This window comes from Nonomuraea salmonea, assembly GCF_042428605.1.
Classification (GTDB): domain Bacteria; phylum Actinomycetota; class Actinomycetes; order Streptosporangiales; family Streptosporangiaceae; genus Nonomuraea; species Nonomuraea salmonea.
This window is the reverse complement of sequence record NZ_JBHMCF010000020.1, coordinates 1-113,068: the sequence shown is the minus strand read 5'-3', so window position 1 is coordinate 113,068 and position 113,068 is coordinate 1. Positions and strand designations below refer to the sequence as shown.

The window sequence follows — 113,068 nt, the reverse complement described above, 5'->3', positions numbered from 1 at the left end:
GTCTGTGATGACTGCGGTGTTGAGGCAATTCCTGCGCAGCCTTCGCGTGTAGGCGTTTCTCCTGATCCTCGCGAAACGCGAATCGATCACATTTGGCCCGAGTCGCTAGACGGTCCAGGATCTCCCTGGAATGGTCGGGTAACATGTGTGCCCTGCAACGCTCGCTGGAGTAACACCCCCAAGGGGTCGCTGTAGTTTCGGATGCCAGGCTCGTGGAAAGCGTTACTGTCTCTACTGAGCGGCAATAGAAGTGCGAGGGTAGCATGTCCGCTTCAAGTGTTAGTCCTGTTCGTGTGGTTTTTCCACTCGAACAGGACCCGGACGGCTACCCTCCCTATACGGAAGAGGGAATCTGGGTCAGGCCGCTCGCTGACGGCGTGGGAGAAGTTCTCAGCGTCCCTTTCTTTGTGGTTGGAATCAGCAAGGGGGATTTCGTCTCCTATCGCGCATCTGCCGGTGAGGGGCGGTTCTCCGAACTGCTGTCTGCGAGGGGTCATTCAACTCTCCGACTTATCTTCTTCCGGGAAGATGCCGAGGTCCGAGTTAGGCGAGAACTCGAGCAGCTTGGCTGTGAGACCGAGGCCGGTCCAATCCAGTCTCTGCTTGCTGTCGATGTGCCGCCGGAGGTTGATTACAGGGTTGTTCATGGTCTCATCGACCGTGAGTCCGCAAAAGCTATCCTGGACTATGAAGAGGCGTGCGTCTCACGCAAACACAGATGAACCTCGTCGCCCAAATCAGTGACCTCTTTTCACCCTCAGGGCGTCTGCGCAGTGCAGTACAGAGGATGAAAGTCTGGGGTTTCATGTCGACCTCGGGTTCGTGATCAGGCCGGTGTGTGCCGGGAAGGCGTCCAGGAGGTCGGGTCGGTACTGCATCCGTTTGGGCCGGCTGGGATGATGTTGGCGAGGTCATCGAGGGTGGAGGGGGCCAGGTTGCTCAGGGAACGTTTGAGGTGTGACCACACCGACTCCATCGGGTTGAGTTCGGGCGCGTAGGCCGGCAGGCGGAACACCGTCAGCCACGGGCGTGCCTCGATCAGACGGCGCATCAGAGCGTCGATGTGGATGTTGACGTTGTCCCAGATCAGCACGATCGGGCGCGGAGTTGTTGGTGAGCGGCGTCGAGTAAGGGGGCGTAGTCGTTCTCGCCGAACCCTTTGCGTTCGTGTTTGCGTCGCCGGTAGATCATGATGGGGTAGAGCAGCCGGGTTCGTTGTCCCGGTTTGACGCAGAGCAGTCTGGCCAGGTTGATGCGGCCGGAGCTCTTGCCCGAGACGGTGACGACGGGGGGGTGTCCACGGCGGGACCAGGTACGGGCCTTGGGCGGCCTCAGCGATGGGCCTGCTTCGTCGGCGAAGCAGCTCCACGCGTCCTGATCCCGCGCCGTTGTCCCGCCAGCGGCCAGGTGTCCTTCATCCAGGTTGCAATCGCTTCTTCGTCGCGTTCGGCCGCCTTGCGCTGGGGCGCCTGCGGGCTCCAGCCCAGCCGGTGCAGCAGATAGGAGACCCCGCGCGGGGTGTAGGTGACGTGGAACAACCGGCCGATCAGCGCAGTGACCCGAGCCAGGGTCCAGCGCTGATCCTCGGTCCACCCCAGATGGCAGGACCGGCGTCCAGCGCCGCCTCCAGCCGCTGCACCTGCGCCTCGCTCAGCCTGCAGCGCGGCCCACCCGGCCCTTTCGACTTCAGCGCCTCAACTCCCGCGGTACGCCGCACCCGGTGAGTCGTGCTGACCTGGAAAGGAGCTGGGCCGGTTAGGGCGGCGCCCCTTTGGGGATCCGCGCCACCTGCTGGGCTTGCTGGTCGTTCCTCCTGTAGCGGATGGTCATGTTAACGCGCGGCGGTTGAAGAGCTGATCAGGGCAGCCGTGGAGATCGCCATCTCCGCCGACTTCCGTCCCCGACGAAGAAGAACGAGACCGCCAACGAGGCCACCGAGATGGTCTTGGAGGAGGCGGAGATCTACGACTTCGCCAGCGACGGCGTCGAGTATGACGGCGTCGACTACGACGGTGACCTGCTGTGCCGCAGCATGATCTCTTGCGCCAAGGATGTGGTGGAGGAGCTGGGGGAGAACGCCGCCGAGGACATCGCCGACAGGGTGATCGAAGAGGTCATCGACGCCACGATCCCGGACGTCCCCGTGGATGCGCCCGGCACGACCTGCGCTTTGCCGAACAGCTTCGTTCCCGGCACCCCGGTGCTGATGGCCGACGGCTCGACCAAGCCGATCGAGAAGGTGGAGGCCGGCGACGAGGTAGTGGCCACCGACCCGGCGACGGGCCGCACAGAGTCTCGCCCGGTCCTGGCGTTGATCAGCAGCAAGGGCGTCAAGAAGCTGGTCGACATCACCGTCACGGTGGACGGCGCGAAGGACGTCATCACAGCGACGGACAATCACCCGTTCTGGGTCCCGAAGCGTAAGGCCTGGCTGACCGCCGGCGCTCTGCAGCCGGGCATGTGGCTGCAGACCTCAGCCGGCACGTACGTCCAGATCACCGCAGTCGCCCACCGCACCGCCACCCAACGCGTCCACAACCTGACCGTCGAGGACTTCCACACCTATCATGTGGTGGCGGGTACGACTCCGGTCCTCGTACATAATTCCAACGGAACGTGCCCGACAAATCTTCAGCCTGGGAATAGTAAAGCTGCTGCGCGTGGGACTCGTGTCCATAACGGGCCTGAGTGGGGAGAGCATTTGGACTCCCTCGGGTATAAGCCTGGCAATCAGATATCGCCAAATAGCATCCCGGACGGCTTCACTCCCGATGACTTTCCCGTCGAGCTCAAGCCGAATACTAAGAGCGGCATCAAGGCCGGAACTCGCCAGCTGCGACGCTACATGAATGAGATGGGTGTTGATTACGGCGAGCTATGGGCATATCGGGACACGCCGGATGGGGTAGTGTTCGACCTCGTGAGGGTGCCCAACGGGTCCCGCAGATGGATGAAGTGGTGATGTTGGAGTGGCTAAGCCGCTGACTGCGCCAGCCGTGTTGCGCGTGGCCATGGAGCTTGGGGCTATCTCATCAGAGGCTGAAGTGTCACGAAAGGGAGAGGTGCGCTGGGAGTCCCGAGAGTTGGCGTACCTAGGGTGGATATCCAAAGGGGCTGGGGGGACGCTCGCCTGGTACCTGAACGTGGGTGACGCCAAGTTCGGGCCGGCCCTAGAGAAGTACGGACGCATGTCCGTTCCGATTCGCAGCTCCAGTAACAAAATACCATGGCCACAGGCCGTCGACGAACCGTTGGAGGACTTTCTCCAGAAAGGGCTGGGGCAAGCGACTTGTTTCGTAGTCGATCGCACTGACCTAGGTGTGCTGCTTTCTTCCGCAGAAGACGTGCAGCGAGGTGAGCTCTACGCCTGGCTTCCTGTAGCCAACTATCCAGCTCGTCTCGTGCAAGCCCTGGTGTTGGCGCGGGACATCGGTTTGCCTGATCTGGAGTCTCGGATCCGAGCAGAGCTGGAACGAGGGCCGATACAACTGACGAGCGGAAGAACCATGGATGTTCTCGCGTCAGCCAGGGAATGGGCGGGTCGATATTCGAGGGTACTCGGATACGACATCGAGATTTAACATGGATCTCATTCAGAGGCTGGTGAAGCCGTCGGGAGTATTGTCGTGAGCGTATCCCGAATGCGATCCTGAAGTTGGAGGACTGCATACTTGTTCCGGCGGCTGCTGGAAATGGTGACCTCGCCGGCGAAAGCCTTCAAGTAGCAACGAGGGTCGCCGCTGGCTGGTCGAAGGCGGAAGTGGGGGTGGGACAGAACGGAAGATTGGCTGGAGTGGCTGGCCCGCAGGATCCTGGATGTAGCAGGTTCGGCGGCCACTGTGGAGGAGCAGGTCCTCAAGCACGAGTTGTCGAACGTTCGCACCGTTATGTGGACACGCCGGGCTGACGGCAGTAGAGCGCACACCCTCGGTCATCCCGGTCCTTCTGGAGACCCTCGAAGACAGGGGGAGAAGTGGGGCTGAGGGTGCGTGTTGCGGACGGGGAGTTGTTGACTTATTCGGGGTCCAACCGCTTCTGGTGTCTTCTCGATGCTCGGGTGCATCTTGAGAAGGAAGGGCTTTTCCTCTGCTGCCTGGGGGCCCGTCCGGATGTCTTCCCCTCTGGTATGTAGCAGCAGATGGAGTTAGGTCGCGTGGCGACGGTCCTCAGCAGGTTCGGCGGAGAGGGGGAGGTCGTTGACGTCTTCGGGCCGGCTGAAGCGTCGCAGGTGGCTTCCGTGGAGGAGCAGCGTGTTGCCATTCATCGGTTCTTCGGATCGCCTGTGACCGGCGGACGGGATTGGAGTTCCGTGCCGACCGGCTGAAGACCCTCAGCGACGCGGTCAGCTGCCGGTCACTGACCTACGACTACGACGCCGCCGACCGCCTCAGGACGCTCACCTCCGCCAGCCCCGGAGGTAAGCAGGAGTTCGGCTACGACGACCTCGACCGCATCACCAGCCACACCCTGCGCAACGCCGCCGGCAGCCAGCTGGCGAAGATCACCTACGGCTGGGACAAGAACGACAACCTGCTCTCCAAGGTCACCGCGGGCACGGCCGGTGCGGGCACCAACACCTACGCCTACGACCAGGCCGACCGGATGACCTCCTGGACGGCCCCCGACGGCACCACGACCACCTACGAGTGGGACGACTCGGGCAACCGGGTCAAGGTCGGGGACACGCCCTTCGTCTACGACGAGCGCAACCGGCTGCTGTCGGGCGGCGCGACGGAGTACAGCCACCGGAGGCGTCGATTACGACGGCGTCGACTATGACGGTGACCTGCTGTGCCGCAGCATGATCTCCTGCGCCAAGGATGTGGTGGAGGAGCTGGGGGAGAACGCCGCCGAGGACATCGCCGACAGGCTGATCGAAGAGGTCATCGACGCCACGATCCCGGACGTCCCGCTGGACCCGCCTGGTACGACCTGCGCTTTGCCGAACAGCTTCGTCCCCGGCACCCCGGTGCTGATGGCCGACGGCTCGACCAAGCCGATCGAGAAGGTGGAGACCGGCGACGAGGTAGTGGCCACCGACCCGGCGACGGGCCGCACGGAAGCCCGCCCGGTCCTGGCGTTGATCAGTAGCAAGGGCGTCAAGAAGCTGGTCGACATCACCGTCACGGTGGACGGCGCGAAGGACGTCATCACAGCGACGGACAACCACCCGTTCTGGGTCCCGAAGCGTAAGGCCTGGCTGACCGCCGGCGCCCTGCAGCCCGGCATGTGGCTGCAGACCTCAGCCGGCACGTACGTCCAGATCACCGCAGTCGAACACCGCACCGCCACCCAACGCGTCCACAACCTGACAGTCGAGGAAGTGGGGTAGGGACGATGCGCATAACTTCCCTGGATCTCCAGAGTGGGAGGTCCCGAGTAAGAGGAATACGAGGAATCCGGATCTCTATCGGATCCTCGGCCCTAATCGATGGGGAGATTATGGATACACCAACACCCACTATCGTAGGATAAAGGACTTCCCCAAGGAGTGTGGGAGTTAACGGCCCCAGCTGATTGATTCGTGGAGGGAGTAAGTGGCGGTGGACGTCAAGTATGCACTTCGTGAGTTCGGCACTTCGACGTGCATACTTGCCTTGGTCGACATGGAAAACTTCTTCATCGGCGACCGCTCATTCTACGAAGATTTCGAACGCCCAGACGATACGCCTCAGTACGTGCTCTCTGTTCCTTTCATTCGGGCTGAAATGCCTCTCGAACGGAAGTGGAGTGTGGATGATCCATTGATTGTCCCCGGTGACGTGGAACTTGTGATTCTGGATACGTCTCACAACGCCATCGGCCACTACGATCTGAATGACGTGGAGATCTCCCTTGCATCCGATGGGTCCGCTGGACGGTTTCGAGCGACCACAAGTTTGCCTCCGCATGCTTGGGCCAAGCCTGTGTGGGAATCATGGCGCATCGCTCCACCAGCGACGATCAATAAGTGGTGGGACATCCCCGTTGGGCAGCGCGAGGGCTGGGTAGAGGTTGCTTCACACAGCAGAATATCCACCCGCTCCATCGGTGAAGAAATTGTGCTGGATGGTCGAGGGATAGTAGACCTCGCGAGTTTTTTCTGCGCGATAGGCGAGGCCGCGCACGGGCCAGGAGGATATCTCGAATCCAACTTCATGGCATTTTTCGATTGTCTGCGACGCTTGCCCGCAAAGCGTATACGTTGGCGGGACTACGCCGTAGCCGAAGAGCATCTTTCAAAAGTCCTCGATGGTGGTGCAGGTCCGGTCCGATGCATCGACCTGATTCTGGGTGATTTTGCTGCAGCGGGAATGCCCGTGACATTCGAGTAGGCAAGGCCTACTCCTCGATTCGTTTTTCCTTCTGGCTGCCAGGCAGAGGAAGTACCCCCGAGTTGCATGATCGGGCCGTGCAGTGGTGTTCGAGTTATGCGGCGTGGGTGTCGGTGCCGCGCAGGATGTACAGGTCATCGCCGAACACGGCCGAGATCTGGAGTTGCCCGCCGAGGGCCTGTACGTAGCGGGCGATGGCCTCCACGGTGGACACCTCACCGCGTTCAATCTGGGAGACCCGGCTCTTGGTCACTCCCATCAGGTCAGCGACCTCTGTCTGTGACAGGCCCAGGCTCTTGCGCCGTTCGGCCAGCCGGTGGCCGTCGATGTAGGCCTGATTGCGCCGCCGGGCCTCGGCCACGGCCTCCTCGCCGCCGGAGGTGGCCACGATGTCGGCGCGGACGTCGTTCCACTTGGGAAAGTTCGTCATCGGTTCTTCTCCTCCGTTTCGCGTTCGGCCAGGTATTTCGCGTACAGCTCTTCGGCACGGGGGATGGCCCGCCGATACCAGCCCGTCCAGTCACCGGACTTATCCCCGCCGATCAGCAAAATGGCCGATCGCCACGGATCGAACACAAACAAGATCCGGATCTCGGAGCGACCTGCCGAGCCGGGACGCAGCTCCTTCAGGTTGTGGACCTGAGAGCCTTCCAACTTGTCGACCAGCGGGCGGCCCAGGCTCGGACCGGCCTCGGCCAGTCGGTCGATGGCATCGACGACCTGCACCCGGGATCGCTCGTCCAGGGCGTTGATCCAGGCCAGGATCTCGTTGGTGACGCGGATGTCCCACTCCTCCACACCCAGAAGTGTAGCGAATCCTTTACTTGGAGGAGCAGTGTCACGACGCTGAATCGCTGACGACCACATACGTCCTGAGGGCTACGTTGACGGCAACAGCCTTCGGCCGTGCTCAGCGACCAGCACGACGATGTCGTGGCCACTTTCACCGGGGACGCGCTGGTGGATTCGAGCGCGTACAACCCGTTCGGTGAGGTCATCGCGAGCAACGGTACCAAGCGGCGGCTGGGCTACCAGGGCGCCTACACCGACAGAACGAGACCGCCAACGAGGCCACCGAGATGGTCTTGGAGGAGGCGGAGGTCGCCGACATCGCCACGGCGGGCGTCGATTACGACGGCCTCGACTACGACGGTGACCTGCTGTGCCGCAGCATGATCTCCTGCGCCAAGGACGTGGTGGAGGAGCTCGGGGAGAACGCCGCCGAGGACATCGCCGACAAGGTGATCGAAGAGGTCATCGACGCCACGATCCCGGACGTCCCCGTGGATGCGCCCGGCACGACCTGCGCTTTGCCGAACAGCTTCGTCCCCGGCACCCCGGTGCTGATGGCCGACGGCTCGACCAAGCCGATCGAGAAGGTGGAGGCCGGCGACGAGGTAGTGGCCACCGACCCGGCGACGGGCCGCACAGAGTCTCGCCCGGTCGTGGCCCTGATCAGTAGCAAGGGCGTCAAGAAGCTGGTCGACATCACCGTCACGGTGGACGGCGCGAAGGACGTCATCACAGCGACGGACAACCACCCGTTCTGGGTCCCGAAACGCAAGGCCTGGCTGACCGCCGGCGCTCTGCAGCCCGGCATGTGGCTGCAAACCTCAGCCGGCACGTACGTCCAGATCACCGCGATCGAGCACAGGACCGCCACCCAACGCGTCCACAACCTGACCGTCGAGGACTTCCACACCTACCATGTGGTAGCAGGCGACCAGGACGTCCTCGTCCACAACTCCACCCCGCCCGATCCGAACGTTGGAACCTATTCGGAGCTGGCGCCATCAGGTGTAGGTAAGGAGCGACACCATATCCTGCCACACTCAACCAGGCCAGCCGGCAGCAGTTACGGTAAGGGTCCGACGATTCGAATGGACCGGCCGGACCATCGGGCTTTGTACTCCACCGGCTCCTCATTGGAGTCTAAGGCCTGGCGGCAATGGCAGACAGAACTCATCAATGCCGGTAAACATGCCGAAGCGATGGAAATGGAGTATCGCGATATACTACAACGCTTCCCGGGAAAGTACGATCACGAAATCAACGTGCATCGTACAAATTACGCCGGGGGCTCCACGTGTCCGTAGGAGGTGCACGGAGAGATGACTGAGCGGGTTCTTGAAGTCCGAGTCGGCTCAGGGTTGGACAACCTGCGGTTCGGTATGGACGAGCCGCAGGTGAGAGCCGAACTTATCTCATATGGAGACGTGGTGGACGCGACGGCTCCAGGGGGTTCGCTGGCTCTTCGTACGCAAGGTCTCGACGACTCGTTCTCAATATGCGCTGCCTTCAAGAGCGACGGTGCTCTGTTCACTCTGGAGGTTTGGCGGCCAGAGGATGTGAATCTGATTGACGTTAAGCTGTACGACATCCCCCTTTTCGCCACTCCAGTTGAGCGTGTCCTTGCTCGAATATCAGAATTGGGGCATCGAATCGACTTCGATGACCGATGGCATCCAGTGCTGCCTGAAGCTTCGATCGGGTTGGACCGTGAAGGCGGCGATGACTGTGACGATGACGGCTTCGCCCGTCATTTTCAGTCGATATTCATCGCACCATGTGGCTATTATTTTTCGCCGCCCAGGTTTAGATAGCACGGCGAATGGAAGCCTGTCAGACTCGGCGCCGCTCGTAATAGCCACGCGAGGGTGCCGAATCTCGTTCGACGGTTATGTTGACGACTACCCTCGATGACTCACGAGATGGCCGTCCCTCCTGATCGGTTTCGGCTGATAGAGGTTTCCGCCTGATCGTCCCGTTTATTGCGGGCGAGCCTGGCGCGGCGGCTTACCCGAGACGCTCGGGCGGACGGCGGTTCCACGGGCCGCGAAGGAGACCTCGTCACTCCTTTCTGGGATCGGCGGGAGGTGTTCGCCCTGATCAGGTAGGCGTCGGCAGAGGGCACAGACGCTTCCAGCAGGTCAGGAACGCCTTCATCCATGGCCAGGTGGCACTGATCTTCACAATCCGCCCGAGTGCATGAGAAACCAGCCGGGCGGGCAGGTGCCGCAGGCAGTAGCGGAGGGTCTGCGGCTCGGCGCGAGCCAGTTCGGCATCGTCGTGCAGGCCCAGCAAGCGCGCCCAGGCGTCGATGTCGGCGGCGAGGTTGGCCGCGAGCACCCAGCCGATATTGACGGTCCAGGTCTTGGACGGCAGATTGCGCAACCCCATCACCTTGTTGGTACGCACCCTGTCTTCAACCTCGGCGTGGTCGCGACGGACGGCATCGATGAACTGGACGTGATGGCTGCCCGGGATACCGCGCAGCCCGAGGTTGGTGGCGATGATCGCGTACTTCCAGCCGGTCCGTTTCTCCAGATCGGTGAGCCGGCGGGCGTCGCGGGCCGAGGGCTTGACACGGCAGACCAGCAACCGGATCCCCCAGGTGGCGGCACGCTCGTCCAGCCCGGTCAGTTCGGCGACCTCAGCGTGGGGATGCACCGTGCCGTCCCGGCGCACGGCCGGCTGCCAGGCATCGGCGGGGAGCCGAGCCATCGCCGCCTCGTCGACGTCGGTGATCTCCCAGCCGACGGTGAAGCGGACCGTGCGCCGGGTGGTGTTCAGCCCTTTCATGTGTTCGACCAGGTCGTGGGTCGCCCCCGCATCATCGATCCGGATCCAGATCCTGGCCCGGAAGCCTTCGGGGATCTGCCGGATGGCCTCGGACAGAGCCCGCACATGATCGGTGATGGTGTTGGACCCGCCCGATCCGATCCGTAACAGCATCGCCAGCGACTCGTGCGTGTTGGCGCACCAGCCGGCCAGCGGGTGGAACCGTAGCCCTTCTTGAAAGTGGCCGAGGCGCCCTCCTTGTTCGAGTGCGCGGTGATCAGGGTGGCGTCTAGGTCGATGACAACCCACCCGGTGAGCACCTTGCCGGCCACGCACAGCCAGGGGAATCCGGTCCACGAAGAAGAGGTCGACGACCAGGAAGCAGACGGCCAGGGCGGGGGCGAAGAAGCCGACCAGGCCGGTCGCCAAGTCGCCGAAGGTCAAGACTCCCAAGGTCAAGAAGCCCCAGACCAAGACGCCCAAGGTCAAGAAGCCGAAGGCGAAGACCCAGAAGAAGACGACGAAGACGACGAAGACGACCAAGAAGACCACGAAGAAGACGGCTTCTAAGCCGAAGACGAAGACTTCGACCAAGAAGAAGAACGAGACCGCCAACGAGGCCACCGAGATGGTCTTGGAGGAAGCGGAGGTCGCCGACTTCGCCACCGCGGGCGTCGAGTACGACGGCGTCGACTATGACGGTGACCTGCTGTGCCGCAGCATGATCTCCTGCGCCAAGGACGTGGTGGAGGAGCTGGGGGAGAACGCCGCCGAGGACATCGCCGACAAGGTGATCGAAGAGGTCATCGACGCCACGATCCCGGACTGGACCCGCCCGGCACGACCTGCGCTCTGCCCAACAGCTTCGTCCCCGGCACCCCGGTCCTGATGGCCGACGGCTCGACCAAGCCGATCGAAAAGGTGGAGACCGGCGACGAGGTAGTGGCCACCGACCCGGCGACCGGCCGCACGGAAGCCCGCCCGGTCCTGGCGTTGATCAGTAGCAAGGGCGTCAAGAAGCTGGTCGACATCACCGTCACGGTGGACGGCGCGAAGGACGTCATCACAGCGACGGACAACCACCCGTTCTGGGTCCCGAAGCGAAAGGCCTGGCTGACCGCCGGCGCCCTGCAGCCCGGCATGTGGCTGCAGACCTCAGCCGGCACGTACGTCCAGATCACCGCAGTCGAACACCGCACCGCCACCCAACGCGTCCACAACCTGACAGTCGAGGACTTCCACACCTACCATGTGGTGGCGGGTACGACTCCGGTCCTCGTACATAACGATAACCCTCGCTACACAGATGAGGAATGCTTCGCACTAGCCGATCGTTATCGAGATGAAGAGCTGCAGCGGATGTCAAAAACTCAGAAGCGTAAGCATGTGATGATTATTGGGGTCGTAGACTGTATCACTGGCGACTGGGCGGTTGGCAAAAAGCGTTCTGGGGCTGGGGACTTCTGCGCTGAAACGGATGGCACCGATCAGTTACTTCAACGCGGTTCAAAGCGAGAGAATCTCCGCTACGGCCATCCTATGTATCCCGATACAGGTCGAGTGGCTGAAGTATGCAACATTCGTTGTCAGGACGACTACGAGAGAAGCCAGTTTCCCCCTGACGCTGTACCACAGCCCGGCGGATCTTGGGAAAGGTAGTGTGATGGGGTGGGACTGGAGCTCCGTGCCAACTGCTACGGGGAGGGCTTCAGAGCTGGCGCCGTATCTCGATGCCCTGCTCGAAGGGGAGGAACCGAGGAGAGACAAGGCATTTAGCTTCATATATGGGAAGGTGGTTAATCAAGGGGACTTGTATGCGGGGGCTGCGCCTGTTGTGGATAGAATCTTGGCCTTTTTGAGGGCGCAAGGTTCGTTGCCTGAGTATGCGTGGCTGATACTTCATGAGATCTTTCGCGGCGCTTCGTACGGCCGCACGGTATGTGCTCCCGATGGGGAATATGGCATCGAGGAATATTGCCGCAGGCAGATCCTCGGCGAGATGGCAATCATCAGCCGGTCGATTGCGGGGTTGACCGGGAACGCCTTCTTCTACTGCATGTTGCTTTTCGGCAGCATGGGCGAGTACAGCCCTGAAGTCAGAGCGATCCTCGAGCAGGAGGTCTCGACGTCCACCGGTGAGCGGCGGCAAGTGGCGAGTGATGCCTTGGAAGTGGCGGTCGAGCTCGCGGCGGAGAGGGCTTCAGGGGTGAGGGAGCCGTCCGATGATCAGCGGTGATCGGCCGACAGCGGGGTGGCCATAGTGGCACAAAGGGGCAGATAGCCCTATAACCTCTCCTCCATGACCGGATCCCTGCTTGAGGTGATCGCGCTCAACGTGCGCGACGCCGTGGCCGCGGAACAGGGCGGCGCCGACCGCCTGGAGGTCGTGGCCGACATGGCGGCCGATGGGCTGACTCCCTCCCCGGAGACGGTCGCCGCGATCGCCGCAGAATGCCCCCTCCCACAGATGGTGATGTTGCGCTGCGATGCCCACTTCGCGGCCGATCCCGACGTGCTCGACCGGCTCAGGCGGGATGCCAAGGCGCTCGCTCAGGCGGGTGCGGCCGGGTTCGTGTTCGGGTTCCTCGATGGTGGTGGGGCGGTGGATCTGGCGGCAACCGAGGCGCTGATTCATGCCGTCTCGCCCTTGCCGTGGACTTTTCACCGGGCCGTTGATCATGCGGCCGATGTGCATGCGGCGTGGAGGGCCGTGCGGCTGCTGCCGAATCTCGCTACCGTGCTGACGTCCGGGGCGTCGACCGGGGTGGGGGACGGGCTGCCCGTGCTCAAGGCGCGGGCCGACGCCGGTGACGCGTCGATCGTACTGGCGGGTGGTGGGTTGCGGCCGGCTTACGTGCCGGCGCTGCTGGACTATGGCATCAGGGCCTTTCATGTCGGTTCCGCCGTACGGGCAAGCTGGTCCGATCCGGTGGAGTGGCGGCTCGTACGCCAATGGCGGTCCCTGATCGAGCGCGACTGACAAACCTCGATCAGGGAAGGGCCTGGTCGGCGCGGCGCAGGGCGGCGGCCAGCGTGCGGATGGTGGCCGGTTCGTCCATGACGCCGCCCCCGGCATCCCGTCGCTCCTGCCAGGCCAGCACCCGCTCCCGGTACGCGTCGTACCGCGCCAGGTGGAAGGCGTAGACGGTGGCGAAGCGGCTCACCAGGTGGGACGGGTGCATGTCCCAGCCCTGGTAGTAGCCGTGCCGCAACGAGTGGCGGACGAGCTCGGCGTGCCGCCGCCACAGCGCGTGGACGTCGGCCGTCCGGTCCGAGGCGGGGGAGGCGGCCAGTGAGCCGTCGGACAGCTCGACCCCCGTGCCCGCGAACGCCGTCTGCATCACGTGCCGGGCGTGATCGCAGGCCGGATGGTCGAGCCGCTGCTCGTGCGGCGGCAGCCCGATCGCGGCGGTGTAGTCGAATACCCCGAAGTGGGCGGCGGCCAGCCGCCCGCCCAGCGACTCGTTGAGGTCGCCGCGCAGGAACGGCAGCGTCTGCGGCGCCTCCACCTGCATCTCGAAGCGCAGCCGCGTCCCGAACTCACCCTCCAAAGCGGCAAGAACCCCGACAAATTGCCCAAGGTACGCTTCCAACAACACCTTGGGAAATGTCACGACGAATCCGGGGGGCACCTCCCCGACCGACCCCACCACCCCGGCCAAGAAGACCCGCAACGTCCCCACCGACCGAGCAGGATCCCCATCGGCGAAGGACTTCACCCGAACCCCCCACCGCCGAGGCAAGGCCCCGGAGGCATGCAGGGCGGCGACCGCCTCGGCGGCCTGAGCGGCATGGGCATCCTCGACGGCATACCCACGCACCCCGTACCCGTCCTCGAAGTCGATCCGCAGATCCTCGACGGGCTCGGTGGCGAGCTTGCGCAGCACCTTGTCATGCACGGCGGACGCCAGAGCACCGGGCACGTCGAAGACGGAAGCCACCTCGGCAGGGCCGGAAAGATGTGCCTTCACCAGCGAAGACGCGGAATCACCCCAGTCGGCGACCGTCCCGGCGGAGAACCGGTCAGCGGGCACGTAGACGGTATGGACAGGCTGCCAGGCAGGGTCGACAGCGGAGGGATAACGGGCCTGCTGCACCCGATAAGTCTCCGAGAACCCCTCAGGGACGGCACGCACGGAGCATGGCCTCCAAGCCCACGAGCTTCACCCTTTCACCCCGGCCCAGCGAACGGGCCAGCTCGGTCTCGGCCGCCTCGATGCCCAGCCACTCCTCGTACGTGACGGGCTGGACGCCCCGACCGGCCAGCAGCGCCTCGATGGACCCGGACCCGGTGCGAGGCGACCCGGAGAGGTCGGAAAGCAACGTACGGACGGTCTCAGCGGCATCCGACTTGTTGGTGCCGATCACCCCGGTAGGCCCCCGTTTGAGCCACCCGGCGACGTACTCCCGCTCCCGCTCCCGCACCCGCCCCGCCACATTGGGCACCGTCATGCTGGACTCGGAGAACGGCACCCCAGGCAACGGCACACTCTGATACCCGACCGACCGCAACACCATTCCGACGGGCAACGTCTCGTACTCGCCGGTCCCGACGACCCGCCCCTCCTCCGACAGCCGGGTCCGCTCAAGCCGCAGCCCCTCGACCCGCGAGGTGCCGAGGATCTCGACGGGCCGCAGCCAGAACCGCACGTCGAGCCGGCGCGCCCGCCCGACGGGCTCGCGCGCCGCCCACTCCTGCAGCACCTTGATGTTGCCCTGCACCTGCCGCGGGAAGTCGGCGCCGAGCACGACGGCCTCATCGGGCCGCACGCACACGTCGGCGTTGGCCAGCTCGCCCAGCTCCCGCAGCTCCTTGAGGGTGAACTTGGCGTGCTCGGGCCCGCGCCGCCCGATCATGTGGATGGCCTTGACCTGGCTCTCGCCGAGCCGTTCGAGCACCTCGTGGGGCACGTCGGTGGCGCGCAGCTCCTCGGCGGTCTTGGCCAGCACGCGGACGACGTCCACCGCCACGTTGCCGACCCCGATGACCGCCACCTCGGAGGTGTCGAGCGTGAAGCGCGCGGGATCGACGTCGGGATGCCCGCAGTACCAGTTGACGAAGTCGGTGGCGGCCACGCTGCCCGGCAGGTCCTCGCCGGGGATGCCGAGCTTCCTGTCGACCATCGCGCCGGTGCAGTAGACGACGGCGTCGTAGACGCCGAGCAGGTCATCGACGGACAGGTGGGAGCCGAGCGTGACGCCGCCGAAGAAGCGCACCTGCGGCAGCTCCAGCACCCTGCGCAGGTAGTTGGCGATCGACTTGATGGACGTGTGGTCGGGCGCGACACCGTAGCGGACCAGCCCGTACGGCGTCGGCAGCCGCTCGAGCACATCGACCTGGACAGGTTCGGCCGCCTGCTTGACCAGCGCCTCGGCCGTGTAGATCCCGGCGGGGCCCGACCCGATGACCGCCACGTGCAACGTCACGCTGCCTCCCTATGCCGGTTGTGCGTGCGCCCGGGATGTGACCGATGTATCCCCGTTTGTCGGCACGGCTGAACCCGCATCCCCAGGCTACTCGCCGTCCGGCCGATCACGCCGTAACGCGAGCTTGTCCACTTTGCCGTTGACATTCACGGGCAGGGCGTCGAGCACGATGACCCGCTTCGGCACCTTGTAGCCGGACATGTTGGCTTTGGCCCAGGCGATCAGCGCCGCGGGATCGGGACGCACGCCGGGCCTGCCCACCACGTACGCCACCCCCGCCTCGCCCGAGACGGGGTCGGGCACCCCGATCACCGCCGCCTGCGCCAGCGAGCCCTCCCGCAGCAGCAGCGACTCCACCTCGGCGGGCGAGACGTTGAACCCGTTGACGATGTACAGCTCCTTCTTGCGGTCCACGATGGCGAGGTTGCCCGCCTCGTCCAGCACGCCGACGTCCCCGGTGTGCAGCCAGCCGCCGGCGTCCACCACCTCGGCCGTGCGCTCGGGCTCGCCCCAGTAGCCGCGCATCACCCCGTAGCCGCGCTGCAGGATCTCGCCGCGCTCGCCGGGCGCGACCTCCTTGCCGTCGTCGTCCACGACCTTGACCTCGATGCCGGGGACGGGCCTGCCGGTGGTGTTCGCGACGACGTCGATGGGGTCGCCGGCCCTGGTCATGGAGACGACCGTGCCTTCCATCAGCCCGTACGCGTTGATCATGCGTTCGAGCCCGACCTCGCCGACCAGCCGGGTGATCAGAGCGGCCGGTACGGCCGCCGCCCCGCAGATCGCCACCCGCAGCGACGAGACGTCCCACGAGCCGCGCTCCAGCTCGTCCAGCACCCGGGAGAAGAGCGTGGGCGGCCCGGCCAGCACACTCACCCGCTCATCCGCGATGAGCGACATCAGCGCGCCCGGCGCGAACGACGCGATCGGCAGCATGGTGGCGCGGCGCATCACGCAGGCGATGAGCCCGGCGTTCAGCCCGAAACCATGGCTGAAGGGGGCGATCACCGGATAGCGATCGTGCGGGCCCAGCGTGACGATCTCCGACCAGTCGAGGTAGCCGCGCAGGATCTGCGCGTGGTCGAGCATGACCCCTTTCGGGGTGCCGGTGGTGCCGGAGGTGGCCATGATCTCGCACAGATCGGAGTCCCGTACGGCCAGCGCCCGCTCCTCGGCCTCCCGCGCCGGCACCCGCGCGGCGAGCCCTCCCATGGGGACCACGCGCGTCTCCGGCAGCAGCTCCGGGGAAGCCCCCGGCCCCGCGATCACCACCTCCGCGCCGGTCTTGGCGATGAGCTCGCCCGCCTCGATGCCTTTGTAACGGGGCGAGAGCGGCACGATCACCGCGCCCGCGTCCCAGATTCCGAACGCGTGGACCACCCACGAGGCGGAGTTCACCCCCCAGAGAGCCACCCGGTCGCCGGGCGCGACGCCTAGCGCGAGCAGCCCCCTGGCGACCTCCGACGCCGCCGCCCGCAGCCGCGCCAGCGTGAGGCGCGGGCCGCCGGGTTCGGCGACCACGACGTCGTCGGGATGCCGTTCGGCCTGGTCGCGCAGCATGCGGGGAAGCGTTTCCCAGGATCCCATGGGCTGCCCCTTGCTCTCAGGTGATGAGTGACCGGTCCCTTCCGAGGTGGTGGCCGCGCAGGTCGTTCACGGTGCCGGGCGCGGGGGTCTCGGAGACCTTCGGCGCGATCTCCACGGCCACGGAGATGGGGGTGAGCGCGCGTACGGACTCCTCGATGCGCGCCTTCCACATGGGGTTGCCGATCAGGCTCTCGCGCCCGAACGTCACCGTCAGCGCGGCCGTGTCCAGCGTCCCCTGCCTGCTGACGGCCAGCTCCCAGCCCGTCACGCCGTCGATGCGCGCCAGCGCCTTCTCCAGCCGGGGCAGCGCCAGCCACAGGCCCCTGACCAGTACGTGCTCCCCGACGGTGTGCGCGGGGGCGTGATCGGGGCCAAGAGCGACGAGACCCGTTCTGAGGACGGCGCCGGGCGTGGTGAGGACGAGTTCGGCAGGTCCTGACTCGATCAGCACGTCCTCGGCGGGCGAGGCAAGGGCCAGCAGGTCGTCCGCGAGCGGCGTGAGCGGGTCCTGCTCGGCCGCCCGCCAGGCCAGCGCGGCCCCGCCGAACGGGCTCGCCAGCACCTCCGTCACCCGCGCCCCGAACTCGTGCGCCAGATGCCCCATCGTCCGCTTGGAGGCGATCTCGCCGGTCAGCACGATGGTCCTGAGCCCGAGATCCAGCGGGTCCAGCAGGAACTCCAGGTGCAGGCGGGCCAGGAAGTCCATCGCGCCCGTCGGAGTGGCGACCAGCGTGGTGGCCCTGAGTGCGGTCAGCGCGTGGTGCAGCCGCATCCGGCCGCGCGGCCCGACGGCCGCGCCCGCCTCGGCCACCTCCGCCGCCGCCGCGGCCCACAGCGAGCCCGCCGGCTCGGCCAGCGCCACCACGACCCGGTCACGCTCGCCGACGCCCGCCGCGCGCAGCGCCCGCGCCGTACGCGTGCGGTCGTCGGGGCCGAGCGGGACGGCGGCCGTGCCGTCGGGGGAGACGAGCAGCAGCCCGGAGACGGAGCTGGCGGCGGCCCCGAGGTCGTCCCGGGTCGGCCAACGCCCCATCAGCGCATCACGTCCTTCAGCCTGAGATCGTCCCGGGTCGGCCGGCGCCCCATCAGCGCATCACGTCCTTCATGAACAGCGTCATCGACGCGCACACGTGCTCGTGCGCGAGGCCGCCCACCTGCGCCTGGATGATCAGGTCCGTCGCGCCGGCCTCGGCGATCCTGGCCAGGGCCTTGCGCGAGCCCTCCACGTCGTCCACCACCACCATGAGGTGCTCGCGCAGCGTGGCCATCGACTCGTCGGGCGGCAGCCCGGCCGCGAGCTGGCCGAGCACGCGGTGGGTGGCGTGGCGGGCGTCGTAGTAGCCGGGCGGGGTGACGAGGTTGACCTGGCGGCGGATGTACCACAGCACGGGGTCGGCGGCGGTGGTGATGGCCTCGTCGCGGGTGGGGGCGACGTACCAGGGGATCATCAGCGCGACGCGGCGGGAGCCGGGGTCGAAGCCGTGCTCGGCCAGGCAGGTGCGGTAGGCCGCGATGTCGGCGGCGACGTCGTCGATGCCCTTGAGCATCGTCATGCCGAGCAGGTTGTAGCCGTGCCGCGCGGCGGCCAGGTAGCCCTCAAGCGAGGTGGAGGCGACCCAGACCGGCGGATGGGGCCGCTGCACCGGGCGCGGGTAGACGGCCACGTCGGGGATCTCGAAGAACTCGTTCGAGCGGCTGACCGGCTCGCCGTCGGCCTGCCAGATGGCCAGCGTGGCCTCCAGCGAGTCCTCCCAGATCTGCCGCGACCGCTCGAACGGCCGGCGGAAGGCCTGGTATTCCAGCGGCGAGGCGCCCCGCCCCGTGCCGAACTCCACCCGGCCGCCGCTCAGCACGTCCAGCGTGGCGACGCGCTCGGCCGTGCGGATGGGGGACTGGAACGGCAGCAGCACCACTCCGAGCCCGAGCCTGATGCGCTCGGTGCGCTGCGAGATGGCGGCCAGGACCAGGTCGGGGGCCGAGGAGTGGGAGAAGCCCCGGGTGAAGTGGTGCTCGACGAACCAGGCGGCCTCGAAGCCGAGCCGGTCACCCAGCACGACCTGGTCCACCACGTTCTCGAACGCCTGCCGCTCCACGTCCCTGGAGCGCCCGCGCACCTCCAGCTCGTACCCCAGGCTGATCCGTAGGGACGTCATCGCGCCTCCGGAGAGTTAGGAAACCAAGCGCTCGCTTGGTAGAGCGTATCAGCGGCAAAGACTTGCGGGAAGGGCGCGGCGACGATCAGAGTGGGTGTTCGTGAAGCGAAAGCACGCGCTGCGGCGGACCAAGAGCGGCACGTCCACCTCCCCAGGCGACGAACTCTCGCTCACCGGCGCCCGCAGGTACGAAGCGTTCGGCCGGGTGATGGCCGCGCTCGCGACCGAGGCCGACTTCATCGAGTCCTGCCGCGACCTCACCTGGTGGCGCGGCGCCGACCACAGCTGGCACATCGAGTGGCGCGACGGTCCTTACGCGTCGGAGGTGGCCGCGCTGCTCGCCGAGCAGGTACGCGGCCGCGACGGCTCCCTGGTCACCCAGGCGGGGCCCGGCCGGCCCGGCTCTGCGGTGCTCGACGTGATGGGCGTGCGGTTCGAGCTGCGCGCCATCGACCCCATGGGCCGCGCCACCGTACGCGCCCGCCCCGGCCTGTGGCGGCTGGCCGAGGCGCTCGACACCACCCGCCGCACCAACACCCGCCACCCCTGGGAAGAGCTGCTCGGCGGTTAGTCCCCGAAGACGTGCACGCCCAGGCGGGCGCGGTGCGCCTGCGGCGGGCCGAAGAGCTGGGCGTCGGAGGTGGCCCGCTTGAAGTAGCGGTGCGCGGGATGCTCCCAGGTGATGCCGATGCCGCCGTGCACCTGGATGTTCTCGCCCGCCGCCGTCAGATACGCCTCCGTGCAGTACGACCCCGCGATCGCCGCGCTCACCTCGCCCACGTCCGCCGCCGCACCCAGGGCCGCCGAGCGGGCCGACTCGACCAGCAGCAGCACGTCGGCCAGCTTGTGCTTGATCGCCTGGAACGACCCGATCGGCCGCCCGAACTGGTGACGCCGCCCGGCGTGCTCCACCGCCATCTCCAGGCACCGGGCCGCCCCGCCGGCCTGCTCGGCCGCCAGCGCCGTGATGCCGAGGTCGCGGACGCGGGCCCACGACCCGCCGCCGAGCCGCCTGGCTGGGGTCCGCTCGAAGCGCAGCCGCCGCAGCGGGCGGCTCTCGTCCATCGTCACGTACGTCTCGCGCTCCGCCGGCTCCGCCGTCACCAGCAGCCCGTCCACGTAGGCGAGCACCAGGTCCCCGGCGAGCGCGTACGGCACCTCGCCCGTCAGCAGGTCGCCGTCGAGCCGCAGGTCGCCGTCGCCGGGCAGCACCACGGTGGCGCTCGTCCCGCCTTCGGCGAGCGCTGCCAGCTCGTCGCCCGCCTCGCACTCGCGCAGCGCCGCGACCGCCATGACGGCGGACTGGAGGAACGGGTGGGGTGACAGGACGCGGCCCAGCTCCTCGGCGACGGCGGCCATCTCGAGGGGGCCGCAGCCGGCGCCGCCGTACCGCTCGGGGACCATCAGGCCCGCGAGCCCGAGCTCGCGCGCGCATTCCTGCCAGGACGCGCCCGGGCGGTCGGCGAGATGGTCGCGGACGGCGGCGCGAAGGTCATCGGCGAGTGCCACGCGAATATCGTAACCAAGCGCTTGCTAGTTTTGGTAGGGATATGACCGAAATTTGCCTTTTCGGGACGTATGCATAATCTGGAGCTGGTCATCCCCAGACGCATCGGGGGGAGGGGTTGACCAGGGAATGGACATGAACAACACCACGATCGATTACGCCGACTTCGCCGAATACGACCGGCGCCAGCGCGCCATCGAACATCATTTGCTGGGCGCCTTCTTCGGGGGCCTCGCCGTCGGCATGCTCGGCATGCTCCTTTCCGGCAACGGCCCCCATTGGGCCGGCCAGATCTACGACCCCTACGCCTACCTCGCCCTGTCCCTGGTCGTCGGCGCCACCGCGTCGGGATTCGCCTGGGCGCTGCTGACCACGTTCCTCGCCTCGCTGTCCACACTGGTCGCCGCCATCGGCGCGAGCGCGCTGCGCGGCGCCGACCCCTTCGACCTCACCGGCCCGGGCGCCGCCGGGCTCAACTGGACGCTCGCGCTGCTCGTCTGCCTCGGCCTGCTCGCCTACGCCACCCGAAGGGACGACGTCTGGGGCGACGTCGCGGCGGGCGCGGTCGGCGCCGCGCTGATCGCCGACGTGGCGGCCAGAGCGGCACCCGGCGTCGTGGAGAGCGAGCAGTCGTTCTGGCCCGGCCCCGCGGTGGTGACCGGGGTGCTCATTGTGGCCGCGGTGCTCGTCCTGCGCAGGAACGTCCGCGGACGCGTGCGCGCGCTCGCGCTGTCGGCCACGCTCGCCGGGCTGGTCACGGCCGCCATGACCGCCGCCATGGTCGGCTGGTTCCCCCTCGACGGCTGAGCGCGGCCCGAGCTGTGGATAAGCGCGAGCGCATCGCTCCTCCGACTCGATAGCCTGTAGTCCTCCACATCCAGCTTCGAGCAAGGAGTAGCCGTGTTGCTGCGCATGTCGTCGTTGTTTCTTCGCACCCTGCGGGACGACCCGGCAGACGCGGAAGTGCCGAGCCACAAGCTCCTGGTCCGTGCCGGCTACGTCCGCCGCGTCGCCCCCGGCATCTACTCCTGGCTCCCGCTCGGCAAGTTGGTGCTGGAAAACGTCACCAAGATCGTCCGCGAGGAAATGAACCGCATGGGCGGGCAGGAAGTGCTCTTCCCCGCCCTGCTGCCGCGCGAATACTACGAGGCGACCGGTCGCTGGACCGAGTACGGTGATCTGCTCTTCCGCCTGCAAGATCGGAAAGGCGCCGACTATCTCCTCGGCCCCACCCACGAGGAGCTCTTCACCGACCTGGTCAAGGGCGAATACTCCTCCTACAAGGACTATCCGGTCACGCTCTACCAGATCCAGACCAAATATCGCGACGAGGCGCGGCCCAGGGCGGGCATCCTGCGCGGCCGTGAGTTCGTCATGAAGGACTCCTACTCCTTCGACCTCGACGACGATGGCCTCAAGCGCTCCTACGAGCAGCACCGCGAGACCTACATCAGAACCTTCGACCGCCTCGGCATCGACTACAAGATCGTCTTCGCGCAGTCGGGCGCCATGGGCGGCTCGGCCTCCGAGGAGTTCCTGGCCCCCACGCCCACCGGCGAGGACACCTTCGTCGCCTGCCACTCCTGCGGCTACGCCGCCAACGCCGAAGCCGTCGTCACCACCGCGCCGCCCGCCAAGTCCCTCGACGACGCGCCGGCGCTCACGGTCATGGACACCCCCGACACGCCGACCATCGAGTCGCTGGTGTCCCACGTCAACGAGCACCACGGCCTGTCCATCACCGCCGCCGACACGCTCAAGAACGTCGTCGTCAAGGTCGTCACGCCCGGCTCCGACAAGGTCGAGACGCTGGTCATCGGCGTGCCCGGCGACCGCGAGGTCGACTTCAAGCGCCTGGAGGCGGCGCTGTCACCCGGCGAGCCCGCGATCTTCGAGGCCGAAGACTTCGCCAAGCACCCGGGCCTGGTCCGCGGCTACATCGGCCCGCAGGTCCTGCGCGGGCTCGGCATCCGCTACCTCGTCGACCCCCGCGTCGTCACCGGCACCGCCTGGGTCACCGGCGCCAACGAGCCGGGCAAGCACGCCGCCGGTGTGGTCGCGGGCCGCGACTTCGTCCCCGACGGCACCATCGAGGCCGCCGAGGTCCGCGCCGGCGACCCCTGCCCGCGCTGCGGCTCCGAGCTGTCCATCGACCGCGGCATCGAGATCGGCCACATCTTCCAGCTCGGCCGCAAATACGCTGACGCGGCCGGCCTCGACGCGCTCGGCCCCGACGGCAAGCCCATCCGCATCACCATGGGCTCCTACGGCATCGGCGTCTCCCGCGCGGTGGCCGTGATCGCCGAGCAGGCCCACGACGAGCTGGGCCTGGTGTGGCCGCGCGAGGTCGCGCCAGCCGACGTCCACATCGTCGGCACCGGCAAGGAGAACCAGGTCGAGGCCGCCCTTGAGCTGGGGGCCGAGCTGGAGTCGCGCGGCCTGCGGGTGCTGGTCGACGACCGGCCGCAGGTCTCGCCCGGCGTCAAGTTCAAGGACTCCGAGCTGCTCGGCGTCCCCACGATCGTCGTCGTGGGCCGCGGCCTGTCGCAGGGCGTGGTCGAGCTGCGCGACCGCGTCTCGGGCGAGAAGTCGGAGATCCCGCTCGCCGAGGCCGCCGACCGCATCGTGGCCGCCACCGGCGCTTGAGGACAGGCGTGGAGCCCGCTCAAGCCGAGCGGGCTCCACTCACGCCACGGGCAGCGCCGCCTTCGTACGCCGGCGCACGACCACCGGGCCCACCAGGCAGGCCGCCGCGATCAGCAGGCTGACCACGCTGAGCGCGGTCAGCCGCCCGGGGGAGGCGAGGCGGGCGGAGTGGCCGGCTGTGGCATGCCGGGGAAGGCCGCCGGTTGAGCAGCGCGGAAGGCATAGGAGCGGGTGACCGACTCCTGCATGGCGAGCGCGGCGTAGCGGCGCAGCTTGACGTCCTGCGCGGCGGCCAGCTCCAGGTACGCCGCCGTCACCCCCGCCTCCAGCTGCACCGCCAGATCGGCGGCCAGCGTGGCGTTGGAGGGGATGAACGGCAGCTGGTAGGACGCCTCCGGCTCGACCGGCCGCCCGCCCCGCGAGGTGATGTAGGAGCGCAACTGGTCGCGCCGCGCCCGGTGGGCGTCGTAGGCGGCGCTCATGCGGTCGCGCAGCCTGCCCGACGTGCGCGCCCCGAGCAGCCCGTACGCGAACAGCACGGCGTGCTCGGCCGCCAGCGCCTTGCCCAGCTTCTCCACGTCGTCGCCCGCGGCCGTCACAGCGACCTCGGCAGGGCGATCGCATGGACGGCCTCGCAGGCCCCGATGCTGGCGATGAGCTGCGCGATGCCGGGCGAGACGGCGTCGAGCTGGCGGGCGCGCGAGGCGGCCGCCTTGCGCTCAAGGTCGCGCAACCGTTTCAGCGACGGCTTGCGCGTGGTCGGCGAGGAAGAGGGCGCGGCGGAGGTGGCCGCCGTGAGGGCGACGGCCGGGACGTGCTTGCGCAGCTCGGTCAGATGAGCCTGGTGACGGTCACGAAACGGCGCCAGCTTGCCGCCCCCGTCGGCGATCAGCGCCGAATAGAGCGCGATGGTACGTTCCTTCTCCGCGATGAGCGCCTTCAGCAGCACGACCTCGGGAGAGTCGGGCGCCGGAGAGGGCGACGGAGGAGGGCCGGACGCGCTGCAGGCGGTCAGAGCGGCCGCCCCGCCCGCCAGCACGGTTCGCCGGGAGAGCTGACGCGGGCGCACGAACTCCAACCTCCACTTGTCACCTACCTGGCAGGGCCTGGCTACCGGCCTCGGTAGCATCGTACGGCCAGTGCCCGCGCTCGCCGTCCGGCGACGCTCCGCCATTCGACCACGACGAGTGGCGCTCTCTCCGTGCCCTCATACGGATAGGGTGTCAACTGTCGTCGCTGGCTGAGAGGTCAGACGGCGGCAGAGCCAGTGGCGAGGTCCGCCCGGCTGAGACATGACAATAGGGGAGGTCGATATGGGCAGCGCATCACCCCGCGACCACCTGATGAAGCTCCTGGAGCCCGTGGTCAGCGCGGAGGGCCTCGATCTGGAGGACATCACGGTCACCCAGGCGGGCAAGCGGCGGCTGCTGCGCGTGATCGTCGATCGCGACGGCGGCGTGAGCCTCGACGACGTGGCCGACGTCAGCCAGGCCGTCTCCACGGCGCTCGACGACACCGACGCGATGGGCCAGGCGGCTTACACGCTCGAGGTCTCCTCGCCGGGCGTCGACCGGCCGCTGACCGAGCCCCGCCACTGGCGGCGTGCGGCCAAGCGGCTGGTGAAGGCGGAGCTGAGGGACGGCACCGTGGTCGAGGGCCGCGTCAAGACCGCTGACGAGAGCGGCGTCGACCTCGACGTCGCAGGCGAGCCCCGCAGGCTCGGTTATGAGGACCTGACCCGCGGACGGGTGCAGGTGGAGTTCCGCCGGATCGACGACGTCGACGGCGACGAAGGCTAAGGGGGAGCCGTCGTGGACATCGACATGAGCGTCCTGCGCAGCCTTGAGCGGGAGAAGGACATCTCCTTCGACCTGGTCGTCAAGGCGATCGAGGACGCGCTGCTCATCGCGTACTTCCGCACCGACGGCGCCGCCGCCAAGGCGCGGGCGGAGCTCGACAGGGCCAGCGGCCACGTCACGATCTGGGCGGCGGAGCTCGGCGAGGACGGCGAGGTCGTCAGGGAGTACGACGACACTCCTTCCAACTTCAGCCGCATCGCCGCCACCACCGCCAAGCAGGTCATCCTGCAGCAGCTGCGCGACGCCGAAGACGAGATCAACTTCGGCGAGTTCGCCAGCCGCGAGGGCGAGCTGGTCTCCGGCGTGATCCAGCAGGGCAAGGACCCGCGGGTGGTGCTGGTCGACCTCGGCAAGATCGAGGCCGTGCTGCCGCACGCCGAGCAGGTGCCCGGCGAGGAATACGTGCACGGCGAGCGCATCCGCGCCTACGTGGTGCAGGTGAAGAAGGGCCACAAGGGCCCCTCGGTCACGCTGTCGCGCACCCACCCGGGGCTGGTGAAGAAGTTGTTCGCGCTCGAGGTGCCGGAGATCGCCGACGGCACCGTCGAGATCGCGGCGGTGGCGCGCGAGGCGGGCCACCGTACGAAGATCGCCGTCAGGTCGCGCAAGCCCGGCGTCAACGCCAAGGGCGCGTGCATCGGGCCCATGGGCTCACGCGTCCGCAACGTGATGACCGAGCTGCACGGCGAGAAGATCGACATCATCGACTGGTCGGAGGATCCCGGCGAGTTCGTCGGGAATGCCCTGTCGCCGGCCCGTGTTTCCCACGTTGAGGTTCTCGACCTTGACGGGCGGGTGGCGCGGGTCACCGTGCCCGACTACCAGCTCTCGCTGGCCATCGGGAAAGAGGGGCAGAATGCCCGGCTCGCCGCCCGGCTCACGGGCTGGCGGATCGACATCAGGCCCGACACCCAAGCCGAGGATGCCGCCGGTTCCGTAGATGCGTCAACACGGTAAGCTGGAATATGGTGGCCAAGCGGTTCCACAGCGCACCTGTGTGGGCTGCAGGGTTCGCACGGCTAAGTCCGAGCTGCTCCGCCTGGTGCTGGTCGAGGACCATGTGGTCCCTGACCTGCGAGGACGGCTCCCTGGTCGCGGTGCATCACTGCATCCGTCCTTGAGTTGTCTGGAGCTCGCCGAGCGGCGCCGAGCGTTCCCGCGCGCGTTCCGCGTGCCGGGGCCGCTTGACGTGTCGCCCGTGCGGGCGCACTTGGAGGGAGACCACGAAATGTCATGTAGGACGCCGAGTTGATGGGCGGAGTCAGATTGCTATGAGCGCCTGATGAGCACGCGGCGATGAAGACGTCAAGGTAGCGACGGTCCGGACGGCATAGCCAGCCTCCCGGGCCGAGTAAGGGAGTGCAGTGGCGAAGGTCCGGGTATACGAGCTCGCTAAGGAGTTCGGCGTAGAGAGCAAGGTCGTCATGGCCAAGCTCCAAGAGATGGGAGAGTTCGTCCGTTCGGCGTCCTCGACCATCGAAGCGCCGGTGGTCCGCAGGCTCACCGAAGCGCTGGGGGCATCCAAGGGTGGCCCCTCTCGTGGCGGCGGTCAGCCGTCCAACAAGCCGCAGCCGCCAAGGGCTGCGCCCCGGCCGGCGGACAGCCAGGCCGGTAACGGCGCCGGGCAGGCGCCTGTTCCCGCCCCGCCGCGTCCCGGGCCCAAGCCCGGCCCGCGGCCAAGCCCCGCGGCCGGTGGTCCCAGTGGTGGACAGGGCGGCGGACAGAGCGGTCAGGGTGGCGGTCAGCCGCGCCCGCCGGTGGCCATGCCCCACCAGCAGCCGCAGCAGCCCGAAGCGGCACGCGGCGAGACCTCTGGGGCTCCTCAGGCACGATTCGAGAGCGGCGCGCCCGCTCGTCCCACGCCTGGCCCGCGTCCCGGCCCCGGCGCCCGTCCCGGGCCCAAGCCGGGTCCGCGTCCTGGCACCGGCGGTGGCGGCGGCTCCGCGCAGGCGCCGCGTCCCGGCGCGCCCTCCGGTGGCGGTCCCCGTCCCGGTCCCGGCCCCAAGCCGGGTCCGCGCGGCCCGCGTCCCGGTAACAACCCGTTCTCGTCCAACGCCAGCGGCATGGGTCAGTCCAGGCCGCCGCGCCAGGGTGGCAACCGCGACGGTGGCGGCCCCGGCCAGCGCGAGCGTCGTGACGGTCCGCCGCGCGACGGCGCGATGCCGCGTCCGCCGCAGGGCCGTGGCGGCGACAGGCCGACGCCAGGCCCGCGTCCCGGCCCGCCGCCCGGCGGTCCGCGTCCTGGTCCCGGCGCCGGTGCGGGCGGTCCCCGTCCTGGTGGCCCGCGTCCCAACCCGATGATGATGCCGCAGGGCCGTCCCGCCGGTCCCGGCGGTGGCGGCGGTGGCCGTCCCGGTGGTGGCGGTGGCGGTCGTCCCGGTGGTGGCGGCGGTGGCCGTCCCGGTGGTGGCGGTGGCCGTCCCGGTGGTGGCGGCGGCGGTTTCGCCGGTCGCCCGGGTGGCGGCGGCACCGGTCAGCGCACGGGCGCTCCCGGCGGCGGCTTCGGCGGTCGCCCGGGTGGCGGTGGCCGTGGTCGTGGCGGCGGCACCGCGGGAGCCTTCGGGCGTCCCGGCGGCCGTCCCGCGCGTGGCCGCAAGTCCAAGCGCCAGAGGCGCCAGGAGTTCGACAACATGTCGGCGCCGGCGATCGGCGGCGTGCAGGTCGCTCGCGGCAACGGCGCGACGATCCGCCTGCCGCGCGGTGCGTCGCTGTCCGACTTCGCCGACCGCATCGGGGCCAACCCCGCCTCGCTCGTGCAGATCATGCTGCACCTCGGCGAGATGGTGACCGCGACGCAGTCGGTCAACGAGGAGACGCTGCAGCTGCTCGGAGCCGAGCTGGACTACAACATCCAGGTCGTCAGCCCCGAGGAGGAGGACCGCGAGCTGCTCGAGGCCTTCGACATCGAGTTCGGCGAGGACGAGGGCGACGAGGCCGACCTGGCCGCGCGCCCGCCGGTGGTGACCGTCATGGGTCACGTCGACCACGGTAAGACCAAGCTGCTCGACGCCATCCGCAAGACCAACGTGGTGGCGCGCGAGGCGGGTGGCATCACCCAGCACATCGGCGCTTACCAGGTGTCCACCACGCACGAGGGCGAAGACCGCAAGGTCACCTTCATCGACACCCCGGGTCACGAGGCGTTCACCGCCATGCGTGCCCGAGGCGCGAAGTCCACCGACATCGCGGTGCTGGTGGTCGCGGCCGACGACGGCGTCAAGCCGCAGACGATCGAGGCGCTCAACCACGCCCAGGCCGCCGAGGTCCCGGTCGTGGTCGCGGTCAACAAGGTCGACAAGGAGGGCGCCGACCCCAACAAGGTCAGGGCCCAGCTCACCGAATACGGCCTGGTGGCCGAGGAGTACGGTGGCTCGACCCTGTTCGTCGACATCTCGGCGAAGAACGGCACCGGCATCGACAACCTCCTCGAGGCCATCCTGCTGACCGCCGACGCCGAGCTCGACCTGCGCGCCAACCCGACGATGGACGCTCAGGGCATCGCGATCGAGGCCCACCTCGACAAGGGCCGCGGCCCCGTCGCGACCGTCCTGGTCCAGCGCGGCACGCTGCGCGTCGGCGACTCCATCGTGTGCGGCGAGGCCTTCGGCCGCGTCCGCGCGATGCTCGACGACAACGGCGACCAGGTCGAGGAGGCCACGCCGTCGCGTCCCGTCCTCGTGATGGGTCTGACGGCCGTGCCGAGCGCCGGTGACAACTTCATCGTGGTCACCGACGACCGGATGGCCCGGCAGATCGCCCAGCAGCGCGCGGCGCGCAAGCGCAGCGCCGACATGGCGAAGTCGAGCCGGCGCCGCACCCTCGAAGAGCTGTTCAGCGACCTCGAGAAGGGCCGCGTCGACGAGCTCAAGCTCATCATCAAGGGTGACGTGTCCGGTTCGGTGGAGGCCCTGGAAGACGCCCTGCTCAAGATCGACGTCGGCGACGAGGTCAGGCTTCGAGTCCTGCACCGCGCGGTCGGCGCCATCACCGAGTACGACGTCAACCTGGCCGTCGCCGACGACAACGCGGTCATCATCGGCTTCAACGTCCGCCCCGAGCCTCGGGCGCGCGACCTGGCCGAGCGCGAGGGCGTCGACATCCGCTACTACTCGGTCATCTACCAGGCGATCGAGGAGATCGAAGCGGCGCTCAAGGGCATGCTCAAGCCCGAGTTCGAAGAGGTCCAGATGGGCTCGGCGGAAGTCCGCGAGGTCTTCAAGGTGCCGAAGATCGGCAACATCGCCGGTGCTCTGGTCCGCTCCGGCGTGATCGTCCGCAACAGCAAGGCCAGGGTGATCCGCGACGGCGTCGTCATCGCGGACAACCTGACCGTCTCGTCCCTGCGTCGCTTCAAGGATGACGCGACCGAGGTCCGCGAGGGCTTCGAGTGCGGTATCGGTGTCGGCTACAACGACATCAGGCTCGACGACGTGATCGAGACGTTCGAGATGCGGGAGAAGCCGCGCGTGTGACGCGCGGCCGGGCGCCCGGCGGGACATCCGCCGGGCGCCTCTCGCACGCCCTGGCCTGGTCCCCACCGCAGCAGGCCGGTCGTGCGCTGACCACACAAGGCCAAGCGGTGGTTACCAGTGATGTATGTGGGTGCCCTGACCCTGGACATCCTGCTCGGCGACGTCAGGTCGCTGAAGCAGAAGCGCTCTGTCGTCCGTCCGCTCATCGCCGAGCTGCAGCGCCGTTACCCCAGCATCGCGGTGGCTGAGACCGGTCATCTCGACCTGCACCGCAGAGCGGAGGTCGGCGTTGCGGTGGTTTCCGCTTCCGCGGGTAACTGCAAGGAGCTGCTGGACGCCTGCGAACGCATGGTGGCCTTCCGCCCCGAGATCGAGCTGCTGTCGGCCCGGCAGCGGCTCTACACCGACGAAGATTGAACGACTGCACGGCCAGGTCGTGCGTGAGGGGGAGCGAACATGGTGGATGCCGCACGAGCGCGCAAGCTCGCCGACCGCATCCAGCAGATCGTCGCCGAGATGCTGGAGCGTCGGATCAAGGATCCGCGTCTGGGCTTCGTGACCGTGACCGACACGCGCGTCACCGCCGACCTGCGCGACGCGACGGTGTTCTACACGGTGTTCGGCTCCGACGCCGAGCGGGCCGACAGCGCCGCGGCTCTTGAGAGCGCCAAGGGCGTCATCCGCTCCGAGGTGGGCCGCCAGACCGGGGTCCGGTTCGCGCCGACGCTGACGTTCAAGCACGACCCGCTGCCCGACAGCGCGCGTCACCTCGACGACCTGATCAGCGCCGCCCGCGCGCGGGACGCCGAGGTGGCCAAGCAGGCCCAGACCGCCTCCTACGCCGGCGAGGCCGACCCCTACCGCAAGCCCGACGACGAGGACTTCGACACCGACGCCGAGACGGGCGCTGAGGCCGGCTCGCAGAGCCTGAGCGGCAGGGACGACCAGGCGTGACGCCCGACGTGCGCGACAGGGCAGAGCGTCCGCCTCGCGTCGAGCGGCGTCCTTGCGAGGACTGCCCCATCCCCGAGGAGTCGTGGGATCGCGCGCTGCGGCTGATCGGGCAGGCCGACGAGGTCGCGCTGGCCTGCCACGTGACGCCCGACGGCGACGCGCTCGGCTCGATGCTGGCGGTCGCGTTCGTGCTGCGCTCGATGGGCAAGCGGGTGGTCGCCTCGTTCGGCGACCGCCACTTCGCGGTGCCGCGGCTGCTGCGCTTCCTGCCCGGCCAGGAGATGCTGGTGCCGCCGGACGACTACCCGGCCGCGCCCGACCTGATGATCGTCTTCGACTGCTCGACGTTCGAGCGGGTCGGGCTGCTCGGCGCCAACGCCGCCTCGGCGCGCGAGGTGATCGTGGTCGACCACCACCCGTCCAACTCGGGGTTCGGCTCGCTCGACCTCATCGACGCCAAGGCCGCGGCCACCGCGATGCTCGCCGAGCAGCTCGTCTACCGGCTCGGCGGGCGGCTCGACCGCGACATCGCCACCTGCCTGTACGCCGGCCTCGTCACCGACACCGGCTCCTTCCGCTACTCCTCGACCACGCCCGCCGTGCACCAGATGGCGGCCAGGCTGGTCGCCACCGGGCTGCGGGTGGACGAGATCGCCCGCGAGCTGTGGGACCGTTCCCCGTTCGGCTACCTCAAGGTGCTGGGCAACGCGCTGGAGCGGGTGGCGCTGGAGGACGGCATGGTCTGGACGTACGTGACCCGGGTCGACCGGGCCGCGTACGGGCTGCCGTACTCCGAGCTCGAAGGCATCATCGACATCGTCCGCCGCACCGACGAGGCGCAGGTCGCCGTCGTGCTCAAGGAGGACGACTACGGCGACTGGCAGGTGTCCACCCGGTCCAAGGGCACCGTCGACGTCGCGGCGGTGTGCGCGGCGCTCGGCGGCGGCGGCCATCACAACGCGGCCGGGTTCACCTCCTACGACACCGTCGAGGAGACCATGACGAAGTTCCGTCGCGAGCTGCGGAAGGTTACCTGAATGGCCGAGAGCGGTCTGATCATCGTCGACAAGCCGGGTGAGTGGACCTCCCACGACGTGGTGGCCAAGATGCGGCGCATCGCCGGCACCCGCAGGGTGGGGCACGCGGGCACGCTCGACCCGATGGCGACGGGCGTGCTGGTGATCGGTGTGGAGAAGGCGACCAGGCTGCTCGGTCACCTGATGCTGACCGAGAAGGAATACCGCGCCACGATCCGGCTCGGGGTGAGCACCAACACCGACGACGCCGAGGGCGAGGTCACCGCCACCGCGTCGGCCGCCGGGGTGGGCAAGGGCCAGATCCGCAAGGGCGTCGAAGCGCTCACCGGCGCCATCATGCAGGTTCCGCCGCAGGTCAGCGCCATCAAGGTGAACGGCCAGCGGGCCTACAAGAAGGCCCGGGCGGGCGAGGAGGTCGAGCTGGCGGCCAGGCCCGTCACGGTGAGCTCGTTCGAGGTGCTCGACATCCGGGCGGCCGGTGACGTCATCGACGTCGACGCCGTCGTGGTCTGTTCGAGCGGCACCTACATCCGCTCGCTGGCCCGCGACCTCGGCGCCGCGCTCGGCGGGGTCGGCGGGCACCTGACGGCGCTGCGGCGCACCCGCGTGGGGCCGTACGACCTGTCGCTCGCCAAGACCATCGAGCAGCTCACCGAGGAGTGCGTGGTGCTGCCCATCGGCGAGGCGGTCGCCGCGGCCTTCCCGCGTCGCGACGTCACCGCCGAGGAGGCCCGCGTCGTCGCCCACGGCGGGCGGCTGCCGGCCGCCGGGCTCGGCCCCGGCCCGATCGGCGTGTTCGGGCCTGAGGGTGAGCTGCTGGCGCTGGTGGAGGAGCAGGGCCGCACCGCGCGGCCCCTGGCGGTCTTCGCCGGCTGACCCGCGTCAGCCCGGCTTGCGGGCCACGATGATGTCGCGGACGATCGCCTGGTCCACCCAGTGCTCGAAGTCGGGGTAGTCCATCACCTCGAGGCCCGCCCCGGTCAGGATGCGGGCCAGCTCGTCGCTCTTGCCGCCGTAGGTGTTCCAGGCGATGCCCATCGCGCCGCCGGGCCGCAGCAGCTCCGCCCAGACCGGCACCGCCCGGCCCAGCAGCTCCAGCGGGCTACGCGACAGGCCCGCGCCGCCCTTGCTGCCGTGCTGCACGCCGTAGGGGGCGTCGGTGGCCAGCACGTCGAACGAGCGCGGCCTGAAGAACTCGCGGCTCTTGAGCGTGTCGGCGTTGACCACAGTCAGGCGCTGCACGTCGCCGGCCTTGAACGCCTCCTTCGACAGCCCGAAGGCGACGTTGAGCCGCCGCCCGACGAGAGCACGGTCGCGGCGCACCGGCACGGTCTCGGCGGTGTGCTTGAGCCGCTTGTTGCGCAGCCACGTCTTGATGAAACCGGCGTAGGCGTCGAAGTCCTTGCCGTCGACGTCGAGGCCGTAGGCGTCGTAGCCGTACATGAGGGCCTGGTTGAGCGTGGTGCCGCGGCCGCACATCGGGTCGAACACCGCGAGGGCGTCGCCCAGCCCCCTGTCGCTCGCCAGCGCCGTGACGTTGAGCAGCAGCTTCGTGAAGTGCTCGTTGGTCTTGCCGGCGTATTTCTGGATGGTGAGCAGGTCGCTGCTGAGCCGGTCGCGCGGCCGCATGGCGAGCGGCCTGAGCAGGTCGCCCTCGACGCCGAAGACGGCGTAGACGGACGACAGGTCGGACAGCAGCCGCACGTCGCCGTCGGACAGCGGCTCGGCGGTGTCGAACGTCACGTAGGGGACGCCGCCGATGCGGGTCTCCTCGCTGGCCAGCACCTCGCCCTCAAGGGCGCGCGCGCTGAAGACGGCCAGCTCGTTGCGGGTGAGGCGGACGGAACTCTCTCCGTAGACCCGGTTGAAGGCAGGCAGGATCAGGAGCGCGTAGCGAGGCATGATGCCCGATGATAGCCGCCTCGATTGGAGGGAATGCCGCGCCGCGTGGCACGCTTGTACGGGTTGTTCCGGGACGAGTGAATGGGGCCTGGCGTGCAGGGTTCGGAAAGGTCTGTGGTGACCGTCGGCGTGTACGACGGGGTCCACCTCGGGCACCAGCGGGTGGTCGGGCGGGCCGTCGCCGTCGCCCGGGAGCGGGGCCTGCGCAGCGTGGCGGTCACGTTCGAGCCGCATCCCGACGAGGTCGTCCGCCCCGGCTCGCATCCCCACCGGCTGACCAGCGGGCGGCGGCGGGCCGAGCTGCTGGCCGGGCTGGGCGTGGACACCATCGACACCGTGGAGTTCTCCTTCGGGCTGTCGCAGTGGACGCCCGCCGAGTTCGCCCAGAAGGTGCTCGCCGAGCGGCTGCGGGCGGCGGTCGTGGTGGTGGGCGCCGACTTCACCTTCGGCCAGGACGCCGCCGGTGATGTCGAGACCCTGCGCACGCTGGGCGACAAATACGACTTCGAGGTCGAGGCCGTGCCCCGGCTCGACGACATCTCCTCGACCACCGTCCGCGAGCGGCTCACCGCCGGCGACGTGGCGGGCGCGGCGGCCGGGCTGGGCCGCCCCCACCGGGTCGAGGGCGTCGTCGTACGCGGCTACCAGCGCGGCCGCCAGCTCGGCTTCCCCACGGCCAACGTCGAGACCCCGCAGTACACCGCGATCCCGGCCGACGGCGTCTACGCGGGCTGGCTGCAGTGCGTCCCGGTGGCCAACCTGCCCACGCTCTACGAAGGCGAGCGCTGGCCCGCGGCCATCTCGGTCGGCACCAACCCGACGTTCGAGGGCGTGCCGCGCACGGTGGAGGCGTACGCGCTGGACCGCGACGACCTCGAGCTGTACGGCGCGCACGTCGCGGTGGAGTTCGCCGCGCGGCTGCGCGGAAACACCCGCTTCGACTCGATCGAGGCGCTCATCGCCCAGATCCACGCCGACGTGGAGGACACGCGACGCCTGACGAGCTAGCCGGTCTCGGCTCGGACACGACCGCCCCGTGCACTGGACGCGGGGTGGTAACCTTGCATGTCGGCTCTATACCGGCGGCGCTGCGCGCTGCCCATGACGGCCTTCACGCGGCGACTGTAGGCACGCACGGTCGTTCGCACTTCCATCTCATTCGCGCGTGTCCGTAGATCGAAGGAGAGCCGTGTCCCTCGACACCGCTGCCAAGAAGTCCATCATCGACGAGTACGCGACGACCGAGGGCGACACCGGGTCGCCCGAGGTGCAGATCGCGCTGCTCAGCAAGCGCATCAGCGAGCTGACCGAGCACCTCAAGACGCACAAGCACGACCACCACAGCCGTCGTGGTCTGCTGCTGCTCGTGGGTCGCCGGCGCCGCCTGCTGAAGTACCTGCAGAAGGTCGACATCCAGCGCTACCGTTCGCTCATCGAGCGGCTCGGTCTGCGCCGATAACATGACGAGGGAGCGGCCTGCGCGCCGCTCCCTTCTCATATGGGGTAGGACCCATCGCAGGGCGCGTGGCGGCGTGAAAACCGCCCCGCGCCTGGCGTACAACTGAAGATCCGAGACACACAGCCCCCGCGTCCGCTCAGCACCATGCGACCCGCGACGCCTGCGGGCCGGTCCTCGGTAGTGGCTTCCGGTAAGAACGCACTTGACCGGGCGCTTCGATCGAAGACCGGCGCTGCACCTAACGAGGGTGCCGGTGAGAAAAGGGCGCGGGTGACCGACCACAAGGAGGTCCCCCGTGGAGGGTGTCCACACTGCTGAAGCCGTCATAGACAACGGCTCGTTCGGTACGCGTACGATCCGGTTCGAGACCGGTCGGCTCGCGCGCCAGGCGGCGGGTTCCGCCGTCGCCTATCTCGACAACGACACGATGGTGCTCTCGGCGACGACCGCGTCCAAGACGGCGAAGGAGCAGTTCGACTTCTTCCCGCTGACGGTCGACGTCGAAGAGCGCATGTACGCCGCGGGCCGCATCCCCGGCTCGTTCTTCCGCCGCGAGGGCCGTCCCTCCGAGGACGCGATCCTCACCTGCCGGCTGATCGACCGGCCGCTGCGCCCGTCGTTCGTCAAGGGCCTGCGCAACGAGGTCCAGGTCGTCGCCACCGTCATGGCGCTCAACCCCGACCACCTCTACGACGTGGTCGCCATCAACGCCGCGTCGCTGTCCACCCAGCTCGCCGGGCTGCCCTTCTCGGGCCCCATCGGCGGCGTCCGGGTGGCGCTGATCGACGGCCAGTGGGTGGCCTTCCCGACCCACCACGAGCTTGAGCGGGCCACGTTCGACATGGTCGTGGCCGGGCGGGTGCTCGACGACGGCGACGTCGCGATCATGATGGTCGAGGCGGAGTCCACGAAGGACACGCTCAAGCTCGTCGCCGACGGCGCGGTCGCCCCGACCGAGGAGACCGTCGCGCAGGGCCTCGAGGCGGCCAAGCCGTTCATCAAGGTGCTGTGCGAGGCGCAGTCCCGCATCGCGCAGGTCGCCGCCAAGGAGACCGCCGAATACCCGATCTTCCTCGACTACCAGGACGACGTCTACACCGCCGTCGAGGCCGCGATCAAGACCGAGCTTGCCGCCGCGCTGACCATCGCCGGCAAGCAGGAGCGCGAGAACGAGCTGGAGAAGGTCAAGGCGCTGGCCGCCGAGAAGCTCCTGCCCGAGTTCGAGGGCCGCGAGAAGGAGATCTCCGCCGCGTTCCGCTCGGTGATGAAGAAGCTCATGCGCGAGCGCGTCGTCAAGGAGGGCGTGCGCATCGACGGCCGCGGCACGAAGGACATCCGCGCGCTGTCGGCCGAGGTCCACGTGGTGCCCCGGGTGCACGGCTCGGCGCTGTTCGAGCGCGGCGAGACCCAGATCCTCGGCATCACGACGCTCAACATGCTGCGCATGGAGCAGGTCATCGACACGCTCAACCCCGAGCGGACCAAGCGCTACATGCACAACTACAACTTCCCGCCCTACTCCACCGGTGAGACCGGCCGGGTGGGCTCGCCCAAGCGCCGCGAGATCGGTCACGGCGCGCTGGCCGAGCGGGCGCTGATCCCGGTGCTGCCCACGCGTGAGGAGTTCCCCTACGCGATCAGGCAGGTGTCGGAGGCGCTCGGCTCCAACGGCTCGACCTCGATGGGCTCGGTCTGCGCCTCCACCATGGCGCTGCTCGACGCCGGTGTGCCGCTCAAGGAGATGGTCGCCGGCATCGCGATGGGCCTGATCGGCGAGGGCGACACCTACGTCACGCTGACCGACATCCTGGGCGCCGAGGACGCCATGGGCGACATGGACTTCAAGGTCGCCGGCACCAAGGACGTCATCACCGCCCTGCAGCTCGACACCAAGCTCGACGGCATCCCCGCGAGCGTCCTCGCCGGCGCGCTCAAGCAGGCCAAGGGCGCCCGCCTGGCGATCCTCGACGTGATGCAGGAGGCGATCGACTCCCCGGCGGAGATGAACCCGACCGCGCCGCGCATCATCACCATCAAGGTCCCGGTCGACAAGATCGGCGAGGTCATCGGCCCGAAGGGCAAGATGATCAACCAGATCCAGGACGACACCGGCGCCGAGATCACCATCGAGGACGACGGCACGATCTACATCGGCGCCACCGACGGGCCGTCCGCCGAGGCCGCCCGTTCGGCGATCAACGCCATCGCCAACCCGCACATGCCCGAGGTGGGCGAGCGCTACCTGGGCACGGTCGTCAAGATCGCCGCCTTCGGCGCGTTCATCTCGCTCATGCCGGGCAAGGACGGCCTGCTCCACGTCTCCCAGATCCGCAAGCTGCACGGCGGCAAGCGCATCGAGAACGTCGAGGACGTCATGGCCGTCGGCGAGAAGATCCAGGTCGAGATCGCCGAGATCGACGGCCGCGGCAAGCTCTCGCTGGTGCCGGTCGAGGTCATCGAGAAGGAGGCCGCCGAGAAGGAGGCCAAGGCCGCCGACGGCGGTGCTCCCGAGCAGTCCGAGGCGCCCGCCGCCCCGGACGCCGACGACAAGTCCGAGCGCCCGCGCCGCACCCGCACCCGCGTGCGCAGCTCCCGCGGCTCCTCCGAGGGAGACGACCGGAACTCGTGACCACGACCACGCTGCACCCCGGCAAGGACGGAGCCGGGGTGGTAAGGCGCACCGTCCTCCCGGGTGGGCTGCGCGTGGTGACCGAGACCATGCCGACCGTGCGGAGCGTCGCGGTCGGCATGTGGGTCGGCATCGGCTCGCGCGACGAGGCTCCCGAGCACATGGGGGCCACCCACTTCCTTGAGCACCTGCTGTTCAAGGGCACTCCGACGCGCGACGCCATGGAGATCTCCGCCTCCATCGAGGGCATCGGCGGTGAGATCAACGCCTTCACCGCCAAGGAGTACACCTGCTACTACGCGCGGGTCCTCGACGAGGACCTGCCGGTCGCGGTCGACGTGCTCGCCGACGTGGTGACCAGCTCGCTGGTGACCGAGGACGACGTCGAGTCCGAGCGTGGCGTGATCCTCGAAGAGATCGCCATGCACGACGACGACCCCTCCGACGTGGTGCACGAGCAGTTCGCCGCCACCCTCTACGGCGACTCGCCGATCGGCCGGCCCATCCTGGGCACGGTCGACTCCATCAACGCGCTCGGGCGCGAGCGCATCGCCGAGTACTACCACCGCTTCTACCTGCCGCGCCGCACCGTCGTGTCGGTGGCGGGCAACGTCAGGCACGAAGAGGTCGTCGAGCTGGTCGCCAGGGCGTACGAGCGGGCGGGGGCGCTGAGCGGCCCCGCCGAGTTCGAGCCGCCGCGCACCAGCGGCCCCGGCGCCGCGACGCGGTCCGGCGTCGCGGTGCTCGACCGGCCCACCGAGCAGGCCAACCTCGTGCTCGGCACGACGGGCCTGTCCCGCACCGACGACCGCAGGTTCGCCCTCGGCGTGCTCAACGCGGCGCTCGGCGGCGGCATGTCGTCGCGGCTCTTCCAGGAGATCAGGGAGAAGCGCGGCCTGGCCTACTCCGCCTACAGCTACACCTCGGCCTACGCCGACACCGGCCAGTTCGGCATCTACGTGGGCTGTCTGCCCTCGAAGATCGACGACGTGCTGAAGATCTGCCGCGACGAGGTGTCCAGGGTGGTGGCCGAAGGGCTCACCGCCGACGAGATCATGCGCGGCAAGGGCCAGATGCGCGGCGGGCTCGTGCTCGGCCTGGAGGACACCGGCTCGCGCATGTCCCGCATCGGCAAGAACGAGCTGGTCTACGACGAGCTCATGTCGGTGGACGAGGTGCTCGCGCGCATCGAGTCCGTCACCCCCGACGAGATCACCGAGATCGCCGCCGACGTGCTCAACCGGCCGCTCACGCTGGCCGTCATCGGCCCGTACGGCGACAAGGACTTCAGCGACGCGATCCGCTGAGACGCGCGCCGCCGCCCCCCGGTCCGGCATCGGCGGGGCGGCGGCACGATAGGCTCGCCCTGTGATCAGGGTAGGTGTGCTGGGCGCCCAGGGACGTGTGGGCGTCGAGGTGTGCAAGGCGGTCGAGGCGGCAGCCGACATGGAGCTGGTGGCCGCGCTCGACAAGGACGACTCCATCGAGGGGCTCGCCGGCGCCGAGGTGGTGGTCGACTTCACCCATCCCGACGTGGTGATGGGCAACCTCGAATGGGCGATCGGCCACGGCGTCCACCCGGTGGTGGGCACCACCGGTTTCGACGAGGGACGGCTCGAGACCGTGCGGGGCTGGCTCGCCGCCAACCCCGGCACCAACTGCCTCATCGCCCCCAACTTCGGCATCGCGGCCGTGCTCATGATGCACTTCGCGCAGCAGGCCGCCCGCTACTTCGAGTCGGCCGAGATCGTCGAGCTGCACCACCCCAACAAGGCCGACGCGCCGTCCGGCACGGCCCGGCGCACTGCTGAGCTGATCTCCGAGGCCCGTGCCAAGGCCGGGCTCGGGTCGATGCCCGACGCCACCAGCACCGCGCTCGACGGCGCCCGCGGGGCCGACGTCGGTGGCGTCCACGTCCACGCCGTGCGCCTGTCGGGGCTCATCGCCCACCAGGAGGTGCTGCTCGGCGGCGACGGCGAGACGCTGACCATCCGCCACGACACGATGAGCCGCGCCGCGTTCACCCCCGGCGTGCTGCTCGGCGTGCGGCGGGTGCGCGAGCTGCCCGGCCTCACGGTGGGCCTGGAGCGCCTGCTCGACCTCTAGCCAGGTGCACACGACGTGCCCACGCCTCGCACACGCGGACGTGGGCACGTCGTGAGGAGAGGGTCCCAGCTCCGCACAGCCGGGCCTACGATCTTCAACCCTAATATGAGCGGCGACCTACGCTCCTGACATGAGATCGTGTCGCCATGGTGCGATGGGCCGAGGCGGATGAGCTGGCCGGATTGGTGCCGATCGAGCTGGCCGCCGACCGGCTGTTCGAGCAGGTGGGCATCGTGTTCCCGCCGGGCACGACGATGATCGAAGAGGTCGCCGACCCGCACGCGGTGCTGGTCGAGGGAGCGCCGCCCGACGGGTTCGCGCTCATCGGCGAGGTCGACGGGTGCGTGCATCTCGACCAGCTCGCCGTACGTCCCGAGCGCATGCGCCAGGGCATCGGCGGGCGGCTCGTCGCGGCGGTGATCGACCACGCGCGCGCCTGCGGGGCGCCCGGCGTGACGCTGACGACGTTCAGGGACGTGCCGTGGAACGGCCCCTGGTACGCCCGCCACGGCTTCTCCGTGCTGCCCGAGAGCGCGTGGGGGCCCGAGCTGCGGGCGCTGGTCGCGCATGAGCGGGACCTGGGCATCGAACTCGCGCCCCGCGTCGTGATGCGGCACTTGTCGTGATGCGGTGCTTGTTGTCATTCGGCACGCGTCGTGGGGGCGCCGCGCCGTCTGGTCAGCCTGATGTCTTCTGTGGGGGTTCTTCGAAGCGGGAGCGGAGGGGCGGCTCGCCGCTCACCTTCTCCACGATCGAGGCGGCGATCTGGTGCACCTTGACGTTGCGGTCCTGCGAGATCTGCCGTAACAGCTCGAACGCCTGCCGCGCGGTGCACCGGCGCTGCGCCATGACGATGCCGAGCGCCTGGTCGATCACTCCGCGCGTGGTCAGCGCCTCCTTGAGCTGCCCGGCCACCTCCCGCATGCGCGCCACGTCGAGCGCCGCACGGAACAGCACCCCCACGTGCGCCGCCGTCACCCGCATCGCCGTCCACGTCTCGTCGGCGAACCCGCCGGGACGGCTCGCGTAGAGCGTCAGCACGCCGAGCAGCACACCCGCCGACTCCAGCGGTTCGCAGTGCACCCCGCGCACCTGCCCGGCCGCCGCCGAGAAGCGCGGCCAGCGCGACTCGGCCCGCAGATCGTCGGACGTCACGGGACCGCCGTCCCTGATCACGTCGAGCACCGGCCCCTGCCCCGTGGCCCGCTGCAGGCCGTCCAGCAGCTCGGCGACACTGTCGGAGCAGGCGACCGTGGGGATCTCGCCGTCGCGGCACAGCACGATGCTCAGCATGGGGGAGTCGGGCATCGCCCGCCCCGCGATGGCGACGCACTCGGCGAGTGCCTGCTCGAACTCCGCGATGTCGGTGGGCACGCCGGCCCGTTCGGCCATGATCCCTCGCACTCGTCGGCGGCGCTCGGTGACCTAGGCTAGCTCACGAGAGGTAGGCGTCCACCTCGGCGAGGTAGGAGTCCTTGAGGTGGCGGGGCAGCCAGGTGATCTCGAACGCGTTGCGCTGCAGCCCGGCCAGCTCCTCACGGGTGAGCTGGAGCGCGTCGTGCAGGGCAAGGAGGTTCTCCGTCACGTACGCGGCGAAGTACGCCGGATCGTCGGAGTTGATCGTCACGCGCACCCCGAGGTCCATCAGCTTGCGGATGCCCTCGGCCTTCATCGAGTCCGTCACGTAGCCGTTGGAGACCGGGCAGCACGTCAGCCCCGTGCCCCTGGCCAGCACCTTCTCGACCAGCCGCTGGTCCTCCAGGATGTTGACGCCGTGGTCGATGCGGTCGACGCCGATGTCCTCGATCGCCTGCCTGATGTGCTCGGCGGCGTCGTCCTGGTCGACGTCGCAGTGCATGGTCAGCAGGTAGCCCTCCTGCCTGGCCCGCTCGTAGACGGCCGCGAACTTGCGCGGCGGGTTGCCCTTCTCGTCGGAGTCGAGGCCCACGCCGGCGATCCACTCCTTGTACGGCAGCGACTCCAGCAGCGTCGCCATCGCGTACTCGGCCTGGAAGTCGCGCAGGAAGCACATGATGAGCTGGGCCCGCAGCCCGAGCTGTGCGTACGCGTCGAGCAGCGCCCTGCGCAGCCCCCTGATCACCACGTCGAACGGCACACCGCGCGAGGTGTGCGCCTGCGGGTCGAAGAAGATCTCCGCGTAGCGGACGTTCTGGCTCGCCGCCTTGCGCAGGTAGGCCATGGCCAGGTCGTAGAAGTCGGGCTCGGTGCGCAGCACCCGCATGCCCTCGTAGTAGATCGTCAGGAACGACGGCAGGCTGTCGAAGGTGTAGGCCGCCCGCATCTCCTCGACCGACGCGTACGGCAGCTCCAGGCCGTTACGCCTGGCCAGCTCGAACTTCAGCTCGGGCTCCAGCGTGCCCTCGATGTGCAGGTGCAGCTCGCACTTCGGCAGACCGGCGATGAAATCCTTCACGGTCCCACCCTAGAAGACGCCTCAGAAGACGAGGGCCAGCCCCACCGCGAAGAGGGCGCCGTACGCCATCTGCAGTTTGCCCGTCTGCTGTAGCACCGTGATGAGCGCGGGGCCCACCGCCTTGCCCAACACCGCCCTGACCGGCAGCACCGCCAGCGGCGCGCTCAGCAGCACCAGCGCCGCCCACGGCGTGAACGGCACCATCGTCAGCGCCACGAAGTAGGGGACGACCTGGCAGGCGACGTAGAGCGCACGGGTGCGCTCGGCGCCCAGCCGTACGGCGAGCGTGCGCTTGCCCGACTCGCCGTCGGTGCCGACGTCGCGCAGGTTGTTGACCACCAGCATCGAGCACGACAGCAGGCCCACCGGGATCGACGCGATCAGCGCCGCCCAGCTCAGCTGCTCTGTCTGCACGTACGCCGTGCCGACCACCGGCACGATGCCGAAGAACACGAACACGGCCAGCTCGCCGAGCCCGCGGTAGCCGTACGGGCGCTTGCCGCCGGTGTAGAACCAGGCGGCCGCGATCGCCGCCGCGCCCACCAGCAGCACCCACCATGCCTGCGTCACTAGCACCAGCACGAGCCCCAGCACCGCCGCCACGGCGAAACAGCCGAGCGCCGCCGCCAGCACCTGCCTCGGCGGCGCCACCCGCGAGCCGACCAGCCGCATCGGGCCGACGCGCTGGTCGTCGGTGCCGCGGATGCCGTCGCTGTAGTCGTTGGCGTAGTTGACGCCGATCTGCAGGGCCAGCGCCACGAGCAGCGCCAGGACGGCCCGCCACCACACGAAGCCGCCCTCGCCGATCGCCACGCCGGTGCCCACCATGACGGGCACGATGGCGTTGGGGAGCGTGCGGGGACGGGCGCCGGCGATCCACTGGCCGGGGGTTGCCATCTTTGTCCTCAAACCTCTAGCTGATGTCGGTCCTGAGCCTGACCATCCTGATCGGGCGGCCCATGTCGAGGACGCGCTCTGCCATGTCCTCGCCCCAACCGGCCGACTCCAGGAAGCCGAGCACAGCGTAGTTGTCGGCGAACGCCCAGGTGACGATCTGCCGGAAGCCGTCTTCGCGCAGGTAGTCGACGGTGGCGTTGAGCAGGCGGCTGCCGTGACCGCGGCGTACGAAGTCGGGATCGACCAGCAGTGTCAGCATCTCGGCCGTCACGCTGGGATCGAGGTCGGGATCCTCGGCCGGCGCATGGGAGGCCAGACCCACCACGCGCTCACCACCACGAGGAGTGACCAGAGCGGCGCTGCCCCCCGCGCCGAGGGCGGGGAAGCCCTCGGTGTCGAGGATGGTCTCCACCGCGACCAGCACCCGGTGCATGGGGCTGGGCGGGGCGACGATCGCCTCGTCCCACTGGCGCAGCCACATCTTCTCCGCCGCCGCGCCGGTCATCTGCTCGAGTGGACCTTCGGGGAGGAAATCCCGATAGCCGTAGCGCCAGGCGCGGATCTGAGTATTCGCAACCTGGAGCACATCCTCGCGCCGGGCCGCCCGGACGCCTACGTCTGCCATCTCGGCCCGCTCCTTCGCCTGCCGTTCATGCCACAAGGCACGAGTTACACCGTATCGGTGTTTGACCCTTGAGGACGACGCGAACCCCGCTTCCTCGCCCGGTAAGCGCGTGTCTTGGTGCGGTTGCCGCAAACCCGCATGGAACACCACGAGCGGGAACGGTTCTTCGACGAGTCGATGAACGCCCACTGACAGGTTCCCTCCGCGCACACCTTGAGCCGGTCCCACGACGCCGTCACGGCCGCCGCGGCGATCCGCGCCAGCCCGCCCGAAACACCGTCCGCCACCGGCGCCAGACCAGGACCCTCCTCCGGAGTCACCACCACCCGCAGGGGGAGCCCCGGCAGGTCGGCCGCCTCGCGCCTGAGCGCCGCCCGCAGGCTCTCACGCAACTCGTGCGCGGCCCGCAGGTCGTCGTCGGTCGCCCGGTCGTGGGGGCCGGCCAGGTCGCGCTCGCGCAGCCACAGGGCCAGCTCCGCCGGGGAGGACAGCTCGTCCGTCTGGGTTTCGACGTCGAAGGTGTTCACGAAGTCGCGTACGAGCTCCGTGGAGAACGGCATGCCGTCACTCTACTGCGCGCGCCTGCCCCCATGATCACCAGGTCTGGCGCGGCGTCCTTGCCACGCGTGACGCCTCAGTCGCAGGATGGGAGAGGAGGTGTCACAACCATGGCCGACCTCACGATCCCGGAAGGCGGCTTCTGGCCGGCTCCGGACATCCCGCAGCCCAACATCTACCCGATGGAGTGGCGGGTCGAGACCGAGAAGCTCGCCGCCATCTACGAGAAGTCCAAGCGCGTCGTCTGGAACCCCGCCGACCTGCCCTGGGACGCCCTCGACCCCGCCGCGTTCACCCGCGAGCAGCGGCTGGGCATCATGTACTGGTTCGCCGTGCTCGCCAACTTCGACGCCTCAGGGCCCGCCGTCTTCGCCCGCGCCACCGTCCAGGCGTTCGAGAAGCACGAGGAGGACCCGGTCAGGAAGTGCTTCTTCTCGATCACCCGCGACGAGATGAACCACGAGGAGTGCTGCCAGCGCACCATCGCCCGCCTGTGGCCCGGCGGTCCCCTCGACTGGACGCCGTCCGACGACCTCGAAGCCGCCGCCCACAACAACATCGGCTGGCTCTACCACAACGGCGGCCGCTACTGGAACGGCTACACCGCCGCCGTCGGCCGATATTCGCTGCCGGTGCTGTTCACCAGCTTCATGATGGGCGAGATGGCCGCCTCGACGCTCTTCCGCGGCATGGCCTCCGGCACCCGGCATCCCGTCTTCGGCGAGATGTTCCAGCGCATCGGGCGCGACGAGTCCCGCCACCTCCAGATCTGCATGACCATCCTGGAGAACGAGTGGCCCGGCCTCACCGACGACACCCGGGACCTGATCACCCGGCAGCTCAGAGCCGGGTTCGTGTTCCTCAGCATGATCCTCTGGGAGCCGCCCGAGGGGTTCTGGGAGCTGCCGCCGTACTTCCTGGCCAACCACCGCGTCCTCATCGACCATGCCAGGCAGGCGGGGCTGGGGGTGCTGTCGTACGAGGAGCAGGCCGAGAACTGGCGCCTGGCCATGGCCCGCGTCCGCTCCATCGTCGAACGCTGGGGCATCGCCTTTCCCGCCATCCCCGAACTCGACCTTGAGGGTGTGCAGGTGGACGTCGTCGATCCTGAGGACATCATCCCCGTCTTCTAACATCGACGTCATGTGGCCACGGAAGGACGGACTGCGGGTCCTTGAGCTTGGTACGCCCGGCGAACTTCGTACCCGGTTGACCGACCTCGTGCTCTCCGGTCACAAGACCGCGACCGCCGGGCTCCTGACCCTCGACTACGAGGCTGAGGGGGAGGAGATCGAGCACGTCGGCGAACGCCTCGCCCTCGTCGGCGACTCGGGGGAGCGCGTGGGGGAGATCGAGATCACCCGGGTCGAGGTGGTGCCGTTCGCTGAGGTGAGCTGGGAGTTCGCGAACGCCGAAGGCGAAGGCTACGCGTCTGTGGCTGAGTGGGGGGAGTCGCATGTGGGGTTCTGGCGGGCGTACGGGGTGGAGGTCACCGGCTCGACCCCCGTGGTCTGCCTCTGGTTCCGCCTCCTCTGACCAGCCCTCCAGCCCTCACCGCACCCACCCGGAAGCCCCTCCAGCCCTCACCACCGCCCACACCCAGCCACATCAGTTCCCTCACCACACCCCGCCCTACGGCTCACCGACCTCTTCCCGGGCGTCTCGCGCTGCCGTGCTGGCGTCCCGTGCTGCCGCCTGGCCCTGAGGCTCAGCGCTGCCGCGTGTCCCAACGGATGCCCGCTTCCCAACGGATGCCCGCTTCCCAACGGATGCCCGCTCCGGCCTTGCCCCGCGCCGCTCCGGCCTTGCCCCCGCCGCTCCGGCCTTGCCCCCGCCGCTCCGGCCTTGCCCGGGCCCGCCGTCTTGTGCTGCTGCCCCGCCCTTCGGGCCCGCCCTGCCGCCCGACGCTGAGGCCCCGCGCCGTTCCCGCCTTGCCGCGCCGCTTCGGCCTTGCCGCGCGGCCACGGCCCTGCCCGGGCCCGCCGCCCCCTGTGTGCTGCTGCCCGGCCCTTGGGACCCGCGCTGCCGCCCCACCTCGGCCGTCGCCCAGCCCGGCTCTGCCCAGGCCCGGCTCTGCCCGCGCTGCCGCCCCCAACCCGCCGCCCCCAACCCGCCGCTCCGGGCCCACCGCCCCCGGCCACCGCCCCGCGCTGCCGTTCAGTGCTTTCGGACGCCCCCACAGGGCGTCTCCTCTCTCCACCTGCCCCGCACGATGCATGTTGCTGTGCTTTGTGCGGGCCCCATAGTGCGCCTGGCTCGGCCCCTGGGCTGCGCCAGCCCTGCTCAGGTGAGCCGTGCCGAGCTTGGCGCCGCAACAGCCCGGCTCGCCGGCGGCATCACCAACCCTTGACGCGGTGCTCCGGTGGTCGCGTCCCTGACCGTCATTTGCCGGTCCCGTCCCTGACCGTCCCTGACCGTCAGTTGCCGGCCGTCGTCGACGGCCATTGCTCTTCCGGGGAGACGTAAGTCCCACGGTGCGGAACGCTGTACACCCACCCCTCGTCGCGCAGCAGCGCAATAGCCCGCCGCACGGTCTCACGAGCGGCCTCGTACGACCGCACCAACGTGACCTCACTGGGAATCTGCTGCCTGGCGGCCAGATCACCGGCCTTGATCCGCTCCCGAATCTCCCCGGCTATATGCCGATAAAGCGGCTTATCCCGCCCCACAGGCTGAAGTTCACCCGGAACGCTGACAAATGTCCCCTGACCTTGCCGGGTATGGACCAGCCCTTGATTACGTAGCACGCGAATGGCCCTGCGTGCAGTCGTACGCGCGACGTTGAACTCCCGCTGGATCCCCGCCTCGCTGATAACCACATCTCCAGGCGACAGTTCGGCGATGATGCGCGACCTGATGACCTCGCTGATCTGGAGATAAAGATACCTGGCGCCCTCGCGATTCAGCACGGCCCAAGAATATCCAACGGCGAGGCAGCGGGAAGGCCAATCAAGAACCAGAACGTATGGGCCATTTCTCAGGGGTAGTCACGTAGCTGCCCTGATATGGCACAGTGACCACCCAGCCGTGTTCTCGAAGATACGCAACAGCCTGCCGTACGGTGACCTTCGCCACCCCATATCGCCGCATCAATACCCGCTCCCCGGGAATAGCCCGGTTGGGCGCAATATCCCCGCGCTCGATGCGCTCGACAATATCCGCAGCGATCCTACGGTAAATCGGCATATGTACGAACGCCCGAGGCGTACCAGGCCGCCCAACGAACGTCCCTTCCCCACTGACCGTGAACACCAGCCCTCGCGCCCGCAACTCCCGCGCTACCCGCCGAGCGGTGGTCTGGGCGATGAGGTAATCCTTCTGGAGTGCGGCCTCGCTGGGCACAGGCTCGCCGGCCTTGAGCTCGCCACGCTCGATCCGATCGCGAAGCAGGTCAGCAACCTGCACGTAGAGGGGAACACGACCCCCGCGATCCAGCACGCCGGGGATTCTACAATCGTCCTCAACCGGAACTTCCGCCCACCAAGGACCGAACCGGACACCGCCCGTCGCTAAGACGACGCCCCCTGCCTCGGCCAGTGGTTCGGCCGCCCGCGCCTCTGCCTCAGTCGGCGGTTCGACTGCCTGCGCCTCTGCCTCAGCCGGCGGTTCAGGCCGCGTGAGCCCGCCTCGGTCAGCGGTTCGACTACCCGACACTCTTGCCCTAGTCCGCGATGAGTCTCCCCGCACCCCATGCAAGCCGGGCGGTTGCGGCGCGCCTGGTTGACGCCCAACGGCGGCCGTCCAGATGCCGACGTCCGAGGGGGCAGATGCTGCCGAGGTAGCAATCGCACAGTAGCGCGGCCACCGCACAAACCCTGCGTAAGCAACGATTCACGGTGAGGGAGAATGACGGTGGCCGCGATCACTAGTGTGACTGTTGGATCGCACCGGCGCAGGAAATCCGCGAACCTGAAAGAAAAACATCTGGCGAGCGCCGAACCGCGTGGCAGGTATCGGAAGAATACCGCCGACCGCGCCGATGGGGCATTCGCGGACATTGATATCTGGCAGTCAGTGGACGGAGCGGCACTTATATCCACCAGCCAGGCACATGCGTACATATCAGATTACGCACGGGCAGTGCAAAATGGCGGAAAAATGGTGACGGCCATCGCGATCCTCTGAAGACGCAGTTCGGAGGACATCGAGCGCGATGGCCGCGGACAACAGTCTGCCCTCTGAACGGCCTCCGGTGAAGAGCTTCCTGACCGGTGGCTCCGACTTTCTGTTGCGGACCTTGTGGAGAGGGTCGATTGACGCAGTGTCACCGGACGGGGTCGCCACCCGCCCGGTGACAAGGGTGCAGTGGGTGCCTGGTACGCGCCATGGCCCAGCACTGTGCACCGGAGACCGCTGACTATGACACGCCCACAGCAGCCGTCGCCCACGCACCCCGCGTGTCCGCGCATGATCCCGGGCAACGCGCCTGCCCAGACCTCACTTACGAGGATCGGGCTTCACCCGGGATCACACGCAGGACCATGGACATGGCCCCGTGCGACTTCAAGGGGGCATGGCACCATGTCCACGGCGAGTATCGGCCGGCTGACGTCCATAACGGCCTACCCGCGCGATTAGATTCTCATGGTCATCCCTTGGAAAACTGCCGTTCGACGCTATACGCGGGATCATGCCGTTTGTGGAAACCTGCCTCCATCGTCCGATGGGAATTTGATTTATAGCGGAATGCGCCTCCAAGCCGCACCCGAGATGATCACGTGGTCGAGAAGCCGCAATCCGACCGTGTCCGCCGCCTCGAGCAGCCGGGCCGTGGCCTCCAGATCTTCTGGACTCGGATCGAGTGACCCGCCCGGATGGTTGTGAGCGAGCCCGAACACCGCGCCGCCCGCCGTCAGCACCTCCCTGATCACCTCGCGTATGGGCATGACCGTGTGATCGCTGCCGCCCTCGGTCAGCACCGCCCGCTTGAGCACCCGCCCACCGGTGTCGCACGCCACCATGACCAGCCGCTCCTGGGTGCGGTCGTGGAGCAGCGGCGCGCAGGCGTGGGCGAGGTCGGACGTGCTGGTGATGCGTTCGCGCTCGGGCCACGCCTCCGCTCGGCGTACGAGATGAAAGGCCGCCGTCACCCGCGCCGCCTTGGCCGGCCCGATCCCGGGCAACGTGATTAACCGGTGCGGATCCGAACGGCTGAGCCCATCGAGATCCCCACAGTGCTCGATCACCTGGCTGGCCAGGTCGAGCGCGCTGGCTCCCCGAAACCCGGAACCGAGCAGCACGGCCAGCAACTCACGATCGGCCAGCGCGGCGGCCCCACTGGCCATGAGCCGTTCGCGCGGCCGATCACCCTTGGACAGGTCTTTGACTCGCATCGACAACCTCCGCCCCCGTTCTATCAACACCCACCGACAATCCCTGACCTGCACAAACACCCCAATCCCGACCATCGGCAGCTTCCCACCCCACCCACCGAAACCCCGTCCTCCAGGCCGTCGTGGACACCCCTGCCTGCGGCGCATCCCACTGATCTGGCCCTCAGGGAACGCAAGATCGAAAGGACTCGGCGTCGCTTGAGAACGCGCAGCAAAGAGTCGTGGCTCGCATAGGCCGGGACGCGCCGAGGGCGCGCGGCCCAAGGGGCTTGGAGCCTGATGGCAGGGCGACCGGGCGCTGGCGTGCGAGGACCTCCGGGGTGCGAGGACTGCGGAGGGTGGGGGCGCGCGGACGTGAGGGGATGTGAGGGGACGCGGGGACCGAGCGCCTGCCGGCGGCGGGCGCATACCGCGCGCCGCGCATCACGCGTCGCAGGTCGCACACCGCACACCGCACACCGCACACCGCACGTCGTGCGTCGTGCGTCGCAGGTGGCGGGTGGCGGGTGGCGGGTGGCAGGTGGCACGTTGCACGTCGCACGGTGCGCGACGCACGTCGCAGTCGCACGTTGCAGTCGCACGTCGCGCACCGAGCGCCTTCGCGTCGCTGCTGCAGTCGGCGCCGTACAGGTGGTCGGCCCCGGTCGACCTCAATGTCTCGGTCATGGTCTTCACCGTGGACCGCAACAAGTCGGGGTCCCCGGTCCCGATTTGCTGCGCCAGTCGGAGGTCAGGCGGCACACTGTTGTCGCGGCCATCACGTGGTTCCCTTCGATCTTTAATTGCGCCTTCGGAGGATCACGCGATGGCCGTCACCATTTCCCCGGCGCCGTGCCTGTGAGCAGGTCAAACTCCCGCGCTCCTCCGTGGGCGTAACCTTCTCGCGCTGCGCCGGCCCTCTTGCGCCGTACACCGTTGCGGCTGTGCATCCTCGCGTGCTCTCGGCGCTCTGCTCGCCCGCTTCCGTGTGCGGTGGTGCCCGTCCCGCGCCGTGCGTGCCTGGTCGTGCGGGGTTGTGTCCGCCCGCCCGCGCCGAGGTCCAGGTGCCCAAGCTGAATCACAGGTACTTCCTCGGTATAGGGTCAGCGGCAGGCCCGCATCGGTCATCCCCGCGCCACTGCGCACCTCGCGTCGCGTAGCCCACGACTGCCTCCGCGGTCCATCTGTCCCGAGTCAGCCGCGACGCCGCTCGAAGTCAGACGTCCGCCAGGAGGGATGGGCCGCGCTCCGGTTCAGAGGGCAGCAGCGAAAGTGGCGTTGCCGGGGAGATAGGTGTCCCGGCTCAGGACACGTAACGAAGAGCTGGGCTCTGCATGAAGGAGCCCGGCTGGTCAGGGCGGCTCGGAGCAGGGACCGGCGTGGCCGCCAAGTTTCTTGAAAGTGCGGTCGGCGGCGGTGTCAACGACGGGCGGAGCATGGCTAGCGAGGCGCACGCTCGAGAAAAGGTCCGCAAGGGCCTATGCGTGCGCGTGGAGGTCGTGGCCATGCGAGGTCATTGCCCGGCCAGGGGCCGGTGCGGCGGGGTATTCGGCCCGACCGGAGACGAAGCGTCTCTCGGTGTCGCCTGAGGCAGGATCTTGGAGCCGCTGCGCGCAGTGCGTCCCGGTGTGTTCCCGAAGAGGGTACGGAGGGTTGCGCGGCAGGGTGGTCCAGAAGCCGCTTGGGTGACGGCATGGAAAGTATCGCGTGGATGAGTACCGAGGTGGGGAGCTCCGGGCGAGAGAGAAGGTGCTCGCCCGGAGCTCACCGTTCTAGACGGGCATGCTGTACATGACCCGGAATCGGTCGCCCGGGATGACGATGTCGCTCGTCTCCACCGGCCGGTCGCCCGCCCAATGCGTACGCTCCACGTGCAGCACGTGCACGCCGGCCGCCAGGTCGAGAACGTCGCTCTCCACCGGCCGCGGGATGCGGGTGTGCACGCTTTCGACGATCTCCGTGATCTTTATGCCGTGCGCGTACATCCGCGTGACGAATCCCCGCCGGTCCTCGTCGCTGTGGGAGGCGAACTCCCGCATCTCGTACGACGTGGCGAGCTGGAGCGGCCGGCCGTCGCCGCGGAAGACATAGCGGGTCCTGCTCAGCGTCGCTGTCTCGGGCAACCGGAGCCGCCGGGCGATGTCAGGGCCGGCTTCGGTGAGCTCGCTGTGCCAGTCCCACGTCACGCGTCTGCCCTGCGATTGCAGGTCGGCCGCGAAGGGGGCCGGATGATCGAGGAAACGCCATCGATGCAGCGCGGTCAGGTCGGGACGTTCTCGGACGTAATGTCCCGAGCCAACGCGGCCGATGATGAGGCCCTCGCCCGCGAGGACGCGCAACGCATGACGGGCGGCGGTCTCGCCGACCTGATATTTGCGGGTCAGCTGCGCCCGCGAAGGAATGGGCGCGCCGGGGGGAAGGGTGCCGTCGGTGATCTGTCGCCGAATGTCTTCGACGACACGCAGGTAGACCGGATCTGAGGTGGCCACTAGTCCATCCCTGGGGGTTCGTGTGAGGCGTTGCCCCATGTTGCCGTATTCGGCAGGTAACCGACCGTCATCGAAGGACGCTGGAGCCCCAACTTTGCGATGGCGGAAAATTATCGGAGAAACCCTGTAACGCCGGTGTAAGGCCGGCCGATTCTCCGATAGAGGTCGTCGATGTGTGTACCCCCGAGCACATATCGGCGACCTCTTCCATGTCGGCCTTGCCTGACCGCCGCCTACCTTAGTGACGTACGGCCAGGTGAGACCACCTTTTCTTGGTTCGAAGCCAAGGTCTTCTTGACCCTCGGCTCAGCCCCGCCGCATCGGCCGTCCGCCATGTCGAGGCCTGTCCCAGTACGTCCGCGCCTCCTTGTCCCCTTCCGTACGCGAGGGGATGCGTATGCCTAAGTGATCACTCCCTTGAGCGGTCATGCCCAAGAGGATTGCTTCGCGTGGTGCTGCACCGGCTCGGGATGCGGGGTCCCGAGTAGCGAGGCACACGCCGGTTTCAGCTGGAGCGCACCCATAAGGGGCTGGCTTCATGTCGATGCGGGCTGGTTAGACCGTTTCGCAAGGGCGGAGCGCACAAGCGATCGGGATCGTGGGTGAGTGCCACGGTGGCGTAGGTGGTCTGGGTGCCAGGTAACCTGCGTTGAGGGAGTGAGGTCGGCCACGGCGATGCGTCGCAACGGTCGGCTGAGTTGTCCGGTGTCGTGCGCTGAGGCGTACAGATGCTGGCGAAAGGGGGCAAAACACGGCTCCGGGCAGGCGAAGCGGGGTGGCGACGTCCAATGGATTTCTGAATCCGGGTAGCGTTCGCACTATGGCATCGCCAACTGGAACCACCGACGCGCCCTTCGGCCGTATGCTGACCGCGATGGTCACGCCGTTCACCCCCGACGGTGAGGTCGATTACGCGGCTGTGCGACGTCTTGCCACCTATCTGGTGGACGAGCAGCGAAACGACGGTTTGATCGTCAACGGGACGACCGGTGAGTCGCCCACCACCTCCGACGAGGAGAAGCAACGCATCGTCAGCGCTGTGCTGGACGCGGTCGGCGACCGCGCGACCGTGGTTGCGGGGGCGGGGACCAACGACACTCGTCACAGCGTCGAGCTCGCCAAGCAGGCGGCCCGCGCCGGCGCCCACGGCCTGCTCGTGGTGACGCCGTATTACAACAAGCCGCCGCAAGAGGGGCTGTACCAGCACTTCACCGCCGTCGCCGACGCGACCGACCTGCCGGTGATGCTGTACGACATTCCGGGACGCAGTGGCGTACCGATCAAACTTGAGACTTTGCTGCGCCTGGCGCAGCACCCGCGCATCGTGGCTGTGAAGGACGCCAAGGGCGACCTGTTCGCCGCCAGCCAGGTGATGATCTCGACCGACCTGAAGTTCTACTCCGGCGACGACCTGCTCAACCTGGCCTGGCTCTCCCTGGGGGCGGCCGGCTTCGTGAGTGTCGTCGGTCATGTGGTCGGGGCCGAGCTGGCCCGCATGATCGAGCTGCACAAGAGCGGCGACGTCGCGCAGGCCCTGGCCCTGCACAACCAGGTGACTCCCGTCGTGGACGGGATCATGCTGCGTGCGGGCGGCGCGATCATGGCAAAGGCGGCACTGAGCTTGGTGGGGATGCCGGCCGGTCCGGTACGGCTGCCGCTCGTGGACGCCACGGAGAAGCAAATCGCCGAGCTGCGTGCTTGCCTGGTGGCCGGCGGGGTGAAGTTGACAGATACCTAGGAACGGGGAGGAACCGGGAGTTTTGAGAACAAGATCTGACCATGGGGGCCGGGCATGAGCCATCCGCATCCTGAGCTTGGCCCCCCGCCGGCGCTGCCTGAGGGCGGCCTGCGCATCGTCGCGCTCGGCGGGTTGGGGGAGATCGGCAGGAACATGGCCGTCTTCGAGTATGAGGGCCGCCTGCTGATCGTCGACTGCGGGGTGTTGTTCCCCGAGCCCGACCAGCCGGGTGTCGACCTCATCCTGCCCGACTTCGAATACATCAGGGACCGGCTCGACGACGTCGAAGCCGTGGTGCTGACGCACGCCCACGAGGACCACATCGGGGCGGTGCCGTACCTGCTGCGCGAGCGGCGCGACATTCCGCTCATCGGGTCCAAGCTCACCCTCGCGCTGATCGAGGCCAAGCTGACGGAGCATCGCATCCAGCCCGTCAAACGCGAGGTCGTCGAAGGTGAGCGGCACGTGTTCGGGCCCTTCGACTGCGAGTTCCTCGCGGTCAACCACTCCATCCCCGACGCTCTGGCCGTCGCCATCAGGACTCCCGCCGGCATCGTCCTGCACACCGGCGACTTCCGCATGGACCAGTTGCCGAGCGACGGTCGCCTCACCGACCTCGGCGGCTTCGCCAGACTCGGCTCCGAGGGCGTCGACCTGCTGATGTCGGACTCCACCAACGCCGAGGTGCCGGGGTTCGTCACCAGCGAACGGGAGATCGCGCCCGTCATCGACGAGGTGATCCGCACCTCCGAGCAGCGCGTCATCGTCGCCAGCTTCGCCTCGCACGTGCACCGCATCCAGCAGGTCATGGACGCCGCCGCCAAGCACGGCCGCAAGGTGGCGCTGGTCGGACGGTCGATGGTGCGCAACATGGGCGTGGCCCGCGACCTCGGCTATCTCAAGGTGCCGCCGGAGCTGATCGTCGACTCCCGCGACATCGAGGAATGGCCGCCCCAAGACGTGGTGCTGATCTGCACCGGCTCCCAGGGCGAGCCGATGGCGGCACTGTCGCGGATGGCCAACCGCGATCACCCCATCCGCATCGCCGCGGGTGACACGGTGCTGCTGGCCTCGTCGCTGGTGCCCGGCAACGAGACCGCGGTCAACAAGGTCATCAACGGCCTGACCAGGTGGGGCGCCCGCGTCGTGCACAAGGGCAACGCCAAGGTACACGTCTCCGGTCACGCGGCCGCGGGCGAGTTGCTGTACGTGCTCAACCTGACGCGTCCCTCCAACTTCATGCCCGTGCACGGCGAGTGGCGTCACCTGCGGGCGCACGCCAAGCTGGCCGAGCTCACCGGCGTGCCCGAGGACCACATCGTGATCGCCGAGGACGGCGTCGTGGTGGACCTGGTCGACGGGCGGGCGCGGATCGCGGGCGCCGTTCACGCCGGATACGTCTACGTCGACGGCTCGTCCGTGGGTGAGATCACCGACACGTCCCTGAAGGATCGCAGGATCCTCGGCGACGAGGGGTTCATCTCCGTGGTCGTCGTGGTCGACTCCAACACCGGCAAGCTCACCGCGGGGCCGGAGATCCACGCGCGTGGGTCGGGCATCGACCCGGTGCAGTTCGACGGGTTCATCCCGCAGATCCAGCGGGCCCTGGAGGAGAAGGCCGCGGACGGCGTGATCGACACGCAGGAGATCCGCCGGGTCGTGCGGCGTACGGTGGGTCGCTGGGTGAGCGACACCTACCGCCGTCGGCCGATGATCATCCCGGTGGTGCTCGAGGTGTGAGCCTCCGGACGGTACGGCAGGTGTCTTCGCCTGCCGTACCCGCCCGGGGGCCGGCGGCTTGCGCGCCGCCTGGTGGTTGCGCATGTCAGACGTCCCTTCGGCGTACCAGTACGGTGGCGGCGATAAGCGGGACGGCCGCGTAGCCGATCATGACGGCGGCTGCTCCCAGCGGGGACAGCAATGAGCCGTAGACCGAGGAGGCGTTGCTGTCGCCGATGAGCTGGCGGGGCAACGCGCCGATCATCAGTGACCCGAGGGTCTCGCTCCAGGGCTCGGGGAGGTTGCCGATGATGATCGGCAACACGTAGACGAGACCTGCGACGACGGCGATCGCGGCCGCCGGTGAGCGCAGGAGCGCCCCCAATCCGAGGCCGAGCAGCGCGAACACGGGCACCGTCAAGGTGAGCGCGATCAGGAGCGGTAGCCGGTCGCCGAAGGCGGAGGCGTAAGCGCCGGCGAATCGGTCGCCGATCGCACTCCTGACCGCCGCGTACGTGCCGAAGACCGCCACTGCTCCGATGACCAGGGACAGGACCGTGACGGTCGCCGCCTTGGCTGCCAGCAGGGGCCAGCGGCGGGGCACGATCGCGAAACTCGTTCTGATCAGGCCCGTCGTGTACTCGGACGTCATGGCCAGCACGCCGAGGACGCCCATCGCCAGCTGAGGGACGATCACAAACACCTCTTCCAGGTACGCGATCCTGGCGATGGCCTGCCGCCCGGGTGAGGCGGCGTCGTACGTGCCCGCGACCGTGACGGCGAGCGCGAGGCCCAGGAGGATGGTGCTGAGGGCCAGTCCGACGGTCAGGTAGGTCGAGCGGACCGACCGCATTTTCAGGTATTCAGAGGTCAGAACGCTCATTGCGCATCCACTCCGTCGTCAGGGTGAGCAGGGTCTGCTGAGTTATCAGGGAACAGGGAGCGCGTCGGTCGTAAGCGGGGCAGGGCGTCTGCGGGTTCTTACGCACAGGTATGCGCGGGGCGGACATGCGCGGGCGTATGTCGGGTCGTCGCGTGCGGGCGTGCGTTGGGTGATCACGTGCGGGCGTGTGTCGATCGTCACGTGCGGGTGCGCGTCGAGTTGTCGTATGCAGGTGTGCGTTGGGCCGCATGGTCACAGGGCCGGGTATACGCCGGGCATCACAGGGTTAGGCGAGGGCGGGTTGTCAGGGCCGAGGCGAGGACTGGTGGTGACACGAGCGGTCGTTCGGTGGGCCACCGGTCATGCGTCTCTCCATTTGAGAGCGGAGTAGCCGACGGCGAGGGCGATGGTCGGGTATGCGACGAGTAAGGCCAGCGCGGCCCAGGGTGGCAGGAAGCCGTCTCCTAACTGCGAGGACACACGCTGACCGCCGATCTGGGGCGCGAGGTTCGGCAGGAGGACCGAGGCCATGCGCGCGTTCCACGGAGACGGCAGGTAGGTGACCACCCCCGGCACGATGAACAGCAGCGCGACCAGCGACGCGATGGCGCCCGCCGTGGAGCGGATGGCGGCGCCGAGGCCGAGCCCCACCAGTGCCAGGGCGGTCACCGACAGGCCAGAGGCGAGCACAGTGGTCCAGCTCTCGGCGAACGAAACCTCGTTGAATCCGAGATGGCGGCCGTTCGCGATCAGTCGGCTCATGGCGAAGGTGACCAGGAGTACGGCGTTGGCCGTCACCAAGGTCGCCAGCCCCACCACCGCGGCCTTGGCCAGGAGTAAGGCACCGCGCTTGGGGGCCGTGACGAGACTGGTGCGGATCAGGCCGGTGGCGTACTCGGAAGTGATCGCCAGCACGCCCAGCACGGCCAGGCTGATCTGCAGGAGCGGCAGGATGCCCTGCTCGGGAGCGGCGGCGCTCAGCGTGCCGCGGACGCCGGCCAGGTCGCGCACGTAGAGCGTCCAGCCAATGCCCAGGACCACCATGAGGGCTGCCGCGCCAAGCGCGTAGTAGGTCGAGCGAACCGAGCGGAGCTTCAGCCACTCCGAAGCGAGGACCGACTTCATCGGGTAGCTCCGTATTGCACGCTGCCGGCCGTCAGGGCGAGGTAGGCGTCTTCGAGCGAGGGGTGGCGGGCCGTCAGCTCGGCGACCGTGGCCTGGGCGATGAGCCTGCCCCGGCCCACGATGACGATGCGCTCGGCGGTGAGGGCCATCTCGCTCATGAGGTGGCTGGAGAGCAGGATCGTGCGGCCTTCGGCGGCCAGCGCGCGCATGAGGTCGCGGATCCAGCGCACGCCGTCGGGGTCGAGACCGTTGACCGGCTCGTCGAACATCAGCACCCCGGGGTCGCCGAGCAGCGCGGCGGCGATGCCGAGGCGCTGTTTCATGCCCAGAGAGAAACCGCCCACGCGTTTGCGAGCCACGCCCGCGAGGCCGACCTGCTCGAGCACCTCGGAGACGCGCGCGGAGCCGATGTCGTTGGTGAGGGCGAGGCTGAGCAGGTGGTTGTAGGCGCTGCGGCCGCCGTGGACCGCTCCCGCGTCGAGGAGCGCGCCGACCTCGTGCATCGGTCTGCGCAGCGACGTATATCGGCGGCCGTTGACCAGGGCCTGGCCGGAGGTCGGCGCGTCGAGCCCGAGGATCAGGCGCATCGTGGTCGACTTGCCCGCGCCGTTGGGGCCGAGGAAGCCGGTGACGTGACCGGGCTCGACCGTGAAGGACAGGTCGTCGACGGCGAGGATGGAGCCGTAGCGCTTCGTCAGGTGCTGAAGTTCGATCACGGCGTAAAGAATGCTGGGCGGCGGCGGGCCGGCGCGTCGGACCACGGTTCGAACTTCAAGGTCAGACCCTGGGTTGACGTGCCACGCCGCCGCAGCGGCTACGGTTCAACGCGTGAACGACACGCATCCCTTCTTCGCCAGGCGCCTCAGCCGGCGCCAGTTGGTCGTGCTCGACCTGGTCGCGGGGCTGTGCCTGGCGTTCCTGCTCTTCACGGTCATGGTCAACGCCGTCACGATGCCGCCATGGATGCGGCTGGCCCTTCCGCTCGGGCTAGGGCTGCCGCTCGCCGTGCGCAGGGTGTTTCCCATGCCCGTCTTCTGCCTCACGCTGGTGCTCGCCCTCTATGCCGCGCTGGTCGGCGCCGTGGGACTTGCCTATCTGGCGCCCGCGTACGCGCTGTACATCGTCGCCCTGTCTGACCGGCTCGGCGCGGTGGTGCCGACGTCGGCCATCGCGGCGGTGAGCCTGGTCACCGTCCTGGGGCTGACGGTGGCCGGCACGTCGCGAGTCGGGGCGCCCGACTGGGTGGTCCATCTCGACCAGCCGCTGCTGGGCATCGGGGCGCTGGGCGGGGCATGGACGATCGGCAGGGCGGTGCAGGAGCGTAGGTCGTACGCGGCGCGTGAGGCCGAGCGGCTGGCGGCGCAGGCCGTCACGGAGGAGCGGTTAAGGCTCGCTCGTGAGCTGCATGACGTGGTCACGCACAGCGTGGGACTGATCGCCATCAAGGCGGGGGTCGCCAATCACGTTCTGGCGTCCAGACCGCAGGAGGCGCACGATGCCTTGCGGGTGATCGAGACGGCCAGCCGGAGCGCGCTCGTGGAGATGCGTCACCTGCTGGGCGTGCTGAGATCGTCGGACGCTCCCGACCGCGCGCCCGCGCCCGGACCGGCCGGCATAGAGCGGCTGGTGGAGCAGGCACGGCTGGCGGGGGTGGACGTGGACCTCGACCTCCACTTCGCATCGGATGCTGCTGCCGGTGGTTCGGCGGCCAGCGGCTCGGCGACCGCCGACGCCGGGGCCAGCGGTTCTGGGGGCGGCGGATCTGCGGTCCGTGGTACTGCGGTCGGTGGCCCGGTAGCTGGTGGTTTGTCGACTTCGTCGGGTGCTGGCTCCTCAGCCGGTGGTTCGCCGGCGGGCAACTCGGTGGTCGACGGTCATGTGGCCGGCGGTCGTGCGCTCGGAGGCCGTGCGGTCGGGGGCTTTGCAGCTCGTGGTTCTACTGACGGTGGGTCGTGGGCCGGTGGTGCGGCGGCGGGCAGCTCGATGGTTGAAGGTCATGTGGCCGGAGGTCGTGCGGTTGGCGGTTCTGCAGCTGGTGGTTCTGCGGACGGTGGGTCGTCGGCTGGTCGTGTGGGGGATTGGGCGCGGCTGCCTGAGGGCGTGGGGCTGTCGGTCTACCGCATCGTGCAGGAGGCGCTCACGAATGTGGTCAAGCACGCCGCACCTGCTCGGTGCCGGGTGACCGTGGTGGCGGATGAGAAGGAGGTGCGGATCGAGGTGCTTGATGACGGCCCGAGGAGACGCACCTCGCCGTCCGATGGCTCGGGGCATGGCCTGATCGGCATGCGAGAGCGGGTCAGTATGTACGGCGGTACGTTCGAGGCGGGGAGCCGTCGTGGGCGGGGGTTCCGGGTTTTCGCGACATTGCCTTATGGGGAGGTTTTGTGATTCGCGTGGTCGTCGCCGATGATCAGGCGCTTATTCGGGGGAGCTTTACCGTACTGGTCGATTCTGAGCCTGATCTTACGGTGGTGGGTGAGGCGGCGACTGGAGCGGAAGCCGTTGCCGTCACGCTGGAGCAACGGCCTGATGTGGTGTTGATGGATGTACGGATGCCGGAAATGGACGGTATCGAAGCCACGCGTCGCATCAAAGACGTTTCCCGAGTGCTCGTCGTGACCATGTTCGACCTTGACGCTTATGTGTATGACGCGCTCCGAGCGGGGGCCAGCGGATTCCTCCTGAAGGACACGCCGCCTGCGGATCTGCTCGCCGCCGTCCGCGTGGTCGCCCAGGGAGAAGCGCTGCTGGCGCCTGCGGTGACGAGACGGTTGATCGAGGAGTTCACGCGGGCTCCCGTTCTGCCGAGGGTGAAAGGACTGAACGGCGTAACCGAGCGGGAAAAGGAAGTGTTAATGTTGATCGCGAGGGGCTTGTCGAATAACGAGATAGCTGCCCATCTGCAAGTGAGTCTGGCGACAGTGAAGACGCACATCACCCGGTTGCTGGCCAAGTTGGAGGCCCGGGATCGGGCGCAGCTCGTTATCGCGGCATATGAAAGTGGGCTGGTTGCGGCCGCCGGGTGATGTGTGAGCAGGGTGTTGATGATGATAGCCTTGGTTTTCGATCAGGTCTCAGTTTGATGCATTCATGATGCTTTTGCTTGCCAGGCCAAGTGCGCTCCGCCGAACGGGCCCTGCCTTTTCGCGACTGCGTCGAGAAGCCAGCGTGCTGATTCTTCCGCTTGTTTGATCAACTCGGTGGGATAGTTCAAGAGAAGCTGATGCTCGGCGAATTCGTCTTCGTCGTCGAGAATGAGACGTCCGTTCCTCAGCCTGATGACGTCCAGGTCGAGGTCGAGCATGGTGACCTCGTCGTCTCTCCACTCCGGGACCGTGGTGACGTCGATGTAGAGGTCGCTCTTGTGGGGCGGGATGTGAAATGAGGCAGTCCACCAGGCGTTTCGGGGGAACAGCATGGTGACCGGGGTCTTCCAGGTGACGGGCGGGGCATCGCCTTTACGGGCTAACGTCCCGCCGGGCACGTCCACCCAGACGCCGTGCTCGTCCTCACCGAGCACGCGGCCGGGATGGTTCCAGTGCAGTGCGCCCCCGTACTTTCTGAAGACGATTAGCACATCGTTCATGCGGTCATACGTATCCGGAGCCAGTGCGGCTCACACGGAATCTCAGGTGTTGGGGCCGTAGCAAGCACGACGGGGGTTCCAAGGAACGCGACGGTGTCAGAGGTGGCCAATCCTTCGGACCGGCGGCGCTGTACCGACCCCAAACGGTGTGCGAGGAGGTGGGCGGGGATGACGGACCTTTGCTCGGCAGAAGCTGTGGGATGCAGGAAAGTACGCGAGGAGGCGGGGTTGCTCCTCGCCGAGGCCGTGCGCTGGCGGAAGGTTGCACAGCCCGAATCGTGGCTCGAGGGTGACGCCGGGGACAGTGCGGCGGTACGGGATCGGCCCGGGTGTGAGAACGCGGTGGTGAGGGTGGGCCGGTTGACGGTGAGGGTGGGGTTTGCATCTCGCGGGACCGGCATCCCGCAAGGGGCTGCATTCCGCGTAAGGCCGCATCGCGGGGGTTGGCGTTCGCGTAAGGCCGCGTCGCGGGGGTTGGCGTTCGTGTGAGGCTGCGTCGCGGGGACCGGTATTCGCGTGGGGTTGCATCTCGCGTGGGGCTGCATTCCGCATGGGGGTCCCCTCGTGGGGCGGGGTTCAAGGTGCGGCGGTGAGAGGGCGAGAGGCAGCGGTGAGGGTGGCGTTCGGGGCGGCGAGTGCTGTGCGTGGGGCGGTGCTTAGGTCGGGGTGGTGAGGGCGTGAGGGTGCGAGCCGGGGCGTGGAGGTGTGGGGTGGTGGAGTGGGCTGGGAGGCCGGAGTGGTTCGGGAACGTGCGGCCGGCCTCCCTTCCCCCCCCGGCACAGACCTTGTGGATTAGGACAGGAGGGTGAGGGCCTGCGCTAGGGCTGACAGTCGCTGGGGGGAGGCTAGGCCGGCGTGGTACAGGTGGTATTCCGTGGCTCCTGCCTTGCTGTACGTCCTCAGCTGGTCGGCCAATACCTCTGGGTCGGCGGGGCGTGGGGGGAGGGCCAATACGTAGGCGCCTACTCGTTGGGGGTCGTTCGTCAGAGTCTTGAGGTGAGTCAGGCGGGTGGCGTCCGTGGATGGGTCGCCCCAGCAGTTGGCTACCAGGACGTCGGCGTTCGGTTCGCCTGCGGGGAGAGGGGCGAAGGCGCCTGTCGACCAGGGGTCGGGGTTGGCATGGAGGGTGATGGGGACGTGGGGGGCGGTTTCCTTCGCCACTGTGATCAGGCGTTGGCGGAGGGTGGTGGTCAGGGTGGTGCGGGCTTGGCGTACCTCGTCTGCCAGGTCGCCTAGGGCTTGTTCGGCTGAGAGGGGAGGGGCGATGGTGCGTGCTGTGCCCGGTGTTGTCTGCGTGGCGGTGGCTTCGGAGTGGGGGCTGGGTGTTGTGGTCCGGTCTATTGCGGAGCGGACCACTGACCTTGTCTGGTCGGGGTATCGGGTGGCGCAGTTCTTGCAGAAGCACAGGGAGAGGAGGTCGATGTCCGCCGGGGTCCAGTCGGCGCCGGAGGTCTTTTCGTGGACGGTTTGGTGGCCGAAGCCCATGGGGCCGCAGGCCTCCAGGATCAGGCCGTCCGGTTCTCCCAGCGTCAGGGTTTCTCTGACCAGGCTCTCGCAGTATTCGATGACGTCCTCGTGCGATGGGCACAGGGCGTACGGGTACGCGTCGCCGAAGGCGTTGCGGACGACTAGGTCGGGGTTGGCGGCGCCGAGGTGGGAGTTATGGGTGAGGACCGTCCAGGCGTGCACCTGGAGGCCGACTGCCTTGAGGGCGTCCCTGGCCTGGAGGTAGGCGTCGGCCGGGGTCCAGGTAGGGGCGGCGGGTACCAGGCGGGACCAGGAGGCGGGGCGGATGGGGAGGTAGAAGGCCGGGTACGGCACGTCCAGCACGCGGTGGGCCGGATGGTACGGCGTGGCCGCTCGTGTCGAGTGGTAGCTGGCGGCCAGTGCGACCGCCTCGACGCCCAGGTCGGCCAGACGGCTGGGGGCCGACGGGTCACCGACCACGTCCCAGGGGTACAGGTAGGCGACGTTCACCACAGGGTCTCCTTGCTGGAAGTGTCTTCGTTACGGATGGGGGATAGGTCGATGGATTTGTCGATGGCAGCCATAGGAAAGGGGTTAGGGGTGTTCCTTGCCAAGCGGAACGGAGGAACGGTGGGGTTCAGTCCGGTCCTTGCCGGTAGCGGTCTGTGGGTGACGGTCCTCGCAGATAAAGGTCGGTGGGGTCCGTTCGCGCGCATTTGAGTCGGTGGTTCGTTCCGCGCGAATGGGAGTCGGTCCGAGCCGTCCCTCGGCATTGGAGTCCGTAGGTGAGGAACCGTAGGTGCCGGTCCGTGGGCCACGGTTCGTAGGGCACGGTCCGTGGGGGCACGGTTCGTGGGGGCACGGTCCATGGGGGACGGTTCGTGGATGGGGGTGCTTCCCAATCTGATCGCAGGCCAGCCAGGCGCGCTTTCCCCCTGTGGGGCAAGGGTGGAGAGCGCTTCGGCCTCGGTCTGAGGTGGGAGAGGGAGCTTTCGGCCGGGGACCGAAGGTGGTGAGGGGTTTCGCTCTCAGGTTGAGGGCAGGACAGAAGGCTTCTGCCCTCAACCTGAGGGGTTTCTGCCCCCCGCCTGGGGTGGGCGAGAGGACCTCTGCCCGCAGCCTGAGGCTGGGGGTGAGGGAGAAGGCTTCCGTCCCGAGCCTCAGGGTGGGTGTAGGGGCTTGCGGCTTCAACCTGAGGTGGGTGGAAGGGTCTTCTGGCCTGGCGTGGGGTAGATGAGGGAGCTTGCCCTGTCCGACCAGAGGTGGGCGGAGAAATTTTGCGGCTCTGGCGGGAGGCAGGTGGGGCAGCTTGTTGTGCCTGACCGGCTGGGGGCGCAGGAGGCTTCCGCCGCTGACTGGGGGTGGGCACTGAAGACTTCCGTCTCCGGTCAGAGGTGGGCACTGAAGACTTCCCGTCTCTGGTCAGAGGTGGGTGCGGAGGGTTCCCGTCTCCGGTCAGAGGTGGGCGCGGGAGGCTTCCGTCCCTGGCCAGAGGTGGGTGCGGAGGGTTTCCGTCTTTGGCCGGAGGTGGGGGGAGCGGGGTTCTGTCTTTGAGCAGAAGCGGGGTGAAGAGGGGCGTGTTGGCCAAGGGCGGGTTACCAGCGGGGGCGGGTGGCGGTGAAGGACGGGGTGAAGCGTTGCATGTACGACGTGTCGTCCCGTGCCGTGATTCCGCACTTCTTGTACTGCTCGTTCATCGTCGACAGCGCGTCGCGGTCGAGTTCTACGCCGAGGCCCGGAGCGGTGGGGACGGGGACGGCGCCGTTCTCGAAGCGGAGGGCGCCGGGCTTGACCACGTCCTGGCCGTCCTGCCAAGGCGTGTGCGTGTCGCAGGCGAACGTCAGGTTCGGGGTGGCGGCGGCCAGGTGGGTCATGGCGGCCAGGCTGATCCCGAGGTGGGAGTTGGAGTGCATCGACATCGACAGGCCGAAGGCGTCGCACATCGCGGCCACCTGCGACGAGCGTACGAGGCCGCCCCAATAGTGGTGATCGAGGAGGAGTACGCCGATCGAGCGGGCGGCCATGGCGGGCGGGAAGTGTTCGGGGGTGACCACGCACATGTTGGTGGCGAGGGGCATGGGGACGGCGGCGGCGACCTCGCCCATGCCGTCGATGCCCGGCGTCGGGTCCTCCAGGTACTGGAGCGTGCCCTCGAGTTCGCGGCCCACGCGGATCGAGGTCGCCACCGACCAGGCGGCGTTCGGGTCGAGGCGGAGGGGCACGCCGGGGAACGCGTCGTGCAGGGCACGGATCGCGGAGATCTCCTGGTCGGGCGGATAGACGCCGCCCTTGAGCTTGATGGACGCGAAGCCGTACTCGTCGATGAGCAGTTTCGCCTGCTGCACGATGCCCGCTTCGTCCAGGGCGGCGCCGAAGCGGTCCGGCTCCTCGCCGGGGTGGCCGGCCCACTTGTAGAAGAGGTACGCGCTGTACGGGACGGCGTCCCTGACCTTGCCGCCCAGCAGGTCGCTCACCGGCACGCCGGCCGCCTTGCCGCGGATGTCGAGGCAGGCCACCTCGAAGGGGGAGAAGACGCGGTCGATGCTCTTCTCCTTGGTGGCGGCACCGGTCAGGCCATGGAGGTCGGTCACCGTGCCGCCGACGGTCGCGGCGATCCTCGCGTACATCTCGTTGAGCGCGTGGACGTCGAGGCCGACCACAGCATTGGCGCAGTCGCGTACCTTGGCGAGATGGTGCAGGTCACCGTAGGTCTCGCCCAGCCCGCTCAGACCTTCGTCGGTGACGACCTCGACAATGGTACGCAGGGCCCACGGCTCGTGGACTCCGGCGGCGTTGAGAAGAGGCGGATCCCTGAAGGCGACGGGAGTTACGTGGACCTGCCTGATGATCATGCGCTCGCCGTTCATGTATGTGAACAATGGCCAGATTTGTGGACAAGTTGCCGCAACTGTAAGAATCAGGTGGAAGAAGTGTCAAGCATCCGAAGGGCCTTTCGATGATCTACGGACACGACCCCAGGACCGGCGCAACCGTGGGCGCCGCCCTGCCCGAGACCGACAGCGCCGGTGTCGACAGGATCGTTTCCGCGGCGGCCGCTGCCGGGGCGGCGTGGCGGGCGACGCCGGCGGCCGAGCGGGCCGTCGCGCTGGAAGCCGTCGCCGACGCGCTCTCCGCCCACGTGGACGAGCTGTGGCAGCTCGCCGACCAGGAGACCGCGCTCGGTGAGGGACGCCTGCGCGGCGAGGTCGCGCGTGCCGCGGGGCAGTTCAGGCTGTTCGCCGAGGTCATCAGGGACGGCGGCTACCTTGAGGCGATCATCGACCACGCTGACGCCTCGCTGACGCCGCCCAGGCCCGACGTACGCCGGATGAAGCACGCGCTGCCGGGTGTGGTGGCGGTGTTCGCGGCCAGCAACTTCCCGTTCGCGTTCTCGGTGGCCGGTGGCGACACCGCCTCGGCGCTGGCGGCCGGGTGCCCCGTGGTCGTCAAGGCGCATCCCGGGCACCCCAACACGTCCGAGCGGGTCGCCAAGATCATCAGCGAGGCGCTGCCGAACCCCGACCTGCTCGGCCTGGTCCAGGGCATGCAGGCCGGTGCCGACCTTGTCCAGCACCCCGCGGTCGTCGCGGCCGGGTTCACCGGGTCGGTGGCCGGCGGCAAGGCCATTCAGAAGCTGATCGACGAGCGGGAGACGCCCATCCCGTTCTACGGCGAGCTCGGCAGCGTCAACCCCGTGGTCGTGCTGCCGTCGGCGCCGGTCAAGGAGGTGGCGGCGGGGTTCGCCGCGTCGCTGACGCTCGGGGTCGGGCAGTTCTGCACCAACCCCGGCCTGCTGTTCGTGCCCGAGGATGACGAGCTGCGCAAGGCGATCGTGGAGGCCGTCGAGGGTGCGGCAGGCGGTCCCATGCTGGCCGAGCGCATCCGTGACGGTTACCTCGGCGGCGTCGAGCGGCTGGGTGAGCTGCAGCTGCTGGCCGAGGGCAAGCCGGGCGAGGGCAGCTGGGCGGTCACGCCGAAGGCGTTCACCGCCGACCTCGACACGTTCGCGGCCAAGCTGCCGGAGATCGGGGAGGAGTGCTTCGGGCCCGCCGCCATCGTGGTCACCTACCGCGACGTCGCCGACCTGCGGCCGGTGCTCGAGCGGCTCGAAGGGTCGCTGACCGCCAGCGTGCACGGGGTGGCGCCGGAGGAGGCGTCCGAGGTCGTCGAGGTGCTGGGCAGGAAGGCCGGGCGGCTCATCTGGAACGGGTGGCCGACCGGGGTCGCGGTGTGCTGGGCCATGCACCACGGCGGGCCTTGGCCGTCCGCCACCACGACCTCCACGTCGGTCGGGGCCACCGCGATCGAGCGGTGGGTGGCGCCGACGGCGTACCAGGACTGGCCGGAGGCGCTGCTGCCTGAGGAGCTCAAGGACGCGAACCCGCTGTCCATCCCGCGCCGAGTGGACGGCCGCCTCCAGGTGTGAGCCTTCGGACGAGGTGAGTCTGCAGGAGGGCTCGCCGAACCGGGCGATGGGGTGATTCCCCACCTCGGAGGTGAGTCTGCAGGAGGGCTCGCCGAACTGGGCGATGAGGTGATTCCCCACCTCGCCCGGTCCGGCGGGCCCTTCGTCGTTCCGGCCTCGTGGGTCTGGTGGCCGCACACGGAAGATGAAGGGCCCGGACGAAGGGATGAAGGGTCCCGGACGCGGGGGATGGATGAAGGGCCCGGATGTGAGGGGGGAAGCTCGCGTGCGCGACCAGCCGAGGGGCGGCAGGGAGGCGCGCCGCGGAGAGAGCCGCGGAGAGATATGAGCGCCCCGGTGGGCTATCGGGTGTCGGGGGGCCATGTGGAGGGGCCGCATGTGGAGGGTGACATGGGGAGGGGCGGCATGGGGAGGGGCGGCGCAATCGGGGGTATTGCGCGGAGTGCTCGTGGGCGCAAGGGGGAGCGGCCTGAGTGGGTGGTTGGGCGTGAGGGAGAGGACGCTCCAGCGCGCTCGGGCGGTGATCGGGCGCGACCGGGCGCGGCCGGGCCCGATCGGCGCGTCCGAGCGCGGCTGAGCGGCTGAGCGGCTGAGCGGCTGAGCGTCCGAACGGCCGAACGTCCGAGCGGCTGAGCGGCCGAGCCGCTGAGCGTCCGAGTGGCCGAGTGGCCGAGGGCGGGGACGGGTTAGGGGCCGGTCAGGGAAAGGCCCGTATTGAGGATCTCCTCGAGTTTGTCCAGGTGCTCTCGGTCGGGGTCCACCAAGGGGGCTCGGACGCCGCCCACCTCCAGCCCCCGCATCCGTACGCCCGCCTTGACCAGAGAGACGGCGTAGCCGGGGGCGAGGTCCCTGAGCTGGACGAGGGGGAGGTAGAAGCCGGTCAGCAGGCGTTGGACCAGGACCTCGTCGCCGCCGGTGACGGCCTTGTGGAAGGCGAGGGCGATCTCGGGGGCGAAAGCGAAGACGGCGCTGGAGTACAGGGTGACGCCGAGGCCGCGGTAGGCGGGCACGGTCAGTTCGGCGGTGGGGAGGCCGTTGAAGAAGGTGAAGGGCTCCGAGGTGGCCTGGCGGACGGTCAGGATGATGCGTTGCAGCAGGTCGAAGTCGCCCAGGCCGTCCTTGAAGCCGATCACCTGGGGCACGTCGGCGGCGAGCGTGGCGACGGCGGACGGGGTGAAGCGGGCGGTGCCGCGCTGGTAGACGATGACGGGCAGGTCGGTGACGGAGGCGATGTCGCGGACGTACCGGATGAGGCCGGAGGTGGGGCCGGTGACCAGGTAGGGCGGCATGAGCAGCAGGCCGTCGGCGCCCTGGGAGGCGGCGGCCCGGGCGAGCGCGCGGGCGGTGGGGAGCGGGCCGCCGGCTCCGGCGAAGACGGGGACGCGGCCGGCGGTGGCGGTGACGGCGGTGGAGACGACCCGGGTGTATTCGGCGGGGTCGAGGGCGTTGAACTCGCCGGTGCCGCACGCGGCGAACACTCCTCCGGCTCCGGCGGCGACCCCGGCGGCGACGTGGCGGGCGAGGACGGGTTCGGCGAGGCCGCCGTCCTGGCCGAAGGGGGTCACGGGGAAGAAGAGAACGCCGTCTAACCGCATCAACGGTCCTTCCTGGGGACTAGCGGATGCCCTCCCTGCGCAGGGTGGCAGCCAGCTTGCGGGTGTGTTTGATGATTGATTCGGTGATGCGCTCGACCTCGGCGGGCGGCAGCCCGGCGGGCATCGAGCAGCTGATCGCGTCGGTGGCCGGGATGCGGTAGTCGACCGCGACGGCCACGCAGGCCACGCCGGGTGTGCCCTGCTCGCGTTCGTAGGACCAGCCGCGGGTGCGGACCTGGTCGAGTTCGCCGGTGAGTTTGGTCAGGTCGGTGATGGTGTGCTCGGTGAGCGCGACGAGCGGGGCCGGGAGCAGGGCGACCACCTCGTCATCGGTGAGCTGGGCGAGCAGCACCTGGCCGAGCGCGGTGACGTGGGCGGGCAGCCGCCGCCCGACGCGGGGGATGACGTGGTCGGCCTCGCGCGACTCGCGGGTGGCGAGGTAGAGGACGTGGGCGCCGTCGCGCCGGGCGAAGTGTACGGTCTGCCCGATCTCGTCACGGAGGTCCTCCAGGCAGTCCTGGGCGAACGGCAGCGCCGGGTCCTTGTCGAGGTAGGCCGTGCCGGTCAGCAGCGCGTGGGGGCCGATCCCGAAGGCGGACCTGGCCGAGTCGGTCTCGACCCAGTTGAGCTCGACGAGCGTGCGCATGAGCGCGTGCAGGCTGCTGCGCGGGAACCCGGTGCGCTGCTGCAGCTCGGAGAGCGTCAGGTGGTCGTGCGACTCGGCGAGCGTCTCCAGGATGCGTACGGTCCGCTCCGCGGACTTGACCAGCGGGGGCTGCTCCATGCTCATCCCATCTCGTATCCTTCGGCGGCTTCGGACATCCAGGATATTGGATAGCGTCCAGATACATGGACGCCTAACCCTTGACCGCGCCGCTCGTCAGACCGCGCATGAACTGCCGCTGGAAGGCCAGGAAGGCGATGATCGACGGCAGCAGCGCCAGCAGCGAGGCCGCCAGCAGCACGCCGATCCCGACCTCCTCGTCGGAGCGGAGCGAGCGTAGCGCGATGGGCAGGGTCCACATGTCCGACTCGGGGGCCACGATCAGCGGGAGCAGGTACTGGTCCCAGATCATGGTGAAGCCGAAGACGCCGATCACGCCGAGCGCCGGGCGGCACAGCGGCACGATGATGGTCGCGAAGATGCGCAGCTCGCCGGCCCCGTCGATGCGCGCGGCCTCCTCCAGCTCCACCGGCACCTCCTTCATGAACTCGGTCATGACGAGGATGGAGAAGCCCCAGGCGCCGACGGGCAGGATCATGCCCGCGTACGTGCCGATGAGGTTGACGTTCAGCAGCGGCATGTCGGCGAGGACGAGGGAGAGCGGGATCGCGATGATCTCCTCGGGGAGCATCATCGTGGTGAGCATGAGCAGCATCGCGAACGTCATGCCACGGAACTTCTTGCGGGCCAGCGCGTACGCCGCGAAGACGCTCACCAGCACCTGCAGCAGCAGCCCGAAGCCGACGACGATGAAGGAGTTCAGCAGGTAGAGGTAGACGTTCTTGTCCTTGGCCTGGATGAAGTTCTCCAGCGTGAACTCGTCCGGCCACAAAGAGAAGGAGGTCGGGTCGAGGGTCTTGCTGAACGAGCTCATCAGCAGCCCGACCAGCGGCCCGGTGAAGACGATCACCATCGCGGCGTAGATGAGGACCTTGCCGACGCGGGCGACCGGGCCCCGCCGCGCCTCCAGGCCCAGCGCGCTGTCGAACTTCATGTCGCCTGCCTCCTGCGCAGCATCTGCACGATCACGGTGAGCGCCAGCGTGGCGAGGAACAGCACGATCCCGCCCGCCGAGGCGACGCCCAGCTCGTTCTTCTGGAAGCCGAGCTTGTAGATCAACGTCATGAGCACCTCGGACGAGCCGTTGGGGCCGCCGTTGGTGAGCACGTAGACCTCGACGAAGACCCGCAGCCCGCGGATGGCGGCCAGGGTGAACAGGATCCAGAACACCGGCCGCAGCGCCGGCAGCGTGATGTGGCGCAGCCGCCTCCAGGTGGAGGCGCCGTCCACGGCGGCCGCCTCGTACAGCGCGCGGTCCACGCCGACCAGCCCGGCCAGGAAGATCATCATGTCGTACGGCGTCCCGCGCCAGATGCTCATCAGCATGATCGACCAGAGCGAGGAGTTCTCGCTGGCCAGCCAGGGCTGCGGGTCGATGCCCGTCCAGCCGATGATGACGTTGAGCATCCCGCTGTCGGCCGGGTGGAACATGATGCGCCACACCTCGGCCACGGCCGCCATCGTGGTGACGACCGGCAGGAAGGCCGCGGTCCTGACGAACCACAGGTAGCGGGCGGGCCCCTCGATGAGCAGCGCCAGGCCGAGGCCGAGCACGATCGAGCCGACCGTGGTGCCGAGGGCGAGCACGACGCTGTGCCAGATGGCCGAGGCGAACTCGTCGTCGCTGACGATGGTCTGGTAGTTCTGGAGGCCGACCCACTCGTCACCGAGGAAGGTCTGCACCTTGAACAGGCTCTTCCACAGCCCCACGAACATGGGGATGAACTTGAAGTACAGGAAGAGCAGCAGCGCGGGCGCCAGGAACAGCCAGGCGATCAGCGGCCCCCGCCACCGCACCGCTCGGGGTGGGTGGCCGGGGGACGCGGTCCGGCCGCGCGCCGGGGTGAGTGTCGAGGTCATGAGGCTTTCTGGCTCTGCAGTTCCTGGGTGAGCTTGTTGTTGAGCTCATCCATGGCCGTCTTGACGTCGGCTGAGCAGTCGGCCCACACGGCGTTGATGGAGTCGGCCGAGGTCTGGCGGATCGGCGCCCAGTTGGGCACCGGCGGGGCGTAGACCGCGTGCTCGTAGGACTCCTGGAACACCTTCCAACGCGGGTCCTGCCGCTCGGCGGCCATGTCCACGGTGGTGTTGACCGGCAGGCGGACGATGGCGCCGTTGGCGTCCTTGTTCATGCCGATGCGCTGGCCCTCGGGGGAGACGGCGAACTCGGCGAACTTCTTCTGCCCCTCCTGGTTCTCGGAGCCGGCCATCATGTAGACGTTCTCGCCCTCGCCGAGGGTGCCGGGGCCGCCCGACGGGCCCTTGGGCACGGGGAGCACCTCGATCTTGTCGGTGCCGACGCTGTTGACGAACCGGGCCAGCACGTACGGGCCGACCAGGTAGATCCCGCCCTGGCCCTTCTCGAACACCTCGTGGGTGACGGTCGTGTCGTTGCTGACGGCGCCGGGGTTGACGGTCTTGGTCTTGCAGAACTGGTCCTGCAGGAACTGGACGGCCTCCACGGTCTTGGGGTCGTTGACGGTGGCGGTGTACTTGCCGTTCCCCGCGGGGGCGAGGAAGTCGCCGCCGTTGGCGTAGATGAGGGAGGAGGCGTACCAGGAGGCGTAGCCGCGTTTGGTGCCGGCGGGGGCGACGAAGCCGGCGGTGTCCTTCTCGCCGTTGCCGTCGGGGTCCTGCTCGGTGAACGCGACGGCGAGTTTGGAGAGGTCCTCCCACGTGGCGGGCGGTTCCATGCCGACTTTCTCGCGCCAGTCCTTACGGACGATCAACGCGAACGACTGGGCGGAGAATGGCGTGGCGTAATACTTGCCGTCGCTGCCGGCGGCGGCCTTCCACGCGGTTTCCGCGAGCTGGTCGGCGCCCGCCAGGGTGGCTTTGTCGACGGGCTGGAGCCAGCCCTGTGACACCATGGTGCCGAGTTGGGCGGTGTCGTTGATGACGATGTCGGGCAGTTGTCGCTGTGCCGCCTGCTGGTTCAGTTTGGTTTCGAAGTCGTCGAAAAGCGCGACGACTTTCGTCGGCACCCCGCTGGCCTTGGTAAATGCGTCGGCCAGCTTCTTGGCGGTCTTGGCGGAGTCGGAATCGGGCGGCTGCCTGATCCAGATCTCCAAAGTGTTGTCCTCCGAACCTGACGATCCCCCGGAACCGCAGCCTGTCAGTCCTACGGCGAGGGTCGCGGCGAGCGCGACCCCCAGCAAACGACGTGACATCAGACCGCCTCCTGTTCACATACGTGGACATGAGTCGTGGACATGAATGTGTGCCTGTGAACGTAACTAGTGACGCGGCTCACGGTCAACATTCAAGGATGTGAATTTCGGCCAGAATCGTGTACATCATGGATGCATGCGCATTCTCATGACGGGAGCCGCGGGAAAGGTCGGGACGTTGCTCAGGCCCCGGCTCGCCCGCGAAGGCCGCACGCTGCGGCTTTCCGACATTCAACCGATCGAGCCGGGGCCCGGCGAGGAATGGGTGACGGCCGACCTCGCCGACCCCGACGCCGTGGCCGAGGCCATGAAGGGCGTCGACGCCGTGCTGCACCTCGGCGGCCAGAGCAGGGAGCACCCCTGGGCCGACATCCTGCGCGCCAACATCGAGGGGACGCAGGTGCTGATGGAGGCGGCGTACAAGGAGGGGGTCGAGCACCTCGTCCTCATGGGCAGCCACCACGCCGCCGGCTACCACACCCGGCCGGCCGACGGCGCCGACCTGCCCGACTACGCCTTCCCCCGCCCCGACACCTTCTACGGCGTGAGCAAGGTGGTCATGGAGGCGCTCGGCAGCCTCTACCACGACCGTTTCGGCATGAACGTCACCGTCATCCGCCTCGGCACCTGCAACGAGGGCCCCGTGGACACCCGCGGCCTGGCGACCTGGATCTCCGCCGACGACCTGACCAGGCTCGTCGAGGCGGGCCTGACCGCCGACGGCTACCACGTCGTCTGGGGCGTTTCCGACAGCCCGCGCCGCTGGTGGTCGCTGGAGGAGGCCAAGGCCATCGGGTACGTCTCGCACGACTCCTCCGAGCCGTTCGCCGCCGCGCTCATCGCCGAGCAGGGCGAGCCCGACCTGAACGAGCCCCTGCACCACCGCGCCGGCGGTATCTTCACGCTGAACGAACTCGGCGGGAAGTGGTGAAGCCGGCCGGGTGAGCCGCCGCCCGCCGTAGCAACCGGTTGCAGAAACCTTGACGCCGTTATCCGAGACGGCCAGGGTTTACTGTGGCAACCGTTTGCAAGGGAGGACGGCGATGGCGGCGACGATCAAGGACGTGGCCCGTGCCTGCGGCGTTCACGTGTCGACTGTGTCGCGCACCTTCTCCGCGCCGCACCTGGTCAACCCCGCCACCAGGAGCCGCGTGCTGGCCGCGGCCGACGACCTCGGCTACCGGCCCAACCGGGCGGCCAGGGCGCTCACCACCGGGCGCACGTACAACATGGGCCTCATCGTGGCCGACATCGCCAACCCGTTCTTCCCGCCGCTCATCAAGGCCGCCCAGTCGCAGGCCAGAGGCCGCGACTACCACGTGTTCGTGGCCGACACCGACGAGGACCCGCGCGTGGAGGAGGAGCTGATCAGGACGTTCGCCAAACAGGTGGACGGCGTCCTGCTGTGCAGCCCCCGCCTGTCGAACAAGATGATCGAGCGCCTGGCCGAGGACGTGCCGTTCGTGGTGGTCAACCGGCGCATCAAGGGCATGCCGTCCGTGCTCATGAACGTCGCCCAGGGCGCCAAGCTCGCGCTGGAGCACCTGGCCGGGCTCGGCCACCGCAGGATCGCGCTCGTCTCCGGCCCGATCGGCTCGTGGACCAGCAACGAGATGCAGGGTGTGGCCGCCGAGACCCCAGGGCTCGACCTGATCTTCTTCGGCCCCAACCAGCCGACCGAGGCAGGCGGGCTGTCGGTGGCCCCCGAGGTGGCCGCCTGCGGCGCCACCGCCGTGCTCGCCTACAACGACCTCGTGGCTCTCGGGCTCATCGAGGGGCTGTCGGCGATGGAGATAGGGGTACCAGACCAGATAAGTGTGATCGGGTTCGACGACATCCTGCCGGGGCGGCTCAACCGGCCCAAGCTGACCACGGTCGCCATGCCGGCCGTGCAGGCGGGCAGAATGGCGGTTGATCTGCTGCTGCAGTCGGGGGGCGAGGGCGCGACGGTGACCCTCGACACCGCCCTCATAGTCCGCGAGTCCACGGGAAGGGCACAGAAATGATCTTCGGAACGCTGCCGTCTGGCCGGCAGGTCGAGCAGATAGAGCTGTCGTCGGGTCGGCTGCGCGCCGAGGTGCTCACGTACGGCGCCATCGTGCGCAGGCTGGAGGTATCGGGGGTCAACGTCGTGCTCGGGCTCGACACGCTCGACGACTACCGCACCCGCAGCCGCTACTTCGGCGCCGTTGTCGGCCGCTACGGCAACCGCATCGCCGGCGCCCGCTTCACCCTCGACGGGGTCGAGTTCACCCTCCCCGCCAACGACGGGCCCAACTGCCTGCACGGCGGCACCGAGGGCTTCGACGCCAAGGTGTGGACGGTCGCCGAGCGCAGCGACTCGTCGGTGACGCTGACGCTCGTCAGTCCCGACGGCGACCAGGGCTTCCCCGGCACGCTGAGCGCGTCGGTGACGTACACGCTGGAGGACGACGCGCTGCGCATCGACTACGCCACCGAGACCGACGCGCCGACCGTGGTCAACCTGACCAACCACTCCTACTTCAACCTCAAGGGCGAGGGCGACGTGCTCGACCACGTGGTCCGCATGGAGTCGGAGCACTACCTGCCGGTCGACGACGACAAGATCCCCACGGGCGAATTGGCGCCGGTCAAGGGCACGGTGTTCGACTTCACCGAGCCGCACGCCGTCGGCGAGCGCTTCGAGGGCGCCTACGACCACTGCTTCGTGCTCGACGGCGGGGTCACGGTGACCGGCGGCGACCTGACCATGGAGGTCACCACCACCGAGCCGGGCGTGCAGTTCTACGCGGGCGGCATGCTCGACGGGGCCGCCACGCCGTACGGGCCGTTCGCCGGGCTGTGCCTGGAGACCCAGCACTTCCCCGACTCGCCGAACCAGCAGCAGTTCCCCTCCACGGTGCTGCGGCCGGGCGAGCGCCGCACCTCCACCACCACCTACCGGTTCCGCTGAGTCACCTGACCGCCTGACGCAGGGCGGCGGAGGCCTTGATCACCAGCAGGGCCACGTCGTCCTGCGACGGCTCGGGGGCGAACGTCTCGACCGCGTGCCGCACCCGCTCGGCCACCCCGTGCGCGCTCAGCCCCGTGCAGCCCGACAGCAGCGCGGCCAGGCCGTCGCCGTCGTCGAGCAGCCGGTCGCCGTTGCGCCGCTCGGTCACCCCGTCGGTGACGCAGAGCAGCACGTCCTCGGGCGCCAGCTCGAACGTCTCCACGTGGAAGCGGGCGTCGGCCTCGATGCCGAGCAGCAGTTGCGGGGTCGCCATCGCGCGTACCTCGCCGCCGGGGCGCAGCCGCAGCGGCGGCGGGTGGCCGGCCGAGGCGATCGTGCACAGCGCGCCGCCCTGGGGCAGCGGGGTCAGCTCGCCGCACAGCAGGCTGAGGAACCTGCCCTCGTCGCCCTCCTCCAGCAGCGCGTGGTTGAGCCGGTCGAGGATGTCGGCGACCGTGTAGTGCTCCTTGGCGAGCAGGCGTACGGCGTGCCTGGCCAGGCCGGTCACCGCGGCCGCCTCCGGGCCGCTGCCGCACACGTCGCCCAGCGCGAAGCACCAGTGGTCGGCCACCGTGAACAGGTCGTAGAAGTCGCCGCCGACGTCGGCGCCCTCCTCGGCCGGCTCGTAGACGACCGCGGACTCCAGGCCCGGCATGGGGGCCACCCGCATAGGCAGCAGGCTGCGCTGCAGCACGCGGGAGGTGGTGGCCTGGCGGGCGTACAGCATGGCGGTGTGCAGGTTGAGCGAGACCAGCCGGCACAGGTCCGCCAGCAGGTCGGCCAGCTCGAGGGGCAGCGTCGGCTCGGTGCGGCCGATCACCAGCGCGCCGTACGACCTGCCCTGCGTCAGCAGCGGGAAGGCCAGCACGTTCTCCGGGCCGATCGGCCAGTCGACCTGGTCGAGCGCCGAGCGGGGGATGGCGGGCAGCGACTTGCGCAGGTCGGCGTTGTTGCGCTCGTCGCTGTGCCAGACGTGCGCGAGCCTGGTCATGCCGGTCAGGTCGGTGAGGTAGACGGCCGCCCACGTCGCGATCTTGGGCACCACGAGCTGCGCGGTCAGCGCCGCGATCAGCTCCTCGTCGTGCACGCCCGCCAGCAGCTCGCCCGCCTCGGCCAGGAACGACAGCCGCCCCCTGTGCGCGCGGTCCTGCTCGGCCAGCCGGCCCCGCTGCACGGGGACGGCCACCTGACCGGCGATGTGCTGCAGGCTGATCGTCAGCTCCTGGTCGAAGTGGCCGGGCCTCGCCGCGGTGACCACGAGGTAGCCGATCACCGCGCCGCCGACCAGCAGCGGCGCGCACGCCATCGACCTGGCCCGCAGCTGGTCGGCCAGCTCGACGTCGCCGGCCAGCAGGTCCTCCGTCATCACCGGCGTCCTGCGCTCGGGCCCGAACACGCCCGTGGCCAGCACCCCGACCAGCCCCGCCGTCGTGCCCGCGCCCGCCGCCACCCCGAACCGGTCGCCGCCCTCGGCCGACAGCAGCACGTACGCCGCGTCGCCCCCGCTGGAGACCTGGACGATCTGCGCGATCGTGTCCAGCAGCTCGGTGAACGGCATGTCGTGGTCGAGCAGCTCCTTGATCCGCCGGCCCGCCTCCCTGCGCATCGGCGCCGACGGCGGCGTCAGCACGCCCCGGTGCTCGGCGGGCACCACCATCCAGATCGACCTGCGCTCACCCGCGTGCCCCCTGCTGCGCAGCTGGGAGACGTAGACGGGGACGAGCCCGCCGTCGCGGTGACGCATGCGCGCCTCGCCCCGCCACCGGCACAGCGCCAGCGTGTCGATCAGCGACAGCGCGTAGGGGCCGTGGCCCTGCCAGGCCACCAGGTCTTTGAGCGAGCGGCCGACGACCTGCTCGGCCTGCCAGCCGAGCAGCTTCTCCGCCTCGGTGTTCCACGACTCCACGACGCCGTCGAGGTCGGCCACCAGCACGCCCACGTGCAGTGTCTCCAGCGGCACGACAGGGAGCATGCCGAGCCGGCCCGGCGGCTCGTGCGGCTCGAAGCCGTCGCCGATCTCCATGCGCACCCAGACCCGTTTGGCGCGCTTGGTGTAGGTGACGCCCCACGCGTCGGCCAGCATCCCGGCCAGCGCGAGGCCGCGGCCCGAGGTCGCGTCGCCGGAGGGCGGTTCGCCGGCGGGCGGGATCGTGCGGGCGGGATGGTGGTCCTCGACCTCGATCTCGAGTTTGGCCGGGGTCGCGTCGACGTCCAGGCGGCAGGTCAGCTCGACGCCGGTGCCCGCGTGCAGCACGGCGTTCGTGACGAGCTCGCTGGTCAGCAGGACGGCGTCCTCGGCGAGGTGGCTCAGGCGCCACTCGCCGAGCACCTGACGGACGAACTTGCGTGCGTGCGCCGGTGCTTGCGGAGTGCCGTCGAAGGCCGTACTCGACACTCTGGTCGTGTCCACTCTGCGTCCTAGAACATCACTCGATGTGGCAGTTCGGTCACTCTCAGAGTGGCAGACTGATGCCGTTGATACCTCCAGTTGTGAAAAGGCCGCCATGGTCGCGCGGTCGGACTCCCTCCACACCGCTGGATCGCTCCACCCGAAGGACCTCCGTCCCCTGCTCACGGCCCTGCAGGGGCTGCGCGACGGCAATTTCCGGACGCGGCTCGACTGGCCCGACGACCCGTTCGAGGCCCGGCGGGCGCTCATCGTGGACGACGACATCCGCAACGGCTACGCCCTGACCCACGTGCTCGGCGGGCTCGGCATGGACGGTCGACTACCGACGAGGCGCTGGCGGACTTCGCGCGGCGGCCGGTGCCGGTGGAGACGCGCCTCGAAGGGCTGGCCGGTGCGGCGGGGGAGGACGAGGGGCTGCGGGAGACGGTCAAGGGCCTGGCCGATCGGGTGGTGGCGATGCGGCAGGCGTTCGAGGCGGTCTCGACCGTGCGGGGACGCGACTGAGCGTGCCCGCGCGTCACAGTTCGGGTGGCCACATGTCAGGACACCGGCGAGCCTACGCGCGTACCGAGGTGTCTCCGTCGTACCTTTGGCATCATGGCCACCCGTACGCCGAAAAGCGCATCGAAGGGGCCGGCGAAGCGGTCGACCTCGTCTCGCTCGACCCCCGCCAAGCGCGGGACGACGCAGGCGGGACGGCCCAGGACGAAGGCATCCGCGTCCGGCCGTAGATCCCCGGTGACCCACCCCGACCCGATCACCTGGGTACTCACCATGATCGGGAAGCTGATCGTGGGGCTGTGGATGCTGTTCGCCAACGGCATCGGCGGCGCCGCGCGGGCGGTGGGCAAGAACGCCCGCGAGCTCGACCCGGCGCACCGGCGCGACGGCGTGGGGCTCACGGTGCTGGCGGGCGCGATCGTGCTCGCGGCGATGACCTGGCGCGCCTCCGACGGCGCGGTGTCGGGCGCGGTCGACGCGGCCGTACGCGGCGTGTTCGGCTCGCTGGCCTGGGTGCTGCCGCTGCTGCTCGGCCTGCTGGCCTGGCGTTACCTGCGTCACCCCGACCACTCCGCCGACACCGGCCGCATGGTGATCGGCTGGGCCGCGCTGCTGGTCGGCGTGCTCGGCGTCATCCACGTCTCCAACGGCACCCCCTATCCGGCCGGCCAGGGCCAGGGCATGGACAAGGTGGCGCAGGCCGGCGGCATGGTCGGGTTCCTGGTCTCGGCGCCGCCGATGAGCATCCTGCCGTCGTGGGTGACGATCCCGCTGCTGCTGCTCCTGTCCGGGTTCGGGGTGCTGGTGATCACCGCCACGCCCGTCCACCGCATCCCCGAGCGGCTGGCCGAGCTCAAGCACCTGCTGTTCGAGCGGCACGCCGAGCCGGAGACGCCGAAGTCGCCGTCCAGGAAGCGGGTCAAGACGAAGAAGGGCGAAGCCGGCGAGGGCGGCGACATCGTCAAGCCGTACGACACGCCGGTGCTCGCCGAGAAGGACAAGCGGACCGACCACTCGCCGGAGATCGTGCCCGGGCTGACCGACGAGGAGGAGACGCCCGTTCCCGAGGCTGAGAGGCGTCCTGAGCCGCCGCAGCCCACCCCCGCGCCCCGCAAGGTCGAGCAGCTCGTGCTGTCGCCGCAGGCGGGCCCCTACAGCCTGCCTGACCTGGCCCACCTCAAGCCGGGCACCGCGCCCAAGCCGCAGACCAAGGCCAACACGACCGTGGTCAACGCGCTGACCAGCGTGCTGGAGCAGTTCGGCATCGACGCGCAGGTCATCGGGTTCACCCGGGGGCCGACGGTGACGCGTTACGAGATCGAGCTGGGGCCCGCGGTCAAGGTGGAGAAGGTCACGGCGCTCACGAAGAACATCGCGTACGCCGTCAAGTCCGCCGATGTCCGGATTTTGTCGCCCATCCCCGGCAAGTCGGCCATCGGGGTCGAGATCCCGAACGCCGACAAGGACCTCGTGGCACTCGGCGACGTGCTGCGCTCGCAGGTGGCGCAGGCCGACCACCACCCCATGATCGTCGGCCTGGGCAAGGACGTCGAGGGCCGCACCATCGTGGCGAACCTCGCCAAGATGCCCCACCTGCTCATCGCCGGCGCCACCGGCGCCGGTAAGTCGGTCTGCGTCAACGGCCTGATCACCAGCATCCTCATGCGCGCCACCCCCGACGAGGTGCGCATGGTGCTCGTCGACCCCAAGAGGGTCGAGCTCAGCGTGTACGAGGGCATCCCCCACCTCATCACCCCCATCATCACCAACCCGAAGAAGGCCGCCGAGGCCCTCGAATGGGTCGTGGGCGAGATGGACCGGCGCTACGACGACCTGGCGGCCTCGGGCTTCCGGCACGTGGACGAGTTCAACAAGGCCGTGCGGGCGGGCAAGCTGCAGCCGCCGCCCGGCAGTGAGCGCGTCTACCAGCCGTACCCGTACCTGCTGGTCATCGTGGACGAGCTGGCCGACCTCATGATGGTGGCGCCGCGCGACGTCGAGGACTCGATCGTGCGCATCACGCAGCTCGCCCGCGCGGCCGGCATCCACCTGGTCATCGCCACCCAGCGGCCGTCGGTCGACGTGGTCACCGGCCTCATCAAGGCCAACGTGCCGTCGCGGCTGGCGTTCGCGGTCTCCTCGCTGACCGACTCGCGGGTCATCCTCGACCAGCCGGGCGCCGACAAGCTGGTCGGCCAGGGCGACGCGCTCTTCCTGCCGATGGGCGCGAGCAAGCCGATCCGCATCCAGAACGCGTTCGTCTCGGAGAAGGAGATCTCCGAGATCGTCGGGCACTGCAAGGAGCAGATGCAGGTCGAATACCGCGACGACGTCGCGGCGGCGCCGGTCAAGAAGGAGATCGACGAGGACATCGGCGACGACCTCGACCTGCTCATCCAGGCGGCCGAGCTGATCGTGACCACCCAGTTCGGCTCGACCTCGATGCTGCAGCGCAAGCTGCGGGTCGGCTTCGCCAAGGCGGGACGCCTGATGGACCTGCTGGAGAGCCGCGACGTGGTCGGCCCGAGCGAGGGCTCGAAGGCCCGCGAGGTGCTCGTGAAGCCCGACGACCTCCCGGGTTTGCTGGCAAGTCTGCGTGGCGAATGACCCCAATGCGTGCTTGCCTGGCGATAACTGATTGAATATCTCCTACCACGAAGAGTAGTCGGTGTGGTGGGGGGCGTTCGCTGTGCAGGAGCAGAGCATCGGGGCCATGCTGGCGGCAGCCAGGCAGTCGGCAGGGCTGACGGTCGCGCAGGTCGCTGCGGCGACCAGGATTCGCGAGGCGATCATCCATTGCATGGAGCGGGACGAATACGGCGACTGTGGAGGTGCCTTCTACGCCAGAGGGCACGTCAGGGCGATCGCCAAGGCCGTGGGGCTCGACCCCGAGGCCACCGTCCATCTCTATGACCAGCAGCACGGCGGGGCTCCGCAGCCCATGCCGGCGTCGTCGGTCTTCCAGGCCGACCGCAAGATCAACCTGCCGGAGCGGCGGGGGCCCAACTGGACGATGGCCCTGGGGGTGGCCCTGGCCATCGTGGTGGTCTTCGGCATGATGCGGGTGCTGGGAGGTGGCGGCGACCAGGTCCGTACGGGCGACGTGCGCGCCGCCTCGGCCCGGCCCAGCGTCCCGCCGAACACGCCCATCACCGAGGCGCCCAAGCCGAGCCCGTCTGCGGTGGCGGCCAAGAACATCGTCACGGTCCGTATCAAGGCCAAGCGGTCGTCGTACGTCAACCTGCACGACGCGAAGGGGCGCAAGCTCTTCGCCGGCACGCTCAAGGCGGGCAAGACCTCGACCTGGCGCGCGCCCGACAAGGTCAACGTGCTGCTGGCCGACGCCGGAGCCGTGACGCTGCACGTCAACGGCAAGCGGGTGAAGGGTCTCGGCGGCCGGGGAGACGTGGTGCGGCGCTCGTTCGGGCCGCAGAAACCGCAGTCGCGATAGGCAGGTGAGGGGCCGCGATGCGGCCGGCGGGGGGAGCCCGTGCATCGGGTGGTGGCCAACTCCCGATACCGTAGTGTTCACCATGTCATCCCGCCGAACCGCATCGCTGATCACTCTGGGCTGCGCGCGCAACGAGGTCGACTCCGAGGAGCTGGCCGCGCGACTCGAGGCTGCCGGCTGGCAGCTCGACGACGACGACCCCGAGGTCGTCGTCGTCAACACGTGTGGCTTCATCGACTCAGCCAAGAAAGACTCGATCGACACGCTCCTGGCCGCCGCCGACTCCGGCGCCAAGGTGGTCGCCGCGGGCTGCATGGCCGAGCGCTACGGCAACGAGCTGGCCGACGCACTGCCCGAGGCGAGCGCCGTCATCTCGTTCGACGACTACGCCGAGATCGGCGGCAGGCTCGACGACGTCGTCGCCGGCCGCCCGCTGAAGCCGCACACCCCGCGCGACCGCCGCACGCTGCTGCCCATCACGCCGGTCGAGCGGGCCGCTGCCGCGCCCGCGACCGCCATCCCCGGCCACGGCGACCTGCCGACGGGCCTCGCGCCCGCCAGCGGGCCGCGCGTGCTGCGCAAGCGGCTCGACGAGAGCCCGGTGGCCTCGCTCAAGCTCGCCTCCGGCTGCGACCGGCGCTGCACGTTCTGCGCCATCCCCGCCTTCCGCGGCTCCTACGTCTCCCGCAGGCCCGACGAGCTGCTCGCCGAGGCCGACTGGCTGGCCCACCGGGGCGTGCGCGAGCTCGTCCTGGTCAGCGAGAACTCCACCTCCTACGGCAAGGACCTCGGCGACCTCAGATCGCTGGAGAAGCTGCTGCCGCAGCTCGCCGCCGTCGAGGGCGTCGAGCGGGTGCGGGTCAGCTACCTCCAGCCGGCCGAGCTGCGTCCCGGCCTGATCGACGTGATCACCGGCACCGACGGCGTCGCCCCCTACTTCGACCTGTCCTTCCAGCACGCCAGCGGCACCGTGCTGCGCCGGATGCGCCGCTTCGGCGACCCCGAGCGCTTCCTGGGCCTGCTGGAGGGCATCCGCGAGCGGGCGCCCGAGGCGGGCGTGCGCTCCAACTTCATCGTGGGCTTCCCCGGCGAGACCGAGGAGGAGTTCGCCGACCTGGTCACCTTCCTCGAGGCCGCCAGGCTCGACGTGATCGGCGTGTTCGGTTATTCCGACGAAGACGGCACCGAGGCGGCCACCCTGCCGGGCAAGCTGCCCCAGGAGGTCGTCGACGAGCGCGTGCGCGTGCTCACCGAGCTGGCCGAGGAGCTGACCGCCCAGCGCGCGGAGGAGCGCATCGGCACCGAGCTCGACGTGCTGATCGAGGACGACCTGGGCGACGGCGGCTACGAGGGCAGGGCCGCCCACCAGGGGCCCGAGGTCGACGGCTCGGTCACGGTCCAGGGCATCGGCCTGGTCAAGGGGCAGATCGTACGCGCGGTCGCGGTCGACGCCGAGGGCGTCGATCTCATCGCGCGCATCAAGGCCGGTCCATGAAAAGGGACGAGCGCCGGGTCGTCAGCCCGTGGAACATCGCCAACGTCCTCACGGTCCTCCGGTTGGCGCTCGTCCCTTTCTTCGTCGTCTGTCTCTTCGTGCCCGGCACGGGCTGGCGGGTGGCCGCGCTGGCCGTCTTCGCGGTGGCCTCGATCACCGACCATCTCGACGGGGAGCTGGCCAGGCGCTACGGCCTGATCACCGACTTCGGCAAGATCGCCGACCCGATCGCCGACAAGGCGCTCACCGGGGCCGCGCTGGTCTGCCTGTCGATCCTGCAGGAGCTGCCCTGGTGGGTCACGATCGTGATCCTCGGCAGAGAGCTGGGCATCACCGCGCTCAGGTTCGTGCTGCTGCGCCACGCGGTCATCCCGGCCAGCTACGGCGGCAAGGTCAAGACCGTGCTGCAGATCGCGGCCATCGTCCTCTACCTGCTGCCGTTCGTGCCAGGTCCCGTACGGTGGGCGGTGATGGGCGCGGCGGTCGTGGTCACCGTGGGCACGGGCGTCGACTACGTCGTCCGCGCCATCCGGTTGCGCAAGGTGGCGAGGCGAGCACGCGAGGGGCGGTGATCCATGGCAGACGTGGCCGAGATGCTCGACCTGCTGGTCGGCGCGGACGCGACGGTGGCGGTGGCCGAGTCGCTGACCGGGGGGCTCATCGGGGCGGCGATCACCTCGGTGCCCGGGGCGTCGAAGGCGTTCCGCGGCGGGGTGATCTCCTACGCCACCGATCTCAAGCACGAGCTGCTGGGGGTGCCGGCGGAGCTGCTGCGGCGTGAGGGCGCGGTGCACCCCGAGGTGGCCGCGGGCATGGCGGCGGGGGTGGCGCGGCTGTGCGGGGCCACGTACGGGCTGGCCGTGACGGGGGTGGCCGGGCCCGAGCCGCAGGACGGCAGGCCCGTGGGCACGGTCCACATCGGCGTCGCGGGGCCGGGAGGCCGGAAATGGGCGCGGGAATTGAGACTTCGGGGGTCGCGTGAACGTATCAGGGTAGAGACGGTGGACGAGGCAGTCGATCTCCTGTCAGGTGTGCTGAAGGCGAACATAGGGGAACATTCCGGGTGATTACCTTGTTACGTCCCGAGCGAACATGCGATGTGCGGTCTGACGCGGTGTCGGTCGATACGGGTACGGTGGAGCTGTGAGTGAGGTCCGTGAGCCAACTGCAAGCACCGAGCGCCCGGCAGGCGGGCCTGATGAGTCGCGCAACGAGCCACGAGCGGCGGTTCAGGGCCGGCGAAGCCCCATGATGACGGCGAGGAGTATGTACGAAGCTAAGAAGACCGATGTGCGGCACGAACCGATCGCGCGGGGCGTGGTGAAGTCATCCGCGCCGGGGAGGGAGCGACAGATGATTCTGCTGCGTCAGCTGCTCGGCGACGTGCTGAGGCGGTTGCGGGTCCGGCAGGGGCGCACGCTACGCGAGGTGTCCACGCTGGCCCGGGTTTCGCTCGGCTACTTGTCCGAGGTGGAGCGCGGCCAGAAGGAGGCCTCGTCCGAGCTGCTCGCGTCCATCTGCGGCGCGCTCGGCGTGCCGCTTTCGCAGGTGTTGCGTGAGGTGTCCGACCAGTTCGCGCTGGCGGAGCTGCAGGCCACTCCTGTGCTGGCCGACGTGCCCGAGCACGAGCGCCTGGCTCTTTCCGAGCCGGTGGGCGGGGCGATCTCCGACTCCGTCTTCCCTGAGGTCAAGGACATGGTGGCTGCCTAGCGAGGCTGGCAGCCCGCACACCACAGGATCAGCCGTTCCTGTGGCTGCGCCCCCATCTCCCCACGGCTGATGCGGGTGCCGCATCGGCGACAGGGTCTCCCGGCCCTGCCGTAGACCCAGGTCGCGTTCGACGGGCGGCGATCGCCTGTGGTCACCGTGCCCGCATGCCCCTTGTTCGCCTCCAGCAGCCGCTGTGCGAGCGACACGACCCCTTCGAGATCCTCGATCTCCCCGACCTTCTTCCACGGCCAGATTCCGCGCAGGAAAAGGGTCTCGGCGCGATAGATCGTGCCGATCCCCGCCAGGTTGCGCTGATCGAGCAGCGCCTCCCCGATGGTCCTGCCGGGTGCCGCTCGCAGCCTTCGCACGGCCTCTTCCAGGTCCCAGTCCGGGCCGAGCAGGTCAGGCCCCAGATGCCCCACCAGCCCCGCCTCGTCGGCCGTCCTGACGAGATCGACCATCCCCAGCCGCACGCCGACCGCCTGCCACTCCTCGTTGGCCAGGATCAGCCGCACCTGGTCGCCCGGTCTGGTGCGGCGGCCGGCCGGCATGACCAGCCAGCTCCCCTCCATGCGCAGGTGGGTGTGCACCGTGAGGTCGCCTTCGACGCGGGTGAGCAGGTGCTTGCCGCGTGAGCGCGTGGTGATGACCGCGCGTCCCGACAGGTCGGCGGTGGCGTGCCGGGGGACACGGAAGTCGGAGCGCACCAGCACGCGGCCGTCGAGCGCGCCTCGCAGGCGGGCGGCCGTGCGGTAGACGGCGTCTCCTTCTGGCACGCCTCCCAGTGTAGAAATCCTCATGCGCCACCCTGCGCCCGCCTCCCGCACCGCCGCCTGGGCCGCTCTCCACGGTCGTGTGACATCACTGCGCCCGCCTCCCGCACCGCCGTCTGGGTCGCTCTCCACGGTCGTGTGGCATTACTGCGGCCGGCTCCGGCACCGCTGCCCGGGTCGCGCTTCACGGTTGTGTGGCGCCGCTGCGGCCGCCCTCACCTCCCCTCGGCGTCAGCCCGGTACTGTCCGTGATGGTTTGCCGCGGATGGCTGCTTTCCGTGGTCTTGCTGGTCATAATGACGATCTGGACTTGGCCTTGACGGAAGGCTTGGGCGGCGCATGCCGGAGATCACGGACTTACGTGCGGGAGAACCCAGCGAGGTCGCGGGCTACCGGTTGACCGGGCGGCTGGCCTCTCACGTGTTCCTGGGGCGGTCGGAGGCCGGTGAGGCGGTGGTGGTCCGGCTCCTGCCACCTGAAGTCGAGCCCCAGCCGTTCCTGGCCGCCATGGAGCCGCTGCGCGGGGTCTCCGCGGTCGGCACGGCGCAGGTGCTGGACGCCGGGGTGGCCGACGGGCGGGCGTACCTCGTCACCGAGTTCGTGGACGGGCCCGCGCTCGAAGAGGCCGGCGGGACGTTCGACGGGGTGGGGCTCTACCGGCTGGCCGCCGGGACCATCACCGCGCTCGTCGCCGTCCACCAGGCGGGGCTGGTGCACGGCGACATCCGGCCGGGCAACGTGCTGCTCGGCCCCGACGGGCCGCGGGTGGTCGACGCGGGCCTGGAGCAGGCACTGGCGGCGGCGTCCGTGTCCACCAGGAAGGTGGCGGTGCCCGCCTACACCGCGCCGGAACGCTTACGCGGCGGCGACGCCGGGCCGGCCGCCGACGTGTTCTCGTGGGCGGCGACCATGGTGTTCGCCGTCAGCGGCGCCTCGCCCTTCGAGGGCGGCTCGATGAGCGCCACGGTCGAGCGCATCACGGACCAGCCGCCCGTGCTGCCCGACCTGGGGGAGCTGCACGACCTCATCGTGCGCTGCCTCGACAAGGACCCCGATGCCCGGCCGGCCGCCAGCGACGTGCTGCTGCGGCTGGTCGGGCAGACGTCGTTACTGGCCGCGCCGCCGGGCGACCTCGTGGAGAAGAAGGCGTCGGGCCGGGGACCGCGGGGTCTGGCCGTGCCGGTGGCGGCGTTCGTGGTGGGGGCGCTGCTGTCGGGTACGGGGGTCTACGTCCTCACCGGAGACAGAACCACCGCCGTACGGCAGGTCGCCGCACCCCCGACGGCGACGCCCACGGTGCCGCCCACGGTGACGCCCACGGTGACGCCCACGGTGGCGAGTTCGCAGACGGCGGCGCCGCGTGACGAGGTCGAGGAGAAAGCGGCCGCCGACCTGGAGATCAAGGACATCGACGGCGTCCTGCACGAGCATCCGGGCGACGCGATGCGGCTGGTGTCGTACCTGGGAGCCTCGGGCGACTTCACCAGCTACGTCCGCGAGAAGAGCGGCGCCTTCAAGGCCGTCGGCAAGTACGAGCAGCCGCTGCTGTCGCCCGCCGGCGAGTGGGTGGCGCTGAACCCGCTCATCAAGTTCCAGGGCACCGACACCGACCAGGTCAAGTTCACCAGCCTGACGACGGGCGAGTCCTTCGTGGTCAGCACGGTGAAGAAGCCGCTGAACACGATGCGGCCGTTCTGGTCCCGTGACGGCTCCAAGCTGCTGCTCTCCGTCTATGACACGGACAAGAAGCCGGAGCTGGTCGTCGGTTTCGTCGTCGTGGACGTCGCGGCGCGCAAGGCGGTGCACGTCAAGACCGAGTACGCCGACGACGCCACCCTCGTGCACACCTTCGCCCCCGACGGGACGGTCGTGCGCACCTACTGGGACGGCCGGCAGAAGGGCATCGCGTTCTACGACATGTCCGGACAGGTGAGTAAGACGATGCACTGGGTGGGCCATCCCAAGGGCGGCGAGTGGTTCTCCCCCTCGGGAGCCCGGCTCGCCACGATCTGCCCCAGCGGGAAGGAGTACTGCGTCTGGGACGTCCGTACGGGCGCCCGGCAGGCGACGGTGCCGTTCACCAAGGGCGAGGGCGCGTTTCTCGGCTGGTTCAACGAGAAGCACCTGCTGGTGCAGGACCCGGGCAAGAAGAAGGGCACCATGCAAATCAAGATCATCGATTTGCTCGGAAGGACGACACGCGTGCTGGCCGACCTCGCGACGGACAAGCCGCACATGCTCCAGTTCGCGTACCAGCCGGGCTCGTGAACCCGCTGCTCGCCGGCGACCCCGCCGAGGTGGACGGCCACCGCGTCGTCGGGCGGCTGGGCCAGGGCGGCCAGGGTGTCGTCTACCTCGGCGAGGCGCCCGCCGGGACGCCGGTCGCGATCAAGATGCTCGGCTCGGGGCTCGACGACCCAGAAGCGCGCGACCGCTTCCGGCAGGAGATCGGGTACGCGCGCCGGGTCAAGGCGTTCTGCACCGCGCAGGTGCTGGCCAGCGGGGAGTTCGCGGGCACGCCGTACGTGGTCAGCGAGTACGTCGACGGGCCCGCGCTGGCCGACGTGCTCGTCCACCGGGGGCCGCTGCGCGGGGCCGAGCTGCGCCGCCTGGCGATCGGCACGCTGACCGCGCTGGCCGCCATCCACCAGGCCGGTGTGGTGCACCGGGACTTCAAGCCGGGAAACGTGCTGCTCAGCAGGCACGGGCCACGGGTGATCGACTTCGGCATCTCCAGGGCGCTGGAGGAGGTCGAGGCCGACGGGCGGCACATCGTGGGGACGCCGCCGTACATGGCTCCCGAGCAGTTCGGCGGCGCGCCGATCGGGCCTGCCGCCGACATGTTCGCCTGGGCAGGGACGATGGTGGCCGCCGCCACGGGACGCCCGGCGTTCGGGACGGGCGAGCTGCCCGCGCTGATCGCCCGCATCCTGACCGCCGAGCCCGATCTCGGGAACCTGGACGGCGAGTTGCGCGAGCTGGCCGCGCGCTGCCTGGACAAGGACCCGGACGCGCGGCCCACCGCGACGCAGGCGCTGCTCACCCTGCTCGGGCATCCGGGCGAGGCACCGCACGACACCGGCGAGCAGCGGCTGCTCGCCCAGGGCCGGCAGTCGGCAGCACCGCCTCGCCGGCGCCGGTGGCCGCTGGGCGTCGCGGCGGTCGGCACGGCCCTGGCCGTCAGCGTCGCCGTGCTGCTGCTGCGTCCCGCGCCTGAGGCCGCGCCGCGCCCGCCCGCCGCCGTCTCGGCGCCGCTGCCCACGCCCAGCCCCGGGACGATGGCTCCCGAGCCGGTCACGGAGACGAAGGTGCCCGACACCGGGATCGTGCTGCACGAGAACCCCGCCGATCCTCTCTGGGTCTCGTCCTACCGCAGCACGTCCTCCTCGATGGTCACCGGCCACGTCCGTGATCCCGCGACCGGCGACTTCGCCTTCTTCGGCAACCTGGAGGAGCCGATCGTCTCGCCCGGCGGCCGTTTCGTGGCCTCGCTGACGTACACGCGGCTGCTGAGCGACGGCTTCGAGACCATCACGATCCGCGACCGCGCCACCCGCCAGGAGCGCAAGCCGCGGACCGTGGACAAGCCCCGCACGCTCATGGACCCGGTGTGGGCCGAGGACGGGCGGCGGCTGCTCGCGACCGTCGTCGACTACGACTACGGCGGCGACAAGGAGACGCGGACCGTGGGGTTCGCGGTCGTGGACGCGGTCACGGGGGGTGTCACGGTCACGGAGGCGCCGGGCCCGTTCCGTTCCAGGTACGCCTGGGGCTCGGACTTCGCCGGCGTGCTGCAGCGGGCGGGTGACGGGTCCGTGCGCGTGCTGAACCTGAACGGGACGGTGCTGCGGAGCTTCGAGGGCGTGGGCGAGCTGGAGACCGGAGGAGCCGTCAGGAGCGCGCTCGGCACGGTCTTCCCCACCGCCTGCCCGGGGACGTCGAGGGACATCCGCTTCTGGGACGAGCGGACCGGGGCCAGGAAGGGCACGGCCCGGCTGCCGGCCGGCGCCGTCTTCCACGGCTGGTTGGACGGGGACCACCTGCTGGCCACCGTGCGCGAGGGAAGGCGGGCCCGCGTCGTCATGGCGGACACCACGGGGAAGCCCGTCCGCACCCTGATCAGCGCGACGCGTGAGGAACTGGACGACGCCGTCTTCTGGTTCTCCAGGAAGTGAAGGTCTCTTGCGGCGATCTGGCGCTGAGTGGTCGTCTTCTCACTTTTGGTGACGGTGCGGGAGTCGCTCGGGCACACTGGAACGCAGGCCGAGCCCGATGAGGTGAGCTCCATGCACGCCAGCCGCCGGCGAGGGAACCTGCCTGGCGAGACCACGCCGCTGGTCGGCCGCCTCACGGAGGTGGCCGCCGTCGAGAAGCTGCTCGGCCGGTCGCGGCTGGTGACCTTGACGGGGGCGGGTGGCGCCGGCAAGACCAGGGTCGCGCTGCGGGCCGCAGCCGAGCTTCGGGACACCGGCGGGGCGTGGCTGGTGCCGGCGCCGCAGGAGGCGGGGGCGCTGCCGTACGCGATCGCCTCCGCCCTGTTCCCCGCCGCGAGCGCGGGGACGACGATCGAGGGGCTGGCGCGTCGCCTCGCCGAGCGGGAGGCGCTGCTGGTGCTGGACGGGGGCGATCACCTCATGGAGGCGTGTGCGGCGGTGGTCACGGCGCTGCTGGCCGCCGCGCCGGGGCTGCGGGTGCTGGCCACCTGCCGACGGCCGCTGCGCTGCCGTGGCGAGCGGGTGCTGCCGGTGCCGCCGCTCCCTCTTGAGGAGGCCCGAGTGCTGTTCGCCGAGCGGGCCGTCGCGGCGGTGCCCGGGTGCGCGGTCGCCGGGCTGGACGAGCAGGCCGTGCTGCGGGTGTGCCGGCGGCTCGAAGGGCTGCCGCTCGCCGTCGAGCTGGCCGCCGCGCGGCTGCGCGAGCTGCCGGTCGAGGTGCTGGCCCGGCGTCTCGACGACCACTTCTCCGCGAGCGATCACCATGCGTACGACGGCTCTTCTGGCGGGCGGCAGGTGCTGGAGCAGCCAGGGGAGCACGCGCTGCGCGCCACCATCGCCTGGACCCACCGGCTCTGCACCACCGCAGAACGGCTGCTGTGGGCGCGGGCCTCGGTCTTCACCGGGAGCTTCGACGCGGTCGCGGCCAAGGAGGTGTGCGGGGACGACCGGCTGCCGACCTGGCAGCTGCCGCAGCTCCTGGAGTCGCTGGCCGACCGGGCGATCCTGGTGCGGGAGCCGGGGGAGCGCTACCGCATGCCCGAGCCGATCCACGCGTTCGGCGCAGAGCGGCTGAAGGACCTCGGCCAGGACGAGCGCCTCCGCCGCCGCCGCGAAGCGCTCACCCTCACCGACGGCGCGGCAGGCTGAGACGGGGCGGGCCGGTGGGGTGGGTCAGTCCCAGGCGGCGGGGTCGGCGGCCAGCTGGCGGATGCGTTCGGGGAGGGCGCCGGAAGCCACCTGCTCCAGCGTGACCTCCTCCAGGATCGACCGCTCGGTCGCCCGCAACGCGATCCACACCTGCTGCAGCGACTCGGCGGGCCCGCGGTAGCCGACGTGCTCGGGGCGCTCGCCCCGCACGTTGGCCAGCGGGCCGTCGACCGCGCGGATCACGTCGGCCAGCGAGATCTCGGCTGCCGGGCGGGCCAGGACGTAGCCGCCCTCGGGGCCGCGCTGGCCGCGGACGAGCCCGGCCCTGCGCATCTGCAGCAGGATGTTCTCGAGGTATTTGGGCGGCATGTCCTGCTCCTTGGCGAGCTCGCCCACAGTGGTCGGGCCTGCACCGGCGGCGGCCAGTTCAGCGGCGGCACGAAGGGCGTAGTCGACACGAGCGGATAGGCGCATGTTCTCGATTATCCCTCCTGGTCAAGACTGGTTAGGCGCAAGGTCGTCAGAACGGGTGGGAAACTGCGATCATCGGCCATACCTCGCCACGTGTCACCTGCGACGGCGGGTGAAAGGCGGAGCGCTAAACTTCCAACAACCTTTTCGATAACGGCCCTTCGAGTGCGACGGCGGGATTCAGCGTGGAGCGACGCCCTGGTGTGCCCAGACTGCTCAGGGAGATCAATGACCGGGCCGCGCTGGACCTGTTGCTGGCGACCGGCCCCATGACGCGTGGCCAGATCGGCGAGCTGACCGGGCTGTCCAAGGTGACGGCGTCCCAGACGCTGGCGCGGCTGGAGGAGCGCGGGCTGGTCGAGGTGGTCGGCACCCAGGCGGGCGGGCGGGGGCCCAACGCGGCGCTCTACTCCGTGATCCCCTCCAGCGCGTACGTCGCGGGCCTCGAAGTCGGGCCCGAGCTGATCTCCGCGGCCGTCGCCGACATCCACGGCCGCACGATCTCCGAGGTCGTGGTCGAGCCAGGCGCCGACGACGACCCGGTCTCCGTCGTGCACGACGCCATCGTCAAGGCGTGCAGGGGGGCCAAGGTCAGTCTGTCGAAGCTGCGCGGCGTGGTGATCGGCACCCCCGGCGTGGTCGATCCGCGCAGCGGCGACGTGCGCTTCTCCTTCGACCTGCCCGGCTGGCACGAGGGCATCCACGAGGCGCTGGCAGGCGACCTGCGGCGCAAGGTCACCATCGAGAACGACGTCAACCTCGCCGCCATCGCCGAGCGGGCCGACGGCGCGGCCAAGGGTCTGGACGACTTCGTGCTGCTGTGGGCGTCCCGGGGGCTGGGGCTGGCCATCATGCTCGGCGGGCGGCTGCACCGCGGGCGGTCCGGCAGCGCGGGCGAGATCGGCTACCTGCCGGTGCCAGGAGTGCCGCTGCCCGAGGACATCCGCACCGAGCCCGGGCGGCTGCCCTCGCTGGCGGGCGGCCTGCAGTCGCTGGTCAGCGCGGAGGCGGTGACCGAGCTGGCGCGCAGCTACGGGTTCGCGGTGGGCAGCGCCACCGAGTGCGTCAAGGTCGCGGTGGCGGCGGGGGCCGAGGGCGAGGCGCTGCTCGACGAGATCGCCCACCGGCTGGCGCTGGGGGTGGCGGCGGTGTGCGTGATCCTCGACCCCGGGCTCGTGGTGCTGTCCGGCGAGGTGGGGCATGCCGGTGGGGAGGCGCTGACGTCCCGGGTGGAGGAGGCGGTCGCCCGCATCTGCCCCGTACGTCCCCAGGTGGTGACGACCACGGTCACGGACGACAATCCGGTACGCCGCGGCGCGGTCCTGGCCGCCCTCGACGAGGCCCGCGAAGAACTCCTGGCCCCCTGACCCCGCCCCGCCGGGGTTCCGGCAGGGCAGGAGGCCACGGTCAGGCGGTGAGGAGTTCTACGGCGGCTTGGGCGTTGGCGCGGGCGGCGCCGTACGTGGCGATGTAGGCGGCGGTGTCCGGCTGCCAGACCGGCAGGCCCATCTCGATCACGGTCGTGTCCGGGCGGGCGGCGACCAGGGCGGAGACCAGTTCGCGGCTCTCGTGATGGCGGTGCGCGTCCTTGACCACGACGACGAGCGAGCGGTCCACCGCCTTGGCGAGCAGGGCGGGCGCGTCGGCGGCGGCCGGCTTGACGCGGACGATCTCCGCCTCGGGCAGCCACGGCCCGACCCCCCACGGCACGTCGCCCACGGCGATGGTGGGCGGCGTGTCCACCTCGATCACCAGCGGCTCGACGAGCGGCTTGGCGCGGCCGGTGAGCCGGACGGCGCGGCGGGCGGCGTGCAGGCCGACGACGTTCTGCTCGGCCGCGATCCGCTCCCCCTCACCGAACCAGGACCGCAGCGCGGCGACCCGGCCCGCGGCCTGCTCCAGCCGTTCCAGCGGCAGCCGTCCCTCGCGCACGGCGGCGACGACCGCGTCGATGATGCCCCGCACGTCGTCGTACGTCGGCAGCGGCCCGAGGCACAGCAGGTCGGACCCGGCCGCGATGCTCATGACCGCACCGCCCGCGAGGCCGACGCTGCGGGTGATGGCGTGCATGTCGAGCGCGTCGGTGACGACCACGCCGTCGTACCCGAGCTCGCCCCTGAGCAGCCCGGTCAGCGCGGCGCCGGACAGCGTGGCGGGCGTGTCACCCGTCACGACCGGCACCGCGACGTGCGCGGTCATCACCGACTTGGCGCCCGCCCCGATGGCGGCGCGGAAGGGCGCCAGCTCGCGCTCGCGCAGCACGTCCATGCCGACGTCCACGACGGGCACGGCCAGGTGCGAGTCGACGCGGGTGGCGCCGTGGCCGGGGAAGTGCTTGACGCAGGCGGCCACGCGTACGGACTGCAGGCCCTCGACGGCGGCGACGGTGTGCCGGGCGACGAGCCCCGGCTCGGGCCCGAACGACCGGGTGCCGATGACCGGGTTGTCGGCCTCGCTGTTGACGTCGGCGCTGGGCGCCATGTCGAGGTTGATGCCGCAGGCGGCCAGCTCGGAGCCGATGGCGCGGTAGACGCGCCTGGTCAGCTCGACGTCGTCCACGGCCCCGAGCGCCGCGTTGCCGGGGTAGGGGCTGCCGACGTGGTACGCCAGCCGCGTCACGTCGCCGCCCTCCTCGTCCAGCGAGATGACGGGCTCGCCGGCGGACCGCAGCGCGGTGGTCAGGCCGAGCACCTGGCCGGGATCGGCCACGTTGAACCCGAAGAGCGTCACCCCGCCCAGGCCGTGCTCCAGCTCGCGCAGCACCCACGGGGGCGCCGTGGTGCCCTCGAAGGCGACGAGCAGCGTGCCGGCCGCGAGGCGGCGCAGCCCCCGATCACTCTGACTCATGGCTCCTCATCAGTTGGCAGGAAGATTGGGCACGGCGAAGGGCCGTGCGGGGACCCCGTGCGGTGTGGTTCAGCCCTTGACGGCGCCGGCCACCAGGCCGGAGACCATGCGGCGCTGCACGAGCAGGAAGAAGACGACGACGGGCAGCGTCATCAGGGTCGAGCCGGCCATGATGGCGCCCCAGTCGACGCCCTTCTGGCCGAAGAAGTACTGCAGGGCGACCGGCATCGTGTATCCCTCCGACCCCGACATCAGGTAGAGGGCGAAGACCAGGTCGTTCCACGCGGTGATGAACGAGAAGATGCTGGTGGCCACCAGGCCGGGCGCGACCAGCGGGAAGAGCACCCGCCAGAACGTCGTCATGCGGCCGGCGCCGTCGATCCAGGCCGCCTCCTCCAGCGACTTGGGCACGGCGGCGACGAACGTGCGCAGCATCCACACCCCGAACGGCAGCGTGAGCGCGACCTGGGTGACGATCAGCCCGATGAGCTGGTCGCCGAGCCCGACCCGCTTGACCATCATGTAGAGCGGGATGAGCAGGCCCTCGGCGGGCAGCATCTGCACGACGAGCAGCACCACCAGGAACAGTCCGCGGCCCTTGAAGCGGAAGCGGGCGATGGCGGTGGCCGACAGCAGCGCGAACGCCGAGCCGATGAGCACGGTGCCGAGCGCCACGATCGCGCTGTTGCGCATGTAGAGCCAGATGGAGTTGTTCGCGACGCCCTCGGTCAGCACCCGCGCGAAGTGGTCGAAGGTGAAGTGCGTCGGGAACGGGATGAACTCCGTGGTGAAGATCTGGTCGTTCTCCTTGAAGCCGGTGGAGACCATCCAGTAGACGGGGAAGACCGCGTACAGGAAGACCAGCACTCCGGCGGTGTTCAGGAGGACTTTGCCGAGCCTCTTGCGGGCGAGGGGGGTCACATCTCCTCCTGCTTCACGATCTGCCGGACGTACACGACGGTGACGATGAGCAGGATGATCGTCAGCACCACCGAGATGGCCGCGCCGGTGCCCAGCTTCTGCGGGGGACGGAACGCCTCGGCGACCGCGTACATGGACAGGTTGAAGCCGTCGCGGTTCGTCGGGCCGTTCATCAGGACGTAGAGCTGGCTGAAGACCTTGAAGTCCCAGATGATCGACAGGATCGTCAGGACCGCGAAGACCGGCTTGAGCAGCGGCAGCGTGATCTTCCTGAACGTGTGCCACGGGCCGGAGCCGTCCACCCTGGCGGCCTCGTACAGCTCGTTGGGGATGCCCTTGAGGCCGGCGAGCACCGAGACGGCGATGAACGGGAAGCCGGCCCACACCACGCAGACGACCAGCGCGATGTAGAGCGGGATGGTGTCGTTGAGCCAGGGGGTGCCGGTCCAGCTCGTCTGGCCGTCGGGCGGCGCGGCGAGCCAGTCGGGCAGCAGGTTGAGCGCCCAGTTGATGATGCCGGACTCGGCGTCGAACAGGGAGCGCCAGATGACGCCCTGCGCGACGGGCGGCACGGCCCAGGCGAACATGCAGCCGATGACCACGAACAGCGACATCCGTTTGCTGAGCCGGTGCAGCAGCACGCCGACGGCGGTGCCGACGATGAGCGTCATGCTGACGGCGACGGCCGCGAACGCGACGGTGTTGCGCAGGGCCGACCAGAAGATGTCGTTGCTGAGGACCTTCTCGAAGTTCTCCAGCCCCACCCACTCGGCGGGCCTGGTGCCCCTGATCTGCGCGAGGCCGACCTTCTGGAAGGCCATGATGCCGAGCTGGACCATCGGGTAGAGCAGCAGCCCGGCGATGACCAGCAGACCGGGGACGAGCAGGACGTACGGGATGCTCCAGTCCGGCAGGCCCCCGGCGCGCGGAGCCCGGTCGTTCTTCTTCCGGCGGCCCGGGGCGGGGGAGGAGCCCGTGCCCCGGGCGACCGTCGTCGTGTCGGCCATCGTTACTGGTTCAGGATCTCTTCGAGTTCCTTGTTGGCGTCAGCCAGGGCAGTGTTGGCGTCCTTCTTGCCCTCGATGACGTCGCGGGCCGCGTTCTGCAGCACGGCCTTGGTGGCGTCGGCCTCCGACCAGTTGGGGTCGGCGGGGAACGCCTTGGCCTTGGCGAAGGCCTGGGCGAAGGCGCCCTGGGCGGGGTCCTCGTTCAGCGCGGCCAGGGTGTCGGGGTAGACCGGGAGCAGGCCGCCCTCCTTGGCGTAGCGGTCGGCCCAGGTCTTGCTGGTGGCCAGCTTGATGTACTCCTTGCCCAGCTCGGCCTGCTGGGTGCCGCCCCACAGCGCGATGTCGTTGCCGCCGAAGAAGGACGGGGCCACGCCGCCGCTCTTGGCGGGCAGCGGGAAGAAGCCGAGCTTGTCGCCCTTCAGCTTGCCCTTGGAGTCCTCCTCGATGCCGGGCAGGTCCCAGCCGGCGGTGAGGTACATCGCGACCTTGTCGTTGGCGAAGCGCTTGCGGATGTCGGTCGTGTTCTGGGTCAGGTTGGCCTTGCCGGACAGGCCGTCCTGGACGAGGCCCGTGTAGGTGGCGAAGCCCGCGGCGAAGCCGGGCTCGGTGAGCTTGCCGACCCACTTGTCGCCCTCCTTGACGGCGTACTCGCCGCCCTCGGACCAGGCGAACGCGGCCAGGAGGTGGTTGGCGTCGGAGCCGCCGTTGAAGGCGAAGCCGTCCACGCCCTCGCCCTTCTCCTTCTGGATCTTCTTGGCGGCGGCGACGAGCTCGTCCCAGGTCTTCGGGACCTCGATCTTGAGGTCCTCGAACCAGTCCTTGCGGTAGAGCACGGCGCGGGCGCCGGCGCCCCACGGGATGGCGTAGATCTCGTTGTCCACGGTCTCGTAGCCGTAGAGGTTCTCGGGGATCTGGGCGCGGTCGCCCTCGCGGGCGATGTCCGTGAGCGGCTCAAGCGCGTCCTGGCTCTGCCACATGGGGACCTGGTCGTTGCCGATCTCGGTCACGTCGGGGCCGGTGCCGGTGGCGGCGGCGGCGAACTTGTCGGCCACCTGGGGCCACGGGATCCACTCGAGCTTGACGTCCGCGCCCGTCTTGGCCTTGAACTCGGCGTTGAGCTCCTCCATGTACTTCGCCGCGGCGGGGTTGCTGTCGCCGAGACGCCACACGCTCAAAGTCTTGCCCGCGAAGGCGGGGCCCGAGGCGGCGGCGCTGGGTGAGGACGTGGTGGGTTCTTCGCTTCCGCCGCAGGCGGCCAGGCCCAAAGCCAGCGCGGCCGAGGTGGCCGCAGTGGCTGTGATCTTCGCGATCCTCACAGGGTTCTCCCTTCCCGGGTGCTGGCCAACGGTCCGCACCAGGCTGATCGTCATATGCCGAACGATGGTGTTAAACTAACAAGAAACTTTCTTAAAAGAAACGCTCGTTAGCTGATCGTGACGGAGAGAGGGAACCGATGAGCCGAGACCCGGGAACCCCCCGGCTGCTGCGCCGGCTGAACGACCGCGCGGCACTCGAACTGCTCCTCGGAGACGGCCCGCTCACCCGCGCCGAGCTCGGCGAGCGCACCGGCCTGTCCAAGGTAACCGCAGGTCAGCTTCTCGCTCGACTGGAAGAGCGGGGCCTGGTCGAGGTGGCGGGCGAAAGGGCCGGGGGCAGGGGCCCGCACGCGGCCCTGTACGCCGTGGTCCCGTCCAGCGCGTACGTCGCCGGCCTCGAAGTCCTGCCCGACAGCCTCAAGGTCGGTGTGGCGGACATCACAGGCCGTACAGTGATCGAGATCACCCTCGACCCCGCCGACGGGCGCGACCCGGTCAAGACCGTGCACGCCGCCGTGCGCCGGGCCTGCGACGCGGCCGACATCGACCTGTCGAGGCTGCGGGCCTTCGTCATCGGCAGCCGCGGCGTGGTCGATCCCGGCAGCGGGGACGTGCGCTGGTCGTACGACCTGCCCTCCTGGCACGTCGGCGTGCTGGCCAGCCTGCGCGAGACGCTCGGCGCCTCCGTCACCATCGAGAACGACGTCAACCTCGTCGCGCTCGCCGAGCACCGCTACGGCGCGGCCGTCGGCCACGACGACTTCGTGGTCATCTGGGCCGGCGTCGGCCAGGGCATGGGCGTCATGCTCGGCGGCCGGCTGCATCGGGGCAGCACCGGCGGGGCGGGCGAGATCGGCTGGCTGCCGGTGCCCGGCGAGCCGCTGCCCACCGACGTCGCCGAGCCGCAGTCGGGCTCCTACCAGCGGTTGGTGGGCCACGCCGCGCTGCGCGGCCTCGCCGATGAGCACGGCGTGACCGGCAACACCGTGCCCGACCTGCTGCGCGGCGGCGACGACGGCTTCCTCGACGCGGTCGCGGCGCGCATCGCCGTCGGCGCGGCGGCCGTCAGCGTCGTGCTCGACCCCGGGCTCATCGTGCTCAGCGGCGACGTCGGCAGGGCGGGCGGCGCCCGGCTGGCCGCGAAGGTGCAGGAGGCGGTGGCCGGCCTCTGCCCCACGCCGCCGACCGTCGTCACCACTCAGGTGGCGGGCAACCCGGTGCTGCGCGGCGCGCTCGTGGCGGCGTTGGAGCAGGCCCGGGAGCAGGTCTTCTCCGACACTGTGTGAGAATCACTGCCCATGTGGCAGTCCCCGAACGATGTCGTGCTCATCTCCGACGCCCGTGTGACCTCGATCCCGGTCAAGGAGGTCGGCGAACCGCTGGTCGACGTACGCGGGCGGCTCCGCGTCGACACCCGCCTGGCCGACGACCAGGGCGCCTACGCCCACCTGCGGGACGGGGTGCTGCGGCGGCTCGAACACGCCGAGAGCCTGCTGCCCGCCGGATACCACCTGCTCGTCGTCGAGGGCTACCGGCCGGTCGCCACCCAGCGCCGCATCTTCGACGGCTACCGGGCCACGCTGACCGGGCTGACGCCCGAGGAGTCGTACGTCGCCGCCAGCCGCTACGTCTCGCCCGTCGAGGTCGCCCCGCACACCGCGGGCGCCGCGGTCGACCTCACTCTGGTCTCGCCCGACGGCACCGAGTACGACATGGGCACCGAGGTCAACGACAACCCCGAGCAGAGCGAGGGCGCCTGCTACACCGCCGCCCCCGGCATCTCCGACGACGCCCGCGCCCACCGCAAGCTGCTCGGCGTCGCGCTGGAGGCCGCCGGCCTGGTCAATTACCCCACCGAGTGGTGGCACTGGTCCTACGGCGACCGCTACTGGGCGATGTCCACCAAGAACGACCACGCGCTCTACGGCCCCGTCGAGTTCACACCCTGACAACCCGGGTTTTCCGGGCGGTGAGGTGGGGGCACAACTCCCTACGGAGATGTGGACTCCCAGCGAGGTGTGGGCATGATTCCGCTCATCGGGATCGAAGAGGAGTACCTCGTCGTCGATCCCCGCACCCGCCACGTCGCCCCCCGGGCGGCCGAGGTCCTGGCCGCCGCTACGGACGTGCTCGACGTGGTGCAAGAGATCACCCGCTTCCAGGTGGAGGCGCGCACGCCGCCCTCCGCCGACCTGGGCGAACTGGGCCGGCGGCTGCGCGCGGCACGCAAGGAGGTGGCGGGCGCAGCCCGCTCGTGTGGGCTCGCGGTCGTCGCCAGCGGCATCCCGGTGCTCGGCAACGTGATGCCGCCGCCGCTCACCGACGACGACCGCTACCTTCAGGGCCGCGTGCTCTACCGGGCGCTGCAGGACGAGATCAGCATCTGCGCCCTGCACGTGCACGTGGACGTGCCCGATCCGGAGCACGCCGTCTACGTGGGCAACCACCTGCGGCCCTGGCTGCCGACGCTCATCGCCCTCGCCGCCAACTCGCCGTTCTTCGTGGGCCGCGACACCGGCTACGCCTCCTGGCGGGTGATCAGCTGGGGGCGCTGGCCGGTCTCGGGCGCGCCGCCGTACTTCGCCTCCTACGGGGCGTACGAGGGCGCGTTACGGGCCCTGGCGAGGTCGGGGGCGCTGCTCGACGCCAAGACCGTCTACTGGGACGCCAGGCCGTCGCCCTTCCTGCCGACCGTGGAGATCAGGGTGGCCGACGTGCCGCTCGACGTGGCCGACAGCCTCACCATGATCGGGCTCATCCGGGCGCTCGTGGTCACCGCGCTCGGCGCGGTCAGGCGGGGTGACCTGGGTCCTCCGGTGCCGGGTGAGGTGCTGCGCGCCGCGTACTGGCGGGCGGCGCGCTACGGGTTGCAGGGCGAGATCCTCGACGTGCGCGACGGCTCGCTCGTCCCCGCGGCGGTGCTGGCCGGGCGGCTGCTCGAGCACGTGCGCCCGGCGCTGGCCGACGCGGGTGACCTGCGGTTCGTCCAGGAGGGCCTCGACCGGCTGCTGCGTGCCGGGTCGGGGGCGATGCGGCAGCGCAGGGCGTACGAGCGGGGCAACGACCTGGCGGAGGTGGTGGACGACCTCATCGAGGCCACTGTCGCCTGAGCCGGCTGCCCGTGCCCGGTCAGCGCAGGGCCAGCGCGATCGAGACGCCGAGGCCGAACACGACGACCACGCCGCGCAGCACGGCGGGCGGCATGAGCCGGGCCACGCGGGTGCCGAGGAAGCCGCCCGCGAGGCTGGCCGGCGCGATCACCGCCACGGCCTGCCAGCGCACGGGGCCGAACAGCGAGAACGCGATGACCGAGACCGAGCTGATGACCAGCGAGAGCGCGGCGCGTACCGCGTTGACGCGGTGCAGGTTGTCGTGCAGGAACATGCCGAGCACGGTCAGCAGCACCACGCCCATGCCGCCGTTGAAGTAGGCGCCGTAGCAGCCGCCGACGAACACCCCCGCGTACACCAGGCGGCTGGTCCCGGCGCCCTCCTCGCCGCCGAGGTGCTTGCGCAGCCACGGCTGGGCCAGCAGCGCGAGGCTGGCGAAGCCCACCAGCCACGGCACCAGCGACTCGAACAGCCGGCCCGGCGTGAGCAGCAGCAGCGCGCTGCCCACGCAGGCGCCCAGCACCGCCGCGACCGACAGGACGGTCGCGCGGCGCTGCTGGCCGCGCAGCTCGGCGCGGTAGCCGAGCACGCCGCCCAGGTACCCGGGCCAGAGCGCGACCGCATTGGTCACGGTCGCGGTCAGGCCCGGGTAGCCCAGCGCGAGCAGCGCCGGGAAGGACACGAGCGTGCCGCCGCCGGCCAGCGCGTTCACCACGCCGGCCAGCAGGCCCGCCCCCGCCAGGAAGAGCAGGTCGTGGAGGGTCATCGGCCGACGGCGTAGCCCTGGGCGCCACGCGGGTTGGCGGCGGCCTTGAGCAGGTCGCCGTCACGGGCCACCGCGCTGAGCCGCCCCAGCGACCACGGGCCCTGCGTCTCCACCTCGTGCCCGCGCCGTCGCAGCTCCGCGACGACGTCCGGGTCCACGCGGTCCTCGACGTGCATGACGCCGGGACGGGAGCCGCGCGGGAAGAACGAGCTGGGGAAGTGCTCGCTGTGGAACATGGGGGCGTCGATGGCCTCCTGGAGGTTCAGCTTGCCGTGCACGACCGCGAGGAAGAAGTTCAGGCTCCACTGGTCCTGCTGGTCGCCGCCCGGGGTGCCGAACGCCAGCCACGGCTTGCCGTCCCTGAGCGCGAACGACGGCGACAGCGTCGTACGCGGCCGCGCGCCGGGCCGCAGCGCGGTGGCCACGCCCTCCTGCAGCCAGAACATCTGCGCCCTGGTGCCCAGGCAGAAGCCGAGCTGCGGGATCGTGGGCGAGCTCTGCAGCCAGCCGCCGCTGGGCGTGGCGGAGACCATGTTGCCGAAGCGGTCCACCACGTCCACGTGACACGTGTCACCCTTGACCATGCCGTCCCGCGCCACGGTCGGCTCGCCGACCCCCTGCGGCTTGCGGCCGCCCGACACGCCGGGCGCGGCGCTGAACGTGCCGGGGTCGGGGAAGACCGGCAGCCTGGGCGTGCGCCCGCCGGGGGCGCCCGGCCGCAGCTCCAGGCTGGCCCGCGCGCCGATCAGCGTGCGCCGCTCGGCGTTGTAGGCCGGGCTCAGCAGGTCGGCCATGGGCACGTCGGTGTCGCCGTACCAGGCCTCGCGGTCGGCGAAGGCCAGCTTGGCCGCCTCGGTCACGGTGTGCACGTAGTCGGCGCCGAGGAAGTCCATCGACTCCAGGCCGGTGCCGTCCAGCAGGGCGAGCTGCTGCAGGAACACCGGGCCCTGACCCCACGGGCCCGTCTTGGCCACGGTGTGGCCCTGGTAGTCGTAGGTCAGCGGCTCCTCCACCGACGCCCGCCAGCCCGCGAGGTCGTCGCCGGTCAGCAGGCCGCCGTGCACCTCACCCGAGCTGTCGCGCCAGGCCGTCTTGGCGCTGAACTCGGCGATCGCCTCCGCGACGAAACCCTCGTACCAGGCCTTCCTGGCGGCCTCCAGACGGCCCTCACGGGTGCTCGACGCCGCCTCGGCCTCGGCGACCAGCCGCCGGTACGTCGCCGCCAGCACCGGGTTGGCCAGCTTCATGCCCGGCTTGGGAACGTTCCCGCCGGGCAGCCACGTCGCCGCCGAGGTGGGCCAGTCGTCCCTGAACAGGCCCTCGACCGACGAGATCGTGGCCGCGATGCGCTCCAGCACCGGCACGCCGTGCTCGGCGTAGTGGATGGCCGGGGCCAGCACGTCCGCCAGCTCCCAGGTGCCCCAGCGCTCCAGCATCAGCATCCAGCCGCCGAACGCGCCGGGCACCGTGGCCGCGAGCAGGCCCGTGCCGGGCACGACGTCCAGGCCCAGCTCGGCGAAGCGCTCGATGGTGGCCGCGGCGGGCGCCACACCCTGCCCGCACACGACCGACACCTTCTGCTCCTCCTCGCTCCACAGCAGGATCGGCACCTCGCCGCCGGGGCCGTTCAGGTGCGGCTCGGCGACCTGCAGCACGAACCCGGCGGCCACCGCCGCGTCGAAGGCGTTGCCGCCGCGCTCCAGCACGCCCATGCCGGTGGCCGAGGCCAGCCAGTGCGTGCTGGCGACCATGCCGAAGTCGCCCGACAGCTCGGGCCTGGTGGTGAACAAGACTTTCTCCTTCTCATCGGGGGGCGGCGGCGTCGGGGACGCGCTCCGCCGTTACCAGGTGGCAGGCGGCGGGGTGACCGCTGCCACGTGGGTCGTTCAAGAGGGGCTCGGTGGTGCGGCACTCGTCGTACGCCAGCGGGCACCGCGTGTGGAAGCGGCACCCGGCCGGCGGATCGACCGGGCTCGGCACGTCGCCGCCCAGCACGATCCTGCGCCGCTCCCGCTGCCTGACCGGGTCGGCCACCGGCGCCGCCGACAGCAGGGCCTGCGTGTACGGATGCCGCGGCTGCGCGAAGATCTCGGCCGTCGGCCCCGACTCGACGATCCGGCCCAGGTACATGACCGCGATCCGGTCGGCCAGGAACTCCACCACCGACAGGTCGTGAGTGATGAACAGGCACGAGAAGCCCATGTCCCGCTGCAGGTCGGTGATGAGGTTGAGCACCGACGCCTGCACCGACACGTCCAGCGCGGAGACCGGCTCGTCGGCCACGACCAGCTTCGGCTCCAGGACGAGCGCCCTGGCCAGCCCCACCCGCTGCCGCTGCCCGCCGGACAGCTCATGCGGGTGACGCCTGCGCATCTCCTGGCGCAGGCCCACCTTCTCCAGCATGGCGGCCACCTTGGCCGTCACCTCGCGCCGGTCGCCCACCTTGTGCCGCAGCAGCGGCTCGGCCACGATCTGCTCGATCGTGAAGCGCGGGTTGAGCGAGGAGAACGGGTCCTGGAAGACCATGTGGACGTCCCTGCGCAGCGGCCGCATGGCCCGCCGCGACAGATGGGTGATGTCCCGGCCGGCCAGCTCGATCGAACCCGCGGTCGGCTCGGTCAGCCGCAGCACGCACTTGCCGACCGTGGACTTGCCGCTGCCCGACTCACCGACCAGGCCGAGCACCTCGCCCTCGCCGATCTCCAGCGACAGGCCGTCCACGGCGCGTACGGGGCCGTAGTGCTTGACCAGGTTGTCGATGCGCAGGATCACCGGTCACCTCCCGGGTGGTAGCAGGCCGCCAGGTGGCCATCGCCCTGGCGGGTGAGCGGCGGCCTGGACAGCCGGCAGTCGGCCTGGGCGCGCGGGCAGCGGTCGTGGAAGGCGCACTCGTCGGGGTCCGACAGCGGCGACGGCACCATGCCGGGGATCTCCGCCAGCCGGCCGTTGACCGCCGCCGACGGCAGGGCCTTCATCAGGCCCAGCGTGTACGGGTGGCGCGGGTTGGCGAACAGCTCGGTCACCGGTGCCTGCTCGACGGCGCGGCCCGCGTACATGACGACGGCCCTGTCGGCGATGTCGGCCACCACGCCCAGGTCGTGCGTGATGAGGATGATCGCGGTGCCGAGCCGGTCGCGCAGGTCGCGGAAGACGTCCAGCACGCCCGCCTGGATCGTCACGTCGAGCGCCGTGGTGGGCTCGTCGGCGATCAGCACGCGCGGCGAGCAGGCCACCGCGATCGCGATCATCACGCGCTGCCGCATGCCGCCGGACAGCTGGTGCGGATACTCCTTCATGCGCCGCTTCGGCGCCGGGATGCCGACCAGCTCCAGCAGCTCGACCGCGCGCGCGGCGGCGGCCTGCCGCGACAGCTTCTCGTGCCGCCGCAGCACCTCGCTGATCTGGTAGCCGACCGTGAACGACGGGTTGAGCGAGGTCATCGGCTCCTGGAAGACGACCGAGACCGTCTTGCCGCGCACCCGCCGCATCTCCGGCTCGGGCAGCGTGGTCAGCTCGCGGCCGTCCAGCGTGATCGAGCCCTTCAGCCGGGTCGTCTCGGGCGGCAGCAGCCGCGGCACCGACATCGCGGTGACCGACTTGCCGCAGCCGGACTCGCCGCACAGCGCCAGGATCTCGCCCTCGTCCAGGGTGAGCGAGATGTCCCTGACCGCCTGGACGAGCCCGTCCTCGGTGGCGAAGCCCACGCTCAGGTCGCTGATCTCCAGCAGGCTCATCGGGCGCTCCTCGGGTCCAGTACGTCACGCAGCCCGTCGCCCAGCAGGTTGAAGCCGAGCGTGGCCAGGGCGATCATCAGGCCGGGCCAGATCGCCAGCCAGGGCGCGTCGCTCAGATACTGCTGCGCGGTCGTCAGCATCACGCCCCACGACGGGGTCGGCGGCTGCACGCCCAGGCCGAGGAACGACAGCGTGGCCTCGCCGATGATCGCGGCGGGGATCGCCACCGTGGCCTGCACGATGAGCGGGCTGAGGCAGTTCGGCAGCACGTAGCGGAAGATGATGTGCCCGTCGCCCGCGCCGTCGGCGACGGCCGCGGCCACGTAGTCCATCTCCCTGACCGCCAGCACCTCGCCCCGGGTGATCCTGATGACGGCGGGCAGCTGGGAGAAGCCCAGCGCCAGCACCACGCCCTTCAGCGAGGGGCCGATGATCGCGGCCAGGCCCACCGCGAACACCAGGAACGGGAAGGCCAGCGTCACGTCCACCAGCCGCATCACGATCGGGTCAAGCCAGCGCCGGTAGAACCCGGCGACCAGCCCGATCGGGATGCCGACCACCATCGCGAGCAGCGTGGACAGCACGCCCGCCTGCAGCGAGACCTGCGCGCCGTGCGCGATCCTGGCGAACGCGTCGCGGCCCAGGTCGTCGGTGCCCATCGGGTGGGCGCCCGACGGCGGCGCCAGCGTGGCCATGTAGTCCTGCGCCGCCGGGTCGCCCGTCACGAGCGGACCGAGCAGCGCCAGCAGCACGAACGCGACCACCAGGACGAGCCCGGCCATCGGCATCGGCCTGCGGCGGAACCGCCGCCACAACCGCGTCCTGCGCATCACCTCAGTCATGGCCGCCTCCCGACAACCGGATCCGCGGGTTGAGGAAGGCGTAGGCGATGTCGACCAGCAGGTTGACCAGCACGTACCCGACGACCGTGACCAGCACGACCGCCTGGATGACGGGATAGTTCCTGGTCAGCACCGCGTCCACGGTCAGCTTGCCGAAACCCGGGATGACGAAGATCTGCTCGGTCACCACGGCGCCGCTGATCAGCGCGCCGAGCTGCAGGCCGAGCACGGTCACCACGGTCGTCAAACTGTTGCGCAGCGCGTGCGCGCCGACGACCTTGACCTCGGGCAGGCCCTTCGAGCGCGCGGTCCTGACGTAGTCGGCCGACAGCGCGCCCAGCATGGCCGAGCGGGTCTGCCGCATCAGGATGGCCGCGAAGCCCGTGCCGAGCACGACGGCGGGCAGGATCATCCGCTGCAGGTTCTGCACGGGGTCCTCGGTGAAGGGGACGTACCCGGAGGCGGGCAGCACCCGCCAGGTCACCGCGAACAACAGGATGCCGAGCAGGCCCAGCCAGAAGTGCGGCACCGACAACCCGGCCAGGCCGAAGCCGGTGGCCAGGTAGTCGGCGACCTTGCCGCGCCGTACGGCGGCCACGATGCCCGCGCCCACGCCGACGATCACCGCGACCAGCATGGCCAGCGCCGACAGCTCCAGCGTCACCGGCAGCCGCTCCAGGAGGATGTCGGCCACCGGGAGCTGGTCCTGCGTCGAACGCCCGAAGTTGCCGGTCAGCGTCTGACCGAGGTAGTCGAGGTACTGCGCGGGCAGCGGCTTGTCCAGGCCGAACTCGTGCCTGATCGCCTCGATCGCCGCGGGCGACGCCTCCTGGCCGGCCATGACGGTGGCCGGATCGCCGGGCAGCGCCCGTACGCCCAGGAAGATCAGCACGCTCGACAGGAACAGCACGATTACGGCCGACCCGCAGCGCCGGAGGATGAACCAGAGCATCAGGCGGCGAACCCGGCGGTGACGAAGCGCGGCAGGCCGTCCTTGAAGTACTGGACGCCGGCGACGTTCTTGTTCATGCCGAGGTAGTACAGGTTGTGGTACAGGTACACGACGCCCCGCAGCTCGGCGGCCTTCTTCATGGCGGCGCCGTACAGCTCGGCGCGCTTGGCCTGGTCGGTCTCGGCCGCGGCCTGCTTGATCGGGTCGTCGATGCCGGGGTCGGACATGCCGGCGTAGTTGTTGCTGCCCTGCGTGGTGATGAGGTTGGTGAGGTTGCCGTCCGGGTCCACCCGGCCCGACCAGCCGCTCAGCAGCACGTCGAACTTGCCCGCCTTGCCCTGCTCCAGCACGCTGACGAACTCGGCCGTCTGCACCTTGACGTCGAAGCCGGCCTCCTTGGTCATCGACTGGATGACCTGCGCGAGGCGCTGGTTGACGGCGTCGTTCGGGGTGGCCATGGTGACCGTGATCGGCGTCGGCACGCCGGACGCCTGCACGAGCTGCTTGGCCTTGGCCAGGTCACGCTTGGGGCAGGCCGGCAGGTCCTTCGCCCGGTACGGGCTGTCGCCGGGCACCGGGTAGCAGTCCACCTCGTGCAGCCCGTTGTAGACGGTCTTGTTGATCGCGTCCCGGTCGAGCGCCAGCTCGAACGCCTCGCGCAGCTGCGGGCTCTTGCCCAGCGGCGTGTCCACGGGGCCGGGCTTCGCGGTCGAGCCCTTGACGTTGCCGATGTTGATCTGGAAGCCGTAGTAGCCCAGGCCGCCACCGGAGACGACGGTCAGGTTGGGGTCGTCCTGCACGCCCTTGACGGTGTTGGTGGCGAGCTGGTCGGCCACCTGCACGTCGCCGGACTTGAGGTTCGCGGCCCGCACGTTCGGGTCGACGATGATCTTGTATACGACCTTGTCCAGCTTGACCTTGGCGGCGTCGTAGTAGTCGGGCGACTTCTCCAGCACGATCTCGCTGCCCGAGGTCCTGCTCGCGAACTTGAACGGGCCCACGCACACCGGGTTCGCGCCGAAGTTGTCGCCCTCGGAGTCGAGCGCCTTCGGTGACATGATCATGCCGGCGCGGTCGGCGAGCTGCGCGGTCAGCGGCGTGAACGCCTGGGTCAGCTCAAGCTTGACCGTGGACGGGTCGGCCACCGTCACCTTCGACACCGCGGCCAGGTCGGCCTGCCGGGCGGACTTCTCCCACGTACGGTGCCGGTCCAGCGACTTCTTGACCGCCTCGGCGTCCAGCGGCGTGCCGTCGTTGAACTTCACGCCCTCGCGCAGCTTGATCGTCACCTCTTTGCCGTCGTCGGACAGCTCGGGCGGGGCCGCGGCGAGCTGCGGGACCAGGGCGGACGAGGCGTCGATGTCGTAGAGCTTCTCGCACATGCTGGTGAAGACCTCGCGGCCCACGAGCGTGGTGGAGACGCTCGGGTCCAGCGCGTCGGGGTCGGCGTTCAGCGCGATGTTGAGCGTGCCACCGGCCTTGACCGGCCGGTGGTCGGCCGAGGCGGTCGCTATGGAACTAGGTGCCGCGGGGGTGCTGCTCGTTCCGCCTCCACCACAGGCCGTCAGGGCGAGGGGGAGAGTGACGAGCGCCGCGACGACCTTGGGTGTCGGTCGCATGGTGCCTCCGGTTAAACGTTTAGGAGACTGTATACAAGGTCTGACATTTCAGTGGTGTTTCGTTACCCTATGTCGTTACCTGAGTGTTTCCTAATCGTTTGCCGGTTTTGGCTTCCGGCTCGCCGCCGCGAGGAACGACCGCCGCGCCGCCGCCACGTGCGCGACCGCCCTGGCCTGCGCCTCGTCCTCGTCGCCCGCCTCGATCGCCTCGCACAGGCTGAGGTGCTCCTGCCACGAGTGCGGGCCGCGTACGGCGGCGGTCTGGCTGAAGACCCACTGCGCCCGCTGCAGCATCGGCGTCATCATCAGTGCCAGGTAGGAGTTGCCCGCCGCCTCGCCCACCGCCAGGTGAAAGGCGGTGTTGAGGTCGGCGACCTCTTCGAGGCGGCCGCTCTCCACCGCCGCCTTGGCCTGCTCCAGCACGTGACGCAGCCTCGCCACGGCCTCGGGCGTGTGCTTGCGCGCGGCCAGCCGCGCCGCGAGGCCCTCGATCGCCATGCGGACGTCGAAGAGCTCCTCGCCCTCCTCCGCCGACAGGCGCGCGACGGTGGCGCCGAGCCGGGGGACGACCTCGATGAAGCCCTCGGCGGCCAGGACCCTGATGGACTCGCGCACGGGGTTGCGCGAGACGCCGAGCGCGGCGGCCAGCCGGTCCTCGACCAGTCGCTCACCCTGGGCCAGCTCGCCGGAGAGAATGCGGCGGCGAAGCTCCTTGGTGACCTTGTCGCGCAAGGTCCGATGGGCCGCGCCCAGCGTCAGATCAGTCATAGAGGAACTTATCGTATACAACGGACAAGTCTTCTCGGGTCGGCCTGGCCGGCAAGGTCGGCGGCCCCTGCCACGGCTGCCTCGACGGCCAGCGGGTCGCCGCGAACAGCGCCAGCAGCTGCTCCTTGTCCTCGGCCCGCCAGAACAACTCGTCCGCCAGCATGCGGAAGCTCAGGCTGCCCCTCTCCGTCAGGTCCGCCGCGGCGCCTGCCTCGCGGTAGACGTCGTGACTGCCGACGGCGTCCAGCTGGCCGCCGTTCGGCAGCGCCTCCATGCCCGCGTTGCGCACCGCGGCCTCCACGATCGCCAGCGAGAGCTTCACCTGCGTCTGGATGACGGCCGGGTCGAGCGAGCCGTCCCACAGCCGGAACTCGACCCGGTCATCGTCCCCGCCTCGGATGCCGGTCATGTCGATCGCGTCGAACCGGCCGTGCCCGCGCAGAATCTCCTCCGCTGAGGCGTCCCGGCTGAGAGGCTCCTCGTTCGGCTCGCGCCGCCACAGCCCGTTGTGCTCCTCACGTTCCGGGTTCTGCGCCAGCCGGAAGAGCGTGTCGGCGTGGTGGTCGACGTACGTGGCCAAGGCGCGCTGAGCGTCCACCATGCGGCCGATGGGACCGGTGCTCACTTCGACGCGGGCGGCGGTCCGGTACGTCGCGACGCCGCCGTAAGCGTTGATGATCTCGACGGCCTGCTTCAGATTCGACCACGTCGAGCGCACGTCGTGCATGAGGGGTGAGACCAGCACGCTGTGCGCCGGGGCGCCCCTCAGCAGCTGCCACCCGTGCTCTCCGTCGATCAGCCGGGCCCGGCGCAGGACATCGTCGATGGTCGCGAGGGCGTCGTCCCTGATCCTGGCCGGCAGGTCGAACTCGATCTTCACGGCGAACCCGTGCCCGCGGTCACGCGAACCGACGCCCGCGGTGACGTTCTGCATCATGTACGGGATCAGCGTCTCGCCGTCGGCCACCCGCGCCAGCGCCCGCTCGTAAGCGCGCCGGTAGGCGGCGAAATCGCCGGTGAACGACATCTCGGGAACGTCCGGCCAGCGCCCCCACGCCCCCCAGTGATCATTCCACCTGCCGAGTTCGGCCTTCGCCGCCCGCCACTCCTCGGGAGCCGTGTGGGTGCCACGGTTGAAGATGCGATTCACGTTCCCGAAGGCTTCCTCCCAGCCTTGCTCCGCGAACCGCCGCGCGGCGCGTGCCTTCTCGGGCGACACGTTGTGCAGGCCGGGCTCGGCGTCACGCCGGGGCATCGGGCGGCCGTCGCCCGCCACGCCGTACGGGTCGCGCGGGCCCAGGTCCCGCAGCGCGTCCACCACCTGCCGGCGGTTCACCAGGCGGGAGAGATCGAGACCGTCGCGCCCGGCCTCCGCCGCCCGCCGCACCAGCTCCGGCACCGAGTGCCCGAGCCCGGCGTCGTACGCGAGCCGGCGCAGCGGATCGAACACCCAGGCCGGCCGATCGGGAGCAGGCCCGGCGAGCTCCGCCAGCCTGCCCAGGACACGTGCCTGGTCGTCGCGCACGGCGGGAAGGTGGTGATCGTCGGCCAGCCGCAGGCCGTCCCACAGGTGGGGATCCCGCGCCCGGTGCGTCGCCAGCAGATCATGGAGCTCCTGCAGGTCGGCCGCCCGCGTCGGGTCGGAGCCGTGCTCACGGGCGTCCGCGGCCAGGCGGAGCAGCTGCTCGACCGACCCTCCCTGGCCCAGGTGGTGCGCCAGGTCCTCGATCGGCCGCCGATGGGGCATCCCCGGAGGCGCGTCCGGCGCCCCGGCGATGCCGTGCAGCGCACCGAGCATCCGGGCGTCTTCCAGGCCGAGCCCGTCGACGCCCAGCTTCACCGACGCCACCACGCCCGTCCACAGCTCCGGGTCCACCTGCCGGAACGCCGTCATCACCGCATGGAACTCGCCCACGTAGTGCAGCCCGGGAGGCAGGAATCCGGCGGCGTCCGCCGCCCGGACGAGCGGCAGTACCTGGTGGTAGCGCTTGAGCCCCTCCCTCCGCATCCAGGGGGACAGGTAGCTGTCGAGCTCCTTGAGGCTCAGGTGCGGCGACATCATGTTGACCAGCAGCCCGAGCGTGCGCGCGTCCGCCGGGGTCGTCACGTCGATCAGCGCCCGGTGCTTGAGGCCGAGCCAGCGGAGACTGTCGTGGGGCATCGCGAGGCGCAGCGCGTCGGCCAGCATGGCACTGCCGCGTGCCGCCTCCGGGGCCATGCCCTGGCGCTGGGCGTCCTGGTAGAGCTCCACCACGGCGTCCACGGCGTACCTGCTGTTGAACAGCTCCTCTGCCAGGCTCTCGATCGCGGCCTTCGGATTCTCCCTCGGCAGGCTCGCGTGCATCTGCGCCAGAGTCAGGGCTGTCGCCTCGTCGGCGCGCACCGTGGGCAGCTTGTCGATCAGGGCCCAGCCGGGCCGCAGGAACTCGGGATCCGGCCGGGTGGCGGCTCCCCGTCCGTCGCCCTGGCCGGTGAGCAGCCGCTCGATGCGGTTGGGGCTGTTGGCGCGGCCCTCGCCGTCGCCGGGGGTCCAGCGGTGGAACGTCGCCGCGGCCTCGGCGAAGCTGCGCGGCCGCGAAGGCGCCACCGCCGGGTGCCCGCCGACCAGCACGGCATCCGGCCCGCCTGACGCCGCCGCGAGCGGCCGCCGCGCCTCTTGCGACACCCCTCCCGCCTCGGGCACGTGCTCGGCCGCCTTGGGGTGGGTGTTCTGGTCGTACGCGCCGCGACCGGCCGCCTCACCCGAACGCTCCGGCGACTGGGCACTTACCCGCTCGGGTGACTGCGCCCCCACCCGCTCGGGTGACTGCGCCCCCACCCGCTCGGGCGGCTGCGCCCCCACCCGCTCTGGGGACTGGCCGTTTCCACGCTCGGGGGACTGGGCGGGCACGCGGTCAGGGCCGGCGGTCGCCGTCGCCGAACGCTCACCCGCCGCACCGTCCGCCCGACTGTCCGCCCGACTGTCCGCCCGACTGTCTGCCCGACTGTCCGGCTGGCTGCCCGGGCGGGTGTCCGGCGGGTCTTGCCGTGTGCCCTCGCCGGCCCGGCTCGCGTCGGCGGGCGGGCGGCCGTCCTGGCTCTGCGGTCGTCCGTTCTGTGCGGGTGCGTTGGTCTCCGGGGCGGGTGTGCGGGGGGTCTGCGCTCTCGCCGCGGGGGTCTGGTCCTGGGCGGGGAGTCCTGGCACGTCGTGCGGCCGGGCCGGGGCGACGATCACGTCGGCGGGCCGGTCGCCGTTGGCCTGGCGCGCGGGTGGCGGGGGTGGCGCGGCCGTGTCCGTACGCGGCGGGGCGACGATCGTCTGCTGGTCGGTGGTGGCGACGGGGGCCCGCTGAGCGTTCGGGTCGGAGGTCTCCTGCCGGGTGTCGGGGGACGTGTCCCTTCCGGCGTTCGGGGCGGAGTCGGACCTTGTGTCGCGCCCGGTGGCGTCCGGGGTGGTGTCGCGTCCGGTGGGTTGCTGGGCAGGGGTGTCGCGCTGGGCGGTGCCGGCCTGATCGTTCCGAGAGCCGGTCGTGTCCCGCCCACCTTCGTCCCGGTCGGACGCGTCCTGGTCGGTGGTGACTTGTTCGGCCGGTTCCACGGGGTGGGCGGCCGCGGCGACGGCCGGGACGGTGGCGGGCAGC

General features: G+C 69.6%; 101 protein-coding genes and 2 pseudogenes. 53 read left to right on the top strand and 50 right to left on the bottom strand.

All coding sequences use genetic code 11. The features are described from left to right. Positions 1-293: 293 nt before the first annotated feature. Positions 294-722, top strand: coding sequence for a DUF4265 domain-containing protein (locus tag ACFFR3_RS21270; protein WP_364380583.1), 429 nt, complete (start codon positions 294-296; stop codon positions 720-722). Between the two features lie 104 nt (positions 723-826). Here the strand turns inward: ACFFR3_RS21270 and ACFFR3_RS21265 are convergent, their stop codons facing one another. Together ACFFR3_RS21265 and ACFFR3_RS21260 are read right to left on the bottom strand one after the other, a co-directional pair. Beyond that, complete coding sequence (locus tag ACFFR3_RS21265) at positions 827-1,369, bottom strand: transposase (protein ID WP_364380586.1); 543 nt, start codon at positions 1,367-1,369, stop codon at positions 827-829. Beyond that, positions 1,332-1,598, bottom strand: coding sequence for a helix-turn-helix domain-containing protein (locus ACFFR3_RS21260; protein WP_446686051.1), 267 nt, complete (start codon positions 1,596-1,598; stop codon positions 1,332-1,334). Before ACFFR3_RS21260 ends, ACFFR3_RS21265 begins: the two co-directional genes overlap by 38 nt. A 341-nt stretch (positions 1,599-1,939) precedes the next feature. On the opposite strand from ACFFR3_RS21260, the gene ACFFR3_RS21255 reads away from it, so the two are divergent. The 4 genes from ACFFR3_RS21255 (at position 1,940) to ACFFR3_RS21240 (ending at position 6,314) form a co-directional block, all read left to right on the top strand. Further along, the gene (locus tag ACFFR3_RS21255) at positions 1,940-2,962 is read left to right on the top strand and encodes a polymorphic toxin-type HINT domain-containing protein (RefSeq protein ID WP_345398571.1); all 1,023 of its coding nucleotides are present in this window, start codon (positions 1,940-1,942) and stop codon (positions 2,960-2,962) included. 1,337 nt (positions 2,963-4,299) lie between these two features. Continuing rightward, on the top strand, positions 4,300-4,779 hold the full coding sequence (locus ACFFR3_RS21250) for an RHS repeat domain-containing protein (RefSeq protein ID WP_364386023.1): 480 nt from the start codon (positions 4,300-4,302) through the stop codon (positions 4,777-4,779). A gap of 22 nt (positions 4,780-4,801) precedes the next feature. Beyond that, a complete protein-coding gene (locus ACFFR3_RS21245) occupies positions 4,802-5,332 on the top strand; it encodes a Hint domain-containing protein (protein WP_345398578.1) in 531 nt (176 codons plus the stop codon). Between the two features lie 211 nt (positions 5,333-5,543). Next, positions 5,544-6,314, top strand: coding sequence for a barstar family protein (locus ACFFR3_RS21240; RefSeq protein WP_364386026.1), 771 nt, complete (start codon positions 5,544-5,546; stop codon positions 6,312-6,314). Between the two features lie 94 nt (positions 6,315-6,408). On the opposite strand, the gene ACFFR3_RS21235 is transcribed toward ACFFR3_RS21240, so the two are convergent. Together ACFFR3_RS21235 and ACFFR3_RS21230 are read right to left on the bottom strand one after the other, a co-directional pair. Then, positions 6,409-6,744 (bottom strand): helix-turn-helix domain-containing protein, encoded by a 336-nt coding sequence (locus ACFFR3_RS21235; protein ID WP_345398581.1) that lies wholly within the window; start codon positions 6,742-6,744, stop codon positions 6,409-6,411. Next, positions 6,741-7,112: a type II toxin-antitoxin system RelE/ParE family toxin gene (locus tag ACFFR3_RS21230; RefSeq protein ID WP_345398584.1), complete on the bottom strand. Its 372-nt coding sequence runs from the start codon at positions 7,110-7,112 to the stop codon at positions 6,741-6,743. Before ACFFR3_RS21230 ends, ACFFR3_RS21235 begins: the two co-directional genes overlap by 4 nt. 281 nt (positions 7,113-7,393) lie before the next feature. On the opposite strand from ACFFR3_RS21230, the gene ACFFR3_RS21225 reads away from it, so the two are divergent. Then, positions 7,394-8,410, top strand: a complete 1,017-nt coding sequence (locus tag ACFFR3_RS21225; RefSeq protein ID WP_345398587.1) for a polymorphic toxin-type HINT domain-containing protein — start codon at positions 7,394-7,396, stop codon at positions 8,408-8,410. 15 nt (positions 8,411-8,425) lie between these two features. Continuing rightward, positions 8,426-8,917, top strand: coding sequence for a hypothetical protein (locus ACFFR3_RS21220; protein WP_379483692.1), 492 nt, complete (start codon positions 8,426-8,428; stop codon positions 8,915-8,917). Between the two features lie 286 nt (positions 8,918-9,203). Here the strand turns inward: ACFFR3_RS21220 and ACFFR3_RS21215 are convergent, their stop codons facing one another. Next, a complete protein-coding gene (locus ACFFR3_RS21215) occupies positions 9,204-10,490 on the bottom strand; it encodes a transposase (protein ID WP_379483691.1) in 1,287 nt (428 codons plus the stop codon). Between the two features lie 13 nt (positions 10,491-10,503). Here ACFFR3_RS21215 and ACFFR3_RS21210 point away from each other — a divergent pair, with 13 nt between their 5' ends. The 4 genes from ACFFR3_RS21210 to ACFFR3_RS21195 all read left to right on the top strand — a co-directional run bounded on the left by ACFFR3_RS21210 (position 10,504) and on the right by ACFFR3_RS21195 (position 12,855). Continuing rightward, positions 10,504-10,764, top strand: coding sequence for a hypothetical protein (locus ACFFR3_RS21210; RefSeq protein WP_345398593.1), 261 nt, complete (start codon positions 10,504-10,506; stop codon positions 10,762-10,764). Further along, a complete protein-coding gene (locus tag ACFFR3_RS21205; RefSeq protein WP_379483690.1) occupies positions 10,764-11,534 on the top strand; it encodes a polymorphic toxin-type HINT domain-containing protein in 771 nt (256 codons plus the stop codon). The genes ACFFR3_RS21210 and ACFFR3_RS21205 overlap by 1 nt, the downstream gene beginning before the upstream one ends. Positions 11,535-11,538: 4 nt before the next feature. Continuing rightward, the gene (locus tag ACFFR3_RS21200) at positions 11,539-12,111 is read left to right on the top strand and encodes a hypothetical protein (protein WP_379483689.1); all 573 of its coding nucleotides are present in this window, start codon (positions 11,539-11,541) and stop codon (positions 12,109-12,111) included. Between the two features lie 63 nt (positions 12,112-12,174). Next, positions 12,175-12,855: a copper homeostasis protein CutC gene (locus tag ACFFR3_RS21195; RefSeq protein WP_379483688.1), complete on the top strand. Its 681-nt coding sequence runs from the start codon at positions 12,175-12,177 to the stop codon at positions 12,853-12,855. A gap of 10 nt (positions 12,856-12,865) precedes the next feature. Here ACFFR3_RS21195 and ACFFR3_RS21190 read toward each other — a convergent pair whose 3' ends face one another. The 5 genes from ACFFR3_RS21190 to ACFFR3_RS21170 all read right to left on the bottom strand — a co-directional run bounded on the left by ACFFR3_RS21190 (position 12,866) and on the right by ACFFR3_RS21170 (position 19,042). Then, positions 12,866-13,972 (bottom strand): DUF6986 family protein, encoded by a 1,107-nt coding sequence (locus tag ACFFR3_RS21190; protein ID WP_379483687.1) that lies wholly within the window; start codon positions 13,970-13,972, stop codon positions 12,866-12,868. 22 nt (positions 13,973-13,994) lie between these two features. Next, complete coding sequence (locus tag ACFFR3_RS21185) at positions 13,995-15,302, bottom strand: FAD-dependent oxidoreductase (protein WP_345398609.1); 1,308 nt, start codon at positions 15,300-15,302, stop codon at positions 13,995-13,997. 87 nt (positions 15,303-15,389) lie between these two features. After that, positions 15,390-16,889 carry an AMP-binding protein gene (locus tag ACFFR3_RS21180; protein ID WP_379483686.1) on the bottom strand — a complete coding sequence of 500 codons (1,500 nt, stop codon included), beginning with the start codon at positions 16,887-16,889 and terminating at the stop codon, positions 15,390-15,392. Positions 16,890-16,905: 16 nt separating this feature from the next. After that, a complete protein-coding gene (locus ACFFR3_RS21175; RefSeq protein ID WP_379483685.1) occupies positions 16,906-17,922 on the bottom strand; it encodes a phenylacetate--CoA ligase family protein in 1,017 nt (338 codons plus the stop codon). Between the two features lie 52 nt (positions 17,923-17,974). Further along, complete coding sequence (locus tag ACFFR3_RS21170) at positions 17,975-19,042, bottom strand: LLM class flavin-dependent oxidoreductase (RefSeq protein WP_379483684.1); 1,068 nt, start codon at positions 19,040-19,042, stop codon at positions 17,975-17,977. A gap of 100 nt (positions 19,043-19,142) precedes the next feature. On the opposite strand from ACFFR3_RS21170, the gene ACFFR3_RS21165 reads away from it, so the two are divergent. After that, complete coding sequence (locus tag ACFFR3_RS21165; protein ID WP_355423373.1) at positions 19,143-19,613, top strand: hypothetical protein; 471 nt, start codon at positions 19,143-19,145, stop codon at positions 19,611-19,613. On the opposite strand, the gene ACFFR3_RS21160 is transcribed toward ACFFR3_RS21165, so the two are convergent. After that, the gene (locus tag ACFFR3_RS21160; protein WP_345398626.1) at positions 19,610-20,551 is read right to left on the bottom strand and encodes an acyl-CoA dehydrogenase family protein; all 942 of its coding nucleotides are present in this window, start codon (positions 20,549-20,551) and stop codon (positions 19,610-19,612) included. The two genes, ACFFR3_RS21165 and ACFFR3_RS21160, sit on opposite strands and share 4 nt — an antisense overlap. 133 nt (positions 20,552-20,684) lie before the next feature. On the opposite strand from ACFFR3_RS21160, the gene ACFFR3_RS21155 reads away from it, so the two are divergent. Both ACFFR3_RS21155 and ACFFR3_RS21150 read left to right on the top strand, forming a co-directional pair. Further along, on the top strand, positions 20,685-21,356 hold the full coding sequence (locus tag ACFFR3_RS21155; RefSeq protein WP_364385809.1) for a hypothetical protein: 672 nt from the start codon (positions 20,685-20,687) through the stop codon (positions 21,354-21,356). A 93-nt stretch (positions 21,357-21,449) separates the two neighbouring features. Then, positions 21,450-23,195: a proline--tRNA ligase gene (locus tag ACFFR3_RS21150; RefSeq protein WP_379483683.1), complete on the top strand. Its 1,746-nt coding sequence runs from the start codon at positions 21,450-21,452 to the stop codon at positions 23,193-23,195. A 137-nt stretch (positions 23,196-23,332) separates the two neighbouring features. Here the strand turns inward: ACFFR3_RS21150 and ACFFR3_RS21145 are convergent, their stop codons facing one another. After that, the gene (locus ACFFR3_RS21145; protein ID WP_364385803.1) at positions 23,333-23,794 is read right to left on the bottom strand and encodes a ferritin-like domain-containing protein; all 462 of its coding nucleotides are present in this window, start codon (positions 23,792-23,794) and stop codon (positions 23,333-23,335) included. After that, positions 23,791-24,264 (bottom strand): hypothetical protein, encoded by a 474-nt coding sequence (locus ACFFR3_RS21140; protein WP_345398640.1) that lies wholly within the window; start codon positions 24,262-24,264, stop codon positions 23,791-23,793. The genes ACFFR3_RS21145 and ACFFR3_RS21140 overlap by 4 nt, the downstream gene beginning before the upstream one ends. 244 nt (positions 24,265-24,508) lie before the next feature. On the opposite strand from ACFFR3_RS21140, the gene rimP reads away from it, so the two are divergent. The 8 genes from rimP (at position 24,509) to truB (ending at position 32,393) form a co-directional block, all read left to right on the top strand. Then, entirely contained in the window at positions 24,509-24,994 is a 486-nt protein-coding gene (gene rimP / locus ACFFR3_RS21135; protein ID WP_345398643.1) for a ribosome maturation factor RimP, read from the top strand. Between the two features lie 24 nt (positions 24,995-25,018). Continuing rightward, entirely contained in the window at positions 25,019-26,011 is a 993-nt protein-coding gene (gene nusA, locus ACFFR3_RS21130; protein ID WP_345409614.1) for a transcription termination factor NusA, read from the top strand. Then, the gene (locus ACFFR3_RS21125; protein WP_345398646.1) at positions 25,995-26,306 is read left to right on the top strand and encodes a YlxR family protein; all 312 of its coding nucleotides are present in this window, start codon (positions 25,995-25,997) and stop codon (positions 26,304-26,306) included. Before nusA ends, ACFFR3_RS21125 begins: the two co-directional genes overlap by 17 nt. Before the next feature lie 112 nt (positions 26,307-26,418). Further along, the gene (infB, locus tag ACFFR3_RS21120; RefSeq protein ID WP_379483682.1) at positions 26,419-29,526 is read left to right on the top strand and encodes a translation initiation factor IF-2; all 3,108 of its coding nucleotides are present in this window, start codon (positions 26,419-26,421) and stop codon (positions 29,524-29,526) included. A gap of 120 nt (positions 29,527-29,646) precedes the next feature. Then, positions 29,647-29,943 (top strand): DUF503 domain-containing protein, encoded by a 297-nt coding sequence (locus tag ACFFR3_RS21115; protein ID WP_345398649.1) that lies wholly within the window; start codon positions 29,647-29,649, stop codon positions 29,941-29,943. 39 nt (positions 29,944-29,982) lie between these two features. Then, on the top strand, positions 29,983-30,480 hold the full coding sequence (rbfA, locus tag ACFFR3_RS21110; protein WP_345398652.1) for a 30S ribosome-binding factor RbfA: 498 nt from the start codon (positions 29,983-29,985) through the stop codon (positions 30,478-30,480). After that, complete coding sequence (locus ACFFR3_RS21105) at positions 30,477-31,517, top strand: DHH family phosphoesterase (RefSeq protein WP_345398655.1); 1,041 nt, start codon at positions 30,477-30,479, stop codon at positions 31,515-31,517. Before rbfA ends, ACFFR3_RS21105 begins: the two co-directional genes overlap by 4 nt. Then, positions 31,518-32,393, top strand: coding sequence for a tRNA pseudouridine(55) synthase TruB (truB, locus tag ACFFR3_RS21100; RefSeq protein ID WP_345398658.1), 876 nt, complete (start codon positions 31,518-31,520; stop codon positions 32,391-32,393). 6 nt (positions 32,394-32,399) lie between these two features. Here truB and ACFFR3_RS21095 read toward each other — a convergent pair whose 3' ends face one another. Then, positions 32,400-33,419 (bottom strand): TRM11 family SAM-dependent methyltransferase, encoded by a 1,020-nt coding sequence (locus ACFFR3_RS21095; protein ID WP_379483681.1) that lies wholly within the window; start codon positions 33,417-33,419, stop codon positions 32,400-32,402. A gap of 81 nt (positions 33,420-33,500) precedes the next feature. Here ACFFR3_RS21095 and ACFFR3_RS21090 point away from each other — a divergent pair, with 81 nt between their 5' ends. The 6 genes from ACFFR3_RS21090 to ACFFR3_RS21065 all read left to right on the top strand — a co-directional run bounded on the left by ACFFR3_RS21090 (position 33,501) and on the right by ACFFR3_RS21065 (position 40,239). Further along, entirely contained in the window at positions 33,501-34,427 is a 927-nt protein-coding gene (locus tag ACFFR3_RS21090) for a bifunctional riboflavin kinase/FAD synthetase (protein ID WP_345398665.1), read from the top strand. A gap of 181 nt (positions 34,428-34,608) precedes the next feature. After that, on the top strand, positions 34,609-34,878 hold the full coding sequence (gene rpsO / locus ACFFR3_RS21085; RefSeq protein WP_345398667.1) for a 30S ribosomal protein S15: 270 nt from the start codon (positions 34,609-34,611) through the stop codon (positions 34,876-34,878). Between the two features lie 295 nt (positions 34,879-35,173). Next, positions 35,174-37,507 (top strand): polyribonucleotide nucleotidyltransferase, encoded by a 2,334-nt coding sequence (locus ACFFR3_RS21080; protein WP_345398670.1) that lies wholly within the window; start codon positions 35,174-35,176, stop codon positions 37,505-37,507. After that, complete coding sequence (locus tag ACFFR3_RS21075) at positions 37,504-38,814, top strand: M16 family metallopeptidase (RefSeq protein ID WP_364383073.1); 1,311 nt, start codon at positions 37,504-37,506, stop codon at positions 38,812-38,814. The genes ACFFR3_RS21080 and ACFFR3_RS21075 overlap by 4 nt, the downstream gene beginning before the upstream one ends. Before the next feature lie 61 nt (positions 38,815-38,875). Further along, on the top strand, positions 38,876-39,613 hold the full coding sequence (dapB, locus tag ACFFR3_RS21070; protein ID WP_364383076.1) for a 4-hydroxy-tetrahydrodipicolinate reductase: 738 nt from the start codon (positions 38,876-38,878) through the stop codon (positions 39,611-39,613). A 146-nt stretch (positions 39,614-39,759) separates the two neighbouring features. Continuing rightward, the gene (locus ACFFR3_RS21065; protein WP_379483680.1) at positions 39,760-40,239 is read left to right on the top strand and encodes a GNAT family N-acetyltransferase; all 480 of its coding nucleotides are present in this window, start codon (positions 39,760-39,762) and stop codon (positions 40,237-40,239) included. A gap of 52 nt (positions 40,240-40,291) precedes the next feature. Here ACFFR3_RS21065 and ACFFR3_RS21060 read toward each other — a convergent pair whose 3' ends face one another. From ACFFR3_RS21060 to ACFFR3_RS21040, 5 genes are read right to left on the bottom strand one after another with little or no spacing between them, the layout of a single operon-like run. Continuing rightward, the gene (locus ACFFR3_RS21060; protein WP_379483679.1) at positions 40,292-41,005 is read right to left on the bottom strand and encodes a GAF and ANTAR domain-containing protein; all 714 of its coding nucleotides are present in this window, start codon (positions 41,003-41,005) and stop codon (positions 40,292-40,294) included. A gap of 43 nt (positions 41,006-41,048) precedes the next feature. Then, positions 41,049-42,047: an adenosine deaminase gene (locus ACFFR3_RS21055; protein WP_345398686.1), complete on the bottom strand. Its 999-nt coding sequence runs from the start codon at positions 42,045-42,047 to the stop codon at positions 41,049-41,051. Positions 42,048-42,068: 21 nt separating this feature from the next. Then, entirely contained in the window at positions 42,069-42,944 is an 876-nt protein-coding gene (locus ACFFR3_RS21050; protein WP_345398689.1) for a 1,4-dihydroxy-2-naphthoate polyprenyltransferase, read from the bottom strand. A 16-nt stretch (positions 42,945-42,960) separates the two neighbouring features. Then, a complete protein-coding gene (locus tag ACFFR3_RS21045; protein WP_345398692.1) occupies positions 42,961-43,569 on the bottom strand; it encodes a GNAT family N-acetyltransferase in 609 nt (202 codons plus the stop codon). 44 nt (positions 43,570-43,613) lie between these two features. Next, complete coding sequence (locus ACFFR3_RS21040) at positions 43,614-44,129, bottom strand: CGNR zinc finger domain-containing protein (RefSeq protein WP_379483678.1); 516 nt, start codon at positions 44,127-44,129, stop codon at positions 43,614-43,616. A gap of 108 nt (positions 44,130-44,237) precedes the next feature. Here ACFFR3_RS21040 and ACFFR3_RS21035 point away from each other — a divergent pair, with 108 nt between their 5' ends. Further along, positions 44,238-45,260 (top strand): hypothetical protein, encoded by a 1,023-nt coding sequence (locus tag ACFFR3_RS21035; RefSeq protein ID WP_379483677.1) that lies wholly within the window; start codon positions 44,238-44,240, stop codon positions 45,258-45,260. Positions 45,261-45,336: 76 nt separating this feature from the next. Then, on the top strand, positions 45,337-45,663 hold the full coding sequence (locus tag ACFFR3_RS21030; protein ID WP_379483676.1) for an ASCH domain-containing protein: 327 nt from the start codon (positions 45,337-45,339) through the stop codon (positions 45,661-45,663). Between the two features lie 881 nt (positions 45,664-46,544). On the opposite strand, the gene ACFFR3_RS21025 is transcribed toward ACFFR3_RS21030, so the two are convergent. Both ACFFR3_RS21025 and ACFFR3_RS21020 read right to left on the bottom strand, forming a co-directional pair. Beyond that, on the bottom strand, positions 46,545-47,036 hold the full coding sequence (locus ACFFR3_RS21025; protein ID WP_379483675.1) for a GntR family transcriptional regulator: 492 nt from the start codon (positions 47,034-47,036) through the stop codon (positions 46,545-46,547). Between the two features lie 40 nt (positions 47,037-47,076). After that, positions 47,077-47,565 carry a GntR family transcriptional regulator gene (locus ACFFR3_RS21020; RefSeq protein ID WP_379483674.1) on the bottom strand — a complete coding sequence of 163 codons (489 nt, stop codon included), beginning with the start codon at positions 47,563-47,565 and terminating at the stop codon, positions 47,077-47,079. Between the two features lie 408 nt (positions 47,566-47,973). On the opposite strand from ACFFR3_RS21020, the gene ACFFR3_RS21015 reads away from it, so the two are divergent. Continuing rightward, positions 47,974-48,252 (top strand): hypothetical protein, encoded by a 279-nt coding sequence (locus ACFFR3_RS21015; protein WP_379483673.1) that lies wholly within the window; start codon positions 47,974-47,976, stop codon positions 48,250-48,252. Between the two features lie 551 nt (positions 48,253-48,803). On the opposite strand, the gene ACFFR3_RS21010 is transcribed toward ACFFR3_RS21015, so the two are convergent. Both ACFFR3_RS21010 and ACFFR3_RS21005 read right to left on the bottom strand, forming a co-directional pair. Beyond that, positions 48,804-49,460 (bottom strand): JAB domain-containing protein, encoded by a 657-nt coding sequence (locus ACFFR3_RS21010; protein ID WP_345398716.1) that lies wholly within the window; start codon positions 49,458-49,460, stop codon positions 48,804-48,806. A 1,751-nt stretch (positions 49,461-51,211) separates the two neighbouring features. Further along, positions 51,212-51,967, bottom strand: a complete 756-nt coding sequence (locus ACFFR3_RS21005) for a GntR family transcriptional regulator (protein WP_379483672.1) — start codon at positions 51,965-51,967, stop codon at positions 51,212-51,214. 781 nt (positions 51,968-52,748) lie between these two features. Here ACFFR3_RS21005 and dapA point away from each other — a divergent pair. Further along, on the top strand, positions 52,749-53,666 hold the full coding sequence (dapA, locus tag ACFFR3_RS21000; protein WP_364383108.1) for a 4-hydroxy-tetrahydrodipicolinate synthase: 918 nt from the start codon (positions 52,749-52,751) through the stop codon (positions 53,664-53,666). A 54-nt stretch (positions 53,667-53,720) separates the two neighbouring features. Continuing rightward, positions 53,721-55,406: a ribonuclease J gene (locus tag ACFFR3_RS20995; protein ID WP_345398725.1), complete on the top strand. Its 1,686-nt coding sequence runs from the start codon at positions 53,721-53,723 to the stop codon at positions 55,404-55,406. Between the two features lie 85 nt (positions 55,407-55,491). Here the strand turns inward: ACFFR3_RS20995 and ACFFR3_RS20990 are convergent, their stop codons facing one another. The 3 genes and pseudogenes from ACFFR3_RS20990 to ACFFR3_RS20980 form a co-directional block, all read right to left on the bottom strand. Further along, positions 55,492-56,268 carry an ABC-2 transporter permease gene (locus tag ACFFR3_RS20990; RefSeq protein ID WP_379483671.1) on the bottom strand — a complete coding sequence of 259 codons (777 nt, stop codon included), beginning with the start codon at positions 56,266-56,268 and terminating at the stop codon, positions 55,492-55,494. A gap of 360 nt (positions 56,269-56,628) precedes the next feature. Continuing rightward, complete coding sequence (locus ACFFR3_RS20985; RefSeq protein ID WP_364383114.1) at positions 56,629-57,393, bottom strand: ABC transporter permease; 765 nt, start codon at positions 57,391-57,393, stop codon at positions 56,629-56,631. 65 nt (positions 57,394-57,458) lie between these two features. Beyond that, a pseudogene (locus tag ACFFR3_RS20980) lies at positions 57,459-58,109 on the bottom strand (ABC transporter ATP-binding protein); the annotation flags it as partial. 112 nt (positions 58,110-58,221) lie between these two features. On the opposite strand from ACFFR3_RS20980, the gene ACFFR3_RS20975 reads away from it, so the two are divergent. Together ACFFR3_RS20975 and ACFFR3_RS20970 are read left to right on the top strand one after the other, a co-directional pair. Continuing rightward, on the top strand, positions 58,222-59,781 hold the full coding sequence (locus ACFFR3_RS20975; protein ID WP_379483670.1) for a sensor histidine kinase: 1,560 nt from the start codon (positions 58,222-58,224) through the stop codon (positions 59,779-59,781). Continuing rightward, positions 59,778-60,419, top strand: a complete 642-nt coding sequence (locus ACFFR3_RS20970) for a response regulator (protein ID WP_364383121.1) — start codon at positions 59,778-59,780, stop codon at positions 60,417-60,419. The genes ACFFR3_RS20975 and ACFFR3_RS20970 overlap by 4 nt, the downstream gene beginning before the upstream one ends. A 62-nt stretch (positions 60,420-60,481) precedes the next feature. Here the strand turns inward: ACFFR3_RS20970 and ACFFR3_RS20965 are convergent, their stop codons facing one another. The 3 genes from ACFFR3_RS20965 to ACFFR3_RS20955 form a co-directional block, all read right to left on the bottom strand. Beyond that, positions 60,482-60,979: a DUF402 domain-containing protein gene (locus ACFFR3_RS20965; protein ID WP_364383124.1), complete on the bottom strand. Its 498-nt coding sequence runs from the start codon at positions 60,977-60,979 to the stop codon at positions 60,482-60,484. A 792-nt stretch (positions 60,980-61,771) separates the two neighbouring features. Beyond that, positions 61,772-62,956: a glycoside hydrolase family protein gene (locus ACFFR3_RS20960; protein ID WP_379483669.1), complete on the bottom strand. Its 1,185-nt coding sequence runs from the start codon at positions 62,954-62,956 to the stop codon at positions 61,772-61,774. 1,085 nt (positions 62,957-64,041) lie between these two features. Beyond that, the gene (locus ACFFR3_RS20955) at positions 64,042-65,313 is read right to left on the bottom strand and encodes a glucarate dehydratase family protein (protein ID WP_379483668.1); all 1,272 of its coding nucleotides are present in this window, start codon (positions 65,311-65,313) and stop codon (positions 64,042-64,044) included. Positions 65,314-65,402: 89 nt separating this feature from the next. Between ACFFR3_RS20955 and ACFFR3_RS20950 the strand changes: the two genes are divergently transcribed. Continuing rightward, on the top strand, positions 65,403-66,872 hold the full coding sequence (locus tag ACFFR3_RS20950; RefSeq protein WP_345398749.1) for an aldehyde dehydrogenase (NADP(+)): 1,470 nt from the start codon (positions 65,403-65,405) through the stop codon (positions 66,870-66,872). A gap of 686 nt (positions 66,873-67,558) precedes the next feature. Here the strand turns inward: ACFFR3_RS20950 and ACFFR3_RS20945 are convergent. The 5 genes from ACFFR3_RS20945 to ACFFR3_RS20925 all read right to left on the bottom strand — a co-directional run bounded on the left by ACFFR3_RS20945 (position 67,559) and on the right by ACFFR3_RS20925 (position 72,322). Continuing rightward, entirely contained in the window at positions 67,559-68,518 is a 960-nt protein-coding gene (locus tag ACFFR3_RS20945) for a 5-dehydro-4-deoxyglucarate dehydratase (RefSeq protein WP_379483745.1), read from the bottom strand. Next, on the bottom strand, positions 68,487-69,257 hold the full coding sequence (locus tag ACFFR3_RS20940) for an IclR family transcriptional regulator (RefSeq protein WP_364383133.1): 771 nt from the start codon (positions 69,255-69,257) through the stop codon (positions 68,487-68,489). Before ACFFR3_RS20940 ends, ACFFR3_RS20945 begins: the two co-directional genes overlap by 32 nt. Positions 69,258-69,324: 67 nt before the next feature. Then, the gene (locus ACFFR3_RS20935; RefSeq protein ID WP_345398758.1) at positions 69,325-70,185 is read right to left on the bottom strand and encodes a carbohydrate ABC transporter permease; all 861 of its coding nucleotides are present in this window, start codon (positions 70,183-70,185) and stop codon (positions 69,325-69,327) included. After that, the gene (locus tag ACFFR3_RS20930; RefSeq protein ID WP_379483667.1) at positions 70,182-71,111 is read right to left on the bottom strand and encodes a carbohydrate ABC transporter permease; all 930 of its coding nucleotides are present in this window, start codon (positions 71,109-71,111) and stop codon (positions 70,182-70,184) included. Before ACFFR3_RS20930 ends, ACFFR3_RS20935 begins: the two co-directional genes overlap by 4 nt. Further along, positions 71,108-72,322 (bottom strand): ABC transporter substrate-binding protein, encoded by a 1,215-nt coding sequence (locus ACFFR3_RS20925; protein WP_379483666.1) that lies wholly within the window; start codon positions 72,320-72,322, stop codon positions 71,108-71,110. The genes ACFFR3_RS20930 and ACFFR3_RS20925 overlap by 4 nt, the downstream gene beginning before the upstream one ends. Positions 72,323-72,557: 235 nt before the next feature. Here ACFFR3_RS20925 and ACFFR3_RS20920 point away from each other — a divergent pair, with 235 nt between their 5' ends. The 3 genes from ACFFR3_RS20920 (at position 72,558) to ACFFR3_RS20910 (ending at position 75,356) form a co-directional block, all read left to right on the top strand. Next, positions 72,558-73,352 carry an NAD-dependent epimerase/dehydratase family protein gene (locus ACFFR3_RS20920; RefSeq protein WP_345398773.1) on the top strand — a complete coding sequence of 265 codons (795 nt, stop codon included), beginning with the start codon at positions 72,558-72,560 and terminating at the stop codon, positions 73,350-73,352. A 112-nt stretch (positions 73,353-73,464) separates the two neighbouring features. After that, complete coding sequence (locus tag ACFFR3_RS20915) at positions 73,465-74,427, top strand: LacI family DNA-binding transcriptional regulator (RefSeq protein WP_345398776.1); 963 nt, start codon at positions 73,465-73,467, stop codon at positions 74,425-74,427. Further along, positions 74,424-75,356 carry an aldose epimerase family protein gene (locus tag ACFFR3_RS20910; RefSeq protein ID WP_364383148.1) on the top strand — a complete coding sequence of 311 codons (933 nt, stop codon included), beginning with the start codon at positions 74,424-74,426 and terminating at the stop codon, positions 75,354-75,356. Before ACFFR3_RS20915 ends, ACFFR3_RS20910 begins: the two co-directional genes overlap by 4 nt. Position 75,357: 1 nt before the next feature. Here ACFFR3_RS20910 and ACFFR3_RS20905 read toward each other — a convergent pair whose 3' ends face one another. Next, a complete protein-coding gene (locus ACFFR3_RS20905; protein ID WP_379483665.1) occupies positions 75,358-77,805 on the bottom strand; it encodes a SpoIIE family protein phosphatase in 2,448 nt (815 codons plus the stop codon). A gap of 357 nt (positions 77,806-78,162) precedes the next feature. Between ACFFR3_RS20905 and ACFFR3_RS20900 the strand changes: the two genes are divergently transcribed. The 7 genes from ACFFR3_RS20900 (at position 78,163) to ACFFR3_RS20870 (ending at position 84,962) form a co-directional block, all read left to right on the top strand. Continuing rightward, positions 78,163-78,309 (top strand): hypothetical protein, encoded by a 147-nt coding sequence (locus ACFFR3_RS20900; RefSeq protein WP_345398788.1) that lies wholly within the window; start codon positions 78,163-78,165, stop codon positions 78,307-78,309. A gap of 93 nt (positions 78,310-78,402) precedes the next feature. Continuing rightward, positions 78,403-80,913 (top strand): FtsK/SpoIIIE family DNA translocase, encoded by a 2,511-nt coding sequence (locus tag ACFFR3_RS20895; protein ID WP_364383157.1) that lies wholly within the window; start codon positions 78,403-78,405, stop codon positions 80,911-80,913. Positions 80,914-80,995: 82 nt separating this feature from the next. Next, positions 80,996-81,757 carry a helix-turn-helix domain-containing protein gene (locus ACFFR3_RS20890; protein ID WP_379483664.1) on the top strand — a complete coding sequence of 254 codons (762 nt, stop codon included), beginning with the start codon at positions 80,996-80,998 and terminating at the stop codon, positions 81,755-81,757. Positions 81,758-81,839: 82 nt separating this feature from the next. Then, the gene (gene rimO, locus ACFFR3_RS20885) at positions 81,840-83,252 is read left to right on the top strand and encodes a 30S ribosomal protein S12 methylthiotransferase RimO (RefSeq protein WP_345398797.1); all 1,413 of its coding nucleotides are present in this window, start codon (positions 81,840-81,842) and stop codon (positions 83,250-83,252) included. Beyond that, positions 83,249-83,824 (top strand): CDP-diacylglycerol--glycerol-3-phosphate 3-phosphatidyltransferase, encoded by a 576-nt coding sequence (gene pgsA, locus ACFFR3_RS20880; protein WP_345398800.1) that lies wholly within the window; start codon positions 83,249-83,251, stop codon positions 83,822-83,824. The genes rimO and pgsA overlap by 4 nt, the downstream gene beginning before the upstream one ends. 3 nt (positions 83,825-83,827) lie before the next feature. Then, positions 83,828-84,319, top strand: a complete 492-nt coding sequence (locus tag ACFFR3_RS20875; protein WP_364383162.1) for a CinA family protein — start codon at positions 83,828-83,830, stop codon at positions 84,317-84,319. Between the two features lie 286 nt (positions 84,320-84,605). Further along, positions 84,606-84,962 carry a helix-turn-helix domain-containing protein gene (locus tag ACFFR3_RS20870; RefSeq protein WP_345398809.1) on the top strand — a complete coding sequence of 119 codons (357 nt, stop codon included), beginning with the start codon at positions 84,606-84,608 and terminating at the stop codon, positions 84,960-84,962. Here ACFFR3_RS20870 and ACFFR3_RS20865 read toward each other — a convergent pair. Then, positions 84,959-85,738, bottom strand: a complete 780-nt coding sequence (locus tag ACFFR3_RS20865) for a DNA-formamidopyrimidine glycosylase family protein (protein WP_345398812.1) — start codon at positions 85,736-85,738, stop codon at positions 84,959-84,961. The two genes, ACFFR3_RS20870 and ACFFR3_RS20865, sit on opposite strands and share 4 nt — an antisense overlap. A gap of 336 nt (positions 85,739-86,074) precedes the next feature. On the opposite strand from ACFFR3_RS20865, the gene ACFFR3_RS20860 reads away from it, so the two are divergent. From ACFFR3_RS20860 to ACFFR3_RS20850, 3 genes are all read left to right on the top strand, one after another. Continuing rightward, complete coding sequence (locus ACFFR3_RS20860) at positions 86,075-88,003, top strand: serine/threonine protein kinase (protein ID WP_379483663.1); 1,929 nt, start codon at positions 86,075-86,077, stop codon at positions 88,001-88,003. Then, positions 88,000-89,910 (top strand): serine/threonine-protein kinase, encoded by a 1,911-nt coding sequence (locus ACFFR3_RS20855; protein WP_345398822.1) that lies wholly within the window; start codon positions 88,000-88,002, stop codon positions 89,908-89,910. The genes ACFFR3_RS20860 and ACFFR3_RS20855 overlap by 4 nt, the downstream gene beginning before the upstream one ends. Positions 89,911-90,021: 111 nt before the next feature. Continuing rightward, positions 90,022-91,095: an ATP-binding protein gene (locus tag ACFFR3_RS20850; RefSeq protein WP_379483662.1), complete on the top strand. Its 1,074-nt coding sequence runs from the start codon at positions 90,022-90,024 to the stop codon at positions 91,093-91,095. A gap of 24 nt (positions 91,096-91,119) precedes the next feature. Here ACFFR3_RS20850 and ACFFR3_RS20845 read toward each other — a convergent pair whose 3' ends face one another. Beyond that, complete coding sequence (locus tag ACFFR3_RS20845) at positions 91,120-91,569, bottom strand: RrF2 family transcriptional regulator (RefSeq protein ID WP_345398828.1); 450 nt, start codon at positions 91,567-91,569, stop codon at positions 91,120-91,122. A gap of 182 nt (positions 91,570-91,751) precedes the next feature. Between ACFFR3_RS20845 and ACFFR3_RS20840 the strand changes: the two genes are divergently transcribed. After that, on the top strand, positions 91,752-92,933 hold the full coding sequence (locus ACFFR3_RS20840) for an ROK family transcriptional regulator (protein WP_379483661.1): 1,182 nt from the start codon (positions 91,752-91,754) through the stop codon (positions 92,931-92,933). A gap of 40 nt (positions 92,934-92,973) precedes the next feature. On the opposite strand, the gene ACFFR3_RS20835 is transcribed toward ACFFR3_RS20840, so the two are convergent. The 4 genes from ACFFR3_RS20835 to ACFFR3_RS20820 all read right to left on the bottom strand — a co-directional run bounded on the left by ACFFR3_RS20835 (position 92,974) and on the right by ACFFR3_RS20820 (position 97,657). Further along, on the bottom strand, positions 92,974-94,413 hold the full coding sequence (locus tag ACFFR3_RS20835; RefSeq protein WP_345398831.1) for a glycoside hydrolase family 3 protein: 1,440 nt from the start codon (positions 94,411-94,413) through the stop codon (positions 92,974-92,976). Positions 94,414-94,482: 69 nt separating this feature from the next. After that, entirely contained in the window at positions 94,483-95,334 is an 852-nt protein-coding gene (locus ACFFR3_RS20830; RefSeq protein WP_345398834.1) for a carbohydrate ABC transporter permease, read from the bottom strand. Next, complete coding sequence (locus ACFFR3_RS20825) at positions 95,331-96,341, bottom strand: carbohydrate ABC transporter permease (protein ID WP_364383181.1); 1,011 nt, start codon at positions 96,339-96,341, stop codon at positions 95,331-95,333. Before ACFFR3_RS20825 ends, ACFFR3_RS20830 begins: the two co-directional genes overlap by 4 nt. Positions 96,342-96,343: 2 nt before the next feature. Then, the gene (locus tag ACFFR3_RS20820) at positions 96,344-97,657 is read right to left on the bottom strand and encodes an extracellular solute-binding protein (protein ID WP_345398840.1); all 1,314 of its coding nucleotides are present in this window, start codon (positions 97,655-97,657) and stop codon (positions 96,344-96,346) included. A gap of 137 nt (positions 97,658-97,794) precedes the next feature. Here ACFFR3_RS20820 and ACFFR3_RS20815 point away from each other — a divergent pair, with 137 nt between their 5' ends. From ACFFR3_RS20815 to ACFFR3_RS20805, 3 genes are all read left to right on the top strand, one after another. Further along, positions 97,795-98,943, top strand: a complete 1,149-nt coding sequence (locus ACFFR3_RS20815) for an ROK family transcriptional regulator (RefSeq protein ID WP_364383184.1) — start codon at positions 97,795-97,797, stop codon at positions 98,941-98,943. Positions 98,944-98,955: 12 nt separating this feature from the next. Further along, positions 98,956-99,606 carry a M15 family metallopeptidase gene (locus tag ACFFR3_RS20810; protein ID WP_345398843.1) on the top strand — a complete coding sequence of 217 codons (651 nt, stop codon included), beginning with the start codon at positions 98,956-98,958 and terminating at the stop codon, positions 99,604-99,606. A 75-nt stretch (positions 99,607-99,681) separates the two neighbouring features. After that, a complete protein-coding gene (locus ACFFR3_RS20805; RefSeq protein ID WP_364383190.1) occupies positions 99,682-100,767 on the top strand; it encodes a carboxylate-amine ligase in 1,086 nt (361 codons plus the stop codon). Between the two features lie 19 nt (positions 100,768-100,786). Here ACFFR3_RS20805 and ACFFR3_RS20800 read toward each other — a convergent pair whose 3' ends face one another. From ACFFR3_RS20800 to ACFFR3_RS20760, 9 genes and pseudogenes are all read right to left on the bottom strand, one after another. Then, on the bottom strand, positions 100,787-101,533 hold the full coding sequence (locus ACFFR3_RS20800) for a sulfite exporter TauE/SafE family protein (protein ID WP_364383193.1): 747 nt from the start codon (positions 101,531-101,533) through the stop codon (positions 100,787-100,789). Further along, complete coding sequence (locus ACFFR3_RS20795) at positions 101,530-103,284, bottom strand: gamma-glutamyltransferase family protein (RefSeq protein WP_379483744.1); 1,755 nt, start codon at positions 103,282-103,284, stop codon at positions 101,530-101,532. Before ACFFR3_RS20795 ends, ACFFR3_RS20800 begins: the two co-directional genes overlap by 4 nt. 52 nt (positions 103,285-103,336) lie before the next feature. Further along, positions 103,337-104,305: an ABC transporter ATP-binding protein gene (locus ACFFR3_RS20790; protein WP_345398849.1), complete on the bottom strand. Its 969-nt coding sequence runs from the start codon at positions 104,303-104,305 to the stop codon at positions 103,337-103,339. Next, on the bottom strand, positions 104,302-105,267 hold the full coding sequence (locus tag ACFFR3_RS20785; RefSeq protein ID WP_345398852.1) for an ABC transporter ATP-binding protein: 966 nt from the start codon (positions 105,265-105,267) through the stop codon (positions 104,302-104,304). The genes ACFFR3_RS20790 and ACFFR3_RS20785 overlap by 4 nt, the downstream gene beginning before the upstream one ends. Further along, the gene (locus ACFFR3_RS20780) at positions 105,264-106,109 is read right to left on the bottom strand and encodes an ABC transporter permease (protein WP_345398855.1); all 846 of its coding nucleotides are present in this window, start codon (positions 106,107-106,109) and stop codon (positions 105,264-105,266) included. Before ACFFR3_RS20780 ends, ACFFR3_RS20785 begins: the two co-directional genes overlap by 4 nt. Further along, a complete protein-coding gene (locus ACFFR3_RS20775; protein ID WP_345398858.1) occupies positions 106,102-107,061 on the bottom strand; it encodes an ABC transporter permease in 960 nt (319 codons plus the stop codon). Before ACFFR3_RS20775 ends, ACFFR3_RS20780 begins: the two co-directional genes overlap by 8 nt. Further along, positions 107,061-108,680, bottom strand: a complete 1,620-nt coding sequence (locus ACFFR3_RS20770; RefSeq protein WP_345398861.1) for an ABC transporter substrate-binding protein — start codon at positions 108,678-108,680, stop codon at positions 107,061-107,063. The genes ACFFR3_RS20775 and ACFFR3_RS20770 overlap by 1 nt, the downstream gene beginning before the upstream one ends. A gap of 90 nt (positions 108,681-108,770) precedes the next feature. Continuing rightward, positions 108,771-109,448, bottom strand: coding sequence for a GntR family transcriptional regulator (locus tag ACFFR3_RS20765; protein ID WP_364383204.1), 678 nt, complete (start codon positions 109,446-109,448; stop codon positions 108,771-108,773). Next, positions 109,441-113,068 (bottom strand): annotated as a pseudogene (locus ACFFR3_RS20760) (hypothetical protein); the annotation flags it as partial. The pseudogene ACFFR3_RS20760 and the gene ACFFR3_RS20765, both read right to left, overlap by 8 nt.

What these genes read in the sequence shown, in the direction of transcription:
- ACFFR3_RS21090 (WP_345398665.1), top strand. Translation starts at nt 33,501, where the DNA reads ATGGGGCCTGGCGTGCAGGGTTCGGAAAGGTCTGTGGTGACCGTCGGC.
- ACFFR3_RS21005 (WP_379483672.1), bottom strand. Translation starts at nt 51,967, where the DNA reads ATGGGGCAACGCCTCACACGAACCCCCAGGGATGGACTAGTGGCCACC.
- rimP (WP_345398643.1), top strand. Translation starts at nt 24,509, where the DNA reads ATGGGCAGCGCATCACCCCGCGACCACCTGATGAAGCTCCTGGAGCCC.
- ACFFR3_RS20765 (WP_364383204.1), bottom strand. Translation starts at nt 109,448, where the DNA reads ATGACTGATCTGACGCTGGGCGCGGCCCATCGGACCTTGCGCGACAAG.
- ACFFR3_RS20895 (WP_364383157.1), top strand. Translation starts at nt 78,403, where the DNA reads ATGGCCACCCGTACGCCGAAAAGCGCATCGAAGGGGCCGGCGAAGCGG.
- ACFFR3_RS20965 (WP_364383124.1), bottom strand. Translation starts at nt 60,979, where the DNA reads ATGAACGATGTGCTAATCGTCTTCAGAAAGTACGGGGGCGCACTGCAC.
- ACFFR3_RS20875 (WP_364383162.1), top strand. Translation starts at nt 83,828, where the DNA reads ATGGCAGACGTGGCCGAGATGCTCGACCTGCTGGTCGGCGCGGACGCG.
- rimO (WP_345398797.1), top strand. Translation starts at nt 81,840, where the DNA reads ATGTCATCCCGCCGAACCGCATCGCTGATCACTCTGGGCTGCGCGCGC.
- ACFFR3_RS20795 (WP_379483744.1), bottom strand. Translation starts at nt 103,284, where the DNA reads ATGGTCGCCAGCACGCACTGGCTGGCCTCGGCCACCGGCATGGGCGTG.
- ACFFR3_RS21125 (WP_345398646.1), top strand. Translation starts at nt 25,995, where the DNA reads ATGCGTCAACACGGTAAGCTGGAATATGGTGGCCAAGCGGTTCCACAG.
- ACFFR3_RS20770 (WP_345398861.1), bottom strand. Translation starts at nt 108,680, where the DNA reads ATGCGACCGACACCCAAGGTCGTCGCGGCGCTCGTCACTCTCCCCCTC.
- ACFFR3_RS21045 (WP_345398692.1), bottom strand. Translation starts at nt 43,569, where the DNA reads ATGGCAGACGTAGGCGTCCGGGCGGCCCGGCGCGAGGATGTGCTCCAG.
- ACFFR3_RS21255 (WP_345398571.1), top strand. Translation starts at nt 1,940, where the DNA reads ATGGTCTTGGAGGAGGCGGAGATCTACGACTTCGCCAGCGACGGCGTC.
- rbfA (WP_345398652.1), top strand. Translation starts at nt 29,983, where the DNA reads ATGGTGGATGCCGCACGAGCGCGCAAGCTCGCCGACCGCATCCAGCAG.
- ACFFR3_RS20800 (WP_364383193.1), bottom strand. Translation starts at nt 101,533, where the DNA reads ATGACCCTCCACGACCTGCTCTTCCTGGCGGGGGCGGGCCTGCTGGCC.
- ACFFR3_RS20805 (WP_364383190.1), top strand. Translation starts at nt 99,682, where the DNA reads ATGATTCCGCTCATCGGGATCGAAGAGGAGTACCTCGTCGTCGATCCC.
- ACFFR3_RS21220 (WP_379483692.1), top strand. Translation starts at nt 8,426, where the DNA reads ATGACTGAGCGGGTTCTTGAAGTCCGAGTCGGCTCAGGGTTGGACAAC.
- ACFFR3_RS20780 (WP_345398855.1), bottom strand. Translation starts at nt 106,109, where the DNA reads ATGACTGAGGTGATGCGCAGGACGCGGTTGTGGCGGCGGTTCCGCCGC.
- ACFFR3_RS21065 (WP_379483680.1), top strand. Translation starts at nt 39,760, where the DNA reads ATGGTGCGATGGGCCGAGGCGGATGAGCTGGCCGGATTGGTGCCGATC.
- ACFFR3_RS20920 (WP_345398773.1), top strand. Translation starts at nt 72,558, where the DNA reads ATGCGCATTCTCATGACGGGAGCCGCGGGAAAGGTCGGGACGTTGCTC.
- ACFFR3_RS21180 (WP_379483686.1), bottom strand. Translation starts at nt 16,889, where the DNA reads ATGGGATCCTGGGAAACGCTTCCCCGCATGCTGCGCGACCAGGCCGAA.
- pgsA (WP_345398800.1), top strand. Translation starts at nt 83,249, where the DNA reads ATGAAAAGGGACGAGCGCCGGGTCGTCAGCCCGTGGAACATCGCCAAC.
- ACFFR3_RS21200 (WP_379483689.1), top strand. Translation starts at nt 11,539, where the DNA reads ATGGGGTGGGACTGGAGCTCCGTGCCAACTGCTACGGGGAGGGCTTCA.
- dapA (WP_364383108.1), top strand. Translation starts at nt 52,749, where the DNA reads ATGGCATCGCCAACTGGAACCACCGACGCGCCCTTCGGCCGTATGCTG.
- ACFFR3_RS21060 (WP_379483679.1), bottom strand. Translation starts at nt 41,005, where the DNA reads ATGGCCGAACGGGCCGGCGTGCCCACCGACATCGCGGAGTTCGAGCAG.
- truB (WP_345398658.1), top strand. Translation starts at nt 31,518, where the DNA reads ATGGCCGAGAGCGGTCTGATCATCGTCGACAAGCCGGGTGAGTGGACC.
- ACFFR3_RS21235 (WP_345398581.1), bottom strand. Translation starts at nt 6,744, where the DNA reads ATGACGAACTTTCCCAAGTGGAACGACGTCCGCGCCGACATCGTGGCC.
- ACFFR3_RS20985 (WP_364383114.1), bottom strand. Translation starts at nt 57,393, where the DNA reads ATGAAGTCGGTCCTCGCTTCGGAGTGGCTGAAGCTCCGCTCGGTTCGC.
- ACFFR3_RS20835 (WP_345398831.1), bottom strand. Translation starts at nt 94,413, where the DNA reads ATGAGTCAGAGTGATCGGGGGCTGCGCCGCCTCGCGGCCGGCACGCTG.
- ACFFR3_RS20850 (WP_379483662.1), top strand. Translation starts at nt 90,022, where the DNA reads ATGCACGCCAGCCGCCGGCGAGGGAACCTGCCTGGCGAGACCACGCCG.
- ACFFR3_RS21210 (WP_345398593.1), top strand. Translation starts at nt 10,504, where the DNA reads ATGGTCTTGGAGGAAGCGGAGGTCGCCGACTTCGCCACCGCGGGCGTC.
- ACFFR3_RS20955 (WP_379483668.1), bottom strand. Translation starts at nt 65,313, where the DNA reads ATGAACGGCGAGCGCATGATCATCAGGCAGGTCCACGTAACTCCCGTC.
- ACFFR3_RS21175 (WP_379483685.1), bottom strand. Translation starts at nt 17,922, where the DNA reads ATGGGGCGTTGGCCGACCCGGGACGACCTCGGGGCCGCCGCCAGCTCC.
- ACFFR3_RS20870 (WP_345398809.1), top strand. Translation starts at nt 84,606, where the DNA reads ATGATTCTGCTGCGTCAGCTGCTCGGCGACGTGCTGAGGCGGTTGCGG.
- ACFFR3_RS20910 (WP_364383148.1), top strand. Translation starts at nt 74,424, where the DNA reads ATGATCTTCGGAACGCTGCCGTCTGGCCGGCAGGTCGAGCAGATAGAG.
- ACFFR3_RS20935 (WP_345398758.1), bottom strand. Translation starts at nt 70,185, where the DNA reads ATGAAGTTCGACAGCGCGCTGGGCCTGGAGGCGCGGCGGGGCCCGGTC.
- ACFFR3_RS20995 (WP_345398725.1), top strand. Translation starts at nt 53,721, where the DNA reads ATGAGCCATCCGCATCCTGAGCTTGGCCCCCCGCCGGCGCTGCCTGAG.
- ACFFR3_RS21195 (WP_379483688.1), top strand. Translation starts at nt 12,175, where the DNA reads ATGACCGGATCCCTGCTTGAGGTGATCGCGCTCAACGTGCGCGACGCC.
- ACFFR3_RS21050 (WP_345398689.1), bottom strand. Translation starts at nt 42,944, where the DNA reads ATGGCAACCCCCGGCCAGTGGATCGCCGGCGCCCGTCCCCGCACGCTC.
- ACFFR3_RS21010 (WP_345398716.1), bottom strand. Translation starts at nt 49,460, where the DNA reads ATGCGAGTCAAAGACCTGTCCAAGGGTGATCGGCCGCGCGAACGGCTC.
- ACFFR3_RS20775 (WP_345398858.1), bottom strand. Translation starts at nt 107,061, where the DNA reads ATGCTCTGGTTCATCCTCCGGCGCTGCGGGTCGGCCGTAATCGTGCTG.
- ACFFR3_RS20940 (WP_364383133.1), bottom strand. Translation starts at nt 69,257, where the DNA reads ATGAGCATGGAGCAGCCCCCGCTGGTCAAGTCCGCGGAGCGGACCGTA.
- ACFFR3_RS21040 (WP_379483678.1), bottom strand. Translation starts at nt 44,129, where the DNA reads ATGCCGTTCTCCACGGAGCTCGTACGCGACTTCGTGAACACCTTCGAC.
- ACFFR3_RS20950 (WP_345398749.1), top strand. Translation starts at nt 65,403, where the DNA reads ATGATCTACGGACACGACCCCAGGACCGGCGCAACCGTGGGCGCCGCC.
- ACFFR3_RS21015 (WP_379483673.1), top strand. Translation starts at nt 47,974, where the DNA reads ATGACGGTGGCCGCGATCACTAGTGTGACTGTTGGATCGCACCGGCGC.
- ACFFR3_RS20785 (WP_345398852.1), bottom strand. Translation starts at nt 105,267, where the DNA reads ATGAGCCTGCTGGAGATCAGCGACCTGAGCGTGGGCTTCGCCACCGAG.
- ACFFR3_RS20810 (WP_345398843.1), top strand. Translation starts at nt 98,956, where the DNA reads ATGTGGCAGTCCCCGAACGATGTCGTGCTCATCTCCGACGCCCGTGTG.
- ACFFR3_RS20990 (WP_379483671.1), bottom strand. Translation starts at nt 56,268, where the DNA reads ATGAGCGTTCTGACCTCTGAATACCTGAAAATGCGGTCGGTCCGCTCG.
- ACFFR3_RS21170 (WP_379483684.1), bottom strand. Translation starts at nt 19,042, where the DNA reads ATGACGTCCCTACGGATCAGCCTGGGGTACGAGCTGGAGGTGCGCGGG.
- ACFFR3_RS20915 (WP_345398776.1), top strand. Translation starts at nt 73,465, where the DNA reads ATGGCGGCGACGATCAAGGACGTGGCCCGTGCCTGCGGCGTTCACGTG.
- ACFFR3_RS20860 (WP_379483663.1), top strand. Translation starts at nt 86,075, where the DNA reads ATGCCGGAGATCACGGACTTACGTGCGGGAGAACCCAGCGAGGTCGCG.
- ACFFR3_RS20825 (WP_364383181.1), bottom strand. Translation starts at nt 96,341, where the DNA reads ATGGCCGACACGACGACGGTCGCCCGGGGCACGGGCTCCTCCCCCGCC.
- ACFFR3_RS21095 (WP_379483681.1), bottom strand. Translation starts at nt 33,419, where the DNA reads ATGCCTCGCTACGCGCTCCTGATCCTGCCTGCCTTCAACCGGGTCTAC.
- ACFFR3_RS21225 (WP_345398587.1), top strand. Translation starts at nt 7,394, where the DNA reads ATGGTCTTGGAGGAGGCGGAGGTCGCCGACATCGCCACGGCGGGCGTC.
- ACFFR3_RS21205 (WP_379483690.1), top strand. Translation starts at nt 10,764, where the DNA reads ATGGCCGACGGCTCGACCAAGCCGATCGAAAAGGTGGAGACCGGCGAC.
- ACFFR3_RS20815 (WP_364383184.1), top strand. Translation starts at nt 97,795, where the DNA reads ATGAGCCGAGACCCGGGAACCCCCCGGCTGCTGCGCCGGCTGAACGAC.
- ACFFR3_RS21035 (WP_379483677.1), top strand. Translation starts at nt 44,238, where the DNA reads ATGGCCGACCTCACGATCCCGGAAGGCGGCTTCTGGCCGGCTCCGGAC.
- ACFFR3_RS21115 (WP_345398649.1), top strand. Translation starts at nt 29,647, where the DNA reads ATGTATGTGGGTGCCCTGACCCTGGACATCCTGCTCGGCGACGTCAGG.
- ACFFR3_RS20930 (WP_379483667.1), bottom strand. Translation starts at nt 71,111, where the DNA reads ATGACCTCGACACTCACCCCGGCGCGCGGCCGGACCGCGTCCCCCGGC.
- ACFFR3_RS21245 (WP_345398578.1), top strand. Translation starts at nt 4,802, where the DNA reads ATGATCTCCTGCGCCAAGGATGTGGTGGAGGAGCTGGGGGAGAACGCC.
- ACFFR3_RS20845 (WP_345398828.1), bottom strand. Translation starts at nt 91,569, where the DNA reads ATGCGCCTATCCGCTCGTGTCGACTACGCCCTTCGTGCCGCCGCTGAA.
- nusA (WP_345409614.1), top strand. Translation starts at nt 25,019, where the DNA reads ATGAGCGTCCTGCGCAGCCTTGAGCGGGAGAAGGACATCTCCTTCGAC.
- ACFFR3_RS21155 (WP_364385809.1), top strand. Translation starts at nt 20,685, where the DNA reads ATGAACAACACCACGATCGATTACGCCGACTTCGCCGAATACGACCGG.